The sequence below is a fragment of the Streptomyces pilosus genome, from assembly GCF_014649835.1.
GTDB lineage: Bacteria > Actinomycetota > Actinomycetes > Streptomycetales > Streptomycetaceae > Streptomyces > Streptomyces pilosus.
Map to the genome: position 1 here is coordinate 114,599 of NZ_BMTU01000013.1, position 106,510 is coordinate 221,108.

General features: G+C 72.1%; 95 protein-coding genes and 2 tRNA genes (1 of these 97 only partly in view). 49 read left to right on the forward strand and 48 right to left on the reverse strand.

The annotated features are described in order from the left end of the window. The 7 genes from IE118_RS26985 to IE118_RS27015 all read left to right on the forward strand — a co-directional run. Window positions 1-297, forward strand: the 3' portion of a protein-coding gene (locus IE118_RS26985) for a hypothetical protein (protein WP_189560662.1). It extends 582 nt beyond the left edge of the window; the window shows 297 of its 879 coding nt (coding positions 583-879); its start codon lies off the left edge, out of view; it ends in the stop codon at window positions 295-297. 6 nt (window positions 298-303) lie between these two features. Then, window positions 304-374, forward strand: a tRNA-Gln gene (locus tag IE118_RS26990). Window positions 375-488: 114 nt separating this feature from the next. Beyond that, window positions 489-1,934, forward strand: a complete 1,446-nt coding sequence (gene glmU, locus IE118_RS26995; RefSeq protein ID WP_189560663.1) for a bifunctional UDP-N-acetylglucosamine diphosphorylase/glucosamine-1-phosphate N-acetyltransferase GlmU — start codon at window positions 489-491, stop codon at window positions 1,932-1,934. Between the two features lie 88 nt (window positions 1,935-2,022). Further along, entirely contained in the window at window positions 2,023-3,003 is a 981-nt protein-coding gene (locus IE118_RS27000; RefSeq protein ID WP_189560664.1) for a ribose-phosphate diphosphokinase, read from the forward strand. Window positions 3,004-3,207: 204 nt separating this feature from the next. Continuing rightward, window positions 3,208-3,795 carry a 50S ribosomal protein L25/general stress protein Ctc gene (locus IE118_RS27005; RefSeq protein WP_189560665.1) on the forward strand — a complete coding sequence of 196 codons (588 nt, stop codon included), beginning with the start codon at window positions 3,208-3,210 and terminating at the stop codon, window positions 3,793-3,795. A gap of 105 nt (window positions 3,796-3,900) precedes the next feature. Next, entirely contained in the window at window positions 3,901-4,512 is a 612-nt protein-coding gene (gene pth / locus IE118_RS27010) for an aminoacyl-tRNA hydrolase (protein ID WP_189560666.1), read from the forward strand. A gap of 87 nt (window positions 4,513-4,599) precedes the next feature. Beyond that, window positions 4,600-5,088: a hypothetical protein gene (locus IE118_RS27015; RefSeq protein WP_189560667.1), complete on the forward strand. Its 489-nt coding sequence runs from the start codon at window positions 4,600-4,602 to the stop codon at window positions 5,086-5,088. A gap of 131 nt (window positions 5,089-5,219) precedes the next feature. On the opposite strand, the gene ppc is transcribed toward IE118_RS27015, so the two are convergent. After that, window positions 5,220-7,952, reverse strand: coding sequence for a phosphoenolpyruvate carboxylase (gene ppc / locus IE118_RS27020; RefSeq protein WP_189560668.1), 2,733 nt, complete (start codon window positions 7,950-7,952; stop codon window positions 5,220-5,222). A 289-nt stretch (window positions 7,953-8,241) separates the two neighbouring features. Here ppc and IE118_RS27025 point away from each other — a divergent pair, with 289 nt between their 5' ends. Continuing rightward, window positions 8,242-9,255, forward strand: a complete 1,014-nt coding sequence (locus tag IE118_RS27025) for an acyl-CoA desaturase (protein WP_189560669.1) — start codon at window positions 8,242-8,244, stop codon at window positions 9,253-9,255. Next, window positions 9,252-9,929 carry a TetR/AcrR family transcriptional regulator gene (locus IE118_RS27030; RefSeq protein WP_189560670.1) on the forward strand — a complete coding sequence of 226 codons (678 nt, stop codon included), beginning with the start codon at window positions 9,252-9,254 and terminating at the stop codon, window positions 9,927-9,929. The genes IE118_RS27025 and IE118_RS27030 overlap by 4 nt, the downstream gene beginning before the upstream one ends. A 107-nt stretch (window positions 9,930-10,036) precedes the next feature. Here IE118_RS27030 and IE118_RS27035 read toward each other — a convergent pair whose 3' ends face one another. Beyond that, on the reverse strand, window positions 10,037-10,840 hold the full coding sequence (locus tag IE118_RS27035) for a trans-aconitate 2-methyltransferase (protein ID WP_189560671.1): 804 nt from the start codon (window positions 10,838-10,840) through the stop codon (window positions 10,037-10,039). A gap of 119 nt (window positions 10,841-10,959) precedes the next feature. Between IE118_RS27035 and IE118_RS27040 the strand changes: the two genes are divergently transcribed. Further along, entirely contained in the window at window positions 10,960-11,457 is a 498-nt protein-coding gene (locus IE118_RS27040; RefSeq protein ID WP_189560672.1) for a MarR family winged helix-turn-helix transcriptional regulator, read from the forward strand. Here the strand turns inward: IE118_RS27040 and IE118_RS27045 are convergent. Beyond that, complete coding sequence (locus IE118_RS27045) at window positions 11,416-12,183, reverse strand: LuxR C-terminal-related transcriptional regulator (RefSeq protein ID WP_189560673.1); 768 nt, start codon at window positions 12,181-12,183, stop codon at window positions 11,416-11,418. The two genes, IE118_RS27040 and IE118_RS27045, sit on opposite strands and share 42 nt — an antisense overlap. 291 nt (window positions 12,184-12,474) lie before the next feature. Between IE118_RS27045 and IE118_RS27050 the strand changes: the two genes are divergently transcribed. Further along, complete coding sequence (locus IE118_RS27050) at window positions 12,475-12,927, forward strand: GNAT family N-acetyltransferase (protein WP_189560674.1); 453 nt, start codon at window positions 12,475-12,477, stop codon at window positions 12,925-12,927. Between the two features lie 3 nt (window positions 12,928-12,930). Here the strand turns inward: IE118_RS27050 and galK are convergent, their stop codons facing one another. The 3 genes from galK to galT are packed head-to-tail and all read right to left on the reverse strand — an operon-like array spanning window position 12,931 to window position 16,161. Continuing rightward, window positions 12,931-14,103 (reverse strand): galactokinase, encoded by a 1,173-nt coding sequence (galK, locus tag IE118_RS27055; RefSeq protein WP_189560675.1) that lies wholly within the window; start codon window positions 14,101-14,103, stop codon window positions 12,931-12,933. Window positions 14,104-14,128: 25 nt separating this feature from the next. Beyond that, the gene (galE, locus tag IE118_RS27060) at window positions 14,129-15,103 is read right to left on the reverse strand and encodes a UDP-glucose 4-epimerase GalE (protein WP_189560676.1); all 975 of its coding nucleotides are present in this window, start codon (window positions 15,101-15,103) and stop codon (window positions 14,129-14,131) included. Further along, window positions 15,100-16,161 carry a galactose-1-phosphate uridylyltransferase gene (gene galT / locus IE118_RS27065; RefSeq protein ID WP_189560677.1) on the reverse strand — a complete coding sequence of 354 codons (1,062 nt, stop codon included), beginning with the start codon at window positions 16,159-16,161 and terminating at the stop codon, window positions 15,100-15,102. Before galT ends, galE begins: the two co-directional genes overlap by 4 nt. A gap of 176 nt (window positions 16,162-16,337) precedes the next feature. Between galT and IE118_RS27070 the strand changes: the two genes are divergently transcribed. Then, a complete protein-coding gene (locus IE118_RS27070) occupies window positions 16,338-18,017 on the forward strand; it encodes a sodium:solute symporter family protein (protein WP_189560678.1) in 1,680 nt (559 codons plus the stop codon). 21 nt (window positions 18,018-18,038) lie between these two features. Continuing rightward, entirely contained in the window at window positions 18,039-18,362 is a 324-nt protein-coding gene (locus IE118_RS27075; RefSeq protein WP_189560679.1) for a hypothetical protein, read from the forward strand. A gap of 125 nt (window positions 18,363-18,487) precedes the next feature. On the opposite strand, the gene IE118_RS27080 is transcribed toward IE118_RS27075, so the two are convergent. The 8 genes from IE118_RS27080 to rsmI all read right to left on the reverse strand — a co-directional run bounded on the left by IE118_RS27080 (window position 18,488) and on the right by rsmI (window position 29,378). After that, window positions 18,488-19,159 (reverse strand): helix-turn-helix transcriptional regulator, encoded by a 672-nt coding sequence (locus IE118_RS27080; protein WP_189560680.1) that lies wholly within the window; start codon window positions 19,157-19,159, stop codon window positions 18,488-18,490. 223 nt (window positions 19,160-19,382) lie between these two features. Beyond that, entirely contained in the window at window positions 19,383-21,362 is a 1,980-nt protein-coding gene (locus tag IE118_RS27085; protein WP_189560681.1) for an outer membrane protein assembly factor BamB family protein, read from the reverse strand. A gap of 64 nt (window positions 21,363-21,426) precedes the next feature. Then, a complete protein-coding gene (locus IE118_RS27090) occupies window positions 21,427-23,166 on the reverse strand; it encodes an outer membrane protein assembly factor BamB family protein (RefSeq protein WP_189560682.1) in 1,740 nt (579 codons plus the stop codon). A 227-nt stretch (window positions 23,167-23,393) separates the two neighbouring features. Further along, a complete protein-coding gene (locus IE118_RS27095; RefSeq protein ID WP_189560683.1) occupies window positions 23,394-25,217 on the reverse strand; it encodes an ABC-F family ATP-binding cassette domain-containing protein in 1,824 nt (607 codons plus the stop codon). A gap of 218 nt (window positions 25,218-25,435) precedes the next feature. Next, complete coding sequence (locus tag IE118_RS27105; RefSeq protein ID WP_189560684.1) at window positions 25,436-26,332, reverse strand: 4-(cytidine 5'-diphospho)-2-C-methyl-D-erythritol kinase; 897 nt, start codon at window positions 26,330-26,332, stop codon at window positions 25,436-25,438. Then, a complete protein-coding gene (gene rsmA, locus IE118_RS27110) occupies window positions 26,329-27,210 on the reverse strand; it encodes a 16S rRNA (adenine(1518)-N(6)/adenine(1519)-N(6))-dimethyltransferase RsmA (RefSeq protein ID WP_189560685.1) in 882 nt (293 codons plus the stop codon). The genes IE118_RS27105 and rsmA overlap by 4 nt, the downstream gene beginning before the upstream one ends. A 255-nt stretch (window positions 27,211-27,465) precedes the next feature. Further along, window positions 27,466-28,347 (reverse strand): TatD family hydrolase, encoded by an 882-nt coding sequence (locus IE118_RS27115; protein WP_189560686.1) that lies wholly within the window; start codon window positions 28,345-28,347, stop codon window positions 27,466-27,468. Between the two features lie 164 nt (window positions 28,348-28,511). Continuing rightward, window positions 28,512-29,378: a 16S rRNA (cytidine(1402)-2'-O)-methyltransferase gene (gene rsmI, locus IE118_RS27120; RefSeq protein WP_189560687.1), complete on the reverse strand. Its 867-nt coding sequence runs from the start codon at window positions 29,376-29,378 to the stop codon at window positions 28,512-28,514. 84 nt (window positions 29,379-29,462) lie between these two features. On the opposite strand from rsmI, the gene IE118_RS27125 reads away from it, so the two are divergent. From IE118_RS27125 to IE118_RS27135, 3 genes are all read left to right on the forward strand, one after another. Next, on the forward strand, window positions 29,463-31,208 hold the full coding sequence (locus IE118_RS27125; RefSeq protein WP_189560688.1) for a dolichyl-phosphate-mannose--protein mannosyltransferase: 1,746 nt from the start codon (window positions 29,463-29,465) through the stop codon (window positions 31,206-31,208). Between the two features lie 164 nt (window positions 31,209-31,372). Beyond that, window positions 31,373-33,016 carry a penicillin-binding transpeptidase domain-containing protein gene (locus tag IE118_RS27130; protein ID WP_189560689.1) on the forward strand — a complete coding sequence of 548 codons (1,644 nt, stop codon included), beginning with the start codon at window positions 31,373-31,375 and terminating at the stop codon, window positions 33,014-33,016. 136 nt (window positions 33,017-33,152) lie between these two features. Then, window positions 33,153-34,823, forward strand: coding sequence for a penicillin-binding transpeptidase domain-containing protein (locus tag IE118_RS27135; protein ID WP_189560690.1), 1,671 nt, complete (start codon window positions 33,153-33,155; stop codon window positions 34,821-34,823). 27 nt (window positions 34,824-34,850) lie between these two features. Here the strand turns inward: IE118_RS27135 and IE118_RS27140 are convergent, their stop codons facing one another. Next, window positions 34,851-35,213, reverse strand: coding sequence for an SsgA family sporulation/cell division regulator (locus IE118_RS27140; RefSeq protein ID WP_189560691.1), 363 nt, complete (start codon window positions 35,211-35,213; stop codon window positions 34,851-34,853). Window positions 35,214-35,403: 190 nt separating this feature from the next. On the opposite strand from IE118_RS27140, the gene IE118_RS27145 reads away from it, so the two are divergent. The 4 genes from IE118_RS27145 (at window position 35,404) to IE118_RS27160 (ending at window position 39,279) form a co-directional block, all read left to right on the forward strand. Next, window positions 35,404-36,471 carry an energy-coupling factor ABC transporter permease gene (locus tag IE118_RS27145; protein WP_189560692.1) on the forward strand — a complete coding sequence of 356 codons (1,068 nt, stop codon included), beginning with the start codon at window positions 35,404-35,406 and terminating at the stop codon, window positions 36,469-36,471. A gap of 1 nt (window position 36,472) precedes the next feature. Further along, window positions 36,473-37,234 carry a cobalt ECF transporter T component CbiQ gene (gene cbiQ, locus IE118_RS27150; protein ID WP_189560693.1) on the forward strand — a complete coding sequence of 254 codons (762 nt, stop codon included), beginning with the start codon at window positions 36,473-36,475 and terminating at the stop codon, window positions 37,232-37,234. After that, a complete protein-coding gene (locus IE118_RS27155; RefSeq protein ID WP_189560694.1) occupies window positions 37,222-37,992 on the forward strand; it encodes an energy-coupling factor ABC transporter ATP-binding protein in 771 nt (256 codons plus the stop codon). Before cbiQ ends, IE118_RS27155 begins: the two co-directional genes overlap by 13 nt. 78 nt (window positions 37,993-38,070) lie before the next feature. Then, window positions 38,071-39,279, forward strand: a complete 1,209-nt coding sequence (locus tag IE118_RS27160; protein ID WP_189560695.1) for a serine hydrolase domain-containing protein — start codon at window positions 38,071-38,073, stop codon at window positions 39,277-39,279. Window positions 39,280-39,355: 76 nt separating this feature from the next. Here IE118_RS27160 and IE118_RS27165 read toward each other — a convergent pair whose 3' ends face one another. Continuing rightward, window positions 39,356-40,108, reverse strand: coding sequence for a sulfite exporter TauE/SafE family protein (locus tag IE118_RS27165; RefSeq protein ID WP_189560696.1), 753 nt, complete (start codon window positions 40,106-40,108; stop codon window positions 39,356-39,358). A gap of 230 nt (window positions 40,109-40,338) precedes the next feature. Between IE118_RS27165 and IE118_RS27170 the strand changes: the two genes are divergently transcribed. After that, window positions 40,339-41,241 carry a LysR family transcriptional regulator gene (locus IE118_RS27170; RefSeq protein ID WP_189560697.1) on the forward strand — a complete coding sequence of 301 codons (903 nt, stop codon included), beginning with the start codon at window positions 40,339-40,341 and terminating at the stop codon, window positions 41,239-41,241. A 163-nt stretch (window positions 41,242-41,404) separates the two neighbouring features. Here the strand turns inward: IE118_RS27170 and IE118_RS27175 are convergent, their stop codons facing one another. The 5 genes from IE118_RS27175 to IE118_RS27195 all read right to left on the reverse strand — a co-directional run bounded on the left by IE118_RS27175 (window position 41,405) and on the right by IE118_RS27195 (window position 46,182). After that, window positions 41,405-41,680: a DUF1876 domain-containing protein gene (locus tag IE118_RS27175; RefSeq protein ID WP_189560698.1), complete on the reverse strand. Its 276-nt coding sequence runs from the start codon at window positions 41,678-41,680 to the stop codon at window positions 41,405-41,407. A 94-nt stretch (window positions 41,681-41,774) separates the two neighbouring features. Beyond that, the gene (locus IE118_RS27180) at window positions 41,775-42,620 is read right to left on the reverse strand and encodes an EamA family transporter (RefSeq protein WP_189560699.1); all 846 of its coding nucleotides are present in this window, start codon (window positions 42,618-42,620) and stop codon (window positions 41,775-41,777) included. After that, window positions 42,617-43,129, reverse strand: coding sequence for a YbaK/EbsC family protein (locus IE118_RS27185; protein ID WP_189560700.1), 513 nt, complete (start codon window positions 43,127-43,129; stop codon window positions 42,617-42,619). Before IE118_RS27185 ends, IE118_RS27180 begins: the two co-directional genes overlap by 4 nt. Before the next feature lie 129 nt (window positions 43,130-43,258). Beyond that, on the reverse strand, window positions 43,259-45,469 hold the full coding sequence (locus IE118_RS27190) for an MMPL family transporter (RefSeq protein WP_189560701.1): 2,211 nt from the start codon (window positions 45,467-45,469) through the stop codon (window positions 43,259-43,261). Between the two features lie 113 nt (window positions 45,470-45,582). Further along, window positions 45,583-46,182: a TetR/AcrR family transcriptional regulator gene (locus tag IE118_RS27195; protein WP_189560702.1), complete on the reverse strand. Its 600-nt coding sequence runs from the start codon at window positions 46,180-46,182 to the stop codon at window positions 45,583-45,585. 175 nt (window positions 46,183-46,357) lie between these two features. Here IE118_RS27195 and IE118_RS27200 point away from each other — a divergent pair, with 175 nt between their 5' ends. Then, on the forward strand, window positions 46,358-49,639 hold the full coding sequence (locus tag IE118_RS27200; RefSeq protein ID WP_189560703.1) for a S41 family peptidase: 3,282 nt from the start codon (window positions 46,358-46,360) through the stop codon (window positions 49,637-49,639). A 133-nt stretch (window positions 49,640-49,772) separates the two neighbouring features. On the opposite strand, the gene IE118_RS27205 is transcribed toward IE118_RS27200, so the two are convergent. The 4 genes from IE118_RS27205 to IE118_RS27220 all read right to left on the reverse strand — a co-directional run bounded on the left by IE118_RS27205 (window position 49,773) and on the right by IE118_RS27220 (window position 53,361). After that, the gene (locus IE118_RS27205) at window positions 49,773-49,952 is read right to left on the reverse strand and encodes a hypothetical protein (protein WP_189560704.1); all 180 of its coding nucleotides are present in this window, start codon (window positions 49,950-49,952) and stop codon (window positions 49,773-49,775) included. A gap of 75 nt (window positions 49,953-50,027) precedes the next feature. Continuing rightward, window positions 50,028-50,912, reverse strand: a complete 885-nt coding sequence (locus IE118_RS27210) for an SDR family oxidoreductase (RefSeq protein ID WP_189560705.1) — start codon at window positions 50,910-50,912, stop codon at window positions 50,028-50,030. Further along, entirely contained in the window at window positions 50,909-51,847 is a 939-nt protein-coding gene (locus tag IE118_RS27215) for an alpha/beta fold hydrolase (protein ID WP_189560706.1), read from the reverse strand. Before IE118_RS27215 ends, IE118_RS27210 begins: the two co-directional genes overlap by 4 nt. Beyond that, entirely contained in the window at window positions 51,844-53,361 is a 1,518-nt protein-coding gene (locus IE118_RS27220) for a flavin-containing monooxygenase (RefSeq protein WP_189560707.1), read from the reverse strand. The genes IE118_RS27215 and IE118_RS27220 overlap by 4 nt, the downstream gene beginning before the upstream one ends. 177 nt (window positions 53,362-53,538) lie before the next feature. On the opposite strand from IE118_RS27220, the gene IE118_RS27225 reads away from it, so the two are divergent. Next, complete coding sequence (locus tag IE118_RS27225; protein WP_189560758.1) at window positions 53,539-54,159, forward strand: MerR family transcriptional regulator; 621 nt, start codon at window positions 53,539-53,541, stop codon at window positions 54,157-54,159. A gap of 33 nt (window positions 54,160-54,192) precedes the next feature. Here the strand turns inward: IE118_RS27225 and IE118_RS27230 are convergent, their stop codons facing one another. Next, window positions 54,193-54,675, reverse strand: coding sequence for a GNAT family N-acetyltransferase (locus tag IE118_RS27230; protein WP_189560708.1), 483 nt, complete (start codon window positions 54,673-54,675; stop codon window positions 54,193-54,195). Between the two features lie 168 nt (window positions 54,676-54,843). After that, window positions 54,844-55,689 carry an exodeoxyribonuclease III gene (locus tag IE118_RS27235; protein ID WP_189560709.1) on the reverse strand — a complete coding sequence of 282 codons (846 nt, stop codon included), beginning with the start codon at window positions 55,687-55,689 and terminating at the stop codon, window positions 54,844-54,846. A 17-nt stretch (window positions 55,690-55,706) separates the two neighbouring features. On the opposite strand from IE118_RS27235, the gene IE118_RS27240 reads away from it, so the two are divergent. The 7 genes from IE118_RS27240 (at window position 55,707) to IE118_RS27270 (ending at window position 61,512) form a co-directional block, all read left to right on the forward strand. Further along, complete coding sequence (locus IE118_RS27240; RefSeq protein ID WP_189560710.1) at window positions 55,707-56,183, forward strand: GNAT family N-acetyltransferase; 477 nt, start codon at window positions 55,707-55,709, stop codon at window positions 56,181-56,183. A 183-nt stretch (window positions 56,184-56,366) separates the two neighbouring features. Next, window positions 56,367-57,266 carry an aminoglycoside phosphotransferase family protein gene (locus IE118_RS27245; RefSeq protein ID WP_189560711.1) on the forward strand — a complete coding sequence of 300 codons (900 nt, stop codon included), beginning with the start codon at window positions 56,367-56,369 and terminating at the stop codon, window positions 57,264-57,266. Between the two features lie 491 nt (window positions 57,267-57,757). Continuing rightward, window positions 57,758-58,201: a hypothetical protein gene (locus tag IE118_RS27250; protein ID WP_189560712.1), complete on the forward strand. Its 444-nt coding sequence runs from the start codon at window positions 57,758-57,760 to the stop codon at window positions 58,199-58,201. An 8-nt stretch (window positions 58,202-58,209) separates the two neighbouring features. Then, entirely contained in the window at window positions 58,210-60,021 is a 1,812-nt protein-coding gene (locus IE118_RS27255) for an alpha/beta hydrolase (RefSeq protein ID WP_189560713.1), read from the forward strand. A 76-nt stretch (window positions 60,022-60,097) separates the two neighbouring features. Then, the gene (locus IE118_RS27260; RefSeq protein ID WP_189560714.1) at window positions 60,098-60,520 is read left to right on the forward strand and encodes a hypothetical protein; all 423 of its coding nucleotides are present in this window, start codon (window positions 60,098-60,100) and stop codon (window positions 60,518-60,520) included. Between the two features lie 156 nt (window positions 60,521-60,676). After that, window positions 60,677-61,156, forward strand: coding sequence for a hypothetical protein (locus IE118_RS27265; RefSeq protein ID WP_189560715.1), 480 nt, complete (start codon window positions 60,677-60,679; stop codon window positions 61,154-61,156). After that, complete coding sequence (locus IE118_RS27270) at window positions 61,153-61,512, forward strand: hypothetical protein (protein WP_189560716.1); 360 nt, start codon at window positions 61,153-61,155, stop codon at window positions 61,510-61,512. The genes IE118_RS27265 and IE118_RS27270 overlap by 4 nt, the downstream gene beginning before the upstream one ends. Before the next feature lie 86 nt (window positions 61,513-61,598). Here the strand turns inward: IE118_RS27270 and IE118_RS27275 are convergent. The 7 genes from IE118_RS27275 to galU all read right to left on the reverse strand — a co-directional run bounded on the left by IE118_RS27275 (window position 61,599) and on the right by galU (window position 67,217). Continuing rightward, window positions 61,599-61,672, reverse strand: a tRNA-Ala gene (locus IE118_RS27275). Window positions 61,673-61,732: 60 nt separating this feature from the next. Then, a complete protein-coding gene (gene sepX / locus IE118_RS27280; protein WP_189560717.1) occupies window positions 61,733-62,929 on the reverse strand; it encodes a divisome protein SepX/GlpR in 1,197 nt (398 codons plus the stop codon). Window positions 62,930-63,123: 194 nt separating this feature from the next. Then, on the reverse strand, window positions 63,124-63,744 hold the full coding sequence (locus tag IE118_RS27285; protein ID WP_229846948.1) for a GNAT family N-acetyltransferase: 621 nt from the start codon (window positions 63,742-63,744) through the stop codon (window positions 63,124-63,126). 59 nt (window positions 63,745-63,803) lie between these two features. Beyond that, complete coding sequence (locus IE118_RS27290; protein WP_189560719.1) at window positions 63,804-64,346, reverse strand: MogA/MoaB family molybdenum cofactor biosynthesis protein; 543 nt, start codon at window positions 64,344-64,346, stop codon at window positions 63,804-63,806. Next, on the reverse strand, window positions 64,343-64,900 hold the full coding sequence (gene moaC, locus IE118_RS27295) for a cyclic pyranopterin monophosphate synthase MoaC (protein WP_189560720.1): 558 nt from the start codon (window positions 64,898-64,900) through the stop codon (window positions 64,343-64,345). Before moaC ends, IE118_RS27290 begins: the two co-directional genes overlap by 4 nt. 86 nt (window positions 64,901-64,986) lie before the next feature. Beyond that, window positions 64,987-66,309 carry a molybdotransferase-like divisome protein Glp gene (glp, locus tag IE118_RS27300; protein WP_189560721.1) on the reverse strand — a complete coding sequence of 441 codons (1,323 nt, stop codon included), beginning with the start codon at window positions 66,307-66,309 and terminating at the stop codon, window positions 64,987-64,989. After that, window positions 66,306-67,217, reverse strand: a complete 912-nt coding sequence (gene galU / locus IE118_RS27305; RefSeq protein ID WP_189560722.1) for a UTP--glucose-1-phosphate uridylyltransferase GalU — start codon at window positions 67,215-67,217, stop codon at window positions 66,306-66,308. Before galU ends, glp begins: the two co-directional genes overlap by 4 nt. 92 nt (window positions 67,218-67,309) lie before the next feature. On the opposite strand from galU, the gene IE118_RS27310 reads away from it, so the two are divergent. After that, a complete protein-coding gene (locus IE118_RS27310) occupies window positions 67,310-67,960 on the forward strand; it encodes a 5-formyltetrahydrofolate cyclo-ligase (RefSeq protein WP_189560723.1) in 651 nt (216 codons plus the stop codon). A 61-nt stretch (window positions 67,961-68,021) separates the two neighbouring features. On the opposite strand, the gene IE118_RS27315 is transcribed toward IE118_RS27310, so the two are convergent. Next, window positions 68,022-70,805 (reverse strand): penicillin acylase family protein, encoded by a 2,784-nt coding sequence (locus tag IE118_RS27315; protein WP_189560724.1) that lies wholly within the window; start codon window positions 70,803-70,805, stop codon window positions 68,022-68,024. A 244-nt stretch (window positions 70,806-71,049) separates the two neighbouring features. On the opposite strand from IE118_RS27315, the gene IE118_RS27320 reads away from it, so the two are divergent. From IE118_RS27320 to mscL, 6 genes are all read left to right on the forward strand, one after another. Continuing rightward, entirely contained in the window at window positions 71,050-72,579 is a 1,530-nt protein-coding gene (locus tag IE118_RS27320; protein WP_189560759.1) for a potassium/proton antiporter, read from the forward strand. A 270-nt stretch (window positions 72,580-72,849) separates the two neighbouring features. Then, on the forward strand, window positions 72,850-74,136 hold the full coding sequence (locus tag IE118_RS27325) for an MFS transporter (RefSeq protein WP_189560725.1): 1,287 nt from the start codon (window positions 72,850-72,852) through the stop codon (window positions 74,134-74,136). A 67-nt stretch (window positions 74,137-74,203) separates the two neighbouring features. Further along, window positions 74,204-74,536: an FmdB family zinc ribbon protein gene (locus tag IE118_RS27330; RefSeq protein WP_189560726.1), complete on the forward strand. Its 333-nt coding sequence runs from the start codon at window positions 74,204-74,206 to the stop codon at window positions 74,534-74,536. 93 nt (window positions 74,537-74,629) lie between these two features. Next, complete coding sequence (locus tag IE118_RS27335) at window positions 74,630-75,472, forward strand: S-methyl-5'-thioadenosine phosphorylase (protein ID WP_189560727.1); 843 nt, start codon at window positions 74,630-74,632, stop codon at window positions 75,470-75,472. A 354-nt stretch (window positions 75,473-75,826) separates the two neighbouring features. After that, window positions 75,827-76,327, forward strand: coding sequence for a hypothetical protein (locus IE118_RS27340; RefSeq protein ID WP_189560760.1), 501 nt, complete (start codon window positions 75,827-75,829; stop codon window positions 76,325-76,327). A 135-nt stretch (window positions 76,328-76,462) separates the two neighbouring features. Then, window positions 76,463-76,978, forward strand: a complete 516-nt coding sequence (gene mscL, locus IE118_RS27345) for a large conductance mechanosensitive channel protein MscL (RefSeq protein WP_189560728.1) — start codon at window positions 76,463-76,465, stop codon at window positions 76,976-76,978. 40 nt (window positions 76,979-77,018) lie between these two features. Here the strand turns inward: mscL and IE118_RS27350 are convergent, their stop codons facing one another. Then, entirely contained in the window at window positions 77,019-77,195 is a 177-nt protein-coding gene (locus IE118_RS27350; RefSeq protein ID WP_189560729.1) for a hypothetical protein, read from the reverse strand. 43 nt (window positions 77,196-77,238) lie between these two features. On the opposite strand from IE118_RS27350, the gene IE118_RS27355 reads away from it, so the two are divergent. Both IE118_RS27355 and IE118_RS27360 read left to right on the forward strand, forming a co-directional pair. Then, a complete protein-coding gene (locus IE118_RS27355) occupies window positions 77,239-78,267 on the forward strand; it encodes a P1 family peptidase (RefSeq protein ID WP_189560730.1) in 1,029 nt (342 codons plus the stop codon). Window positions 78,268-78,529: 262 nt separating this feature from the next. Next, window positions 78,530-79,276 carry a DUF6227 family protein gene (locus IE118_RS27360; RefSeq protein WP_189560731.1) on the forward strand — a complete coding sequence of 249 codons (747 nt, stop codon included), beginning with the start codon at window positions 78,530-78,532 and terminating at the stop codon, window positions 79,274-79,276. A gap of 32 nt (window positions 79,277-79,308) precedes the next feature. Here the strand turns inward: IE118_RS27360 and IE118_RS27365 are convergent, their stop codons facing one another. The 5 genes from IE118_RS27365 to IE118_RS27385 form a co-directional block, all read right to left on the reverse strand. Continuing rightward, window positions 79,309-79,587, reverse strand: a complete 279-nt coding sequence (locus IE118_RS27365) for a hypothetical protein (protein WP_189560732.1) — start codon at window positions 79,585-79,587, stop codon at window positions 79,309-79,311. A gap of 117 nt (window positions 79,588-79,704) precedes the next feature. Further along, complete coding sequence (locus IE118_RS27370) at window positions 79,705-81,786, reverse strand: PTS fructose transporter subunit IIABC (RefSeq protein ID WP_189560733.1); 2,082 nt, start codon at window positions 81,784-81,786, stop codon at window positions 79,705-79,707. Between the two features lie 103 nt (window positions 81,787-81,889). After that, complete coding sequence (gene pfkB / locus IE118_RS27375; protein ID WP_189560734.1) at window positions 81,890-82,837, reverse strand: 1-phosphofructokinase; 948 nt, start codon at window positions 82,835-82,837, stop codon at window positions 81,890-81,892. Beyond that, window positions 82,834-83,595, reverse strand: a complete 762-nt coding sequence (locus IE118_RS27380; RefSeq protein ID WP_189560735.1) for a DeoR/GlpR family DNA-binding transcription regulator — start codon at window positions 83,593-83,595, stop codon at window positions 82,834-82,836. The genes pfkB and IE118_RS27380 overlap by 4 nt, the downstream gene beginning before the upstream one ends. A gap of 201 nt (window positions 83,596-83,796) precedes the next feature. Further along, the gene (locus IE118_RS27385; RefSeq protein WP_189560736.1) at window positions 83,797-85,311 is read right to left on the reverse strand and encodes an MFS transporter; all 1,515 of its coding nucleotides are present in this window, start codon (window positions 85,309-85,311) and stop codon (window positions 83,797-83,799) included. A 62-nt stretch (window positions 85,312-85,373) separates the two neighbouring features. Between IE118_RS27385 and IE118_RS27390 the strand changes: the two genes are divergently transcribed. Next, complete coding sequence (locus IE118_RS27390) at window positions 85,374-86,384, forward strand: helix-turn-helix transcriptional regulator (RefSeq protein ID WP_189560737.1); 1,011 nt, start codon at window positions 85,374-85,376, stop codon at window positions 86,382-86,384. A 177-nt stretch (window positions 86,385-86,561) separates the two neighbouring features. On the opposite strand, the gene IE118_RS34520 is transcribed toward IE118_RS27390, so the two are convergent. Both IE118_RS34520 and IE118_RS27400 read right to left on the reverse strand, forming a co-directional pair. Beyond that, complete coding sequence (locus IE118_RS34520; RefSeq protein WP_189560761.1) at window positions 86,562-87,170, reverse strand: TetR/AcrR family transcriptional regulator; 609 nt, start codon at window positions 87,168-87,170, stop codon at window positions 86,562-86,564. A 530-nt stretch (window positions 87,171-87,700) separates the two neighbouring features. Next, window positions 87,701-88,699: a sigma-70 family RNA polymerase sigma factor gene (locus IE118_RS27400; RefSeq protein ID WP_189560738.1), complete on the reverse strand. Its 999-nt coding sequence runs from the start codon at window positions 88,697-88,699 to the stop codon at window positions 87,701-87,703. Window positions 88,700-88,891: 192 nt separating this feature from the next. Here IE118_RS27400 and IE118_RS27405 point away from each other — a divergent pair, with 192 nt between their 5' ends. Beyond that, on the forward strand, window positions 88,892-89,410 hold the full coding sequence (locus tag IE118_RS27405) for a GNAT family N-acetyltransferase (RefSeq protein WP_189560739.1): 519 nt from the start codon (window positions 88,892-88,894) through the stop codon (window positions 89,408-89,410). Window positions 89,411-89,429: 19 nt separating this feature from the next. Here the strand turns inward: IE118_RS27405 and IE118_RS27410 are convergent, their stop codons facing one another. After that, window positions 89,430-90,191, reverse strand: a complete 762-nt coding sequence (locus IE118_RS27410) for a dioxygenase family protein (RefSeq protein WP_189560762.1) — start codon at window positions 90,189-90,191, stop codon at window positions 89,430-89,432. A gap of 136 nt (window positions 90,192-90,327) precedes the next feature. Between IE118_RS27410 and IE118_RS27415 the strand changes: the two genes are divergently transcribed. Continuing rightward, window positions 90,328-90,843 carry a MarR family winged helix-turn-helix transcriptional regulator gene (locus IE118_RS27415; protein ID WP_189560740.1) on the forward strand — a complete coding sequence of 172 codons (516 nt, stop codon included), beginning with the start codon at window positions 90,328-90,330 and terminating at the stop codon, window positions 90,841-90,843. A gap of 108 nt (window positions 90,844-90,951) precedes the next feature. Here IE118_RS27415 and IE118_RS27420 read toward each other — a convergent pair whose 3' ends face one another. Both IE118_RS27420 and IE118_RS27425 read right to left on the reverse strand, forming a co-directional pair. Continuing rightward, complete coding sequence (locus IE118_RS27420; RefSeq protein ID WP_189560741.1) at window positions 90,952-92,493, reverse strand: MFS transporter; 1,542 nt, start codon at window positions 92,491-92,493, stop codon at window positions 90,952-90,954. 151 nt (window positions 92,494-92,644) lie between these two features. Further along, a complete protein-coding gene (locus tag IE118_RS27425) occupies window positions 92,645-93,286 on the reverse strand; it encodes a TetR/AcrR family transcriptional regulator (RefSeq protein WP_189560742.1) in 642 nt (213 codons plus the stop codon). A gap of 357 nt (window positions 93,287-93,643) precedes the next feature. Between IE118_RS27425 and IE118_RS27430 the strand changes: the two genes are divergently transcribed. Both IE118_RS27430 and IE118_RS27435 read left to right on the forward strand, forming a co-directional pair. Continuing rightward, window positions 93,644-94,939: a M6 family metalloprotease domain-containing protein gene (locus IE118_RS27430; RefSeq protein WP_189560743.1), complete on the forward strand. Its 1,296-nt coding sequence runs from the start codon at window positions 93,644-93,646 to the stop codon at window positions 94,937-94,939. 90 nt (window positions 94,940-95,029) lie between these two features. Next, window positions 95,030-95,848 carry an SAM-dependent methyltransferase gene (locus IE118_RS27435; protein WP_189560744.1) on the forward strand — a complete coding sequence of 273 codons (819 nt, stop codon included), beginning with the start codon at window positions 95,030-95,032 and terminating at the stop codon, window positions 95,846-95,848. A 168-nt stretch (window positions 95,849-96,016) separates the two neighbouring features. Here the strand turns inward: IE118_RS27435 and IE118_RS27440 are convergent, their stop codons facing one another. Continuing rightward, window positions 96,017-97,621 (reverse strand): aspartate aminotransferase family protein, encoded by a 1,605-nt coding sequence (locus IE118_RS27440; protein ID WP_189560745.1) that lies wholly within the window; start codon window positions 97,619-97,621, stop codon window positions 96,017-96,019. Between the two features lie 255 nt (window positions 97,622-97,876). Here IE118_RS27440 and IE118_RS27445 point away from each other — a divergent pair, with 255 nt between their 5' ends. The 3 genes from IE118_RS27445 to IE118_RS27455 all read left to right on the forward strand — a co-directional run bounded on the left by IE118_RS27445 (window position 97,877) and on the right by IE118_RS27455 (window position 100,353). After that, window positions 97,877-99,217, forward strand: a complete 1,341-nt coding sequence (locus IE118_RS27445) for an FAD-dependent oxidoreductase (protein ID WP_189560746.1) — start codon at window positions 97,877-97,879, stop codon at window positions 99,215-99,217. Window positions 99,218-99,250: 33 nt separating this feature from the next. After that, window positions 99,251-100,021, forward strand: coding sequence for an SDR family NAD(P)-dependent oxidoreductase (locus IE118_RS27450; RefSeq protein ID WP_189560747.1), 771 nt, complete (start codon window positions 99,251-99,253; stop codon window positions 100,019-100,021). A gap of 101 nt (window positions 100,022-100,122) precedes the next feature. Further along, entirely contained in the window at window positions 100,123-100,353 is a 231-nt protein-coding gene (locus IE118_RS27455) for a hypothetical protein (RefSeq protein ID WP_189560748.1), read from the forward strand. 477 nt (window positions 100,354-100,830) lie between these two features. On the opposite strand, the gene IE118_RS27460 is transcribed toward IE118_RS27455, so the two are convergent. Further along, a complete protein-coding gene (locus tag IE118_RS27460) occupies window positions 100,831-101,988 on the reverse strand; it encodes an acyl-CoA dehydrogenase family protein (RefSeq protein ID WP_189560749.1) in 1,158 nt (385 codons plus the stop codon). A 285-nt stretch (window positions 101,989-102,273) separates the two neighbouring features. On the opposite strand from IE118_RS27460, the gene IE118_RS27465 reads away from it, so the two are divergent. Together IE118_RS27465 and IE118_RS34640 are read left to right on the forward strand one after the other, a co-directional pair. Then, window positions 102,274-103,308, forward strand: a complete 1,035-nt coding sequence (locus IE118_RS27465; protein ID WP_189560750.1) for a ketoacyl-ACP synthase III family protein — start codon at window positions 102,274-102,276, stop codon at window positions 103,306-103,308. Window positions 103,309-103,555: 247 nt separating this feature from the next. Continuing rightward, window positions 103,556-106,510 (forward strand): beta-ketoacyl synthase N-terminal-like domain-containing protein (locus IE118_RS34640; RefSeq protein WP_189560751.1); only part of this gene is annotated, 2,955 nt, incomplete at its 3' end.

Consider the following 106,510-nt stretch of genomic DNA (forward strand, 5'->3'; position numbering starts at 1 on the left):
CTGCTCGACGTGGACCCGACGACCCTCAGGTTCGCCGTGCAGATCCACGAGAGCGCGGACGTGGAGGCCGCCGAGAAGTACTGGGCCCATCACGTGGGTATCGACGCGAACGACCTCATGAAGACCACCCTCAAGCGCCACAACCCGCGCACCAACCGGAAGAACACCGGTGACGACTACTACGGGTGCCTCCGCGTCGACGTGAGGAACGGAGCCGAGTTGTACCGTCGCATCGAAGGCTGGTGGTACGGCATAGTAGGGGCTGTCCGTCCGGGCGAGACATCGAACCGGACATAAGGACTATCCCGGGTCGTCTAAGGGCAAGACGGTGTCTTTTGGTGTCACTTATGGGGGTTCGAGTCCTCCCCCGGGAGCCCAGCGGTTGCGGGCCCTGACCTCTGCGTCGGGGCCCGCACTCATGTCCCCCCACACCCGCCCCGGTATCCTGCGGATGTCACCCCCTCCCCGAACAGCCGAAGGGCACCCCCGTGAGCGCCAACCGCCCGGCAGCCGTCGTCGTACTCGCAGCGGGTGAGGGCACCCGCATGAAGTCGGCCACTCCGAAGGTTCTGCACGACATCTGTGGCCGTTCCCTGGTGGGCCACGTCCTCACCGCCGCCGGTGAACTCGACCCGGCGCACCTGGTCGTCGTCGTGGGTCATGCCCGCGAGCAGGTGACCGCGCACCTCTCCGAGGTGGCTCCCGCCGTCCGCACCGCGGTGCAGGAGGAGCAGAACGGCACGGGGCATGCCGTGCGGATGGGTCTGGAGGAGTTGGGCGGTTCCGTGGACGGGACCGTGGTGGTGGTGTGCGGTGACACCCCGTTGCTGACGGGTGAGACGTTGCGCCGGCTGTCGGAGACGCATTCCGCGGACGGGAACGCGGTGACCGTGCTGACGGCGGAGGTGCCGGACGCCACGGGTTACGGGCGGATCGTGCGGGACGGGTCCGGTGCGGTGACCGCGATCGTGGAGCACAAGGACGCGTCGCCCGAGGTGCTGGCGGTCCGGGAGATCAACTCGGGTGTGTTCGCGTTCGACGGTGCGTTGCTGGCGGACGCGTTGAAGCAGGTGCGGACGGACAACAGTCAGGGTGAGGAGTACCTGACGGACGTGCTGGGGATCCTGAGTGGGGCGGGGCACCGGGTGGGTGCGTCGGTGGCGGGGGATCACCGGGAGATCGCGGGGATCAACAACCGTGTGCAGTTGTCGGAGGCGCGGCGGATCCTGAACGACCGGTTGCTGACGGCGGCGATGCTGTCCGGTGTGACGGTGGTGGATCCGGCGACGACGTGGGTGGACTCGACGGTGACGTTCGAGCGGGATGTGGTGGTGCATCCGGGTACGCAGTTGCACGGTGCGACGCATCTGGCCGAGGGGTGTGAGGTGGGCCCGAACACGCGGTTGACGGACACGCGGGTGGGTGCGGGTGCGCGGGTGGACAACACGGTGGCGGTGGGTGCCGAGGTGGGTCCGGAGGCGTCGGTGGGTCCGTACGCGTATCTGCGTCCGGGGACGCGTCTGGCGCGCAAGGGCAAGATCGGTACGTATGTGGAGACGAAGAACGCGTCGATCGGTGAGGGGACGAAGGTTCCGCATCTGTCGTATGTGGGGGATGCCACGATCGGTGAGTTCTCGAACATCGGTGCGGCGAGTGTGTTCGTCAACTACGACGGGGAGCACAAGCACCACACGACGGTCGGCTCGCATTGCAAGACGGGTTCGGACAACATGTTTGTGGCACCTGTCACGATCGGGGACGGCGCGTACACGGCGGCCGGCTCGGTGATCACGAAGGATGTGCCGCCCGGTTCGCTGGCCGTGGCCCGTGGTCAGCAGCGGAATATCGAGGGCTGGGTGGCTCGTAAGCGTCCGGGGAGTGCTGCGGCGAAGGCGGCCGAGGAGGCTTCCCGGGGGTCGGCCGAGGAGGGCTGACCGGATTCTGCCGGCTCGAAGACGGCGTACCGTGATAAGTGCACATCTGCACGCCCACCTGCTGCGACACCTCTGAGGAGAAAGTGCTGTGACCGGGATCAAGACGACCGGCGAGAAGAAGATGATGCTCTTCTCCGGCCGCGCACACCCCGAGCTTGCCGAGGAGGTCGCCCGCCAGCTGGGGGTCGGGGTCGTTCCGACGAAGGCCTTCGACTTCGCCAATGGCGAGATCTATGTGAGGTATCAGGAGTCGGCTCGTGGTGCCGACTGTTTCCTGATCCAGAGCCACACCGCTCCGATCAACAAGTGGATCATGGAGCAGTTGATCATGATCGATGCGCTGAAGCGTGCTTCGGCGCGGTCGATCACGGTGATCGTGCCGTTCTACGGTTACGCGCGGCAGGACAAGAAGCACCGGGGTCGTGAACCGATCTCGGCGCGTCTGATCGCGGATCTGATGAAGACGGCGGGTGCGACGCGGCTGCTGGCGGTGGATCTGCACACGGATCAGATCCAGGGCTTCTTCGACGGTCCGGTGGATCACTTGTTCGCGCTGCCGCTGCTGGCGGACTACGTGGGCGCGAAGGTGGACCGTTCGAAGCTGACGGTGGTGTCGCCGGACGCGGGCCGGGTGCGGGTGGCGGACCGGTGGTGCGACCGTCTGGGTGCCCCGCTGGCGATCGTGCACAAGCGCCGGGACAAGGACGTGGCGAACCAGGTCACCGTGCACGAGGTGGTCGGTGAGGTGAAGGGCCGCGTGTGTGTGCTGGTGGACGACATGATCGACACGGGTGGCACGATCTGTGCGGCGGCGGACGCGTTGTTCGCGCACGGTGCGGAGGATGTCATCGTGACGGCGACGCACGGTGTGCTGTCGGGTCCGGCGGCGGACCGGTTGAAGAACTCGCGGGTGAGCGAGTTCGTGTTCACGGACACGTTGCCGACGCCGATCGAGTTGAGCGAGAGCCTGGACAAGATCAAGGTGCTGTCGATCGCGCCGACGATCGCGCGCGCGACGCGTGAGGTGTTCGAGGACGGGTCTGTGACCAGTCTGTTCGACGAGCAGTAAGGGTTCTGCAGTCGGGCACCCGTGCGGGTCCCGATGATCGTTTTGGGTACGGCCTCCTGGTCCGAGTAGACTGCTGCAGTTGCTCGGCGAGGGAGGCCGTACCGCTTCGGTGAAGCCGTACGGTGATCCGTTATCGACGCGCTCTTCGTAGCAGGCCGTTCGTGGCCGGGTGACCACGTCCGTTTCTGACTTCGAGGAGTGACCATGTCCGAGGTGAAGATCGCCGCCACCACGCGCACCGAGTTCGGCAAGGGTGCCGCGCGCCGTATCCGTCGTGAGAACAACGTTCCCGGTGTGGTGTACGAGCACGGTCTGGAGCCGCTGCACGTCACGCTGCCGGGCCACGAGCTGCTGCTGGCGCTGCGTACGCCGAACGTGCTGATCGCGCTGGACATCGACGGCAAGGAGACGCAGCTCGCGATTCCGAAGGCCGTGCAGCGTGACCCGCTGAAGGGCTTCCTGGAGCACGTGGACCTGCTGAAGGTGAAGCGCGGCGAGAAGGTCCAGGTCGAGATCTACGTGCAGACCGAGGGCGAGCTGGCCCCCGGTGGCAACCTGCTCGAGCATGTCCTGCCGACGCTGCCGGTCGAGGCCGAGGCCACGCACATCCCGGACGGTGTGACCGTCTCCGTCGAGGGTCTGGCGGCCGGCGCCTCCGTCCTCGCCAAGGACATCCCGCTGCCCTCCGGTGTGACGCTGGCCGTCGAGGAGGACACGGTGGTCCTCCAGGTGCTGGCCGCGCAGGCCGAGGAGGCGTCCGAAGGCGAGGGCGAAGAGGCCGCCGAGGCCTGATCCTCTTGGTGAGTCGTTTCGTCGGCCGCTGTTCCCTTGGGGGGCAGCGGCCGACGTGCAGGATGACGCGTGTGCGCGGGTGCGGACCGCGCGGGTGGAGGAGGCATGGGCGTGACGGCGGACGAGGGCGGCGCGGCGGGTCCCTGGCTGGTGGTGGGGCTGGGCAATCCGGGGCCGGGGTATGCGATGAACCGGCACAACGTGGGGTTCATGGTGGCTGATCTGCTGGCGGAGCGGATGGGTGGCCGGTTCAAGCGGGCGGGCAAGGCCCAGGCGCAGGTGGTGGAGGGCAGGATCGGTCCTCCGGGTCCGGGGAACCGGCGGGTGGTGCTGGTGAAGCCGATGTCGTACATGAACCTGTCGGGTGGTCCGGTGAACGCGCTGCGGGAGTTCTACAAGGTGCCGGCGGCTCGGGTGGTGGCGGTCCATGACGAGTTGGACATCGACTACGGGACGCTGCGGCTGAAGCTGGGTGGCGGGGACAACGGCCACAACGGGCTGAAGTCGCTGACGGGTGCGTTCGGGCGGGAGTACCACCGGGTGCGGTTCGGGATCGGCAGGCCGCCGGGGCGGATGCCGGTGGCCGATTTCGTGCTGAAGGACTTCTCGTCGGTGGAGCGCAAGGAGCTGGACTACTTCGTGGACCGTGCGGCGGACGCGGTGGAGTGTCTGGTGCTCGACGGGTTGGAGCGGGCGCAGGGGACGTACAACTCCTGACCTGCTGAGGGGGCTTCGGTGGGGTTGTCCGGGGTGGTCCCCCACCGGAGTTGACCGGCCGCGAGGTCATGGCCAAGGATCTCGGCCATGTCTCCTGCGGTCCGCTCCTCCCGTGGCTCTGTCGCCGCGCTGCGTTTCGGCCGGTTCGCTGCGATGGGCACGGTCGCCGCGCTGATCCTGATCGCGGGTGTGTGGGCGTCGTGGGGTACGGCGCAGCACGCGATGCTGACGAAGGGGCGTGAGCGCGGCACGGTGGCGGTCGAGCGGTGTGCCGGGGGGACGTGCGCCGGGCCGTACGCCCCGTCGTCGCCGGGCTCGCAGCCGCGTGCGGAGGTGCGGCTGGAGAGTTCGGTGGCCGTGGAGGAGGGCCGGACGTACGCGGTGGTGCTGAAGCCGGGGGGCGAGGAGGGGGTCCGTGCGGGGCCGGCCGGGATCCTCTACGCGTGGGTGCCGCTGGGGGGTGCGCTGCTGCTCGCGTCGGTGGTCGTGGCGGGCGGTCTGCTGCGGACGCGGGTGGCGTGGGTGATGGCGCTGTCGGGGGCGGCGCTGCTCACGGCGGCTTTCCTGGTGGTCTGAGACGGCCGTTGGTCCGAGAGGGCCGGTGATCCGGGACGGCCGGTGGTCCGGGACGGCCGGTGGTCCGGGACGGGGAGTGCCCCCGGTCCCGTACGTCGCGTACGGGGCCGGGGGCACTGTCGTGTTCCGGGTCAGCCGGTGTTGCGCAGGCCGGCGGCGACACCGTTCACGGTGAGCAGCAGGGCGCGGGAGAGCAGCGGGTCGGGCTGTTCGCCGGCTTCGACGGCCTCGCGCTGGCGCTTGAGGAGGGCGACCTGGAGGTAGGAGATGGGGTCCAGGTAGGCGTCGCGGATGCTGAAGGTCTGCTTGAGGACCGGGTCGGCGTCGAGGAGTTCCGCCTCTCCGGTGACGCGCAGGACCTCGCGGACCGTGAGCTCGTGCTCGGCCTTGATGGCGTCGAAGACGTGCTTGAGCTCGTCGGGGACGAGGGTGTCGACGTAGTGCTGGGCGATGCGCAGGTCGGTCTTGGCGAGGGTCATCTCCACGTTGGAGATGAAGTTGCGGAAGAAGTGCCACTGCTGGTGCATCTCGTCGAGCACGGTGTCGAGGCCGGCTTCGCGCAGGGCCTTGAGGCCGGAGCCGACGCCGTACCAGCCGGGGACGATCTGCCGGGACTGGGTCCAGCCGAACACCCACGGGATGGCGCGCAGGCCGTCGAGCGAGACGCCCGAGCCGGGGCGGCGGGAGGGCCGCGAGCCCAGGTGCAGGTCGGCGAGCTGGTCGACGGGGGTGGAGGCCAGGAAGTACGTCGGCAGGTCGGGGTCCTCGACCAGCTTGCGGTAGGCGGTGTGGGCGGCGTCGGAGACGACGTCCATGGCGGCGTCCCAGCGGGCGAGCGCCTCGACGGACTGGCGGGGCGCGGTGTGCAGAGCGGATGCCTGGAGGGTGGCGGCCACGGACAGTTCGAGGTTCTCGCGGGCGAGGGCCGGGATGAGGTACTTGTCGGAGATGACCTCGCCCTGTTCGGTGACCTTGATCTCGCCTTCGAGGGTGCCCCAGGGCTGGGCGAGGATGGCGTCGTGGGTGGGGCCGCCACCGCGGCCGACGGTGCCGCCGCGGCCGTGGAAGAGGCGCAGGCGGACGCCGTAGCGGTGGGCGACGTCGCGCAGGCGGCGCTGGGCGCGGTGGATCTCCCACTGGCTGGTGGTGATGCCGCCGAACTTGGAGGAGTCGGAGTAGCCGAGCATGACCTCCTGGACGTCGCCCCGGAGCGCGACGAGGCGCCGGTAGGAGGGGTCGGCGAGCATGTCCTCGAGGATGGTGTCGGCGGCCTTGAGCTCGTCGGTGGTCTCCAGGAGGGGGACGATGCCGATCTTGGCCCAGCCGGCGTGCAGGTCGATGAGTCCGGCTTCCCTGGCGAGGACGGCGGCGGCGAAGACGTCGTCGGCGCCCTGGCACATGGAGATGATGTAGGACTCGATGACCTCGGGTCCGAAGACGGCGAGGGCGCGCTTGACGGTCTGGAAGACGCCGAGGGTCTTCTCGCCGGCCGCGTCGACGGGCGCCGGGGTGGGGGCGAGGGGCCGCCTGCTGCGGAGTTCCTTGGCGAGGAGCTTGGAGCGGTAGTCGCGGGGCATGTCGGCGTAGCGCCAGGACTCCTCGCCGAGCCGGTCGAACAGCTGGCCGAGGGCGTGGTGGTGGGCGTCGGCGTGTTCGCGTACGTCCATGGTGGCGAGCTGGAGGCCGAAGGCGGCGAGGGTGCGGATGGTGCGGGCGAGGCGGCCGTCGGCGAAGAGTCCGCCGCGGTGTTCGCGCAGGGAGGCCTGGATGATCCGCAGGTCGGTGAGGAGTTCGCCGGTGCCGAGGTAGTCGCGGCCGGGCTCGTGGGGGGTGCCCTTGGCGAGGCGGAGCTTGGTGTTCTCCAGCTTCTGGCGGATGCAGGTGGCCTTGAGCCGGTAGGGCTCCTCGGCGTTGAGGCGCTTGTAGCGGGGGCTGATCTCGGGGAGGGCGTCGAGGTCGGCCTGGAGGGAGGTGAGCAGTTCCTCCGTCGCACCCGCGTAGCGGATGGAGTTGGAGAGGAAGCCGCGCAGTTCGTCGATCATCTCCAGGGCGTCGTTGATGCCGTGTTCGTGCTGGAGGATGAGGACGTCCCAGGTGACCTGGGGGGTGACGTTGGGGTTGCCGTCGCGGTCGCCGCCGATCCAGGTGCCGAAGGTGAGGGGGCGGGTGTCGTCGGGGAGGTGGACGCCGACGCGTTCCAGTTCGGCCGTCAGGTCCTCCAGGACGTCGCCGACCGCGCCCGCGTGGAGTTCGTCGAGGTAGTAGATGGCGTTGCGGGCCTCGTCGGCGGGTTCGGGGCGGACGACGCGCAGTTCGTCGGTCTGCCAGACGAGGTCGATGTTCTCGGCGAGGCGGGTGTCGAGGCGGCGCCGGTCGCTGGCGATGACGGGGGTGTCGAGGAGGGCCGCGATCCGGCGGAGCTTGTTGAGGACGGAGCGGCGGGCGGCCTCGGTGGGGTGGGCGGTGAAGACGGGCCGGATGTTGAGGTTGCGGACGGTGTCGCGCAGGTGCTCGGGGTCGGCGTCCTTGAGGCGGTCGGCGGTGCGGGACAGCAGTCCGCCCTCGGCGGCGCGGCGGGCGCGCAGCTCGCGGCCGCGGTGCACCTGTTCGGTGACGTTGGCGAGGTGGAAGTAGGTGGAGAAGGCGCGGACCAGCTTGGCCGCGGTCTGCAGTTCGGTGCCGCGCAGCAGTTCGGCGGCGGCCTCGCCGTCCTCACGGGTGAGTCGGCGTACCTTCTCGACGAGGTCGAGCAGTTCCGGGCCCTCCTGCCGTACCAGGGTCTCTCCCAGGAGATCGCCCAGCCGGCGGATGTCGGCACGCAGCTCGCTGCTCGTCGTGGTGGTCTGGTCGTCGGCACTGCTCACAGGTGCGGCTCCTTGCAGTGTTGAAGCTCGTCTGGAGGGAACCCGGACGGCCGTCTCGCGCGGCGTGCGCCGCTTACGGGCCGGGCGTCCGGGAAGAAATCAGAGCGGACCGCGCTGTCCGACCGGCTTCCAGGATAGGTGTCGGCCCGGACGCGCAGGCTCACGGGCTCTTGCCGTGGGGCGACGCACTGCCATACTTACGTTGCCGTAGGTTACGGAACCGTAGGGAAAGCTGCTGTTCCGGTCGCCCGGCACCCACCCTCAGTCCACATACCCCACAGGGGAACGTATGACCTCACGTCCCGATGTGCTCGACGAAGCCTCGAAGCGGCGCCCGGCCGACGACGCGATGCCCTCCGCCACGCTGGGCGGGGAGCGCAAGCGCTCCATCGAGCAGATCACGCTGCTGCTCTTCATCACCGTCCCGTTCCTGGCGCTGGTGGCGGCGGTGCCGCTGGCGTGGGGGTGGGGGGTGAGCTGGCTGGACCTCGGTCTGCTGGTCTTCTTCTACTTCCTCGGGTGCCACGGCATCACGATCGGTTTCCACCGTCACTTCACGCACGGTTCGTTCAAGGCGAAGCGGCCGCTGAAGATCGCGCTGGCGATCGCCGGGTCGATGGCGGTGGAGGGGCCCCTGGTGCGGTGGGTGGCCGATCACCGCAAGCACCACAGGTTCTCCGACGACGAGGGCGACCCGCATTCGCCGTGGAAGTACGGGGAGACGGTCCCGGCGCTGATGAAGGGCCTGTGGTGGGCGCACATCGGCTGGATGTTCGACGAGGAGCAGACGCCGCAGGACAAGTACGCCCCGGATCTGATCAAGGATCCGGCGCTGCGGGCGATCTCGCGGCAGTTCATCCTGTGGACGCTGGTGTCGCTGGCGCTCCCGGCGCTGATCGGCGGTCTGGTCACCCTGTCGTGGTGGGGCGCGTTCACCGGGTTCTTCTGGGGTTCGCTGGTGCGGGTGGCGCTGCTGCACCACGTGACGTGGTCGATCAACTCGATCTGTCACGCGGTCGGCAAGCGCCCGTTCAAGTCGCGGGACCGTTCGGGCAACGTGTGGTGGCTGGCGATCCTGTCGTGCGGTGAGTCCTGGCACAACCTGCACCACGCCGACCCGACGTCGGCGCGGCACGGTGTGGAGCGGGGACAGCTCGATTCCAGCGCGCGCCTGATCCGCTGGTTCGAGCGGCTGGGCTGGGCCTACGACGTGCGGTGGCCGTCACGCTCGCGTATCGATTCGCGGCGCAGCACCACGGGGGGCGGCGCCCGGCGAGGGAAGGAACCCGTCGAGGCGGCATGATGGTCGGCGTGGCGACCGACTCCAGCAGCACCCCGAGCAACGACAAGCCGCGGCGTGCGCGCCGCACCCGGATGACCGGTGCGGAGCGCCGCCAGCAGCTGCTGGAGATCGGCCGCACCCTGTTCGCGGCGAAGGGCTTCGAGGGCACGTCGGTGGAGGAGATCGCGGCGAAGGCCGGGGTCTCCAAGCCGGTGGTGTACGAGCACTTCGGCGGCAAGGAGGGGCTGTACGCGGTGGTGGTGGACCGTGAGATGCGGCGCCTGCTGGACATGGTGACCGGTTCGCTGACGGCCGGTCACCCGCGTGAGCTGTGCGAGCAGGCCGCGTTCGCGCTGCTGGACTACATCGAGGAGTACACGGACGGTTTCCGCATCCTGGTGCGGGACTCGCCCATCCCCCAGTCGACGGGGACCTTCGCGTCCCTGATCTCGGACATCGCCACCCAGGTGGAGGACATCCTGGGGCGCGAGTTCAAGTCCCGCGGCTTCGACCCGAAGCTGGCCCCGCTGTACGCGCAGGCCCTGGTCGGGATGGTGGCGCTGACGGGCCAGTGGTGGCTGGACGTGCGCCGGCCGAAGAAGGCGGAGGTGGCGGCGCACCTGGTGAACCTGGCCTGGCACGGGCTGGACGGCCTGGAGCCGAAGCCCCGGCTGATAGGCCACCGGAAGTCCTAGCGGGGCTCCGGGACCGCGTACCGGTCGCCCGCCGGGTCCTCGGGGCCGGGCGGGGCGACGGGCCGGGCGGGGGCGGCGGCGGTAGGCGGAGGCGGCGGCGGTGGGCGTCACGTCTCCTTGACGGCGACCGCGAAGACGCGGCGGAAGGGGAACGGGGTGCCGTGGGGGCCGGCGGGGTAGGCGGCCCGCAGGGCCGTCCGGTAGTCGGCGACGAAGGCCTCGCGGGCCTCCGGATCGCCGTCCAGGGCGGTGAGGACGGGCCGCAGCGCCGTCCCCGCGACCCAGTCGAGGACCGGGTCCGGTCCGGCCAGCAGGTGGACGTACGTGGTCTCCCAGGCGTCGGCCGCGCAGCCGAGGGCGGTGAGGCGCTCCAGGTAGGTCTGCGGGCGGAGGACGGCCTCCTCGTGGCGCAGCACTCCGGTCAGGCGGGAGCGCCACCGCGGGGAAGCGGCCAGGTCCCGCATCAGGGTGTGGCTGGGGGCGTCGAAGTTGCCCGGCACCTGGAAGGCGAAGGTGCCGCCCGGGGTGAGCCCTTCGATCCACTTCCCGAACCGGTCCGCGTGACCCGGTACCCAGTGCAGCGTGGCGTTGCTGACGATCAGGTCGTACGGCTCCCCGGGTGCCCAGGCGCGGAGGTCGGCGTGGGTGAAGTCGAGCCGGTCGGCCGGGTGGTCGGCGCGGGCCCGGTCGAGCATCTCGGGCGAGTTGTCGTAGCCGGTGACGCGGGCGGTGGGCCAGCGGGCGGCGAGGAGCGCGGTGCCGTTGCCCGCGCCGCAGCCGAGGTCGGCGATGCGGGCCGGGTCGCGCGGGAGCCGCGGGAGGCGGGCCAGCAGGTCGGTGAAGGGCCGGGTGCGATGACCGGCGTGACGGAGGTACTGGGCGGGGTCCCAGACGGGGGTGGTGGCGGACATGGGGCCTCCCGGTGGCCGGCGGCGGACGGGTACCCCCACCCTCACCCCCCACACATCTCGACGTCAAGAGACTCGACATCAAGAGACTTCACATCGACACAACCACTACACTGATCGTCATGGAGGACGAGGTCGATCGGCTGGTCGCAGCGTGGCGCCGGGAGCGCCCTGACCTCGACGTGGAACCGCTCGAGGTGCTCAGCCGGGTGAGCAGGCTGGCCCGGCACCTGGACCGGGCGCGCCGCCTCGCGTTCGCCGAGCACGGACTGGAGTCCTGGGAGTTCGACGTCCTGACCGCGCTGCGCCGCGCGGGCACCCCGTACCAGCTCTCGCCGGGGCAGCTGCTGACCCAGACGCTGGTCACGTCGGGCACGATGACCAACCGCATCGACCGGCTCGCCAAGAAGGGCCTGGTGGAGCGGCTGCCCGACCCCAGCGACCGGCGCGGCGTCCTGGTCCGGCTCACCGACGAGGGACGTGACCGCGCCGATCAGGCACTGGCCGGCCTGCTGGCGCAGGAGCGGGCCATCCTCGCGGAGCTCACCCACGCCCAGCGCGGCGAACTGGCCGGACTGCTACGCCAGTTGACCGCCCCGTTCGACAACGTCCCCGGTTAGGTCGACGGGTCCGACCCCCGCCCGCCGGGCCAGGGCCACCGCCGCGAGGGTGGAGTGCACGCCCAGCTTCCCGAGGACGTTCTGCATGTGCGTGCGCACGGTGTGCGGGGACAGGTACAGGCGCTCGGCGACGGCCTTGCGCCCCAGTCCCGCGACCATGCACCGCAGCACCTCCCGCTCGCGCGGGGTCAGGGACTCCACGAGCCGTTCGCTCTCGGTGCGGTGCCGCCGGGCGGCGGTCAGTTCCCGCAGCACGCCCGTGAGCAGCGCGGGCGGCAGGTGCGTCTCGTCGCGCAGCACGCCCCGTACGACGGTGAGGAGCCGGTTCAGCGAGCAGTCCTTGGCCACCCAGCCGGAGGCGCCCGCCTGCAGGGCGAGCGCGGCCCGGGCCGGGTCGTCCTTCTCCGCGAGGACGACGGTGCGCACCTGCGGCTGCGCCGCGCGCACGCCGGTGACCAGCGCCAGCCCGTCGACGAGTCCGTCCTCGTCGCCCGCCTGCACGGGGGCGGCGGGCCGGCCGCCGGGCACCCTGCCGCCGAGGTCGGCGTCGACGAGCGCGACGTCGAAGCGCCGCCCCTCGGCCGCCGCACGCTCCAGGCAGCGCAGCGCGGCCGGGCCGCTGCCCGCCGCGGACACGTCGACGTCGGGCTCTGCGGCCAGTGCCGCCGCCAGTGACTCGGCGAAGATGCGATGGTCGTCGACGACCAGGACTCGAATGCGAACCACGAAACCCCCTCCCCCACGCTCTTCCCAGAGCAGGGGACTACCCCATCGTCACGGGACGACACCGGCGCGGGTACGGCGCCGGGGCCGCTGTCACTTCACCTGCTGGACGTGGGACGGTCCGCCGCGGCCGCACCGCCGCCGCCGTACGGTCGCCGCCACCCCCGCCCGCGACGCCGGACCCGGCTGTCTCGCCCCCTGAACGGCACCGGCCCCCACCGGCACTGTTCTTCAGAGTACGGGCGAGGGCCGGGAGCGGAAGGTAATTTGCAGAACTGGCGGCCTTACGCGTTTATGGTGAGCCGCATGTTTCGTCTTGAGACAGAAGTCGACAGGGCCCGACGGGATCTGCTCCACCGGCGGCTGAAGGACACCAACACGGCGGCCTCACCGGTGCTGCGCGCACTGCGCGGAACCCCGGCCGAGCGGGAGGCGCCTTTGCACGTGTGGGCGTCGGACGCGAACGGCGATCTCGCGGGCGGCCTGGTCGGTCACACGTGGACGGCGTGGCTGCACGTGACGTACCTCTGGGTCGACGGCCGGCACCGCGGCGCGGGCCTGGGCTCCCGGCTGCTGGCGGAGGCGGAACGGCTCGCCGCCGGCCGCGGCTGCACGGCCTCCCGCGTGGAGACCTGGGACTTCCAGGCCCCGGACTTCTACCGCCGCCACGGCTACGACGTGGTCTGCGTGATCCCCGACTATCCGCCGGGGATCACGGAGTACACCCTGACCAAGCCGCTGGCCTGAGGGTCAGCGCACCCGCCGCGCACCCGCCGAGGGCACGGCCTCGAAGATCCGGGGGGCGGTGTAGCCGGCCGCCGCGAAGGCCTCCTCGACGGCCTTGGTGACGGCGGGCACGTCGCCCTCCTCCGTCAGCACGATGGCCGAGCCGCCGAAGCCGCCGCCGGTCATCCGGGCGCCGAGGGCTCCGGCGTCCACCGCCGCGTCCACCACCAGGTCCAGCTCCGGGCAGGAGACGCGGAAGTCGTCCCGCAGCGAGACGTGCCCCTCGACCAGCACCGGGCCGATGGCCCGGGTGTCCCCGGCCTCCAGCAGCGCCACCACCCGCTCGACGCGCGCGTCCTCCGTCACCACGTGCCGGACCAGCCGGCGGACCTCCTCCTCGTCGCCCAGCCGCGCGAGCGCCGCGTCGAGGCCCTCGTACGGCAGGTCCCTGAGCGCGTCGACGCCCAGCAGGGCGGCGCCCTGCTCGCAGCCCGCGCGGCGCTTGCCGTACTCGCCCTCGCTGTGGCTGTGCTTGACCCGGGTGTCGACGACGAGCAGGCGCATGCCCTCGGCGGCCAGGTCGAAGGGGATCTGACGCCGGGACAGGTCGCGGGTGTCGAGGAACAGGGCGTGGCCGCTCTCGCAGCAGGCCGACGCGGTCTGGTCCATGATGCCGACCGGGGCGCCGACGTAGACGTTCTCCGCGCGCTGGCACAGGCGGGCCAGCTGCCGGCCGCGCAGGCCCAGTGCGTACAGGTCGTTCAGGGCCAGCGCGACGACGACCTCCAGGGCGGCCGACGACGACAGTCCGGCGCCCGCCGGGACCGTGGAGGCGAGGTGGACGTCGGCGCCGGTGACCGGGTGCCCGGCCTCGCGCAGCGCCCACACCACGCCCGCCGGGTAGGCGGTCCAGCCCTTGTCGGTGCCGGGGGTCAGGTCCTCCACGCGCAGCTCCGCGACGGGCGCGTCCACGTCGGCGGAGTGCAGGCGCAGGACGCCGTCGTCCCGCCGGGAGACCGCCGCGACGGCGGTGTGCGGCAGCGCGAACGGCATGACGAAGCCGTCGTTGTAGTCGGTGTGCTCGCCGATGAGGTTGACCCGGCCGGGTGCCGCCCACACCCCCTGCGGCGCGGCCCCGTACAGCTGCTCGTACCGCTCGGCCACCGACTCCGCGGCGGCCGCGCTGGACTCGCTCATGCCCTGACCCCTGACCTTTCGTTGCCTACTGACCGGCCTGCTCGGCGCGCGCCCGGGTGAACCGCCACGCGTCCGCGACGATCCCCGCGAGGTCCGCGCGCGACGGGTTCCAGCCCAGCTTCTCGCGGGCCGTGGCGGCGGACGCCACCAGGACCGCCGGGTCGCCGCCCCGGCGCTCCGCGACGATCTCGGGGATCGGGTGCCCGGTCACCCGGCGCGCCGTCTCGACGACCTCGCGGACGGAGAAGCCGTTGCCGTTGCCGAGGTTGCAGATCAGGTGCTCGCCGGGCGCGGCGGCCCCCAGCGCGAGCAGGTGGGCCTCGGCCAGGTCGGCGACGTGGATGTAGTCGCGCACGCAGGTCCCGTCGGGCGTCGGGTAGTCGTCGCCGAACACGGAGACGGCCTCCCGCCGGCCCTGCGCCACCTGGAGCACGAGGGGGATGAGGTGCGACTCGGGGTCGTGGCGCTCGCCGTACTGCCCGTACGCCCCGGCCACGTTGAAGTAGCGCAGGGAGACCGCGCCCAGGCCGTGGGCCTTCGCCTCGCCGGTGATCATGTGGTCGACGGCGAGCTTGGAGGCGCCGTAGGGGCTGGTGGGGCGGGTGGGGGCGGTCTCCAGGATCGGCACCTGCTCGGGTTCGCCGTACGTGGCGGCCGTGGAGGAGAACACCAGCCGGCGCACGCCCGCCTCGCGCATCGCGGCGAGCAGCGCCATGGTGCCGCCGACGTTGTTGTCCCAGTACTTCTCCGGCTTGGCCACGGACTCGCCGACCTGGGAGAAGGCGGCGAAGTGCAGCACGCCGTCGAAGGAGGAGTCCAGCCATTTGGCGGCATCGCGGATGTCGCCCTCGACGAACGACGCGTCCGCGGGGACGCCCTCGCGGAAGCCGGTGGAGAGGTTGTCGAGCACGACGACCTCGTGACCCGCCTCGACCAGGTGCTGGGCGACGACACTGCCGACATACCCCGCACCCCCGGTGACCAGGTATTTCCCGCTCATGAACCCGCTACCTCCCGCAGTCGCCCGGCCGCACGCTCCGGCGGCACGTCGTTGATGAACACGTTCATGCCGGACTCGGAACCGGCGAGGAACTTCAGCTTGCCGGAGGTACGGCGGATGGTGAAAAGCTCCAGATGGAGCGCGAAGTCGTCACGCGTGACGCCGTCGAACTCCTCCAGCGCGCCGAACGGCGCCTGGTGCCAGGCCGCGATGTACGGCGTGGGGGGCTCACCTTCGCCGAAGATCCGGTCGAAGCGCCTCAGGAGTTCCAAATACACCCGGGGGAATTCCGTGCGCGCCGCCTCGTCGAGGCCGAGCAGGTCGGGCACCCGGCGGCGGGGGTACAGGTGGACCTCGTAGGGCCAGTGCGCCGCGTAGGGCACGAACGCGACCCAGTGTTCACTCTCCAGGACGATCCGCTCGTCGGCCAGTTCACGCTCCAGCACGGCGTCGAACAGGTTCTCCCCGCCCGTCGCCTCCCTGTGTGCGGCCACTTGGCGGAGCATCAGGGCGGTGCGGGGGGTGGTGAAGGGGTAGGCGTAGATCTGCCCGTGCGGGTGCTGGAGGGTGACGCCGATCTCCGCCCCCCGGTTCTCGAAGCAGAACACCTGTTCAACGGAGGGAAGATGCGACAGCTCGGCCGTCCGGTCGGTCCAGGCGTCCAGCACCAGCCGCGCCTGTCGCTCGTCCAGCCGGGCGAAGGAGGTGTCGTGGTCGGAGGTGAAGCAGACGACCTCGCACCGGCCGGAGTCCCCGGCCAGCGAGGGGAAGCGGTTCTCGAAGACGACCACGTCGTACGAGGAGTCGGGGATCTCGCTCAGCCGCTCCCCCTCGGAGGGGCACAGCGGGCACTCGTCGGCGGGCGGGTGGTAGGTGCGCCCCTGCCGGTGGGAGGCGACGGCGACACAATCGCCCAGCAGCGGATCGCGGCGGATCTCCGAGGTGGTGACGGTGGCGTCCAGCGGGCGGCGGTCCACGGCGTCCCGCACGGTGTCGTCGGCGAGGTCGTAGTAGATGAGCTCACGGCCGTCGGCCAGCCGGGTCGACGTCTTCTTCACAGCCGCACTCCTCCACACCCAGCAACCACTCAACACAATCGAACATAACACATCACAACTCACCAGCGAACCGCTGCCACCGCAATCAAACAAAGAACATCATCGACGGTGTTCAATCACCGCACACGGAAGCGCAGGTTCCGCACCGGTTCAGTTCGCGAACGAAGCGAGTGTGTATGCAAACCCCCACATATCTGGCTGCCGAACTTCGACTCCCCACCAACTGGCTGGACTACACGATCCTCGGGATCTACTTCGTCGTCGTGCTGGGCATCGGCCTCGCCGCCCGCCGCTCGGTCAAGACCAGCCTGGACTTCTTCCTCTCGGGCCGCTCCCTGCCCGCCTGGGTCACCGGCCTCGCCTTCATCGCGGCCAACCTCGGCGCCACCGAGATCCTCGGCATGGCCGCCAACAGTGCCCAGTACGGCGTCTACACCACCCACTGGTACTGGATCGGCGCCATCCCCGCGATGGTCTTCCTGGGCCTGGTGATGATGCCGTTCTACTACGGCAGCAAGGTCCGCTCGGTCCCCGAGTTCCTGCTGCTGCGCTTCGACCGGGCGGCGCACCTGCTCAGCTCGATCCTCTTCGCGGCCGCCGCCATCCTGATCGCCGGCGTCAACCTGTACGCCCTCGCGATCGTCGTCGAGGCGCTCCTCGGGTGGCCGCAGTGGGTGGCGATCGTCGTCGCCGGGTTCTTCGTCCTGGCGTACATCACCCTGGGCGGCCTGTCCTCGGCGATCTACAACGAGGTCCTGCAGTTCTTCGTCATCCTGGCCGCGCTCATCCCGATCACGGTCCTCGGCCTGAAGAGCGTCGGCGGCTGGGACGGCCTGTCGGACTCCCTCACCGAGTCGCGCGGCGCCGACTTCATGACCTCCTGGGGCGGCACGGGCATCGGCAGCGACAACCCGCTCGGCGCGAACTGGCTGACCATCGTCCTCGGCCTCGGCTTCGTCCTCTCCTTCGGCTACTGGACGACCAACTTCGCCGAGGTGCAGCGCGCCCTGTCCGCGAAGAACCTCTCGGCAGCACAGCGGACCCCGCTCATCGCGGCGTTCCCGAAGATCTTCATCGTGTTCCTGGTGATGATCCCCGGCCTGGTCGCGGCGGTCCTGGTGCCGCAGATCGGCACCGCCGACTCGGACCTGCAGTACAACGACGCCATCCCGTACCTGATGCAGCAACTGCTGCCCAACGGCGTCCTGGGCATCGCCGTGACCGGCCTGCTGGCCGCGTTCATGGCGGGCATGGCGGCGAACGTCTCCTCCTTCAACACCGTCTTCACCGCCGACATCTGGCAGAAGTACGTGGTGAAGCACCGGGAGGACGCGTACTACGTCCGCTTCGGCCGCCTGATCACCGCGATCGGTGTCCTCGCCTCCATCGGCACGGCGTTCCTGGCCAGCTCCTTCTCCAACATCATGGCCTACCTCCAGACGCTGTTCTCCTTCTTCAACGTGCCGATGTTCGTCGTCTTCATCATCGGCATGTTCTGGAAGCGCGCCTCGATGAAGTCCGGCTTCTGGGGCCTGATCGCGGGCACCACCGCCGCGATGGTCAACTACTTCGTCATCTACAAGCAGGGCATCATCGACATCCCCACCGACCAGGGGGCCAACTTCGTCTCGGCGATCGCGGGGTTCGTGGCGGGAGCGGTGGTCATGGTCGCCGTGTCCCTCTTCACCGCGCCCAAGCCCGCCGACGAACTCCAGGGCCTCGTCTACGGCACCCGCTCCCCCGGCATGGCGGAGCCGCCCGCCGAGGGCGACGACGCGTGGTACCGCAAGCCGGCACTGCTCGGCTGGGGTGCGGTGATCCTGGCTGCCGCCTGCTACATCCCGTTCTCGTTCTGACCGCGGGAGGATTGAGGGACCATGTCCGACCACTACTCCGAGCGTGATCTGCAGCGGGAGATCACCGAGCTGGAGAGCAAGTCCACCACGGCGGCCCGGCTGTTCGACATCCGTCGGATCATCGGCGGGCTGTTCGTGCTGTACGGGGTGATCGTGACGATCGCCGGATTCACCGCGTCCGACGCGGACATCGACAAGGCCGAGGGCGTCAACATCAACCTCTGGACGGGGCTGGGGATGCTGATCCTCGGCCTGCTGTTCCTGCTCTGGCTCTGGCTGCGGCCGACGGCGCCACCACCGCCGCCCGTCCTGCCGGACGAGAAGAAGGAAACCGGCGAAGGCTGAACGGGTGCCCGCGCCGACGCGCGGGCCTCCCCAGCACCCCCGCCCCCGGCACGGGTGACGGCCGGTGGCTCCCCCGGCCCCCGCCGCACCGGCGCCGGTGCGGGCCACCGTCAGGTCAGGGGACGTCAGTCCACCGGAGCCGCCCGGTCCAGGAGCCCCGTCCTCGCGGCCAGCGCCGCCGCCTCCAGCCGCGACCCCACGCCCAGTTTCATCAGCACCCGCTGCACGTGCGTACGGGCCGTGGACGGCGCGATGCCCATCCCCGCCGCGATCAGCCGGGTGTCCTCCCCGTCCGCGACCCGCACCAGCACCTCCACCTCCCGCGGCGTCAGCATCTGCAGCAGCCGCGCACCCTCGTCGTCCGGCTGCGCCGCGGGATTCAGCAGCTCACCGAAGGCCCCCTGCAGCAACTGCGGCGCCACCGCCGCCTCTCCCGCCCGCGCCTTCATGATCGCCCGCTCGACGCCCTCGATCCGCTCGTCGTGCCGCACGTATCCCGACGCCCCCGCCGCGAACGCCGCCGCGATCCCCCGCGGCGACGGCACCGGCCCCAGCACGACCACCGCCACCGCCGGCCGCTCCCGCTTGATCTTCACCACCGGGTCGAACGTCCCGGGTTCGGCCGGCGCCGCCGTCCCCAGCAGGCACACCTCCGGCGCCCGGCCGATCACCAGATCCGCCGCCCCCGCGGCCGGCGCCGCCGCGGCCAGCACCCGGTGCCCCCGCAGCTTCAGCGCCGAGGCCAACGCCTCGGCGAGCAGCCGGTGGTCGTCGACCACCATCAACCGCACACCCATCGAACGACCAACCCCCCACGACAGCGCCCCCCGGAGCCCCGGATGCCCCCGGAAGCTACACGCTTGTTCGACGTTGTGCTCCCCCTACCGGCGAGAATCGCCCCGGATCACCGAAAATCTCGTGTTCGGTGGCGATGGGCCCCTGATGAGCGGTACGCGTGCGGCCCCGCCCCTGAGCAGGGGCGGGGCCGCACGTTCCGACACGACCGAACAGGCTCGGTGATCAGCCCGTTCCGAACGCGATCACCAGGTACTCCTTGTCCTTCGTCGTGAAGTCACTGGCGAACACCTTGGACATGTACAGACCGCCCTGCGAGTAGAGGATCTCCGCGGACGTCGGCGACATCCGCGTCTCGACACTGCGCACGGCGTCCGTCGCCGGGTTCTCCATCAGCACCGTCTGCTTGAAGGTGCCCCCGTCGATGCTGACGATCTGCCCGCCCTTGTCGTAGGGGGGACGCTTGTAGGCGATCACGTTGCCGCCGTCCATCCGCAGCGGCACCAGGTCGTACCCGTCACCCGCGTCGGCCCGCTGACCGGTCTGCTTGCCGGTCGTCAGGTCGAAGGCCACGATCTCGTTGGTCTGGACGTACGACTCGCCGCCGCCCTCGTGCTCCTCGGTCGCGATGTAGAGCCTGTCGTTGCCGACCGCCAGCGCGCTGCAGTCCTCCAGCCGGTAGATGGCGTCGCAGCGGGCCGCGAAGTCCTCGCCGGGCGCGGAGATGCGCGTGCGGAGCTTGCCGGTCTTGTTGTCGATGGAGAAGAAGTCCGAGATGCCGCTGCCGTCACCGGCGGAGTCACCGACGTCGGCGGCCACGACCAGCGGGTCGGTGGACACGACGGCGGCGTAGTCGATGCCCTCGTCCATCTTGTACTCGCTGACGACGTTGCCCGTCTTCGGGTCGACCGTCTGGATGTGCAGCTGCCGCTGGTCGTACGAGCCGCACTTGCGGACCGCGACCAGCTTCGCGCCGCCGCCGTACCCGGAGTCGAAGCAGGCGTCGGACGTCTTGGGCGCCCACAGCTGCTTGCCGGTGGCGACGTCCCAGGCGGCGCCTCCGCTGGTGCTGCCGGCGGCGACGGTCGGACCGCTGAGGGTGACGTTGTTGAAGTTGATCGGCATCGTGCCGGACTTGGCGTTCTTGGACCAGAGCTGCTTGCCCGACTCCAGGTCGATCAGCGTGACCTGGGTGCAGGACTGCGGGTTCTCCTTGGTCGGCATCTGCGCCTTGTGGACGATCGCCGTCTTGTTGTCCTCGGTGACGTGGGCGGTGGCACTGCACACGGGGCCGGGAAGGGCGAGCGTCCACTTCTCGGTGCCCTTGGCGCGGTCGTAGCCGACGACCTCGGCGATGCCGCTCTTGGCGTACACCGAGTCGGTCAGCCAGGAGCCGGACGTGGTGACGGTCGAGACGCCCGCGGGGGTCTTCGGCGCGGGCACCTGGAACAGCACCTTGGAGCCGGTGTCGGCCGGGGCCTTCTCCTTGGCCTCGCCGCCGGCGGAGGAGCCTCCGGAGCCGTCCCCGCCCTCGCCGTTCTTCTCTTCCTTGCCGTCGCCGCCGTTCGCGGTGGTCTTCTTGTCGTCGTCCTTGCCGGACGAGGCGTACCAGACCCCGCCGCCGACGATCAGCGCGATGGCCACGACCGCGGAGACGATGATGGCCAGCTGCGCGTTGATCTTCCGTCCGCCACCGGGCTGCGGCTGCGGCTGCATGGGCATGGTCGGCGGCTGCGGATACCCGTATCCCTGCTGTCCGTAGCCCGGCTGTCCGTAGACACCCGGCTGCGGGTGCCCGTAGGCCCCGGGCTGCTGGGGCTGCGGCTGCCCGTACGGTCCGGGCTGCTGCGGCTGCCCGTACGGTCCGGGCTGCTGGCCCGGGTATCCGTACCCGGCGGCCGGCGGCTGCTGCGGGTACCCGTACCCGGGCTGCGGGGCCGCCGGGGGCGCGGCCGGCGGGGGCGTCCCCGGAGCCTGCGGATATCCGTACCCGGGCTGCGGGGCCTTGTTCAGGTCCGGCCCGCCGGGCCCGCCCGCGGCCGCGGGCGGCTGCGGTGCGGGCGACGGCCGGTCGGCGGGCTCCTGCGCGGGCGGCTGCGCCGACTGCTGCGAAGGCTCCTGCGACGGCTCCTTCGGGGGCTCCTGCGGCGGCCCGAACCCGGGCTTCTGCGGGGGCTGGTTGGGCGGCGGGGGCGGCTGGGTCATGACGTGGGTACCTCGGGGAGGGGGAAGGGGACGGCGGGCGGCGGGAAAGTGACGCGTGCGGCTCTCACTTGCCGTAGGCGAGCATCAACTTCTCCTTCGTGTCGTCATTCCCGGTCAGCCGGGTGGTGGAGAGGTAGAAGCGCCCGTCGACCCAGTCGATGTCCTTGCTGAAGAAGCCGTTCTCGATGTCGGCGACACCTTGCGGGTTCTGCATCAGCTTGGCCGGCTTGTGGCTGCTGCCGGTGACGGGGAGGGCGACGACCTGGCCGCCCGCGTTGTACGAGGGCTCGACGTAGGCGATGAGCCGGCCGCCCTCGACCTTCATCGGCACCATCGTCTCCTGGGCCGGGGAGGACTCGCGCCACCGCTCCTTGCCGTCGGCGAGGGAGATCGCGACGATCTCGTTGGCTCCGGTGGTGGCCTCGGTGGGCAGGTAGAGGGTGTCGCCGGCGACGACGACGCCCTGGCAGCCCTGGAGGTCACGGGCGAGGACGGCCCAGCCGCAGCCGGGGTCGAACTTCTCGTCGACCGAGACCTGTGAGCGCAGCGTGCCGGCGGCGGTGAAGGCGGCGATGTTCCAGGCCTTCTTGTCGCCGTCCTCCTCCTTGGTCGCGTAGACCACGAGCGGGTCGACGGAGTAGGCCCGCTCGACCCTCCAGCCCTTCCCGTACGCGTAGGTCCACTTGACCTTGCCGGTCCTGGGGTCGAGTTCGCGGACCTCGTCGTGCGCGTTGTCGCCGCCGACGCCGCAGGAGGCGACCTGGATCAGCCGCTGACCGCCCGCGAAGGCGGAGGGGAAGCAGGGGGCGTCGCCGTACTTCTTGGCGTCGAACAGCTTCTTGCCGGTGGTCACGTCGTACGCCGTGCCGGACTGGGAGCGGCCCACCATCAGCGTGTTGCCGGCGAGGGACAGCTCGATGGAGATCGCGGAGTCGAACAGGTCGCCGTCGGCGACCTGCGCCTGCCAGCCCTTCTGGCCGGTGTCGAGGTCGACGAGCTGGAGCTGGTTGCACTTGGCGCGGTCGCTCTTGCCGCTCTTGTAGGCGACGACGACCTTGTCGTCGGCCGTCTTCTGCGACGTGACCGAGCAGATCTCCTGCGGGAAGGCGATGGTCTCCCAGGCGGGCTTGCCGTCCGCGACGTTGTACGCGGAGAGCTCCTTGTAGGCGGCCTTCACCGCGGTCTTGCCGGTGACCCACATGCCGGGGGCGTCGGCGCCGCTGCCGGGGGCGTCGGGCGCCTCCTTGTACCAGAGCACCTTCGACTCGCCCGCCCGGCGGCCCTCGTTGAGGTCCCCGGTGTCCTCGCCGCCGTCACCGCTGCCGTCGCCCGGGTTGACCGGGGCGCCGCCGGACTCGCCCGGCTCGGGGTCGCCGGTCTGCTTGGCGACGGGCTTCTTGTCCTTCCCGCCGTCGTCCGCGGAGACGGCGTAGACGGTGCCGCCGATCACGAGCAGCGCGGCCACCGCGGCACCGACGACGAGGGCGGGCTTGCCCTTGAAGGGGTTGCGGGAGCCGCCGGGCGGGGTGCCGGGCGCCCCGGGGAACTGCGGCTGCGGGTAGCCGTATCCGGGCTGCCCGTACGGGCCCGGCTGCTGCGGCTGACCGTACGGGCCGGAGGTGTAGGGGCCGGGCGCGTAGGGGCCCGGCTGCGCCGGAGGCTGCTGCGGGTACCCGTATCCGGGCTGCGGAGCGCCGGCCGGGGGCGGCGGTGGCGTCTGCGGAGCCCCGAACCCACCGCCGGGCGGCGGATCCTGCGGCGGGCCGAAACCGCCCTGGGGCGACTGGTCGGGCGGCTGAGACATCAGCGCGTTCCCCCTTACTCACTGATTTTTAGCCACGCCCTGAGGTGTGGGTGAACCCCGAGCCGTCTTCATACGTTTCTCGGACTGGCCCTTTGTATCACCCGGTACCGACAGGCCACCGGGCCGTATCCGCCCCTGTTCCCAAGGGAGGACCGGCCCGTGATGCCTCTGTTACGCGCCTTCACGCCCCCTTCACGCCACGCGCGCCCCCGCCCGTGTCGTCCGGTTCAGGCGTCCTCCGCCAATTCCAGCCAGCGCGACTCCAGTTCGTCCCGCTGACCGGACAGCTCCCGCAGTTCGGCGTCCAGTTCGGCCACTTTCGCGAAGTCGGTGGCGTTCTCGGCGATGGCGGCGTGCAGCTTGCTCTCCTTCTCGGAGATCTTGTCGAGTTGGCGCTCGACCTTCTGCAGTTCCTTCTTGGCGGCGCGCTGGTCGGCGGCGCTCCGCTCCGGGGCGGAGCCCTGCGCCGGGGCGGCCGGCGCGGCCGCCGCCGCGGTGGCGGCGGCGGTGGCCTCCTCCATCCGCTTGCGGCGCTCCAGGTACTCGTCGATGCCGCGCGGCAGCATCCGCAGGGCGCTGTCCCCGAGCAGGGCGAAGACACGGTCGGTGGTGCGCTCGACGAAGAACCGGTCGTGGGAGATGACGATCATGGAGCCCGGCCAGCCGTCGAGGACGTCCTCGAGCTGGGTGAGGGTCTCGATGTCGAGGTCGTTGGTGGGCTCGTCGAGGAAGAGCACGTTGGGCTCGTCCATGAGCAGCCGCAGCAGCTGCAGCCGCCGCCGCTCACCGCCGGAGAGGTCGCCCACCGGCGTCCACTGCTTGTCCTTGTTGAACCCGAAGGTCTCGCACAGCTGGCCGGCCGTCATCTCGCGTCCCTTGCCGAGGTCGACGCGCTCCCGCACCGCCTGCACGGCCTGGAGCACCCGCCAGGTGGGGTCGAGTTCGGCGACCTCCTGGGACAGGTAGGCGAGCTTGACGGTCTTGCCGACGCGGACGCTGCCGCCCGCGGGCTGCACCTCGCCCTCGCTCCGCGCGGCGTCCGCCAGCGCCCGCAGCAGGGACGTCTTCCCTGCGCCGTTGACCCCCACCAGGCCGATCCGGTCGCCGGGACCGAGCTGCCAGGTGACGTGCCGCAGCAGCACCTTGGGCCCGGCCTGGACGGTGACGTCCTCCAGGTCGAACACGGTCTTGCCGAGCCGGGAGGAGGCGAACTTCATCAGCTCGCTGCTGTCGCGCGGCGGCGGCACGTCCTTGATCAGTTCGTTGGCGGCCTCCACGCGGAACCGCGGCTTGGACGTCCGTGCGGGGGCGCCGCGCCGCAGCCAGGCCAGCTCCTTGCGGACCAGGTTCTGCCGCTTGGTCTCCTCGGTGGCCGCGATCCGCTCGCGCTCGGCGCGGGCGAAGACGTAGTCGGAGTAGCCGCCCTCGTACTCGTGGACGTCACCGCGCTGCACGTCCCACATGCGGGTGCAGACCTGGTCGAGGAACCAGCGGTCGTGGGTGACGCAGACCAGCGCGGAGCGGCGTTCGCGCAGGTGCCGGGCGAGCCAGGAGATGCCCTCGACGTCGAGGTGGTTGGTCGGCTCGTCGAGCACGATCAGGTCCTGCTCCTCGATGAGCAGCTTGGCGAGCGCGATCCGCCGCCGCTCACCGCCGGAGAGCGGTCCGATGACGGTGTCCAGGCCCTTGGGGAATCCGGGCAGGTCGAGCCCGCCGAACAGCCCGGTCAGCACGTCCCTGACCTTGGCGTTCCCGGCCCACTCGTGGTCGGCCATGTCCCCGATGACCTCGTGCCGGACGGTCGCCTCCGGGTCGAGGGAGTCGTGCTGGGTGAGCACCCCGAGCCTGAGCCCGCCGGAGTGCGTCACCCGCCCGGTGTCCGCTTCCTCCAGCTTGGCGAGCACCCGGATGAGGGTGGTCTTGCCGTCCCCGTTGCGCCCCACGACCCCGATCCGGTCCCCCTCGGAGACGCCGAGGGAGATCCCGTCGAGCAACGCCCGCGTGCCGTACACCTTGCCGACGTTCTCGACATTGACCAGATTGACGGCCATTTTTCTCCTGCCCGGTGGATCGATCAGCTTTCAAGCGTAGGGCCTGCCGGCGGCGGCCCGACGCGCCGGGAGATCGCCACCCTCCGTGATGACGTGATCGGAAACGGACGGCTGCGGAGCGCTGTGCACATGGGCCGGCACCGCGACCGGATCAAGGTCGACAAGCCTCCCGCCATCTCCATCGGCCTCGGCCCGGTCGAGACGCGGTCCTGAGCGCCTCAGAGGACCGTCGCACCCGGCACCGGGCCCGCCGCCGTACGCACCGTGCGGCAGGTTCCCGATTCCCGCAGCGCCCCCGCGATCCCCTCGGCCGCCTCCGCGTCCCGGGCGAGGAACGCCGTCGTCGGGCCCGATCCCGACACCAGCGCGGTCAGGGCTCCCGCCGCCCGCCCCGCCGCCAGCGTGTCCGCCAGTTCGGGGAAGAGGGAGAGCGCCGCCGGCTGGAGGTCGTTGGAGACGGTGGCGGCGAGCGCGTCCGGGTCGCCCTTGGCGAGCGCGTCGAGCAGGTCCCGCGAGGCCACGGGGGCCGGGACCTCCCGCCCTTCCGCCAGCCGGTCGAACTCCCGGAACACCGCCGGTGTGGACAGTCCCCGCGAGGCCATCGCGAACACCCAGTGGAAGGTGCCGCCAGCCTCCAGCCCCGTCAGCCGCTCGCCCCGGCCGGTGCCGAGCGCGGTCCCGCCCACCAGGCTGAACGGCACGTCGCTGCCCAGCTCGGCGCAGATGTCGAGCAGTTCCTCGCGCGAGGCGCCGGTGCCCCACAGCGCGTCGCAGGCCAGCAGCGCGCCCGCGCCGTCCGCGCTGCCGCCCGCCATGCCGCCGGCGACCGGGATGTCCTTGGCGATGTGCAGGTGGACGTCCGCGTCACGGCCGTGGCGTGCGCCGAGCAGCAGGGCGGCGCGGGCGGCGAGGTTCGTCCGGTCCAGCGGGACCTGCCCGGCGTCCGGGCCCGCGCAGGTGATCCGCAGCCCGTCCGGCGACGGGGTGGCGGTGACCTCGTCGTACAGGCCGACCGCGAGGAAGACGTTGGCCAGGTCGTGGAAGCCGTCGGGCCGGGCGGCGCCGACCGCGAGCTGCACGTTGACCTTGGCGGGGACGCGGACGGTGACGCTCACTGCTGCACCGGCTCCTTGTTCTGGGCGTTCTCGGCGATGCGCGCGAACTCCTCCACGGTGAGGGACTCGCCGCGGGCCTGCGGCGACACCCCGGCGGCGACGAGTGCGGCCTCCGCGGCGGCGGCCGATCCGGCCCAGCCGGCGAGCGCGGCCCGCAGGGTCTTGCGGCGCTGGGCGAAGGCCGCGTCGACGACGGCGAACACCTCGCGCCGGGAGGCACCGGTCTTCAGCGGCTCCGCGCGGCGCACCAGCGACACCAGCCCGCTGTCGACGTTCGGCGCGGGCCAGAACACGTTCCGGCCGATGGCGCCGGCCCGCTTGACCTCCGCGTACCAGTTGGCCTTGACGGAGGGGACGCCGTACACCTTCGAGCCGGGTGCGGCGGCGAGTCGGTCGGCGACCTCCGCCTGGACCATGACGAGGGTGCGTTCGATGGTGGGGAAGTGCTCCAGCATGTGCAGCAGCACCGGCACGGCCACGTTGTAGGGGAGGTTCGCCACCAGCGCGGTCGGGGCGGGTCCCGGCAGCTCGGTGACGTGCATCGCGTCGGAGTGCACCAGCGCGAACCGCTCGGCGCGGCCGGGCATGCGGGCGGCGACCGTCGCGGGCAGCGCGGCGGCGAGGACGTCGTCGATCTCCACGGCGGTGACCCGGTCGGCGGCCTCCAGCAGGGCCAGCGTCAGCGAGCCGAGCCCGGGGCCGACCTCGACGACCACGTCGTCGGGGCGGACCCCGGCGGTGCGGACGATACGGCGCACCGTGTTGGCGTCGATGACGAAGTTCTGGCCGCGCTGCTTGGTGGGCCGCACGCCGAGGGCGTCCGCCAGTTCGCGGACGTCGGCGGGGCCCAGGAGGGCGTCGGGGGTGGGGCTGGTCACGGGACAAGGGTACGGGGCGGCACGGCCGCCCCGATCACCCCGGCGACCGCGGTCCGGGTCACCCCCGCTGCCGCGGTCCGGGTCGGCCCCGGGGTGCGGCATGTGTCCTCGTACGTCTCGAACCGCAGGGTGCTGCTCACGCCGACCCGTTCCAGGGCCGGCCACGGGGTCCCGATCGGGCTCCCGGAACCCGGTCGGGCGCCGGTCGCTCTCCCGGGCGACACGACCACGGAACGTGCGCGGCCCTCCCGGGGGTCAGTAGCCGAAGGCGCGGGCCGTGTTCGCCCCGAGGGCCGTGGCCATGGTGTCCTCGTCGATGCCGCGCACGGCGGCCATGGCGCGCACGGTGACCGGCACCAGGTACGGGGCGCCCGGCCGACCGCGGTACGGGACCGGGGTGAGGAAGGGCGCGTCGGTCTCCACCAGGACCAGCTCCAGCGGGGCCACGGCGAGCGCGTCCCGCAGGTTCTGCGCGTTCTTGAAGGTGACGTTCCCGGCGAACGACATGTAGTACCCGGCCGCCGCGCAGATCTCCGCCATCCCGGCGTCCCCGGAGTAGCAGTGGAAGACGGTGCGCTCGGGGGCGCCCTCCTCCTTCAGGACGCGCAGGACGTCGGCGTGGGCGTCACGGTCGTGGATCACCAGGGTCTTGCCGTGCCGCTTGGCGATCTCGATGTGGGCGCGGAAGGACCTCTCCTGCGCCTCCTTGCCCTCGGGGCCGGTGCGGAAGTAGTCGAGTCCCGTCTCGCCGACGCCCTTGACATGGGGCAGTGCGGCCAGCCGGTCGATCTCGGCGAGCGCCTCGTCCAGGGCCGCGTCCCCGCCCGCGGCCCTGGCACCTTGGCGGGACCATCCGTCGGGGTCCCCGTGGACGATGCGCGGTGCCTCGTTGGGGTGCAGGGCGACCGTCGCGTGGACGGCGTCGTGGGCGGCCGCCGTGTCCGCCGCCCACCGGGACCCGTTCAGGTCGCAGCCGACCTGCACCACCGTGGTGACGCCCACCGACGCGGCCTTGGCGAGGGCCTCCTCGACCGTGCCGGACTGCATGTCCAGGTGGGTGTGCGAGTCCGCGACCGGCACCCGCAGGGGTTCCGGGAGCGGCGGCGCGGCGTTCTTGTCGGGGGCGTTCGCAGGCATGCCCCCGATCCTACGGAAGCGGTGCCGCCGGCCCCTCGGGGTCCCACGGCGCCTCGACCGGCCCGGCGGCCGGCAGGCCTCGACCGGCCCGGCGGCCGGCACCCTTGACCTGCGCCGGGGCGCGCTTCCGCAGGGGGCCCGGCGGCGCTCCCCTGGCGCTCCGGTCAGCGCTCCGGTGGGCCGGGGGTGCCAGCCGTCTTGGCGGCGACCACCGCGTCGAACACCTGCCGCTTCGGCACCCCGGCCGCCACCGCCACCGCGGCGATCGCCTCCTTGCGCCGCTCCCCCGCCTCCTCGCGCACCCGCACCCTGCGCACCAGCTCGGCGGCGTCGACCTCCTCGGACCCCTTCTCGGGCGCGCCCTCGACGACCACGGTGATCTCCCCGCGCACGCCCTCCGCCGCCCACGCGGCCAGCTCGGCCAGCGGGCCGCGCCTGACCTCCTCGTACGTCTTGGTCAGCTCCCGGCAGACGGCGGCCCGGCGCTCGGCCCCGAAGACCTCGGCCATCGCGGCGAGGGTGTCGTCGAGGCGGTGCGGGGCCTCGAAGTAGACGAGGGTGCGCCGCTCGTCCGCGACCTCCCGCAGCCGTCCGAGCCGTTCGCCGGCCTTGCGGGGGAGGAAGCCCTCGAAGCAGAACCGGTCGACGGGCAGCCCGGACAGGGCGAGCGCGGTGAGCACGGCGGAGGGGCCGGGCACGGCGGTCACCCTGATCTCCCGCTCCACGGCGGCGGCGACGAGCCGGTAGCCGGGGTCGGACACGGACGGCATCCCGGCGTCCGTCACCAGCAGGACGCGCGCGCCGCCCGCCAGCTCCTCGACCAGTTCCGGTGTGCGGGCGGACTCGTTGCCCTCGAAGTACGACACGACGCGGCCCCGGGGGGTGACGCCGAGCGCCTGGGTCAGCCGCCGCAGCCTGCGCGTGTCCTCGGCGGCGATCACGTCGGCGCCGGTGAGTTCCGCGGCGAGCCGGGGCGGCGCGTCAGAGATGTCGCCGATGGGGGTGCCTGCGAGTACGAGGGTTCCGGTCACGGGCCCATCCTCCCAGTTGCGGACGGAGGCGGGTCATACGCCCATGCGCGGGACTCACACAGCGCGGTTCCCTACGATGGCGCGGTGACCAGTACCGCGTCCTCCACGGACACCCGGCAGGAGCAGTCGCCGTTCGAGCAGCGGCAGACGTGGCAGCAGCGGCTGCGCCGTTTCGGCTACCGGGTACCGGACCGCAGAGGCGACGTACGTGACCGTCTGGTCCCGCCGTACACCCGGCCCTCGGGCCGGCTGTGGTCGACGCTCGGCGTGCCGCCGCTGCCGGCGAAGCGCCTCACGCGCTGGTCGGCGTGGGGCGGTCCGCTGCTGGTGACGCTGCTGGCGGGGGTGCTGCGGTTCTGGAACCTGGGCAGCCCCAAGGCGGTGATATTCGACGAGACGTACTACGCCAAGGACGCGTGGGCGATCGTCCACCGCGGCTTCGAGGTCAACTGGGACAAGAACGCCAACAGTCTGATCCTGAACTCCGGCGGGGACGTGCCGATCCCCACCGACGCGGCCTACGTGGTGCATCCGCCGGTCGGGAAGTACGTCATCGGGCTGGGCGAGCTGATGTTCGGCTTCGACCCGTTCGGCTGGCGGTTCATGACCGCGCTGCTCGGCACGCTGTCCGTGCTGATGCTGTGCCGGATCGGCCGGCGGCTGTTCCGTTCGACGTTCCTCGGCTGTCTCGCGGGCGCGCTGATGGCGGTGGACGGGCTGCACTTCGTGATGAGCCGGACCGCGCTTCTCGACGGCGTGCTGATGTTCTTCGTGCTCGCGGCGTTCGGCTGCCTGCTGATCGACCGGGACCGGGCGCGGGCGAAGCTGGCGGCCGCGCTGCCGGTGGACGCCGAGGGGCGGGCCCGGCCCGACGCGGAGACCGCCGAGAACACCCGGATCGGGCTGCGGCCCTGGCGGCTGGCGGCGGGCCTGATGCTGGGCCTGGCGATCGGCACCAAGTGGAACGCGCTGTACATCATGGCGGCGTTCTGTGTGATGGCGGTGCTGTGGGACGTCGGCGCGCGCCGGGTCGCGGGCGCCCGGCGCCCCCGGGTGGCGGTGCTGAAGCGCGACCTGGGCTGGGCGTTCCTGTCCACGGTGCCGGTCGCGGTGGTCACCTACTTCGCCTCCTGGACCGGCTGGATCCTCTCCCCGTCCGACGGCAGCGGCGGCTACTACCGCGACTGGGCGACCAGGGACGGACGCGACAGCGACTGGTCCTGGCTGTTCCCCGACTGGTGGCGCAGCCTGTGGCACTACGAGACCCAGGTCTACGAGTTCCACGTCGGCCTGTCGTCGCCGCACACCTACGAGTCCAACCCGTGGAGCTGGATCGTCACCGGCCGTCCGGTGTCGTACTTCTACGAGTCCCCGGCCCCCGGCGCGGACGGCTGCCCCGTCGACGCGGGCGAGAAGTGCGCCCAGGAGGTCCTCGCCATCGGCACGCCGATGCTGTGGTGGGTGGGCTGCTTCGCCCTGCTGTACGTGCTGTGGCGGTGGTTCTTCCGGCGTGACTGGCGCGCGGGCGCCCTCGCCTGCGGCATCGCGGCGGGCTACGCCCCCTGGTTCCTCTACCAGGAACGCACGATCTTCTTCTTCTACGCCATCGTCTTCCTGCCCTTCCTGTGCCTGGCCGTCGCGATGCTCCTGGGCGCACTGGTCGGCCCGCCCCGCTCCGGCGACACCCGCCGCGTCGCGGGCGCCACGGCAGCGGGCGTCCTGACCCTCCTCATCGCCTGGAACTTCATCTACTTCTGGCCCATCTACACCGGCACCCCGATCCCGATCGACGACTGGCGGGCGCGGATGTGGCTGGATACGTGGGTCTAGGCGCCGGGGTGCGGCCGGATTCGGGTGGGTGGGGTCTCCGTTGGGACAACAAACGGAAACGGCCGCCCCGGTCGGCACCCGCAGCGCATAGAGTGCTCACGCGCCGGGCTTTCTGAACACGTTCAGAAAACGTGGGGGCCCGGCAGGGGGAGGGGGATCGCCCAATGGGCAAGGGGGTCAAGATCGCCGTCGTCGGCGGTGTGTTCGCGGCGATGGTGGGCGGCGCCGGGTACGGGGCGTTCAACCTCGTGTCGGCGGTGAACGGCGGCGGCGGGGGCGGCGGGCCGGCGGAGACGAAGAGGTCGGGGCCGCCGGACCGGGACGAGGTCGGGAAGACGGCGGAGGCGTTCTTCGGGGCGTGGGAGAAGGGGCAGCCGGAGCGGGCGGCGTCGTACACGAACAACGCCCAGGCGGCCGGGGGGCTGCTCGCCGGGTACGGCGAGGAGGCGCACATCGGCGGCGTCGAGATCACGCCCGGCCCGGCCTCCGGCACCAGTGTCCCGTTCACCGTGAAGGCGACCGTCTCCTTCGGGGGGAAGTCGAAGCCGCTGAGCTACGCGAGCCGGCTGACCGTGGTGCGCGGGGAGACCACCGGGCGGGCGCTGGTCGACTGGAAGCCGTCGGTGGTGCACCCGGAACTGAAGGAGGGCGACACCCTCGTCACCGGGGAGTCCGCGCAGCCGCCCATCGAGGCCGTGGGCCGCGACGGTTCGGTGCTGACGAAGGAGAGGTTCCCCTCGCTCGGCCCGGTCCTGGACACCCTGCGCGAGAAGTACGGCGCGCGGGCGGGTGGCACGCCGGGGGTCGAACTCGTGGTCCGGCGCGCGGAGTCGGCCACCGGGGAGACCGCCGCGGACACCCCGCTGCTGACCCTCGCCGAGGGCGAGCCGGGGAAGCTGCGCACCACGCTCAGCGCCCGGGTGCAGGCGGCGGCCGAGAAGGCGGTGAAGAGGTTCGCGGAGTCGTCGGTGGTGGCGGTGAAACCGAGCACCGGTGAGGTGCTCGCGGTGGCCAACCACCGGGCGGACGGCTTCAACGCGGCGTTCCAGGGCAAGGTCGCCCCCGGCTCCACCATGAAGATCATCACCGCGGCGATGCTCATCGACAACGGCGTGACGTCGATGAACGGCCCCGCGCCCTGCCCGCCGAGCGCGGTGTGGCAGAGCCAGACGTTCAAGAACCTCACGGGCATGGAGCCCGACGAGGGCGCCACGCTCGCCGACAGCTTCCGGCGCTCCTGCAACACGGCCTTCGTCAAGCTCGTCGACGAGGAGCCGCTCACCGCGGAGTCCCTGACCCGGGAGGCGCAGGAGCGGTTCGGACTGGGCCGGGACGACTGGAAGACCGGCATCGCCTCCTTCGACGGCAGCGTGCCCGCCGTCGAGGGCCCCGACCGGGCGGCGAACGCCATCGGGCAGGGCCAGGTGCAGATGAACCCGCTGAACATGGCCTCGGTGACGGCCACCGCCGTCACCGGCGCCTTCCGTCAGCCCTACCTCGTCTCCCCGGAGCTCGACGACCGGCAGCTGGCGCGGGCCAAGGGTCTCCCGGCGGGCACGGCCGCCCAGTTGAGGCAGATGATGCGGGCGACCGCCACGCAGGGGACCGCGCGGGAGGCCATGGCCGGCCTGGGCGGTGACATCGGCGCCAAGACGGGTTCCGCCGAGGTCGACGGCAACGCCACGTCGGACAGCTGGTTCACCGGCTTCCGGGGTGACGTCGCGGCGGCGGCGATGGCCCAGCAGGGCGGCCACGGCGGCGACGCCGCCGGTCCGATTGTCGCAGCCGTGCTACGAGCGGGCAGCTGATCACACCGCGGGGTTGACGGGACTCTAGGGTGGGGTGCGTCGCGGCGCACCAAGGCGCCCAGGGGGACACGAGCGCCACACGAGCCACCCGGGTCGCGGGTGACCGGCGGCGGGGCAGCGGAGGAACGGACAACCAGTGGGGAACAGAGTGCGCGCAGCCGGTGAGGGGCGGAAGACGAGGCCGGCCGTGATCGGCGCGGTGATCGCCGTGGTCGTCGGCGGCGGCGGTTTCGGCGCCTACGCGCTGCTCGGGGGCGGTGCGGGCGCCGAGGACGGCACCCGGTCGGCCACCGCGCAGGAGGACGTGAGGACCGGCCCGCTGTCCCCCGCCGAGGTCACCACCGCCGCCGAGCGCTTCCTCACCGCCTGGGGCGCCGGAGACGTGTCCGGGGCCGCCGCCGCCACGAACGATCCCGCGGCCGCCACCGCCCTGCTCACCGCCTACGCCAAGGACGCCCGGGTGGAGAACGTCACCCTGACCGCGGGCACCGCCGCCGGCGGCAAGGTCCCCTTCTCCGTGAAGGGCACGGTGTCCCACGAGGACACCGTGAAGCCGCTGGCGTACGGGAGCGCGCTGACCGTCGTGCGCCGGGCCGGGGACGGCGAGCCGCTGGTCGAGTGGCAGCCGTCCGTGGTGCACCCGGACCTCCGGGAGGGCGACCGGCTCGTCACCGGTGAGGCGGGCACCCCGCCGGTGAAGGCGCTGGACCGGGACGGGGGCGAACTGACCCAGGAGAAGTACCCGTCCCTCGGATCGGTGCTGGACGGGCTGCGGGAGAAGTACGGGGAGAAGGCGGGCGGCAAGGCCGGCATCGAACTGCGGATCGTCCGCGGCGAGGCGTCGGAGAAGGCGAAGCTGTCCGACAAGACGCTGCTGGAGCTGAGCGAGGGCACGCCGGGGACCGTGCGGACGACGCTGAACCCCTCGCTCCAGGCCGCCGCCGAGGCGCAGGTGGCGGCGAGGAAGCGGGCGTCGGTGGTGGTGCTGCGGCCCTCGACCGGCGAGATACTCGCGGTGGCGAACTCCTCGCGCGGTTTCAACACCGCCTTCCAGGGTTCACTGGCCCCGGGCTCCACGATGAAGGTGGTCACCGCCTCGATGCTGATCGAGAAGGGGCTCGCCTCGATGGACGAGAAGCACCCGTGCCCGAAGTACTTCAGCTACGGCGGCTGGAAGTTCCAGAACCTCGACGAGTTCGAGATCAAGGGCGGTACGTTCCGGGCGAGTTTCGCCCGCTCCTGCAACACCGCCTTCATCAGTCAGGCGCCCGAGCTGGAGAACGGCGACCTGACCGAGCACACCCAGCAGGTGTTCGGGCTGGGGAAGAACGACTGGCAGGTCGGTGTGCCGACCTTCGACGGCGCGGTGCCGGTGCAGAAGGACGCGCCGATGGGGGCGTCCCTGATCGGTCAGGGCGGCGTCCGGATGAACCCGCTGAACATGGCCTCGGTGTCGGCGACGGTCAAGGCGGGCGTCTTCCACCAGCCGTACCTGGTCTCCCCCGAGGTCGACGGGCGCAAGCTGGCGACGGCCTCGCGCACCCTGGCGCCCGGCGTGCTGGCGCAGCTGCGGGAGCTGATGGCGTACACGGCGACCTCCGGCACGGCGGCGGAGGCGATGGCCGGGGTCGGCGGTGACAAGGGCGCGAAGACGGGGTCGGCCGAGGTCGACGGCCAGAAGAAGCCGAACGGCTGGTTCACCGCGTACCGGGGCGACCTGGCCGCCGCCGGTGTGGTGCAGGCGGGCGGCCACGGCGGCAAGACGGCCGGACCGATGGTGGCGGCGCTGCTGAAGGCCGGCGGCTGAGCGGCGGCGGGAGCGGCGGCCGGAGGGTCAGTGCGGGACGGGTTCCGCGGCGGCGACGCGGGCGCGGCGCAGGAAGCGCGTCAGCGTCTTGGTCTCGAACTCCACCACCGAGACGCCCTGCGGGCCGTGGAACTCCACCACGGCCTGCACCCGGCCGCACGGCCACACCCGTATGCCGCCGTCGGTGGCGGGGGCGCGCAGCCCCCGTTCCAGCAGTTCCCGCTCCACGGCCCACTCGCGGGGCACGGTGCCGGGCAGCCGGACCCGCACGCACCGGGGGTCGGTCTCCGGGTCGTATCGCAGCTCCACGGGAACGGCCCCGCCGTTCTCCAGCCGGGGATCGGCATCCGTGACGACGTGGACTCTCGCGTACTGCTCGACTACGGACATCCGTGGGCCCCTTACGCTGCGTGACTGAGCACTGAAGGCGTGCCATTCGTGTACCCACTGCTGGTTCCATGGTGCACCCGATTCGGAACCCGCGCTTCCGAGCGGCGAATATCACAGATGAGGTATGGGGCAGGTAAAACAAGCCGCTCGCTCTTGCGAACGGTTTGCAACTGGCCACATCATCGACTCCGTGCACGCACCTGACGGTTTCCTCGACGCCCCCGTGTCCGCCGCTGCCGCCGTGGTCGCGGCCGGCGCGATCGCCGTGAGCCTGCGCGGGGCGCGGCGGGAACTCGAGGAGCGGACGGCGCCGCTGGCCGGGCTGGTCGCGGCGTTCGTCTTCGCCGCGCAGATGCTGAACTTCCCCGTCGCGGGGGGCACCAGCGGCCACCTGCTGGGCGGTGCCCTCGCCGCGATCCTCGTCGGCCCGTACACCGGGATCCTGTGTGTCTCCGTCGTCCTGCTGATGCAGGCCGTCCTCTTCGCCGACGGCGGGCTGACCGCGCTCGGCGTGAACGTCACCACCATGGCCCTCACCACGGCGGTCGTCGCCTACCCGCTGTTCCGCGGGCTGGTGAAGGTGCTGCCGCGCACCCGGCGCTCGGTGACCGCCGCGTCGTTCGTCGCGGCCCTGGTCTCCGTCCCGGCCTCCGCGCTCGTCTTCACCCTGCTGTTCTGGGCCGGCGGCACCACCGACGTCCCGATCGGCAGGGTGGCCGCCGCCATGGTGGGCGTGCACCTCCTCATCGGCCTCGGCGAGGCCGTGATCACCGCCCTGACCGTCGGCGCGGTCGTCGCGGTGCGCCCCGACCTGGTGCACGGCGCGCGCGGGCTGCGCCGCGGACTCAGGCTGCGGGTGAACGGCGAACTGGTCGACGCCCCGGACACCCGGGAGCCCGCGCCGGCCGGGGCCGCCGCCCGCTCCCGGCGGAAGGTGTGGATCACCGGCCTGGCCACCTCCCTGCTGCTCGCCGGGTTCGTCAGCTTCTACGCCTCCGCGGACCCCGACGGCCTGGAGAAGGTCGCCGGCGACCACGGCATCGACGAGAAGGCGGAGGAGCACCCGATCGCCGGCTCCCCGCTGGCCGACTACGGCGTCGAGGACGTCGACGACGACCGGCTGTCCGGCGGCCTGGCGGGCGTGATCGGCGTCGGCGTGACGGTCGTCGCGGGCACCGGCGTGTTCCACCTGGTGGCCCGCAGGCGGCGCGCGGACGCGGGGACCGACGCCGACTCGCCCGCCGGCACGAGCGTCTGACGTGGGAGCGGGCCACGCGCACCGGCTCTACCGGCACGGGCACTCACCCGTGCACGCCCTGCCGCCGCACACCAAGATCGCCGCCGTCCTCGCCTTCGTGGTCGTGGTCGTCTCGACGCCCCGCGAGGCGATGGTCGCCTTCGCCGGGTACGCCGCACTGCTCGCCCTCGTCGCCTACGCCGCCCGCGTGCCGCCCGGCTTCCTGCTCCGGCGGCTGCTGATCGAGGTGCCGTTCGTCGCGTTCGCCGTGCTCCTGCCGTTCGTGGCGCAGGGCGAACGGGTCGACGTCCTCGGGCTGTCGCTGAGCGTCGACGGCCTGTGGGGCGCCTGGAACGTGCTGGCCAAGGGCACCCTGGGCGTCGCCGCCTCGGTCCTCCTCGCCGCCACCACCGAACTGCGCGAGGTGCTCCTCGGCCTCCAGCGGCTGCGGCTGCCCCCGCTGCTGGTGCAGATCGCCTCCTTCATGGTCCGGTACGGCGACGTCGTCACCGACGAGATGCGGCGCATGCGGATCGCCCGCGAGTCCCGGGGCTTCGAGGCGCGCGGGGTGCGGCACTGGGGCGTGCTCGCCAAGTCGGCGGGCGCCCTGTTCATCCGCTCCTACGAACGCGGCGAGCGCGTCCACCTGGCCATGGTGAGCCGCGGCTACGCCGGCGCCATGCCGGTGATCGACGAGGTGACCGCGTCCCGGGCGCAGTGGTGCCGCGCCCTCGCCCTCCCGTCCGCCGCCCTCGTCGTGTGTCTGCTGGGATGGACCCTGTGAGCACCGTTTCCCTGGCCGTCGCCGGCCTCGCCTTCGCCTACCCCGACGGCCACCAGGCCCTGTTCGGCGTCGACTTCACGGTCGCGCGCGGTGAACGCGTCGCGCTGCTCGGTCCCAACGGCGCCGGCAAGACCACCCTCGTCCTGCACCTCAACGGCATCCTCACCGGCGGCACCGGCACGGTGACGGTGGCCGGACTGGAGGTCGGCAAGCGGCACATGGCGGAGATCCGGCGCCGGGTCGGCATCGTCTTCCAGGACCCCGACGACCAGCTCTTCATGCCGACGGTGCGCGAGGACGTGGCGTTCGGGCCGGCGGCGGCCGGACTCAGGGGGGCCGGGCTGGAGGAGCGCGTGGACCGGGCGCTGGGCCTGGTCGGCATGGCGGAGTTCAAGGACCGCCCGCCGCACCACCTCTCCTTCGGGCAGCGGCGCCGGGTGGCGGTGGCGACCGTACTCGCCATGGAGCCGGAGATCCTCGTCCTCGACGAGCCGTCCTCCAACCTGGACCCGGCCTCCCGCCGCGAACTCGCCGACATCCTGCGCTCCCTGGACGTCACCGTCCTCATGGTCACGCACGACCTGCCGTACGCCCTCGAACTGTGCCCGCGCTCGCTGATCCTCAGCGACGGGGTGATCGCGGCGGACGGCGGCACGGCCGACCTGCTCGCCGACGAGGCGCTGATGCGCGCCCACCGCCTGGAGCTGCCGTACGGCTTCGACCCGCGCTCGGTGCCGGCCCCGCCCGGCCGTTCGTAACGATTGCGCGCAGCCGCCCCCGCCCAGGAATCGCGGGCGCGCGGGCACCGTTGGACGCGATGTCACAGGCAGGCAGGTATGCGGGCGTGCCCGCGCGCGAGCGGAAGGACCGACAGGAACGTGGACGTCGACGTGCACGGCACAGTGGCCGGGGGCTTCGAGCCGGTCCGGGAGGCGTTCGCGCGGAACTTCGACCGGCTCGGGGACCGGGGCGCGGCCGTCGCCGTGTACCGCGACGGGCACCGGGTCGTCGACCTGTGGGCCGGGGTGAAGGACGTCGACGGCACCGCGCCCTGGCGGCGGGACACCGCGCAGGTCGTGCGCTCGGCCACCAAGGGCGTCGCCGCCGCCGTCCTGCTGGTGCTGCACGGGCGCGGCGAGCTGGACCTGGACGCGCCGGTCGCCGCGTACTGGCCGGAGTTCAAGGCGCACGGCAAGGAACGCCTCCTGGTCCGGCACGTGCTGAACCACCGCGCCGGGCTGCCGGTCCTGGACGAGCCGCTCACCCCGGCCGAGGCGGCCGACCCGGAGCGGGCCGCCGAGGCGGTCGCCGCCCAGGCGCCGGTGTGGGAGCCGGGCACGGACCACGGCTACCACGCCCTGACCTACGGCTGGCTGCTGGACGAGCTGGTACGGCGCGTGACCGGCCGCGGATCGGGGGAGTGGATCGCGTCGGAGATCGCCGGCCCGCTGGGCCTGGACCTGTGGGTCGGACTGCCCGCGGCGCAGGCCCACCGGGTGGGCACGGTCGGCCGGATCGAAGGCCCGGAGCCGTCCGGCACGCTCCGTGCCCGCCCCAAGCGCTCGGTCACCGACGCCTACGCCGACCCCGCCTCGCTGACCCGTCGCGCCTTCGCCGCGATCAGCCCCTTCCCGGACCAGAACGACCCGGGGTTCCGCGCCGCGGCCCTGCCCGCCGCGAACGGCGTCGCGACGGCGGACGGGCTGGCCCGCTTCTACGCCTCGCTCATCGGCCCCGTCGACGGCGTCCGCCTCCTCGACGCGGCCGGCGTCGCCCGCGCCCGCGCCGAGGAGTCGGCGGGCCCCGACCGGGTCCTGGTCGTCGGCACCCGCTTCGGGCTCGGCTACATGCTGCACGGCAGCGCCTCTCCCCTGCTGGGCCCGGGGTCCTTCGGCCACCCCGGCCGCGGCGGCTCCCTCGGCTTCGCCGACCCGGAGTCGGGCCTCGCCTTCGGCTACGTCACCAACGGCTTCCGCAGGACGGTGACGGCGGACCCGCGCGCCCAGTCACTGATACGGGCGGTACGGCAGGCCCTGGCGGCCTAGGGCTGTTCGGACAGGTCGGTGACGCGGCCGGCGGGTGGGTGGCCGCCGATGCCGGGCCGGGCTCCCCGGCCGGTCCTCACACGGTCACGGCGACGGCGGCGATCACGCCGATGGCGACGATGAGGCCGCGCAGGACACCCGGCGGCAGCCGGCGTCCCAGCCGGGCCCCGGTGAAGCCGCCGACGACGGATCCGGCGGCGATCACGGTCACCACCGCCCAGTCGACCTCCGTCACCGCGATGAAGATGACCGCGGCGACACCGTTGACCAGGGCGGCGAGGTAGTTCTTGAGGGCGTTCAGCCGCTGGAGGCCGTCGGGCAGCAGCGTGCCGAGCAGGCCCATGAGCAGCACGCCCTGGGCCGCGCCGAAGTAGCCGCCGTACACGCTCGTCCCGAGCACCCCGGCGGACACCGGCAGCAGGCCCTCTCCCTCCCGGCCGCCGCCGCGCCGCCGGAGCCATGTGGCCAGCCGGGGCTGGAGCAGCACGAGGACACAGGCGAGCAGGATGAGCACCGGCACCGCGGCACGGAACGTGTCGGCCGGCAGCAGGAGCAGCAGGAGCGCGCCGACGAGTCCGCCGCAGACGGCCACGGCACCGAGCCTGATCATCCTCGTCCGCTGTCCGGCGAATTCGCGGCGGTAGCCGTAGGCCGCGCTGAGGACGCCCGGGACGAGCCCGATGGTGTTGGAGACGTTCGCCAGGACGGGCGGGTACCCGAAGGCGAGCAGCGTGGGGAAGGTGATCAGGGTGCCGGAACCGACGACGGCGTTGATGCCTCCCGCTGCGACGGCCGCGGCCGCGACGGCCACTGTTTCGAGAGCGTGCACGGGTCGCCTTCCGGGCGTGGCCCACCACCGGAGCGCCACGGGTCCCGGCGGGGTGAGCGAAGGGTCGGGTGAGTGGGGGTCGGCACCCGCTGCGGTCCGGCACCGCTCCGGAGCGGTGCCGGACCGCAGCGGGTTGCCGCCCTGGGCCCGGGAAGATCGTGACGCCACCTCACTACCCAAGTCAATCCTAGGATTTCCTTGGTTCACCCCAAGCTGTAGCTTGGCGGCCCATGACCCTCGACGACCTCCGCGTCTTCGTCGCCGTCTGCCGCACCGGCAGCCTCAGCGCCGTCGCCCGTGACCTGTCCTGCACGCAGTCCGCCGTGAGCCAGCACATCAGGCGCCTGGAGCGCGAGACCGGCATCGCCCTGCTGGAGCGCCATCCGCGCGGCGTGATCCCCACTCCGGCCGGGCAGCTCCTGCACGGCGCGGCGGCGGACGGTCTGGGCGACATCGACCACGCGCTGCGCAGGCTGCGGGACCTGGTGCACGGCGAGGCGGGTTCCGTGCGCATCACCACCGGCGCCACCACGGTCCGCCACTTCATGTCCGGGGCCGTCGTCGCCTTCCGCCGCCGGCACCCCGAGGTGAGCCTGGAGTTCCGGACCGCCCACTCCAGCCGCGACTGCTTCGACGCCCTCCTCGCCGGGGGGCTCGACCTCGCCTGGATCACCCTGGGCGAGCCGGTCCGCGGGATCGAGCAACGGCCCGTCGTCGAGCTGCCCTGGGTCCTCGCCACCTCCGCGGACGACCCCCTGGCCGCCAAGGACCGCGTCGACCTGGCCGACCTGGCCGGCATCCGCCTGATCGGGCTGCCCGAGAACGCCACGTCGCGCTCCCGGCTGGACGCCTGGTTCGCGGCCTCCGGCATCGAACCGACCTCGGACACCAGCGTCGCCGACTGGGACACCGCGATCATGCTGGCCGAACTGGGGCTCGGCCACGCCGTCGTCCCCGACCTGCCCGGCTGGCACGGTCCCGCCCATCCACGTCTGCGGCTGATCCCGCTGCCCGGGCTCCCCACCCTCTGGACCGGCTGGGCCGTGCGCCGCTGGGATGCGCTGCCCCCGCTCGCGCGCACCTTCGCCGACACGGTGGAGGAGAGCTGCGGGGAGGTCTTCCGCACCGGGTGAACGTCATCAGGTGAACGTCATCAGGTGAACGTCACCGGGCGCACACGGTCCGGCACACGTCGGTCCGCCGACGGGCGGACGGGCGGAGGGGCGGACGGCCGTCACCGTGCCATGGACCGCCCGTCGGTCGCGACCGGGGAACCGTCCTGTCGCTCCCCCGCTCCTAGACGTGAATCGGGTGCGAGGTCCGCCCCGACGCGTCGTCGATCTCGTCGTGCGCCTTGGTCAGCATCTGCATGGCGAGTTCGTTCAAGGCGCGCGCCCCGGCGATCTCCTCGCCGACGCGCGGCTGATTGGCGTCGGTGTGGTGCCGATTGGCGTGCCCGTGCGCGCGTACCTCGGTCCCGTCGGGCAGCCGGATCAGCGCGGCCGCGCGCGTGCGCTGGTCGTCCTCCTGGAACTCCAGCTCCACATGCCATCCCACTGCGGTGTGCGTCATGACGATCACCTCCGGAAGTCCTCTCACTCCAGGGTGCTCCCTCCCCCGAACGGCCGCACCCGCACTCGTACGCGCACCCGTGCGGGGACACGCCTCACCCCGCGCGCAGCATCAGCCCGATCCCGGCGACGAGCAGCCCGGCCGCCGCGATCCGCGGCGCGCCGAACCGCTCCTTGAAGAACACGGTGCCGATGACGGCGCCGACGATGATCGACGATTCGCGCAGGGCCGCGACGGGGGCGAGGGCGGCGCGGGTCTGGGCCCACAGGACGAGCCCGTAGGTGAAGACGGACAGGGCGGCGCCGAGGAGGCCGAGTCCGGCGTGCGGGCGGAGGCGGGCGGCCGTCCCGCCTCGCCAGCGCCAGAGGGCGCAGGCCGGGATGACCGCGCCCTGTACGACCATCAGCCAGGCGACGTAGCCGAGGGACGAGCCGGAGGCGCGTACGCCGAGCCCGTCGATGACGGTGTAGACGGCTATGGTCAGGCCGGTCGCCAGGGCCGCCCCGATCGCCGCCCACTCAGGACGGTGTCCGCGCAGTCCCCACAGGGCGACGCCGCTCAGGCCCGCGCAGGACAGGGCGATCCCGGCGGTGGCCCAGCCGTCCGGCACCTCGTGGGCGAACACGGCGGCCAGCACGGTGACGACCAGGGGCGCGCTGCCCCGGGCGATGGGGTAGGCCTGCCCGAAGTCGCCCAGCCGGAAGGACGTCATCAGCAGCGCGTAGTACGCCATGTGGACCGCGGCCGAGCCGAGCAGGTACGGCCAGGCCCCGGCCGCCGGCACCGGCACGAACGGCACCGTCGCGAGCCCGAGCAGCAGCCCGCCGCCGGAGATCAGGGTGAATCCGACGAGCTTGTCGGTGATGCGGTGCGCGATGGCGTTCCAGCCGGCGTGGGTGACCGCGGCGAGCAGGACGGCCGCGGTGACCGCCGGCGTCACGAAGCGCGCTCGCGCACGTCCACGAGAGTGCCGCCGGCTTGGCTGATCAGGTCCGCCGGTGCCATGGGGAAGACGGTGTACGGGGTGCCGGCGGCCGCCCAGACGAGGTCGTGGCCGAGGAGGGAGCGGTCGGCGAGGACGCGGGTGCCGGTGCGGTGACCGAAGGGGGGCACGCCGCCGATGGCGTATCCGGTGGTCTCGCGCACGACGTCGGCCCTGGCGCGGGTGACCTTCCGCGCGCCGAGTTCCTCGCGCACGCGGTCGAGGTCCACGCGCGAGGCCCCGTCCATGAGGACCAGGACCGGGACGCCGTCGGCGGCGAAGATCAGCGACTTGCAGATCTGGCTGAGTCCGCAGTCGAGCGCGGCGGCCGCCTCGGCGGCGGTGCGGGTGGCTTCCGGGAAGCGGCGGACCCGGGGGATCAGGTCCGCGAGCCCTCGTTCCCTCAGGGCCTCGGCGAACCTGGGGTGGGCCGCGGAGTCGTCGGCGTCGGTGGCGGCTGTCGTCATGCAGGGCACGCTAGTGGCCGGTGCGGCGGCCGTGCGACCCGATTCCGCGCCCGGCACCGGGGAAGCCGGTGAGGGCACCCCGTCCCCACGGAGCCCTCACCGGCTGGCTTTCTGCGCGCGTCCGGGCCGTCAGACCCGCACGAGCTCCTTGTCCTCGTCCTTCGGGTCGCCGTGGGCGCTCAGGGACTCGCCCTCGACGTCCACGTTGGGCAGGGCGCGGTCCAGCCACTTCGGCAGCCACCAGGCCTTCGTGCCGAGCAGGGCCAGCACGGCCGGGACGATCGCCATGCGGACGACGAACGCGTCGAAGAGGACGGCGACGGCGAGGCCGAAACCGATCATCCTGACCATCGAGTCGCTGGAGCCGATGAAGCCGGCGAACACCGCCATCATGATCACCGCGGCGGCGGTGACCACCCGGGCGCTGTAGCGGAAGCCGGTCACCACGGCCTGCCGCGGCTTCTCGCCGTGGACGTAGGCCTCGCGGATCCGGGTCACGAGGAACACCTCGTAGTCCATGGCCAGTCCGAAGACCACGCCGACCATGAAGATCGGCATCATCGACATGATCGGGCCGGTCTCCTCGACGCCCATCAGGCCGGACAGCCAGCCCCACTGGTAGACCGCGACGACCGCGCCGAGGGCCGCCAGCACGGAGAGCAGGAAGCCGAGGGCCGCCTTCAGCGGGACCAGGATCGAGCGGAACACCACGATCAGCAGCAGGAAGGCCAGGCCGACGACGAGGACCAGGTACGGCACCAGCGCGTCGTTGAGCTTCTGCGAGACGTCGATGTTCATCGCGGTCGCGCCGGTGACGAGGACCTCGGCGTCGGTGTCGGCCTTGATGCCGGCGCCGGCGTCGCGGATGTCGTGGACCAGGTCCTCGGTGGTGACGGAGGAGGGCTTGGCGTCCGGGATCACGGTGATCGTCGCCGTGTCGCCGGCCTTGTTGGGCTGCGCGGGGGCGACGTCGACGATGTTGTCGAGGCCCTTGATCTCCTCGCCGGCCTGCTCGAACACCGCCTGCGGGTCGTCGCTGTCCTTGGCGTCGACGACGACCACGAGCGGGCCGTTGAAGCCGGGACCGAAGCCCTCGGAGAGCAGGTCGTAACCGCGCCGCTGGGTCGTGGAGGTCGGCTGCGAGCCGTCGTCGGGCAGGCCCAGTTCGAGCGAGGCGGCCGGGATGGCCGCGGCGCCCAGGCCGACCACGCCGAGCAGCAGCACGGCCAGCGGACGGCGCACGACGAAGCTCGCCCAGCGGGTGCCCATGTTGGGGCGCTGCGCCTTCTGCTCGCCGCCGCGGCCACCGCCGAGCAGTTTGCTCTTCTCGCCCGCGGGGCGGACCCGGCGGCCGGCGTAGCCGAGCAGGGCGGGGATCAGGGTGAGGGCGATCAGGACCGCGATGGCGACCGTGGCGGCGGCGGCGATGCCCATCTTCGTCAGCATCGGGATGTTGACGACGGACAGGCCGACCAGGGCGATCACGACGGTCAGGCCGGCGAAGACCACCGCGGAGCCGGCGGTGCCGACGGCGCGGCCGGCGGCTTCCTCCCGTTCGCGGCCCTCGGCCAGTTCGGCCCGGTAGCGGGAGACGACGAACAGGGCGTAGTCGATGCCGACCGCGAGGCCGATCATCGAGGCCAGGATGGAGGTGGTGGAGCCGAGGTCGAGGGTGCTGGCCAGGGCGGTGATGCTCGCGACGCCGATGCCGACGCCGACGATCGCGGTGAGCAGCGGCAGCCCCGCGGCGAGCAGGGAGCCGAGGGTGATCACGAGGACGATCGCGGCGATGCCGATGCCGATGATCTCGGCGGTGCCGGTCTCCGGTACGGCCTGGAGGGCGTCACCGCCGATCTCGACGGTCAGCCCCGCGTCGCGGGCGTCCTGCGCGGCGGTCTCCAGGGCCTCGCGGGAGGTCTCCTCCAGCTCCATGCCGGAGACCTCGTAGGTCACCGAGGCGTAGGCGATGCCGCCGTCCTGGCTGACGCCGCCGCCCTGGTAGGGGTCGGTGACGCGGGCGACCTCGGAGCCGCCGGCGAGCGCGTCGACGGTGTCCTGGACGGTCGCCTTGTTGCCGGCGTCGGTCATCTTCTGGCCGTCCGGCGCCTTGAAGACGACGCGTGCGGTCGCCCCGTCGGCGCTGGAGCCGGGGAAGCGCTCCTCCAGCAGGTCGAAGGCCTTCTGGGCCTCGGTGCCGGGGATGGAGAAGGAGGAGTTGCCGGCCGCGGGGGCGCCGGCCGCGCCGGCGCCCGCGAGCGCCAGCAGCGCCACCCAGAACAGGGCTACGAAGTGCCGTCGCCTGAAGGCGAACCGGCCGAGTCGATAGAGGAAAGTGGCCACGAGGGCGTACTCCCGGTCAGGTCGTGGTTGCTTCGGGGCAGGGGTGATCAGCCCGACGACGTGAGCGGTGACGTCAGGTGGTGACTGGCTTGGTCGGCTGACCTGGGGGACGGTCAGTGAGAGGGCACGCCGAGGGCGGGGAGGACCACGGCGTCGATGTACGAGGTGAGGAACTCCCGCGTGGGCGGCAGGTCGTCGATCAGCGTCCGCGTGGCGAACGCGCCGACGAGCATGTGCACCATGTAGTCCAGTGCCGGGTTGTCGGGGCGGATCTCGCCCCGGTCGACCGCCCGCCGGATCATCCGCCGGAACTCTTCCATCTCCGGTTCGACCAGGAGTTCCTTGAACGCCCGGCGGAGATCGTCGTTCTGGTGCACCGCCATGGCCAGGGCCCGCATCAGCGCCGCGTTCTGCGCCATGGCGCAGTCGTCCTCGCGCCCGATGATGCCGTGCAGGTCACCCCGCAGGGAGCCGGTGTCGATGTCGGCGATGCTGCCGGGCTTCTGGCTGTGCAGTGCTCTGACCACCAGCTCGGCCTTGCCGCCCCACTGGCGGTAGAGGGTGGCCTTGCTGGACCGGGTGCGGGCGGCCACGGCGTCCATGGTCACGGCGTCGTACCCGACCTCGCGGAGCAGGTCGAGCACGGCGCCGTACAGCTCGGCCTCGCGCTCGGGGGTGATCCGGCTACGACGTGTCGTCGTTGTCTCGCTCATTCCGCTCACCCTCCCACTCCGGCATCCCCGTGTCGAAGAGAACGACACGGTTTCGTACAGGACAACGGTACCCCCGGCCCCTAGCGAAACGAAACGGTTTCGTTCGTGTTCTGCGTCACGGTTGTCGGTCCGGCATAAGTTGCTGCGGTCCGCTCCCCGGAAAAGCATGGGGAGAGTGACCTATCTGCGTCTGCCGCACCTCAAGGACGACCTGCTGTGCTTCGTGGCCGAGGACGACCTCTGGCTGGCACCGCTCGACGGACCCGGCCGCGCCTGGCGGCTCACCGTCGACCGCACCAAGCTCGGTCACCCCCGCTTCTCCCCCGACGGCCGGCACATCGCCTGCACGAGCTGGCACAGCCTCGACCCGGAGGTGCACCTCGTCCCGGTGGACGGCGGACCGGGCCGGCGCCTCACCTACTGGGGCAGCTCCGACACCCGGGTCTGCGGCTGGACGCCCCCCGACGACGACGGCCACGCCGAGATCCTCGCCGTCGCCTCCCACGGCGAGCCCTTCTCCTACTTCACCTGGGCCTACAAGCTCGCCTGCGACGGCAGCCCCGGCCGCAAACTGCCCTGGGGCCCGGTCTCCGACATCCAGGTCGCCGACGTCGCCGGGGAGCGCATGTCCCTGCTGCTCACCGGCACCCCGCCGCACGAACCGGCCTCCTGGAAGCGCTACCGGGGCGGCGCCACGGGCAGGCTGTGGCTGCACGGGCACCGGCTGCTCGACGGCCTCGACGGCCATCTGCACTCCCCCGTCTTCGCCGGGGGCCGGATCGCCTTCCTCTCCGACCACGAGGGCGTCGGCAACCTCTACTCGTGCGCCTACGACGGCTCCGACCTGCGCCGCCACACCGACCACGACGCCTTCTACGCCCGGCACGCCGCCAGCGACGGCACCCGGGTCGTCTACCAGTGCGCCGGCGACCTGTGGATCGTCGACGACCTGTCCGCGGGCTCCGTGCCGCGCCGGCTGGACGTGCGGCTGCACAGCCCGCGGGCGGGGCGGCGCCCCTACCAGGTGCCGGCCGCCCGGCACCTGGACGGCCTCTCCGTCGACGAGACCGGCCGGGCGAGCGCCGTCGTCGTCCGCGGCAGCCTGTACTGGCTCACCCACCGCGACGGCCCGGCCCGCACCCTCACCGACACCCCGGGCGTACGGGTCCGGCTGCCGGAGATGCTCGGCGCCGGCGGCCGGGTGGCGTACGTGACGGACGCCGAGGGGGAGGACGCCGTCGAGATCGCCTCCCTGCCCCGGGCCACCGGCCAGCGCCCGCCCCGGCGGCTGGCCGCCGGGAAACTGGGCCGGGTGCTGGAACTGGTGGCCGACCCGGACGGGCAGCGGCTGGCCGTCGCCGCCCACGACGGACGGCTGCTGCTGGTCGGCACCGGCGAGCCGGAGGCCGCGGACACCACCTCGGACGAGCGGGAGGGGGAGGTCGTCGAGCTGATCCACTCCGGCAACGGGCCGGTGCGCGACCTCGCCTTCTCCCCCGACGGCACCTGGCTCGCCTGGTCCCACCCCGTGATCGGCCGGTCGCTGCGGCAGATCAAACTCGCCCGGATCAAGGACCGGCTGGTCCTCGACGTCACCAACGGCCGCTTCGAGGACGAGAACCCGGTCTTCACCCGGGACGGCCGCTACCTCGCCTTCCTGTCCTGGCGCGGCTTCGACCCGGTGTACGACGTGCACACCGGCGACCTGTCCTTCCCGCTGGGCTGCCGCCCCTACCTGGTGCCGCTGTCGTCGGCGACCCCCTCCCCGTTCGCCCTCAACCCCGAGGGCCGCCCCGCCGCCGGGGGCCTGGACCCGGTGGAGCGGGAGGACGCCGAGGAGGGCGGCGAGGGCGGCACGGTGACCGTGGAGGCGGAGGGCCTGGAGAGCAGGGTCACGCCGTTCCCGGTGGCCGCCTCCAAGTACTCGGGCCTGTACCCGGTCGCCGGCTGCGGACTGGTGTGGCTGCGCTGGCCCATCTCCGGCGCGCTCGGCGAGACCTTCGTCAACCCCGACGACACCAGCGGCCGGCCCGCCCTGGAACACTTCTCCATCGGCAAGGCCAAGCGGTCCGAACTCGTCGCCGATCTGGACTTCTTCGCGGTCAGCGGCGACGGCACCCGGCTGGTCGTCGTCGACGAGGGCGAACTGCGCGCGGTGCCCGCGACCGAGCCCGGCGACAGCGACTCCACGGTGTGGATCGACGCCCGCCGCATCCTGCACGAGGCGGACCCGGCGGCCGAGTGGCGCCAGGCGTACGCGGAGGCCGGGCGGCTGATCCGCGCCTACTTCTGGGAACCGGGCATGTGCGGCATCGACTGGGACGCGGTGCTGGACCAGTACCGTCCCCTGGTCGAACGGGTCGCCACCCCGGACGAGTTCGCCGACCTGCTGCGCGAGGTCCTCGGCGAACTCGGCACCTCCCACGCCTACGTCAGCGCCGCCCGCCGCAACGAGGGCCCGCCGCACTACCAGCGCCGCCAGGGCCTGCTCGGCGCCAACCTCGTGCCCCGCGAGGAGGGCTGGACCGTCAAGCGGATCCTGCCCGGCGACTCCTCCGACTCCCGCGCCCGCTCCCCGCTGGCCGGCGCCGGAATCCGTGAGGGCGCGGTCCTCACCCACGTCGACGGCCGCCCGGTCGACCCCGTCACGGGCCCCTACCCGCTGCTCGCCGGCGCCGGCGGCACGACCGTGGAGCTGACGTTCCTGCCCGCCGGCGGCGAGGGTGCCGCCCGGCGGGTCGCCGTCGTGCCGCTGACCGACGAGACGCCGCTGCGCTACCAGGACTGGGTGGCCAAACGCCGCGCCGTGGTCCGCGAGTTGAGCGGCGGCCGCTGCGGCTACCTGCACATCCCGGACATGGGCGGCTCCGGCTGGGCCCAGTTCAACCGCGACGTGCGCATGGAGATGTCCCGGCCCGCGCTGATCGTGGACGTGCGCGGCAACGCCGGCGGGCACATCAGCGAACTCGTCGTGGAGAAGCTGACCCGGACCATCATCGGCTGGGACCTCACCCGCGACGCCCAGCCCGTCTCGTACGCCTCCAACGCCCCGCGCGGGCCGGTCGTGGCGCTGGCGGACGAGGCGACCAGCTCCGACGGCGACATGATCACCGCCGCGTTCAAACTGCTGGGGCTGGGCCCGGTGGTGGGCCAGCGCACCTGGGGCGGCGTGGTCGGCATGACCGGCCGGCACCGGCTCGGGGACGGCACCGTGATCACGGTGCCGATGAACGCCGCCTGGTTCGACGCCTACGGCTGGTCCGTGGAGAACAAGGGCGTCGAGCCGGACCTGGAGGCCCTGCGCACCCCGCTGGACTGGGCCGAGGGCCGGTACGCGGTCCTCGACGACGCCGTACGGCTCGCCCTGGAACAGCTCGAAGCCGCACCCCCAGCGACGCCGCCCGGCTACACGGACGTTCCCGACCGCTCCCGGCCGAAGCTGCCGCCACGGACGTGAGGGGCGGGGCGCGGCGGCGGCACGGGAAAGGAGTGCCCCCTTCGCCAGGGGCACCCCTTCCGCCTGCGCTTCAGTGCCTCGGCCCGGTGCTCACATCCGGGAGCCCGGTGCTTCGGCGCTTCCGTGCGCTCGGTCAGACCTCGTGGTCCTGGTCGAGGCGCTCCTCGGACTCACGCCGACGACGCTGGTCGTCCATGCCCTCGTCGCGCCGGCGGCCGCGGTTCTGCAGCTGCTCCTTGCCCTGCTGGGCACGCTGCTTGGCCTGCTGCTGGAACTGCTCGGACTTCTCCTGGAACTGGTCCTTCATACCCATGTGGGTTCACTCCCGTTGTGCGTGGGGGGACTTGCCCGACCAGATTCACACGGGTGGTGACCCTGCGCATGTCGATCAGTCACGTACCGTAGCGCGGTGCTGTTCGTCGGCGTTGCCGCCCGCTCCGACCAGTCCCGTGCGGACGCTGTCGAGCCGGCCCGCGAACCGCCGCATCTCCCGTTGCCCCACCGTCCCGATGACCGCGTGGAGGTAGCCGCGCACCCCCTGCATGCCGCGCAGCCACCACTGTCCGTAGACGTGGGCCGACCGCCGCTCGATGCCGGCCACCAGCCGGTCCACCGCGGGGCCGAGGGGGTAGGTCTTGTTGGACGGCCACGGCAGCCGCTGCCGCAACTCCCGCATGACGTCGTCCTGGTCGGCGCCGCGCACCATGTCGGTATCGGTCCACGACAGGTAGCCGACGCCCACCTTCACCCCCTGGTACCCGACTTCGGCCCGCAGGCTGTGCGCGTACGCCTCCACACCGGACTTGGAGGCGCAGTACGCCGTCATCATCGGCGCCGGGGTGATCGCGGCGAGCGAGGCGATCTGGAGCAGGTAGCCGCGGCTCTCGGCGAGCAGCGGCAGGAACGCCCGTGCGGTGACCGCCGATCCGATCAGGTTCACCTCGATCACCCGCCGCCAGGACTCCGGGTCGGACTCCGTGAACGGCCCGCCCGTCGCCACACCGGCGTTGGCGACGACGATGTCGACCCGGCCGAACCGCTCCTTCACCTCCGCGGCGACCCGGGCCATCGCCTCGTGGTCGGTGACGTCCGCGTGCCAGTGGTCGCTGTCGCTGTGCAGCCGCGTGGAGACGTCCTTCAGCGCGTCCGGCTCCAGCCCGATCAGCGCCACCCGCACACCCCGGGCGGAGAGCTTGCGGGCGAGCAGCTCCCCGACGCCGCGCGCCGCCCCGGTGACGACGGCGACCTTCCCTTCGAGACCGACCCTGCTCATGCGTTCTCCTCGGCGGGTGTGACGTGCTGGCGGGCTGATACGTGGGCGGCGACGAGGGACCGGATCCGCGCGGTGACCTGGCCGGGCGCCTCGACGGGTGTCATGTGGCCGACGCCCGGCAGTTCGGTGACGCCGAGGCACTGCGGCAGCGCGGCGGCGAGCGTACGGGCGTGCACGGGCGGGGTGAGCCGGTCGGCGGCCCCGACGACGACCTCGGTGGGCACGCGCAGCTCGCGCGCCCCGTGGTCGAGGTCGAGCGTGCCGAGCACGTGCGACCAGGCGTGGCGCACCGCGCGGGGGCAGGCGTGCACGATGTGCGCGCAGGCGTCGACCATGTCCGGTGCCGAACCGGGCCCCATGGTGGCGTACTTGAGGATGCGGCGGGCGAGCGGTGTGACCGGTCCGAGCGGGGCGCGGGAGCCGAGGACGTGCCGCGTCAGCCAGGTCCGTACCCGTCCCGGCGGGAGCGGCAGCACCGTCGACTCGTCGACCAGCCGCGAACTGCCGGTGCTGCAGAGCAGCACGGCTGCGGTGTGGGCGGCGAAGGCGGGCCGGCCGGCGGCGGCCATGACGGTCATGCCGCCCATGGAGTGCCCGGCGATCACCGCCCGCTCCCCGGGCACGAGGGTGGTGGTGAGCACGGCCTCGAGGTCGTCGGCGAGGGCGTCGGTGGTGCAGGCCGGGCTCGCGGGCGTCCGTCCGTGGCCGCGCTGGTCGTAGGCGATGACCCGGTGGTCGGCGGACAGTTCGCGGATCTGGGCGGCCCAGAAGGCGGTCGAGCAGGTCCAGCCGTGGGCGAGCACCACCGCGGGCGCCCGCTCGGGCCCGTGCACCTCGACGTGCAGCCGGGTGCCGTCGGCGGAGACGGCGGTCAGTTCACGCACCGGGGCGGGCGGGGCGTACGGTCCGGAGGTGACGTGGGCGAGCCGGCTCATGCGGTCACCCCGGTGTTCTCCCGGGTGGTGTCATGTCCGGCGGGGACCGCGCGCAGCACGGCGTACTCGGAGAGGTCCACGCGTCGTGTCTCCCGCCGGAACTCGCTGGTCGTCCCCGGCCAGATGGTGGTGTTGCGCCCGCTCTCGTCGAGGTACCAGCTGGTGCAGCCGCCGGTGTTCCACACCGTGCGCTTCATCCGCTCCTGCACCCGGTGGTTCCAGGCGCGCACGGCGCTGGGGCGGGCGTCGAGGGCGACGCGGCCACCGAGGACGTCCAGCTGGCGCATGTAGTCGGCCAGGTAGTTCAGCTGGGACTCGATCATCAGGATCATGGAGGAGTTCCCCAGGCCGGTGTTGGGCCCGATGATCGTCATCCAGTTGGGGAACCCGGCGGCGGCCGCGCCGCGCAGCGCCTGCATGCCGCCCGCCCAGGTCTCGGCGAGGGTCTTGCCCTCCGCCCCGACGACCCGCTCCGCGATGGGCATGTCGGTGACGTGGAAGCCGGTGCCGAACACGATCGCGTCGACCTCGGCCTCGGTCCCGTCGGCGCCGACGACGGTCGATCCGCGCACCTCGCTCAGCCCGCCGGCGACCACGTCCACGTTGGGCCGGGCGAGCGCCGGGTAGTAGGTGCTGGACAGCAGGATCCGCTTGCAGCCGATGCGGTAGTCCGGGGTGAGTTTGCCCCGCAGGGCCGGGTCCTTGATGGCGCGGCCCATGTTGCGCTTGGCGAGCTGCTCGACGAAGCCGAGCTCACCGGGGTGCTTGGTGAAGGCCTGGACCTGCAGCTCCCGCACGCCCCAGAGCAGTCCGCGGCGCATCCTGGCGGTGAAGGGCAGCGTGCGGTGCAGGGCCCGCTCGGCGGCGCTGATGGGCCGGTCGACGCGGGGCAGGACCCAGGCGGGCGTGCGCTGGAACAGCGTCAGCCGGGACACGAGCGGCTGGACGGCCGGCACGATCTGGATCGCGGACGCGCCCGTGCCGACCATGGCGACCCGCTTGCCGCGCAGGTCGTAGTCGTGGTCCCACCGGGCGGAGTGGAACACCTTGCCGGGGAAGGTGTCGAGGCCGGGGACGTCCGGCAGCCTGGGCTCGGAGAGCGGGCCGGTGGCGGAGACCACGACGTCGGCGCTGAGATCGCCGCTGCTGGTCTCGATCTCCCAGCGCAGCCGCTCGGTGTCCCACGTCATCCGCTTCACCTCCGAGTCGAGGCGGATGTGCGGGCGCAGGCCGAACACGTCGGTGACGTGCTCCAGGTAGGCGCGGATGTGCTCCTGCCCGGAGAAGGAACGGGGCCAGTCGGGGTTGGGCGCGAAGGAGAAGGAGTACAGGTGCGAGGGCACGTCGCAGGCGCAGCCGGGATAGCTGTTGTCGCGCCAGGTGCCACCCACACTGCCCGCCCGTTCCAGGACGACGAAGTCGGTGATCCCCTCACGGCGCAGCCGCACGGCGGCCCCGAGCCCGCCGAACCCCGACCCGACCACCGCCACCCGTACATGCTCGTGCTCGGCCATCCCGAAGCCTCCACGCATCGCTCAGAACCCTGCCAGTGAACACTGGCGCAATGGGGAGAGTAGAGCAGCTCCGTACTGATGGGTAGGGGGCGTGCGAGGAAACTTACCGACGGTACGCCCTAGGCTTCAGGTGTGGCAGACGACAGCGCGGAACCGGGTGAGCGGCGCGAGTACCGCATGCAGGAGCTGGCCGGGCTGGCCGGCATCACGGTGCGCACGCTGCGCTTCTACCGCGAGCGCAAGCTGATCCCGCCGCCCCGCCGCGAGGGCCGCATCGCCTGGTACGACGACCACCACCTGGCCCGCCTGCGCACGATCACCGCACTGCTGGAACGCGGCCACACCCTGAACGGCATAGCCGAACTGGCGGAGGCCTTCGACCACGGCCGCGACGTCGGCGAGCTCCTCGGCATGGACGTGCCCACCGAGGAGACGCCGGTCCGCCTCACCCCCGAGGAACTCGCCGACCACTTCTCCGGCCAGGTCACCCCGGAGAACCTGGCCGCCGCACTGGACCTCGGCTACCTGGGCGTCGACGGCGAGGAGATCGTCCACATCAGCCGCCGCCTGCTGGACGTCTCCTCGGCGCTGGTCCGCGAGGGCATCCCGCTCGCCGAGGTGCTCCGCACCGGCGCCGAGGTCCGCACCCACGCCGACACCCTGGCCGACCTCTTCGCCGGCCTGATCCTCCGCCACGCCCCGGAGGAGGCCGTGCACCGCCTGCGCCCGCTGGCCCGCAGCGTGGTCGACGCGGAGCTGTCCCTGGCCCTGGACCGGCGGCTGCGCAAGCGGGACTGAACCCCTGGCTGTGGCCCCCGGCGGGGGCCCGGCTCACAGCCGCCGGTAGTAGACGGCCACCGGGAGCCGCGTGCAGCCGAGCTTCTCGTACAGGGCCCTGGCGGGTGCGTGGAAGTCGTCCCCTCCGGTGCCGATCTCGACCACCTCGGCCCCCAGGGCCCGCATCCGCGCGAAGGCGTGCTCGCACAGGGCGGTGCCCACGTGGCGCCGGCGGTGCCCGGCCGGGACGGCGAGGAGGGTGACGCTGCCGTTCCTCCGGTCCGGGTCGACGCTCCACGCCACGTACCCCGCGAGGTCGCCCTCGTGCTCGGCGACGGCGACGTACGTGTGCCGCTCGGGTGCGTGGAGTCCGGCGACCTGCCGGCGGTAGTCGTCCCGCCAGTCGCCGTGCTGGTTGGCGAAAACGGCCTCACCCACCAGGGGACGGAAGGACTCCTCGTAGAACGGCCGGAACGTGTCGATGGTCAGTTCGGTGAGGGGAATCAGATCGTGCGGGGTGAACGCGCGGATGTGCACGGGAGTGCGCCTTTCGGGCTGAGGGCTCGATACCCGGACGGTCCGGGGGTACCGGTCGGCCCGCTCGCGGCCGCGATCGGCGTGAGCGGGGCCCTCAGTGGCGGGTGCGGCAGGCCGCGTGACACTCCATGGGTCGCATTTTAGTACCCGGGCGGCCCGGCCGTCGGCTCAGCCGGCCGCCCGCTCGTAGACCACGGTCACCGGCGCGTGGTCCGACCACCGCTCGGCGTGCGTGGCGGCCCGCTCGACGTACGCCTTGACGGCACGGGCCGCCAGCCCCGGCGTCGCCATCTGGTAGTCGATCCTCCAGCCGGTGTCGTTGTCGAAGGCCCGCCCCCGGTAGGACCACCACGAGTACGGCCCCTCCGCCTCCGGGTGCAGCGCCCGCACGACGTCGACGTAGCCGCCGTCGGCCGGGTCGAGGACGCGCGAGAGCCACTCCCGCTCCTCCGGCAGGAACCCGGAGTTCTTGGTGTTCCCCCGCCAGTTCCTCAGGTCGGCCTTCTCATGGGCGATGTTCCAGTCCCCGCAGACGACGACCTCGCGCCCCTCGGCGGCGGCCCGCTCCCGCAGTCCCTTCAGATGGGCGAGGAACTCGCCCATGAACCGGACCTTCTCGTCCTGCCGCTCGGTCCCGACCTCCCCGGAGGGCAGGTACAGCGAGGCGACGGTCACACCCGGCAGATCGGCCTCCACGTACCGCCCGCTGCCGTCGAACTCCGCCGACCCGAACCCGACCCGCACCCGGTCCGGCTCACGCCGGGTGTACAGCGACACCCCGGCACGCCCCTTCGCGGCGGCGGGCGCGTGCACGACATGCCACCCCTCGGGCTCCCGCACGGACTCCGGCAGTTGCTGCGCCTCCGCCCGCACCTCCTGGAGGCACAGCACATCGGCGGAGGTCCCGGCCAGCCACTCCACGAATCCCTTCTTGGCGGCGGCCCGCAGTCCATTGACATTGACGGAGGTCACAGTAAGCACCAGGGCACGATACGACACCGCACGTCGGAGCATGTTTTACGGTATTCGGCATGGATATCCGCCGGGTCCCCTACGACCACCCCGACGCCGTGAAGCTGGACGCCGAAGTCCAGGCCGAGTACCACGTCCGCTACGGCGACGGCGGGGACTCCACCCCCATGCACCCGGCGGACTTCACACCCCCGAACGGCATCTACCTGATCGCCTACGACGAGGCCGGCGTCCCCGTGGCCTCCGGCGGCTGGCGCGTCCAGAACGCCAACGGCGAGGGCAACCTCGACGGCGACGCCGAGCTGAAGCGCATGTACGTGATCGAGCAGATGCGCGGCCGCGGCCTCGCCCGCCGCGTCCTGGCCGCCCTGGAGGACGACGCCCGCGCGGCCGGCCGCCTCCGCATGGTCCTGGAAACCGGCACACAGCAGCCGGAGGCCATCGCCCTGTACACCTCCAGCGGCTACGCCCCCTGCGAGAAGTTCGGCTACTACCGCTTCCACGAGGACAGCCGCTGCTACGCCAAGCCGCTGTAACCACGGCCTCCGTCCCTCCCGACCCAACCGGAAGTACGGCGCCGCCCGGGACCTGCCGTGTCCAGGGAGCACGCTCGGCGCGGTTGCCGTGCGTCGCAAAATCGGTCGACAGACGCAGCCGTGAACCACTGTGATGGCCGCGACTGCCCGCCGCTCGGAGCGGGCCGGCCGCGGGAGTTGTCCTTGGCAGCTGTGAGTACGGCGGACACACGCCCCCGGATCGATGAGGCGCTGGTCAGGCGCCTGATCGACACTCAGTTCCCGCAGTGGGCGGGGCTGCCCCTGAAGCTGCTCGACCCCGCCGGCTCCGATCATGTGATCCACCGGTTGGGCGAGGAGCTGTCCGTCCGGCTTCCGCGCCATCCCGGAGCCATCGGGCAGGCCAGGAAGGAATTCCGGTGGCTGCCCGAACTCGCCCCGCACCTTCCCCTGGCCATCCCGGAACCACTGGGAGTGGGCCACCCCGGCTTCGGTTATCCGTGGCCGTGGGCGGTGTCCCGCTGGCTGGAGGGCGAGGTGGCGACCGTCGACGCACTGGGCGACTCCTCCGGGGCGGCGCTGGAACTGGCTCGATTCCTGGCCGCCCTGCAGCGGTGCACGGTCGAGGACATCCCCGCCGGGGACACCGGGGATGCCCTCGCCGGCCGCCCGTTGTCCGACCGGGACCGCGCGACGCGGGCGGCCATCGCCCAGGTCGACGGCGTGTTCGACACGACAGCGATGACGGAACTGTGGGACGCGGCGCTGAGCGCGCCCGGATGGGACCGCCCCCCGGTGTGGTTCCACGGCGACTTCCACACCGGCAACCTGCTGACCTCCAACGGCCGCCTCAGTGCCGTCATCGACTTCGGCGGGCTCGGCACCGGCGACCCGGCCTGCGATCTGATGATCGCCTTCACCCTGATGTCGGCGGACAGCCGAGCCGTCTTCCGCGAGGCGCTCGGCGTGGACGACGCCACCTGGACGCGGGGCCGCGGTTGGGCCCTGGCCACCGGCCTGAACGCCTACACCACCTACGCCGCCGTCAACCCCCGGGTCGCCGCGCAGACGACCCGGCAGATCACCCAGGCCCTCGTCGGCTAGCAGGTGATCCGCGGCTCACGCCCCGGTCAGTCCAGACCGGGCCGGAAGTACGCCTCGTCCCGGTACGTGCCGTCCGGCCATCCCACGATCACCGTGGCCGGGATCCCCCGCCTGCTCGGCCTGACCCGGAGCGGAACCTCCCGCGTCTCTCCCGCACCGAGCGGCCGTGCGAGCACGGAGTCACACTCCCGCCGGTTCAGCAGTCCAGGTCTTAGGCACATCCGTATCCCAGCGAGCCACGGTAGGAACACGCGGTCCTCCCGATCACGAGCGCCCGCACTCCAAGATCACTCCGCCGACGCACCACGCGACCCGGGTACCGCACACCACCCGGCCGAGATGTGAGTACAGGTACTCAAGCGTCCTGGTGGCCGATACGGAGGAGACAGAAGACGATCTTCCGCTACCGTCCATGACGATCACGACGACACTGCGCTCGCACGCTCACACCGGCTCGGCGACGCACTGCACGGCACGGGGAGGCTCCACGCATGGCGTGGGAGGAATGGGAGCAGTCGAAGGCCGCGGCAGCTCAACAGCACACCGCACAGACACAGTTGAACCAACTCCCCGCCGACCAGGGCGGCGGCGCACCCGACCTCCTCTCGAACCGGCCGGCCTGGACCAAGGCCGGAGAGGACATCGGCGCGCTGCGTGAGGACATCAGCAAGGCGACGGCGAAGCTGAAGGCAGGCCAGACAGGTCTCGGCAGCGACACCGGCTGCCTGACCGCCGCGGCCCAGAAGGACATCCACGCCTCGTGGCAGACCTACATCACCAAGGTCAGCGGGCGCTGCGGGAAGCTGTCCGACCTCCTGGTGAAGGCGGGCAACTACCAGTCCGAGACGGAGCAGTCGATCAGGGCTGAGATCACCACGCTGGACACGATGTACGCGGACACGCCGGCCGTCGGCGGCCGGACGAAGGAACGATGACGCCCGCCATGGATCTCGCGACGCTCAAAGCACTCAAGCCGGCCGAATACTCCGAGGCCGCCGACGGCTATCGCAGTACCGCGAAGATGGCGAGCGCGGCCAAGGACGACATCGAGCACCGGATCGCCGTGGCCATGCGAACCCAGCTGAAAGGCAAGGCCGCGGAGGAGGCGGTCGGCCAAGTCGCCCTCGTAGGGATGAACTTCCACTACATCCAGACCCAGTGCGGTCTCATCGGCACCGCTCTCGAAGCGTTCTCGTACGAGCTGGAAGCGGCCAAGAGGAAACTCGACACCGCGTTGGCGCACGCCAGGACCGCAGGCCTCACCGTGAACCCCGACGGCTCGGTCACCTATCCGGCCGGCGGGGAGAAGGCCGAGGACGGCAAGACCCCACCGGGCGGCACGGTCAACGGCCTGACGGACGGCACGGCATCCGCTGTCGGCCGCCAGGCCGCCAACTTCGACCCCAACCCGAAACACCGCCTCGCCCAGGACTGCGCCGACCTCATCGCCAGCGCCCTCAAGGACGCCACCGAAGCCGACGAGAAGTGGGCACCGAAACTCCGCGCCCTGAAGGCGGACGACGACCTCACCGTCTCCGCCGAGGACTGGGCGGACACGTCCTCGGACACGAAGGGCGTGAGCACAGCCGGCGAGGAGTACCTCAACTCACTCCCACGACCGCCCAAGGACGGTGGCCCCGCGGACAACGCGCAGTGGTGGAAGTCCCTTAGCCCTGAGGAACAAGCCGCATGGCTCGCGGCCGACCCCAAGGCAGTAGGTGGGCTGAACGGGCTACCGGCCACAGTTCGAGACGAAGCCAATCGTGTCGTTTTCAACGAGACACGTGCTCGACTTGAACTCGAGTTGGATGCGATGCCAAAGCCACCCGCCAATGAGTGGACTTGGATCACCACAGGCCCATACCCCTCCAAAGTGCACACTGATGAATGGATGAACTGGCACCGAGAATACGGAGAACGCTACACACAGTTGAACCAGACCCTCTCCGGCATGGAGTACATCCAGAACCGTTTCGACCGGACGGGGACAGGTGACCTACCAGAGGCATACCTCCTCGGATTTGATACCGGCGGGCTGGGCGACGGGAAGGTCATCCTCGCCAATGGAAATCCAGACGAGGCGAACCATGTGGCCGTTTACGTTCCCGGCACATATTCCGGTCTCGACAAGATTGGGGAAGGTGAGGACCACGGGGACCTCGGTCGCGCGGAGAGACTGTGGGACGAAAGCCACAAACTAATGCCTACCAGTGCGATTTCCACAATCACCTGGCTTGATTACAACGCTCCGGACAGCATCGTTCCACAGGCGACTAACGGCGAATACGCAGAAGAAGGAGGCCCGCGGCTCTACGACTTCATGCAAGGGAACAGGGAAGCGCACATGAATACCTCCGACAGCGCTGCCCACACCACAGTCATCGGGCACAGCTATGGAAGCACAGTCGTTGGGGTTTCGGCGCAGTCCGGAAACTGGAGAGACCCTTCGGCCGTTGACGACTACATCTTCGCTGGCAGTCCAGGTGTTCAGGCTGACCATGCAGCTGATCTCGGTGCTGGCGCTGACCACGTTTGGGCTATGGGCGCCCCCTGGGACGACCAGGTTGTACGCCAAGGCGGTCGCCTGATGGGACTTGGCGACAGTCTCACCATTCCCACCGATGAAAGATTCGGCGGAAATGTCATGAGGAGTGACTCAGACGGGCACGGTGGGTTCTGGGACGAGAACTCGACGAGCCTCCGCAACCAAGCTGCCGTACTCACCGGAAACTATCAATGGGTCGAACGTGAATAGGTATATTTCGAGATTCGCATACATTGCTGCGGCCGTCTCCATCCTGGCCGCTTGCTCGTCGGAAGGTCAGGATGACATGAAAACACGCAAAAGCGAAGAAGTCCGGGCGGAGGTCGAAGAGGCGTCCAGTCGCATTTTCGAGATCATGGCCCTTACTGGAAAGACGACAAACACGCGTGCCGCAACGGTCAGGTGCAGTGATTACGCCGAGGATGAGGACGTGTATCGCGCTCGCCACCCGTGGAGCGTATACAACGTTCCGGTCCCAGAGCTGCGAAAAGCCATGACCCGGCTCAGTGAAGGACTTCGAAAGGAAGGCTGGACCATTACCAAGGATGGCGTGGACGACAGTCAAGCCAAAGCGCCCCAAATCATCGCCGAGTCCAAGGGGGCGGAGTACTCAGTGGACTTGCGACTGCTCGATCAGACCAAGTACAGCAATAACCCCTCACTGATTGAGGTAACAGTCGTATCGGCGTGCTACCGCTCCAAGCAATGAAATGCCTCTGGCTGACCGGGTGACCTCGACGTGCTTCGCAGGGCGCCGCCTCGGTCGAGTCGTGCCCTCCAGACGACTGCCGGTTTGCAGCCCGAGACGCGACGTCACCCTTATGGGCGATGTTGCCCTGCCCAGTTTCGAAGTACTTTCGAAGTTATGAGCGCTGACAACGCCGCCGTGAACTTCTCCGAGCTGGTGAACAAGAACAAGCAGACGCTGGCCCGGCTGCAGGAGTCCCCGCGTCTGCTGTTGCACCGCAGGGACGGAGAGGACCTGGTCCTCACGACTGCAGCGCGCGCCGAGCAGGATCAGACCGTGGTGTCGGCGGCCACGCGCATGCTCGCCGCGATGGCGCGCCGGGAGCCGGGGAGCACGGAGCTTCTCCTCGACATACTGCCGGACGCCTTCCCGTGGGTGCGCTTCCTGCCGGAGCCCGACTTCCACGCCTTCGCCGTCGAACTCGTCGACACCATGCGCGCTGCGGACTCACTGGGTAACAGCGCGTCCGTCGCCCAACTCCTCATTTCCTGGCAACACACCGCGGAGGTGCATTCCGATCCCGAACTGCTGGCCGCGCTGACCAGAGACCGCGATGAGGACTACGGCCCGGCACCCGACCCTCGGGACGCGGTGTGACCTCGGGTCGCGGTGACCGCGCCGCGCCTCCGGCGCCGGAAGGACACTGGGAGGTCCGCTTCGCGGACGCCGCAGCCGCGAAGGGCTGGGAAAGCCTCACCCGGCAAGCCCGTGAGAACACCTACCGCGCCTGGCTGACCATGCGCACCGCGCCCCGGCCGACGACGGAGACGCCACGGCACCACCGGCTCAAGGGGAGCCTGGCCCATGGTTCTCACCGTGGGCAGACCTGCGAGCAGTGGCAGATCGAGGTCACCGGGAGCGGCCGCGTCTGGTACCTCTTGGACACCGCTCGGGCGACCTGCTGGATCACCTTTGCCGGCACCGGGCATCCGCGGGCCACGGACCACTCCTGAGGGCGGGGCGAGGGCCCCGGCGTGCATCACGAACCAACGCAAGGAAGCCCCCGCCGATTTCTCGGTGGGGGCTTCCAACTGTGCAGTGGACCTGAGGGGATTTGAACCCCTGGCCCCCTCGATGCGAACGAGGTGCGCTACCGGACTGCGCCACAGGCCCTTGCAACGAGTGAAACTTTAGCATCCCGATCGGGGTGCTCGGAAATCCATTGGCCGGGCGCTACTCGTTGGCGGCCTTCGGGCGGTCGCCGTCCTCGTACTGGTCGAAGAGCGGGGTGCGGCCGCGCTCGCGGGAGCGGCGGGCGGACGCGGCGCGGCGGGCGTCGCTGCGGTCGTCGCCGTCGGGGGCGGCCTCGTCCGGCTCCTCGGCCGGGGCCGTCTCGTCGGCCGGTACCGCGCTGGAGCGGGCCGCGCTCCAGGTGTCCGGTGCGCCGAGGTCCACGTCGCCGGCGGCGCGCGGGGCGACCGGGGCCGTGACGTAGGTGGGGAGCGGTACCGGGACGGGGTCCCAGCTGTCGCCGCCCTGGCCGGGGCGCCGCTGGCGTTCGCGCTGCTGGTCGACCCACTCGGCGTGGTCGGTCTGCTCGACGAGCGCGCGCCGGTCCGCGGCCAGCGCGGTGAGGCCGGGGTCGGTGTCGGTTCCCGCCTCCGGCCCCTCCGGTTCGTCGGGGTCGGTGTCGGCGGCGGACGGGCGGCGGCGCGGCTGGCGCTCCCGCTCGCGCAGCCGCTGCGCCGCGACCTCGGCCTGGCGGCGGTCCATCTGGTAGGCGAAGCGGCGGCGCTCCTGGGTACGGAGGTAGGCGATGTAGGAGCTCAGCAGGACGGCCGGTACGCCGGGTGCCCACAGGAAGGCCAGCCCGCCGACGGCCGCGACGACCGCGCCGAGGGTGAAGGCGACGAAGAGGAGCGTGGTGGTGCGCCGGCGGCGGGCGAGTGCCTTCGTGCGCCGGGCGCGGGCCGCCGCGGCCTGCGCCGCCCGCTCGCGCCGGACGTCCGCCGCCCGGCGGGCGGCCGGGATGCGCGCGGGGTCGGCCGCGGGCCGTTCCGCGTGCTCGCGCGGGGGGCGGGCCGGACGGTCGGCGGGCGCCGCCTCCGGCCGCTCCTCGGGGAGTGACGCGACGGGTGCCTGGGTCTGCGGACGGGTCTGGGACACGGCGAAGGCCCGGACGTCCACCGAGTCGGTGATCGCATCCGGGTCGTGGACGCCCTGCTCCTCCTCGTCGGAGGTGCGCGCCCGCAGGTCCTTGGCGTACCGGCGCTCCATGCCCGCCCGTCCGGACAGCAATCGGATGGCGGTGCTGAAGCGTTCCGTCGGACGGGCCTCGTTCAGCTCGTCCTGCCTACGGAGCCACATCGGCACCAAGTAGGCGGCCCAGGCCCCGACAATGACTGCGTAGATGAGGCCGCTGCTGCTCACGCCTCACACGGTAGAGGGGTTTGGACGGGGCCATCCGCCAATTGGGCCGGTGTGTCGCACGATCTGGCTGATATTTCGAACTTTTCTTGTGACCGGCTCGATCAGAGCCGGACCGGACCCCGATCGGACGGCCGCCCGAACCGGAAATTCCGCACCCTCGGATGGTCATCCGGCGATTAAATTCGAACGTTTATTCAATTACCTGGTCCGTGCGGGATTCCATGGTCGCGCCGGTCGTGTCCGGGCAGCTCGTGGCCGGAGCGCTCCTGTGCGCGCGCCCGGCGCCAACGGGCGAGCAGACCGTCGGGTACTTCCTCCGCCGTGAGCGCGAAGACCAGATGGTCGCGCCAGGCTCCGTCGATGTGGAGATAGCGCGGGCGCAGTCCTTCCTCACGGAATCCGAGTTTCTCCACGACCCTGCGGCTCGGTCCGTTCTCCGGGCGAATGCAGACCTCGATGCGGTGCAGCCCGACCGCGCGGAAACAGTGGTCCACGACCATCGCGACGGCCGTCGGCACCACTCCGCGTCCGGCCACCGACTCGTCCACCCAGTAGCCGACGTGGCCCGAGCACATGGAGCCCCAGGTGATCCCGGCGACCGTCAGCTGCCCGACGAGGCGCCCCCGGTACTCGATGACGAACGGCAGCATGCGGCCGGCGTTCGCCTCCGAGCGCAGGTGGCGGACCATCTGACGGTAGGTGGGGCGGTGGGTGACGGGACCGGTGGGGGTGGGGGGCGGGATGGTCGCCTCCCAGGGCCGCAGCCAGTCGCGGTTGCGCCGGTTGACCTCGCGCCAGGCCTTCTGGTCGCGCATCCTTATCGGCCGGAGGACGATGTCGCCGTCCACCAGCTCGACCGGCCAGTGTGGGCTGTTCAGCTCGCACCCCCGCCACTGGCGTCGGGCCGGGGGTGGTCCCCGCCGCGCAGCTGGTCCACGGCGTGCTTCAGCAGCGGCTCCAGGACGGCGAGCCCGTCCTTCACCCCGCCGCTGGAACCCGGCAGGTTGACGATCAGGGTCCCGCCCGCGACTCCCGCGAGGCCGCGGGAGAGGGCGGCCGTGGGCACCTTGTCCCGGCCGTGGGCGCGGATCGCCTCCGCGATGCCGGGGACCTCGTGGTCGATCACCCGGCGGGTCGCCTCGGGGGTGCGGTCGGTGGGCGAGATGCCGGTGCCGCCGGTGGTGACGACGACGTCGTAGCCCGCGTCGGCGCCCGCGCGCAGGGCGGCCTCCACGGGCTCGCCGTCCGGTACGACCCGGGGACCGTCGACGGTGAAGCCGAAGCGGCGCAGGCCCTCCACGATCAGGGGTCCGCCCTTGTCCTCGTAGACCCCGGCGGCGGCCCGGTTTGAGGCCGTGACCACCAGTGCGCTGTAGGGAGCGGGCCGCGCGCCGCCCGCCGTCGCGTCGAGTGTCATGCCCGGCTCCAGTCGCCCGACTTGCCGCCCGTCTTCTCCTCCACCCGTACGTCCGTGATGACCGCCTCCTTGTCGACCGCCTTGACCATGTCGATCACGGTGAGGGCGGCGACCGAGACCGCGGTGAGCGCCTCCATCTCCACGCCCGTGCGGTCCGTCGTCTTCACGGTCGCCGCGATCTCCACGGCGTCGTCCGCGACCGACAGGTCCAGTTTCACACCGGACACCGACAAGGGGTGGCACAGCGGGATGAGGTCGGGGGTGCGTTTGGCGCCCATGATGCCCGCGATGCGGGCGGTGGCCAGCGCGTCGCCCTTGGGGACGCCCTCGCCGCGCAGCAGCTCGATCACGCGCGGGGCGACGAGCACGCGGCCGGTGGCCCGCGCGGTGCGCGCGGTGACGTCCTTGGCGGAGACGTCGACCATGCGGGCGGCGCCCGCCGCATCGATGTGGGTCAGCCGGGACGGCTCGGCGGGTTCGGAGGCTTCGGCGGGTTCGGAGGCTTCGGCGGGTTCGGAGGGTCCGGGGGTCGCCCCCCGGGATGGCACGGTCATGATCGTGTGGCGCTCCCGGTCCTGGCCCGGCGCGGTGCGGCGCTCGGGCCTGCTGTGCGCGACACGGTACCGGCTGCGGGCGGTGCTCAGCCGAGCAGGACCACGTCGGCCTCGGTGCCGGGGGCGAGGGACTCGACGTCCTCGGGGACGACGATCAGCGCGTTCGCCTGCGCGAGGGCGGCGACGAGGTGGGAGCCGGCGCCCCCCACGGGGGTGACCGTGCCGTCGGCGTACCGGCCGCGCAGGAACTGGCGGCGGCCCTTGGGCGAGGTGAGGGCCCGGTCCGCGGTGAGCTTCGCGCGGGTCCTCGGCCGGTGGACGTCGCCGAGGCCCATCAGGGTGCGGATGGCGGGGCGGACGAACAGTTCGAAGGAGACGTACGAGGAGACCGGGTTGCCGGGCAGGGCCAGCAGCGGGGTGTGGTCGGGGCCGATGGAGCCGAAACCCTGGGGTTTGCCCGGCTGCATGGCGACCCTGCGGAAGTCGACGCCGCTGCCGGGCTCGTCCTCGTCCGCCGCGTACGACAGCGCCTCCTTGACGACGTCGTACGCACCGACGCTCACGCCGCCGGTGGTGACCATCAGGTCGGCGCGGACCAGCTGGTCGTCGATGGTGTCCCGCAGGGTGGCGGCGTCGTCGGCGACGGCGCCCACCCGGTAGGCGATCGCGCCGGCGTCCCGCGCGGCGGCGGTGAGGGCGAAGCTGTTGGAGTCGTAGATCTGACCGGGGCGCAGTTCCTCGTCGGGCTGGACGAGTTCGCTGCCGGTGGAGAGGACCACCACGCGCGGGCGCGGGCGCACCCGGACGGTGCCGCGGCCGATGGCGGCCAGGAGGGAGATCTGCGGGGGGCCGAGGACGGTGCCGGCTTCCAGGGCGCGGTCACCGGCCCTGACGTCGCTGCCCTTGGCGCGCACGTGCGCGCGGGCGGGGGCGGGGCGGTGGACGCACACCTGGCCGGTGGCGCCCTCGGGCGCCAGAGCGCGGGCGCGCATGCCGGCCGCCGGGCCCTCGCCGAGGCCGCCGTCGGTCCACTCCACGGGGACGACGGTCTCGGCGCCGGGCGGCAGCGGGGCACCGGTCATGATGCGGGCGGCCTGGCCGGGGCCCACGTGGAGGAGGTCGGCCTGGCCCGCTGCGACGTCCCCGATCACCTCGAGGGCCGCCGGATACTGCTCGCTCGCGCCCGCGATGTCCGCGACCCGCACCGCGTACCCGTCCATGGAACTGTTGTCGAACGGGGGCAGGGACACCGGCACCGTGATGTCCTCGACCAGGACGCAGCCCTGGGCGTCGAGGAGCTGGAGCTCGATCGGTTCGAGGGGCCGGACGGTCGCGAGGATGTCGGCCAGGTGCTCGTCCACCGACCAGAGGTGGTCCGGTCCTGCGGTGCGGGGCGCGGCGGTGCTCAACGTTGCTGCATCTCCTCGGTGACGTAACGGCGGAGCCAGGTCCGGAAGTCCGGTCCCAGGTCCTCACGTTCGCACGCGAGCCGGACAATGGCACGGAGGTAGTCGCCGCGGTCGCCGGTGTCATAGCGGCGGCCCTTGAAGACGACGCCGTGCACCGGGCCGCCGACCTTCTCGTCCTCGGCGAGCTGCTGGAGGGCGTCGGTGAGCTGGATCTCCCCGCCGCGGCCGGGCTCGGTCCTGCGCAGTATGTCGAAGACGGCCGGGTCGAGGACGTAGCGGCCGATGACGGCGTAGTGGGAGGGCGCCTCCTCGCGGGCCGGCTTCTCGACCAGGCCGCTGACCCTGACGACGTCGGAGTCCTCGGTGGTCTCGACGGCGGCGGAGCCGTAGAGGTGGATCTGCTCGGGGGCCACCTCCATGAGCGCGACGACGCTGCCGCCGTACTGCTGCTGGACGTCGATCATGCGCTGGAGCAGGAGGTCGCGCGGGTCGATCAGGTCGTCGCCGAGGAGGACGGCGAAGGGCTCGTGGCCGACGTGCGGGGCGGCGCACAGGACGGCGTGGCCGAGGCCCTTGGGGTCGCCCTGGCGGACGTAGTGCATGGTGGCCAGGTCACTGGACTCCTGGACCTTGGCAAGGCGGTCGGCGTCGCCCTTCTTCTGAAGGGCGGACTCCAGTTCGTAGTTGCGGTCGAAGTGGTCCTCGAGGGGGCGCTTGTTCCGGCCCGTGACCATGAGGACGTCGTCGAGACCGGCGGAGACGGCCTCTTCGACCACGTACTGGATCGCCGGCTTGTCGACGACCGGCAGCATCTCCTTGGGAGTGGCCTTGGTGGCCGGCAGGAACCGCGTGCCGAGACCGGCCGCGGGGATGACAGCCTTGCTGATCCGAGGGTGTGACTGTGACATGCCGGACACCCTATCCGGTGCGTTTGCAGGGAATCTGCAGCTCCGGTCAATTGCCGCTCATATGAGCATATTAGAACGGTACGGGTACAGACTTGAGACAGAACGATCGCGCGGACGAGTCTGACAAGCGGACGCTGCGGCGCGAAATCCTCCGTGCGAGGGACGGGTTGACGGCGGATGACGTGCGGGAGAACGCGTCCGAACTGGCCCGGCAGGCCCTCGCGCTGCCCGAACTGGCCGACGCGCGCACGGTGGCGGCGTACGTCTCCGTGGGGAGCGAACCCGGCACGCTCGCGCTGCTGGACGCGCTGCGCGCCCGGGGCGTACGCGTCCTGCTGCCGGTGCTGTTGCCGGACAACGACCTCGACTGGGGGACGTACACCGGTGAGGCGTCCCTCGCGCGGGTGCGGCACGGCGGACGGATGACGCTGCTGGAACCGGCCGGGGAGCGCCTCGGTGCGGACGCCGTGACGGAGGCGGACGCCGTCCTGCTGCCCGGACTGGCCGTCGACGCGCGGGGGATGCGGCTGGGACGCGGCGGCGGCTCGTACGACCGGGTCCTCGGGCGGCTGCACCGCGCGGGCGCGCGCCCGGCGCTGGTGGTGCTGCTGTACGGCTCCGAGGTCGTCGGGCGGGTCCCGGTGGAGCCGCACGACCGGCCGGTGCACGCGGTGGTGACACCGTCCGGGGTGCGGCGCTTCGGCCGGCCGTCCGGGGCGGAACGCCCCGGCGCACCCTCCTGAGACGCGCGTCGGCCCCCACGCGCGCGCGTGGAGGCCGATGCCGGCTGCGGGACCGCCCGGGTCAGGGCTTGAGGAGCAGCGTGTCCTCCGTGTTCTTCTCGACCGCGTCCTTCGAGAACGGCCACTCCAGCAGCTCGCCCTTGGCCCACAGGTCCGTCTGGTCGACGTAGTGCGAGCTGTAGGCGTGCCCGGAGGCGCCGGTGAGGTTGATGTACCGCGACTTGTCGAGGTCCCCGAGGTTGACCACCATCCGCATGGACGGCACCCACACGACCTCGTAGCCGCCGGCCGCGTTCCAGCCGGTCGCGTTGACCGTGGCCTCTCCGCCGCCGAGCTTCCACGGGCCGCGATTGAGGGCGTACTGCAGGAAGCCGGGGCCCTCGGTACCGAGCGTCTGGTTCTTCAGGAACAGGCGGTGCAGCCGGCCCCAGCTCCAGCTGTCGATGTCCTTGCCGAGCTTGGCCGTCAGCTCCCAGCGGGCGTCGATCAGGGCCCGCTTGAACAGCTCGTCACGGTTGTCGGCGCCGGGCCGGGTGCCCCTCTTGGGGGTCGACCACCACTCGCTGTCCTTGTCCTCCTTCAGCGTGCGGACCACCTCGAACCAGCGGTCGCCGCCGTCCGGCTGCGCCTGGTCGGCGGCGCGCTGACCGCACTCGCGGACCTTGCTCACCTCGTCCGCCGGCCCGGTCGGGTTGACCGGGTCGACCCACAGGCACTGGCCCTCGACGCGCAGTTCCTTGGGCAGCTTGTGGCCGAAGGCGAGCTTGAGGATGTTGCGCCACACGGCGTTGAAGTAGGCGGCGGCGGCCGAGTCGGCGTCCTGCTGGTAGTTCCAGCCCTCCAGCAGCTTCTGCGCCTCACGCACGTCCTCGTCACCGGTGTCGATCTTGAGCAGGTCGGGCACCAGCAGTTTGGCGATGGAGCTGGAGTTGTCGAGCTGCATCTGCCGCATGTCGTCGGTGGAGAGCTTGCCGCCGTCCTCGATCTTCCCCTGGATCAGGTCGGTGATCTGCCGGCTGCGCGCGCCGTAGCCCCAGTCCGTGGTCAGCGTGTACGGGTAGTCCTCGCCGACGACCGCCTGGTTGGCGGTGACGATGTAACCGCGCTCGGGATCGAACTCGTAGGGCAGCTCGTCCTGCTCGATCCAGCCGGTCCACTCGTAGTCGGGGTCCCAGCCGAGGGCGGGGACGGCACCGTCGTGCTTCTCCGCGCGGGTGGGGATCTTCCCGGGGAGCGTGTAGCCGATGTGGCCCTCGGTGTCCGCGTAGACGAGGTTCTGCGAGGGCACCTCGAAGAGCGTGGCCGCCTCGCGGAAGTCGTCCCAGTCCTTGGCGCGGTTGATGGCGAAGACGGAGTCCATGGTGCGGCCCGGGTCCAGCGCGGTCCAGCGCAGCGCCACGCCGTAGCCGTCGCCCCGGTCGGGGGCCTCGCTGTCGACGGTGGCCTTCTTGCCGGTCTTCACCAGCTCGTCGGAACGGTCGGAGAGCAGCGGTCCGTTGTTGGTCTCGCGGACCACGATCGTGCGCGACGGGCCGCCGGCGACCTTGATGGTCTCCTCGCGGGTCTCGAACGGCACCACCTTGTCGCCGTACTGGTAGCCGTCGCCGGTGATCTTCTGCAGGTAGAGGTCGGTGACGTCCACGCCGGAGTTGGTCAGGCCCCAGGCGATGTCCTGGTTGTGGCCGATTATCACGCCGGGCATGCCCGCGAAGGTGTAGCCGGTGACGTCGTACCGGCACTGCTCCGAGACGCTGCGGCAGTGCAGGCCCATCTGGTACCAGACGGACGGCAGCGAGGCGGACAGGTGCGGGTCGTTGGCGAGCAACGGCTCGCCGGTGATGGTGTGGTCACCGGCGACGACCCAGGAGTTGGAACCGATGCCGTCGCCGTTGACGCCGACGGCGGTGGGGAGGTCCTGGAGGACCTGCTGGAGGCCCGCGAGCTGGCTCTCGATGCCCGAGCCCCCGGTGCCGGACTCCGTGCCGTCTCCGGCACCCGTCCCGCTCCCGTCGCCGGTCCCGTCGCCGGTGCCGTCACCTTCGCCGTCGCCGCCCCCGCCCTTCTCGTACGCCTCGGTGAGCTCGTCGTACCGGCCCTCCTGGACCACCGGCTTGTTCCGGTCGTACGGGTAGGCCGGGTACAGGTCGGCGATCTGCTTCGGGCCGAGGCGGCTGGTCATCAGCGCGCGGTCGATCTCGTCCTGCATGTTGCCGCGCAGGTCCCAGGCCATCGCCTTCAGCCAGGCCACGGAGTCGACCGGGGTCCACTCCCCCGGCGTGTAGTCGTTCTCGAAGCCCAGCGCCGCGTACTCCAGCGAGATCTCCTCGCCCTTCTTGCCGGCCAGGTAGGCGTTGACGCCCTTGGCGTAGGCCTGGAGGTACTTCTTCGTCTCGGGGGAGAGCTTCTTGTCGTACTCCTCCTTGGCGACCCGCTCCCAGCCGAGGGTGCGCAGGAACGCGTCGTTGTCGACCTGGCCCTTGCCGAACATCTCCGACAGGCGCCCGGCGGTCATGTGCCGGCGCACGTCCATCTCGTAGAACCGGTCCTGCGCCTGGACGTAGCCCTGCGCCATGAACAGGTCCTCGTCGGAGGAGGCGTAGATCTGCGGGATGCCGTGGCCGTCGCGTTTGACGTCGACGGTCCCCGACAGGCCCTGGAGCGTGATCGAGCCCTCGGTCTGCGGGAAGGAGGCACGCACGGTGCTGACCGACCAGTACCCCCCGTAGGCGACACCGCCGATCAGGGCCAGCACCAGGACGAGCACGAACAGGCGCACCTTGCGCCCTCTTTTCCTGCCGGACTTGCCGGGCTGCTGACCCGTGGAGGCGGTGGTGTCGGTGGGCATCGCTGTCCTTGCTGTCCTAACGCGAGCGGCAGGTCGGGGCTGTGCTTTTAACTGAGCGCTGGAGCAACGATAGGCGCAGGGCCCCGCGCCACTTGACGCGGAGTCGGGAACCAGCCCGGACGGACGTTCGATCATGCCGTGAACGGCGTCAAGAACGCGTCAAGAGTTAGGTAAGGTAACGAAGTAGTTTGCCGCGGAAGCGGTGGATCGCACGCGATGTACGTGAGCTCACGCGCCGACGCGCCTGAGTGAGGGAAGGGAACGGCCGCTGACTGTCCACCACCTCAACCAGCTGCTGCTCGTCTGCTCGGTCGTGCTGCTCGTGGCCGTCGTCGCGGTGCGGATCTCCTCGCGCAGCGGGCTCCCCAGCCTGCTCGTCTACCTGGGCATAGGCGTCGCCATCGGCCAGGACGGCATCGGCGACGTCCACTTCGACAACGCCGAGCTGACCCAGGTCATCGGGTACGCGGCCCTGGTCGTGATCCTGGCCGAGGGCGGCCTCGGCACCAAGTGGAGCGAGGCGAAACCGGCCCTGCCCGCCGCCACCGCGCTCGCCCTGGCCGGTGTCGCGGTGAGCGTCGGGGTCACGGCGTCGGCGGCGCACTTCCTGGTCGGGCTGGAGTGGCGGCAGGCGCTCATCATCGGCGCGGTGGTCTCCTCGACCGACGCGGCGGCCGTCTTCTCCGTACTGCGCAGGATCCCGCTGCCCTCCCGGGTGACGGGCACCCTGGAGGCGGAGTCCGGCTTCAACGACGCCCCCGTCGTCATCCTGGTCGTCGCCTTCTCGGCGGCCGGACCGGTCGAGCACTGGTACGTACTGATCGGCGAGATCGCGCTGGAGCTGGCCATCGGCGCCGCCATCGGACTCGCGGTGGGCTGGCTCGGCGCCTGGGGGCTGCGGCACGTGGCGCTGCCCGCCTCCGGCCTGTACCCGATCGCCGTGATGGCGATCGCCGTCGCCGCCTACGCGGTGGGCGCCACCGCCCACGGCAGCGGCTTCCTCGCCGTCTACCTCGCCTCGATGGTGCTGGGCAACGCCCGACTGCCGCACTGGCCCGCCACCCGCGGGTTCGCCGAGGGGCTCGGCTGGATCGCCCAGATCGGCATGTTCGTCCTGCTCGGCCTGCTGGTCACCCCGCACGAACTCGGTGACGACATCGTGCCCGCGCTGCTCATCGGACTCGCGCTCACCCTGGTGGCCCGCCCGCTGAGCGTCGTGGTGTGCCTGGTGCCGTTCCGGGTGCCCTGGCAGGAACAGACCCTGATGTCGTGGGCGGGGCTGCGCGGCGCCGTGCCCATCATCCTGGCGACGATCCCGATGGTGCAGGGCGTCGACGGCAGCGAGCGGATCTTCAACATCGTCTTCGTACTGGTCGTCGTCTACACCCTCGTCCAGGGCCCGACGCTGCCCTGGCTGGCCCGCACGCTGCGGCTGGGCGGGGACTCCGGCGCCGCCGACCTCGGCATCGAGTCGGCACCCCTGGAACGGCTGCGCGGGCACCTGCTGTCCGTCGCCATCCCCGGCGAGTCCCGGATGCACGGTGTGGAGGTCGGCGAACTGCGGCTGCCGGGCGGCGCCGCCGTCACCCTCGTCGTGCGCGACGGGAAGTCCTTCGTCCCGCTGCCGTCGACGGTGCTGCGACGCGGGGACGAACTCCTCGTCGTCGCCACGGACCCGGTACGGGACGCCGCCGAACGGCGCCTGCGCGCGGTCGGCCGGGGCGGGAAGCTGGCGGACTGGCTGGGCGCGGACGGCTCGCGGGCGCACCACTGACCGGGCGGCTCCCGCCCCCGCCGGGACACCCGTTGCCGCAGGCAGGGTGCCCCTTTTCACAGCCGTAGCGGCCCGTCGGCCCCTGTACTATGCAGACGACCCCAGATCGAACCAACTCTGCCTGACGCAGAGCTGGCGCGACCGTATGGCGGCCGGAACGCCCTGAGCTGTGGCGCCGGTATCTACCGCAGTCAGCGCAAGAGGACAGCTCTCGGCGCTCCCGCACGCCCCGCGCGCGGGGCGCTACCAGGCGGCAGAAAGGCACGGGCCGTGGCATCCACGGTCACCACGTCTCAGGACCCGGCCGCCTCCCGCCCGGGATACGGCCGCCTGCTGCGCACGCGCGGCGCGTGGACGTTCCTGCTCCCCGGCTTCGCGGCCCGCCAGCCGTTCGCGATGCTCACCCTCTCCATCGTGCTGCTGGTGCAGCACACCACCGGCTCCTACGGGGTGGCCGGCGCCGTCGCCGCCGCCACCGGTGTCTCGATGGCCCTCTTCGCGCCCTACAGCGGCCGCCTCGCCGACCGCTACGGGCAGCGGGCCGTCCTGGTGCCCGGTGTCCTCGTGCACACCGTGTCCGGCGTCGCCCTCACCGCGCTGGCCCTGACCGGCGCACCCCTGTGGGCCCTGTTCGCCGCCGCCGTGCCCACGGGCGCCTCGGTGCCGCAGATCGGGCCCATGGTGCGCGCCCGCTGGGGCGTCAAGCTCAAGGGCTCCCCGCTGATGGCCACCGCGGCGGCGTTCGAGTCCGTCACCGACGAGTTCACCTTCGTCGTCGGACCGCTGCTGGCCACGGCCCTGTGCACGGCCGTCGACCCGGCCGCCGGCCTGGTCACCGAGGCCGCGCTCACCCTCGTCGGCGGTCTGCTGTTCGCCGCGCAGAAGGGCACGCAGCCCACGGTCGCCGCCCGCACGGGGCACACCCGCACGGAGCAGACCTCCGCGCTGGGCGTCCCCGGGGTGCGGGTGCTGATCGTGACCTTCCTCGGCATCGGGTCCGTCTTCGGCGGCATGCAGGTCTCCCTGGCCGCGTACACCGAGTCGATCGGCAACCCGGGCCTGAACGGCGTCCTGTACGGCGTCTTCGCCGCGGGCAACATGATCGCCGGCATCGCCTGCGGCGCCATCGCCTGGAAGGTCGCCCCGCAACGCCGCCTGATCCTCGCCTACGCGGCGCTGGCGCTGACCGCGTCCGCCCTGTGGACCGCCCACTCGGCGCTGCTGCTGGCCGGGCTCGGCCTGCTGGTCGGCATGTGCATCGCGCCCGCGCTGATCACCGGCTACACCCTGGTGGAGGACCTGGTCCCGGCCGGAGCCCGCACCGAGGCCTTCACCTGGCTGACCGGAGCCGTCGCGCTCGGCCAGGCGGCGGCCGTGACGGTCGCCGGACAGCTCGAGGACCGCCTGTGGGACGGCGCCGGATTCCTGGTCCCGATGGGCGGTACGGTGCTGGCCCTGGCGACGCTGCTGGCACTGCGGTCGCGGCTGGTGACGGCCCCGCGGGGGCGTACCGTCGCGCGTGGCGTGGGTCACCGCGAGCCCGTCGCAGTGGACTGAACCCACGGAATACGTCACTATGGACCGTCGTTAGCACTCATCGAGTGAGAGTGCCAGGAGGAAGACAGTGCCGACCTACCAGTACCAGTGCACCGAGTGCGGCGAAGGCCTCGAGGCGGTGCAGAAGTTCACCGACGACGCGCTGACCGAGTGCCCCAACTGCCAGGGCCGCCTCAAGAAGGTGTTCTCGGCCGTCGGCATCGTCTTCAAGGGCTCCGGCTTCTACCGCAACGACAGCCGCGGCTCCTCGTCGAGCAGCTCGCCGGCGTCGAAGTCCGCCGGAGCGTCCTCGTCCTCCTCCTCGGCGTCCTCCTCGGACTCGGGTTCGGGTTCGAGCACGTCGTCCGGTTCGTCGAGCTCGTCCGGTTCCGCCGGTTCCACGAGCACGACCGCCGCGTAGGCGCGACCGCCACTCATCGCCGTATCCCCGGGACCCTGTCGTCGTCCGACGACGGGGTCCTCGGTGTTTCCCCGTCCGGCTAGGGTGCGGGGCATGGCGAACATCGCGAAGGCCGAGATCGGCGTGATCGGCGGCTCCGGCTTCTACTCCTTCCTCGACGACGTCACCGAGGTCCGGGTGGACACCCCGTACGGGGCCCCCAGCGACTCCCTGTTCCTCGGCGAGGTGGCGGGCCGGCGGGTCGCCTTCCTGCCGCGGCACGGGCGCGGCCACCACCTGCCGCCGCACCGCATCAACTACCGCGCCAATCTGTGGGCGCTGAGGTCGGTCGGCGCCCGCCAGGTCCTCGGACCGTGCGCGGTGGGCGGACTGCGGCCCGAGTACGGGCCCGGCACGCTGCTGGTGCCGGACCAGCTCGTGGACCGGACGAAGTCCCGGGCGAACACCTACTTCGACGGGCTGCCGCTCCCGGACGGCACGGTGCCGAACGTGGTCCATGTGTCCCTGGCCGACCCCTACTGCCCCGTGGGGCGGGCGGCCGCCCTGAAGGCGGCGCGGGGACGGGACTGGGAGCCGGTGGACGGGGGCACGCTGGCCGTGGTGGAGGGGCCCCGCTTCTCCACCCGCGCCGAGTCGCTGTGGCACCGGGCGCAGGGCTGGTCGGTGGTGGGCATGACCGGTCACCCCGAGGCGGCGCTCGCCCGTGAGCTGGAGCTCTGCTACACGTCCCTCACGCTGGTCACCGACCTGGACGCCGGCGCCGAGACCGGTGAGGGCGTCTCCCACGACGAGGTGCTGCGGGTGTTCGCCGCCAACGTGGACCGGCTGCGGGGGGTCCTCTTCGACGCGGTCGCCGCGCTGCCGGCGACGGGGGAACGGGACTGCCTGTGCGCGTCGGCGCTGGGAGGGATGAACCCGGGGTTCGCGCTGCCGTAACGGTTCGGCGCGGGGGCGGCGGGCCTGGCGCGGCCCGACCGGAGCAGCGCCGGGTCTCCGCGCGCGGAGAGCGTCCGGTCACCGGGCGCGGGCGGGGCAGGCTCCGCGCGCGGCCGGGGGCGGAGGCTCCCGTTCGGGTGGCGGGGTCGTCCACAGGCTCGTGGTGCGTCCACAGGGCCCGGCGGGCCGGGGCCATGGGCCTCATCGTGGGAGCCGCAAACCGGTCCCTCGTCGCAGGTGGTGGTAGCCGTGTCCCGTCGTCCCCCCTCCCCGTTCCGTGTCCCCTCGTCCTTCCCCTCCCCCTCCCCCGACGTCCCCCGCCCGCCCGGCGCCGACGTCCCTCCCCGCTGCGAGGTGCCGCACTTCGCCCCGGTGCGGGTGCGGGGCGGTCTGCCCCTCCCGGGCGGGCTCGTACGGCACCGCAGGCGGGCCGTGGCGATGGGCCTGGCGGTCACGGCGGCGGCGCTCGTCGCGGCGGGTCCGCGGGAGGCGGACCGGTCGCGGGGACACCCCGCGGGGTCGTCCGCCCTACGGGCCGCCCCGACGTCCGCCGGGGAGCGGCCCCCGGTACGGCCCCGGCACGCGGGGACGACGGTGACGGCTCCGGTACGGATCGCCGACGCGGCCACGGTGCGGCTGCTGCGGCCGGGCGACCGGGTGGACGTGATCGCCGCCGAGGAGACGGTGTCCGGCGGCGGGGCCCGGGTGGTGGCGCGCGGGGCACGGGTCACGGAGGTGCCGGAACCGGTGGACGGCGACGGCGGGGCGCTCGTCGTGCTGTCGGTGCCGCGTTCCACGGCGGCCGGCCTCGCCGGTGCGAGCGCCACGGCACGCCTGGCGGTGACGGTGTGGTGAACCCGGCCCCCGCGAACCCGGCGGTCCGGTCGGCGCGTTCCCGCGTACGCCGTGACTGGACAGGTCGGCACGGGTGTGGCGTAGGTTGCGGAGCGCTTTCCTCCGCACGCTACGCACGAGAAATGGGGCCCCGAAGTGAGCGACCGGGAGAAGACGAGCGTCCTGCAGGGCTTCAAGGCCTTCCTGATGCGGGGCAACGTCGTCGATCTGGCCGTGGCGGTGGTCATCGGTGCCGCCTTCACCAACATCGTCAACGCGGTCGTGAAGGGCGTCATCAACCCGCTGGTCGGCGCCTTCGGCACCAAGGACCTGGACAGCTACAGCTCGTGCCTGAAGGGTCCCTGCGAGGGCACCGGGGACGCCGCGACCGGCGTCAGGATCCTGTGGGGCTCCGTCCTCGGCTCGACGCTCCAGTTCGTGATCACCGCAGCGGTCGTCTACTTCCTGATGGTGCTGCCGATGGCGAAGTACCTGGCCCGGGTGGAGGCCCGCCGGAAGGCGAAGGAGGGCACCCGCGAGGTCATCGAGATCACCGAGCTGGAGGTGCTCAAGGAGATCCGCGACACCCTCGTCGCCCAGCGCGACGCGGCACACGGCGCCTCGGGGCAGTACGGCCCCGGACAGGGCGGGACGGGGCCGGGCGGCCGGTAGGGCGCTCACGTCCGGCCCGCGGGCCGGACGTGTCCGCGGGTCAGATGTGGTGGGGCGGCTTCTCGTCGAGGAACCGCTTCAGGTCGGCGGCGCTGTCGCCGGACGGGCGCTCGCCCCACCCGCGGTCGGTGTCGTCCGAGGACTGCTGGTCCGTCGGGTCGTCGAAGACCAGCGCGGGCTTCGGCTCACGCGGCCGGGGATCGGGGGCGGTACTCATGGGTCCAGGGTACGGCCGCGCCCGATCGGGCAGGACTGAGCGCATGACAGCTGATGCTCTGACGGACGTGGCCGGCCTGCGGGTGGGGCACGCCACGCGGACCGGCGACGGGTGGCTGACCGGCACCACGGTCGTGCTGGCGCCCGAGGGCGGGGCCGTGGCCGCGGTGGACGTGCGCGGTGGCGGACCCGGCACCAAGGAGACCGACGCCCTCGATCCGCGGAACCTGGTGCAGAAGGCCGAGGCGGTCGTGCTGACCGGGGGCAGCGCGTACGGGCTGGACGCCGCGTCCGGGGTGATGGCCTGGCTGGAGGAGCGGGGACGCGGGGTGCGCGTCGGGCCGGATCCGCTGCACGTGGTGCCGGTGGTGCCGGCCGCCTGCGTCTTCGACCTGGGCCGGGGCGGCGCCTTCCGGGCCCGGCCGGACGCGGCCACCGGCCGGGCGGCGGTCGAGGCGGCGGCCGCCGCCGGGCCGGGCGCGCCGGTGCCGCAGGGCTGTGTGGGCGCCGGCACGGGCGCGGTGGTCGGGCTGCTGAAGGGCGGCATCGGCACGGCGAGCACGGTGCTGGAGTCGGGGATCACGGTGGCCGCGCTGGTGGCGGCCAACGCGGCGGGTTCGGTGATGGATCCGGAAACGGGGGTGCTGTACGGGGAGTTCTTCCAGGGCCGGGTGCGCTACCCGGACACGGAGGTGCACGAGGCCGCGCGGCGGCGGCTGGCGGAGTCGGCCGGGCGCAACGCCCCTCCCCCGCTGAACACCACGCTGGCGGTGGTGGCCACCGACGCCGTGCTGTCCAAGGCGCAGGCGCAGAAGCTGGCCGGCACGGCGCACGACGGGATCGCGCGGGCCGTCCGGCCGGTGCACCTGCTCAGCGACGGCGACACCGTCTTCACCCTGGCCACGGGCGGGCACCCGCTCGACACGGCCGACCCTCTCGCGCTGAACGACGTGCTCGCGGCGGGCGCGGACATGGTGACCCGGGCGATCGTCCGGGCGGTGCGTGCCGCCGGGCCGGTGGACGGTCCGGGCGGGGCGTGGCCGTCGTACGGCGAGCTGTACGGCCGGCCGTGAGCGGGCGGCGCCCGGCGACGGGGCGGGAGGTGCGGGCGGGGGCGACATCCGCGCCCCGGCGGGCGGGGTGGACGGTGCGGTCGGGGCCGGCGAAGTGGGCGCCGGCCGGGAAGAGTTGCCGTCCCCCGGGGTGGCGGGGGAATTCCTCGCGCCGCCCGGTCGTTTTCCCGTCAGACGTTTTCCCGTTCACCGGACACGATGTCCGGCCCAGGGGCTACGGTATGCACCCACAAGGTGACATGCAGCGACGCCGGGAGAAACCTTGAGCGTTCCGTACGAGACGGCAGCGTACGAACCACCCGACCCGCGTGAGTCTCCGGAGGAGCACCTCGCGCGACTCCTCGGCCGCGCCCTGAACTCCTTCGAGTTGCCGGACGAGACGATCCTCCGGCTGGACTGCGCGCTGGCGCACGACGGTTCGCTGCACTCCGCGCACCACAGCGCGGGACTGCACCGGGAGACCTACCGGCACACCTGGCTGCTCGCCGACGGTTCGGCGGTCACGCTCTGGGAGTTGGTCCACAACACCGCGCGCGGCAGCGAACCGCAGCACGAGATCTACGTGGACGAGGAGGAGCTGCGCACGGCCACGGCCCGGCTCCCCCTGCCGCCGGACGCGCCGGACTTCGAGCTCCCGGTGACGGTGCTGCCCGCCCCGGCTCCGGTGCTGCGGCAGACCTACGTCCCGGACGGGTCCGCGGACCACGCGCGCCGCTTACTGCGCAGGGCGGAGAACCCGGACCGGCCGGGCGGCGAGACGGCGGCGCTGCTCAGCACCGCCTGCGCGCACCGGATCACGCAGGCCTTCGGCCGCCCGTCCCGTGCCGGGCGGCAGGCGTTGCCCTTCTCGCTCTACGAGCACGCGTTCCTGCTGGGTGACGGCGTGGAGCTGTCCCTGTGGGAGGTCGAGCACACCCTCACACCGGACGGGCGGCACATGTGTGAGGTGTACACCAGCGAGGACGCGGCGCGGGACGCGATGGAACGCCGGGCGGCGCGGGTCTCCTGACGGACCGGCAGGCGCCGGGGACCGCCCGCGCCTCAGCCGTACTCGCCGAACCGGCGCACCAGTCCGGCGAAGGCGTCGCGCTCGGCCTCGGTGAGCCGTACCGCTTCCGCCGGGGAGCCGTTGCGCCGCTGCCTCGGGATCGTCGGGGTGCCGTGCGGCATGTGGACCGGGGGCTCCTCGACGTGCCCGCTCCCCCGCTTGCGCTCGCGCCGGCGCCGCAGGACGTCGGCCAGACCCGCCGCGCAGGCCACGGCCACCAGGGTGAGAACGGTGGCGCCTGTCGTCCGCGGGCTCGTCTCGTGCTCAGACATGCGGCCCAGTACACACCACGGTCCGGAACTTTGAGCCCCGGACCGTGAGGATCGTGATCTATATCGCAGTAGGCATGAACCGCCCACACCTACCCAAACGGACGCACCGTCATGGGATCACACGGCCACCGGCCGCTTGCTCTCCGACGATGCCGCCAGGGTGGCCCCGCCCGCTCCCGGGCCGGCCGGAGCCGCCTTGCGGAGCCCCTTGAGGACGATCACCAGGGCCGCCGTGACACCGACGCCCGCGGCGATGGCGACCAGGTAGAGGAACGGGTTGCCGATCAGCGGGACCACGAAGATCCCGCCGTGCGGGGCGCGCAGGGTCGCGCCGAACGCCATCGACAGGGCGCCGGTGACCGCGCCGCCCACCATGGAGGCGGGGATCACGCGCAGCGGATCGGCGGCGGCGAACGGGATGGCGCCCTCGCTGATGAAGGAGGCGCCCAGGACCCAGGCGGCCTTGCCGTTCTCGCGTTCGGTCCGGTTGAAGAGCTTGCCGCGGACCGTGGTGGCCAGGGCCATCGCCAGCGGCGGCACCATGCCGGCGGCCATCACCGCGGCCATGATCTTCATCGCGGAGTCACTGGGGCTCGCGACGGCGATCCCGGCGGTGGCGAAGGTGTAGGCGACCTTGTTGACCGGACCGCCGAGGTCGAAGCACATCATCAGGCCGAGCAGCGCGCCGAGCAGGACGGCGTTGGCGCCGGAGAGGCCGTTCAGCCAGTCCGTCATGCCCTTCTGCGCCTCGGCGATGGGCTTGCCGATGACGACGAACATCAGGAAGCCGACGACCGCGGCGGAGATCAGCGGGATCACCACCACCGGCATGATGCCGCGCAGGGCTGCCGGGATCCGCACCTTCTGGATCGCGATCACCACGCCACCGGCGATCAGACCGGCCGCGAGACCGCCGAGGAAGCCGGCGTTGATGGTGAGCGAGATCGCGCCGCCGACGAAGCCGGGCACCAGGCCGGGCCGGTCGGCCATGCCGTAGGCGATGTAGCCGGCCAGGACCGGGACCAGGAAGCCGAAGGCGACGCCGCCGATCTGGAAGAGCAGCGCGCCCCAGCTGTCGGCCTGGGTCCACACGAAGTGGTCCATCACCGAGGGCGCCTCGTTGATCCCGTAGCCGCCGATCGCGAAGCCGAGGGCGATCAGCAGACCGCCGGCCGCGACGAACGGCACCATGTAACTGACGCCGGACATCAGCCACGTGCGCAGCCTGGTGCCATAGCCCTCGCCGGACTCGCCGCCGCGCTCGACGGGGGTGCCGGCGGACGCGGCCGCGGTGACCTCGCCGCGCTCCGCCCTGCCTCTCACCTCGCTGATCAGGTCGGCGGGGCGGTTGATGGCGGCCTTGACGCCGGTGTCGACGGTGGGCTTGCCGGCGAAGCGGTCCTTCTCCCGTACGGGGACGTCGTGGGCGAGGATCACACCGTCCGCCGCCGCGATCACGGCCGGGTCGAGGCGGGTGAAGCCGGCCGATCCCTGGGTCTCGACGACGAGTTCGACGCCGGCGTCCCGGCCGGCGTTCTCCAGCGACTCGGCCGCCATGTAGGTGTGGGCGATGCCGGTGGGGCAGGAGGTGACGGCGACGATCCGGAAGGGGCGCTCCGGCTCGGGTGCGGTGGTGCCCGTGGCGGCACCGGCGGAGGCCGCCGCCGGTGCCGCCACGGAGTCCTCGGATCCACGGGAGCCCTCGGCGCCCTCGGATCCACGGGAGTCGTCGGTGCCGCCGGAGTCCGCGGAGCCGGTGTCCCCGCCCCGGATCAGCGCCGCCGCCGACGGCGCGTCGCCCACCGAGCGCAGGGCGTCGGTGAACTCGCTGTTCATCAGCTGCCGGGCCAGCGACGACAGGATCGTCAGGTGGGCGTCGTCCGCGCCGGCCGGGGCCGCGATCAGGAAGATCAGGTCGGCGGGCCCGTCCGGCGCGCCGAAGTCGATCCCGGCCGCGCTGCGCCCGAAGGCCAGCGTCGGCTCGGTGACGTGTGCGCTGCGGCAGTGCGGGATGCCGATGCCGCCGTCGAGGCCGGTCGGCATCTGGGCCTCGCGGGCGGCGACGTCGGCGAGGAAGCCCTCCAGGTCGGTGACCCGGCCCCGGGCCACCATCCGCTCGGCGAGGGCGCGCGCCGCCGCTTCCTTGGTGTCGGCGGACAGGTCGAGGTCGACCAGGTCCGCGGTGATCATCTCGCTCATCGCGGGCTCCTTCGCACGCGTATCGCCCGTACAGCGGGGTGGGCGGGGGAGGGGACGGGGGTGGGGAAGGAAGGAACGGGGCGGAGTCCCGAGGCACGGGCGTTCACGACGCCGGCTCCCTCAGGACCCGGTCGACGGGGACCTCGGCCGTGACGGTGACCGCGGCCGGGTCCAGGTCGCCCGGTGTCGGCATCACGCTGCCGGGCAGCTGGACGGCGGCCGCTCCGTGGGCGACGGCGGAGGCGAGCGCCCCGGGCCCGCGCCCGCCGGCGACGAGGAACCCGGCGAGGGAGGAGTCGCCCGCGCCGACGTTGCTGCGGACGGTGTCGACGGGGGCGGCGCCGAACCAGGCGCCGTCGTCGTCGACGAGGAGCTGGCCGTCGGCGCCGAGGCTGGCGAGGACGGCCCGGGCGCCCGCCGCGCGCAGTTCCCCGGCCGCTTTGACCGCGTCGCCCACGGTGATCAGCGGGCGTCCCACGGCCTCGGCGAGTTCCACCGCGTTCGGCTTCACCACGTCGGGCCGTTCGCGCAGGGCGGCGAGCAGCGCCGGCCCGGAGGTGTCCAGGGCGATGCGCACGCCGGCGGCGTGCACACGGGCGACCAGTTCGGCGTACCAGGAGGGGGCGAGTCCGCGGGGCAGGCTGCCGCAGCAGGCGATCCAGTCGGCGCCCCCGGCCCGCCGGAGCACGGTGTCCAGGAGCAGTTCCTGTTCGGCCGCCGTCAGCTCGGGCCCGGGCGCGTTGATCTTCGTCAGTACGCCGTCGGACTCGGCGAGCGCGATGTTGGAGCGGGTGGCTCCGGCGACCGGGACCGGGGCGGCCTCGATGCCCTGCGCGTCGAGCAGTCCGGCGACCAGGGCGCCCGGTGCGCCGCCGAGGGGCAGGACGGCCACCGTGCGCCGGCCGGCCGCGGCGACGGCGCGTGAGACGTTGACGCCCTTGCCGCCGGGGTCGACGCGCTCGCCGGTGGCCCGGACGACCTCGCCGCGGTCCAGCGAGGGGACCTCGTAGGTGCGGTCCAGGGACGGGTTGGGGGTGATGGTGAGGATCATGCGCGTGCCACTTCCGTGCCCCCGCGCTCGATCGCGGCGGCGTCCTGCGGGCTGAGCCCGGTGTCGGTGATCAGCAGGTCCACGTCGCCCAGGTCGCCGAAGCGGGCGAAGTGCTCCTGGCCGTGCTTGGAGGAGTCGGCGAGCAGCACCACCCGGCGGGCGGCGGCCACGGCCGCGCGCTTCACGGCGGCCTCGGCGAGGTCGGGGGTGGTCAGCCCGTGCTCGGTGGAGAAGCCGTTGGCGGCGACGAACAGGACGTCCGCGCGGATCTCGGCGTATGCGCGCAGGGCCCACGCGTCCACGGCGGCGCGCGTGCGGTGCCGGACGCGGCCTCCGACGAGGTGCAACTGGATGCCGGGGTGGTCGGCGAGGCGGGCGGCGATGGGCAGGCTGTGGGTGACGACGGTGAGGGAGGCGTCGGCCGGCAGGAATCCCGCCAGCCGCGCGGCCGTCGAACCGGCGTCGACGATCACGGTGCCGTCGGCCGGGAGTTCGGCGAGGGCGGCGCGGGCGATGCGGTCCTTCTCGTCGGCGGCGGTGGTCTCCCGCTCGGCGAGGTCCGGCTCGAAGTCGAGGCGCCCCGCGGGGATGGCGCCGCCGTGCACCCGGCGCACCAGACCGGCACGGTCGAGGGCCTTCAGGTCCCGGCGGATGGTCTCGGCGGTCACCTGGAACTCCTCGGCCAGCGAGACCACGTCCACCCGGCCGCCGTCGCGGGCGAGCCGGAGGATCTCCTGCTGGCGTTCCGGTGCGTACATCTCCGCCGTCCTTCCCGTCCGTTCGTGCCCGGACGTGTGGTGTGACTCGGACAGTACGTCGGGAAGTCCGGAAAGTAAACACATACGGGCACGACCGGGCTTCCGTTTGTGTCCGTTCCGCGCCGGGCGGGCGACGCGGAAGGGCCCGGCACCCGTGAGAACGGGTGCCGGGCCCTTCCGGCCGTCCGGCGCGGTGTCCGCTCAGGACACCAGCTCGGGCTCCCTGGTGACCGCCGCCGGGGTCTCCTGCCCGCCCTCCACGTGCTGGGCCGGGCGCTTCGGCAGCGCGAACATCAGCAGGAAGATGACGCCCAGCACGGCGGCCACCCAGCCCAGCGCGTGCTGGAAGCCGTCGACGAAGGCCGGCCCCACCTCGGCCGGGGCGAGCTCCTCGTCGATCACCCCGAAGAACACCACCGACACCAGGCCGAGCCCCAGCGCGTTGCCCATCTGCTGCACGGTGTTGATCAGCCCCGAGGCGGAGCCGGCGTGCTCACGCGGCACCTCGGAGAGCACCGCGTCGGTCAGCGGCGCCACGATCAATCCCATGCCCGCGCCCATGACCACCAGCGGCAGCGCCATCTGCCAGGAGGTGATCGCCTGCCCGTAGCGCTCCGCCTCCCACAGGTAGATCAGCACACCGGCCGCCATCACCAGCGCGCCCGCCTGGAGCACCTTGCGCCCGAAGCGCGGCACCAGCAGCTGCACGGACATCCCGGCGGCCGCGGAGACCGCGACGGAGAACGGCAGCCCGGTCAGTCCGGCCCGCAGCACGCTCCAGCCGAGGCCGATCTGCATGTACAGCGTCCACACCAGGAAGAAGACGCCGAGACCGACGCCGAACACCGTCTGCACCGCGATGCCGGCCGCGAAGCTCTTGACCCGGAACAGCGACAGCTCGATCAGTGGCGAGCCGTCCCGCGCGCCCTTGGCCCGCTCGTACGCCACCAGCGCCCCGAACACCGCCAGCGCGCCCGCCATCGACACGTACCCCCACGCCGGCCAGCCCAGTTCCCGGCCGCGGGTGAGCGGGTAGAGCAGCATCAGCAGCCCCAGTGTCACCAGCGCGACGCCCACCAGGTCCAGTTTCAGGGCGCGCGGCGCCTTCGACTCGGTGATGAAGCGCCGGCCGAGGACCAGGCCCGCGATGCCGACCGGCAGGTTGATCAGGAAGATCGGCCGCCATTCCAGACCGAACAGGTTCCACTCGGTCAGCAGGGCGCCGAGCAGCGGTCCGGACACCGCGCCGAGGCCGACGACCGCACCGAACAGCCCGAACACCTTGCCGCGTTCGTGCGCCGGGAAGGTCGCGTGCACGATCGACAGCACCTGCGGCACCATCAGCGCCGCCATGGCGCCCTGGAGGATGCGGGAGGCGACCAGCATCTCCGGGTTCACGGCGAGCCCGCACAGCGCGGAAGCGACGGTGAAGCCGCCGATGCCGACGAGGAAGATCCGCTTGCGGCCGTGGATGTCACCGAGCCGGCCGCCGGTGACGAGCCCGGCGGCGAAGGCCAGCGCGTAGCCCGCGGTGATCCACTGGATCTGGCTGAAGGTGGCGCCCTCGTCGCGCTGGATGGACGGGATCGCGATGTTGACGATCGTGACGTCGACGAGGTCCATGAAGGCCGCGGTCATCACGATCGCCAGCGCGAACCAGCGGCGGCGGTCGCCCGCGGCGGGCTGTGGTGCGTGCGGGGTGTCGGTGAAGGTCATGTCCGGAAGCTATGCGGGAAGTAGGTCGGATTGTGTCCTAGTGGTGCGGCATCCTCGCATCCATGACGACGGACACCCCGGCCCGGCTGCTGACGCTCCTCTCCCTCCTCCAGACACCCCGCGAGTGGCCCGGCGGCGAGCTCGCCGACCGGCTCGGGGTCTCCCGCCGCACCATCCGGCGGGACATCGACCGGCTGCGCGAGCTCGGCTACCCGGTGCAGGCGACGCTCGGCGCGGAGGGCGGCTACCGGCTCGTCGCCGGGAAGGCGATGCCTCCGCTGGTGCTCGACGACGAGGAGGCGGTGGCCATCGCGGTCGGGCTGCGGGCCGGGGCCGGGCACGCGCTGGAGGGCGTGGACGAGGCGTCCGTGCGGGCGCTGGCGAAACTGGAGCAGGTGCTGCCGGGCCGGCTGCGGCACCGGGTCAGCACGCTCCAGGCCGCGACCACCCCGCTGACCAGCGGCGACGGCGCGACGATCGCACCGGAGACACTCACCGTCATGGCGTCCACGGTGGCCGGGCGCGAACGGCTGCGGTTCGCCTACCGCGCGGCCGACGGCACCGGCTCCCGCCGGGTGGTGGAGCCGTACCGGCTGGTGTCGACCGGGCGGCGCTGGTACCTCGTGGCGTACGACCTCGACCGCGCGGACTGGCGGACCTTCCGCGTCGACCGGGTCAGCGAACCGTTCGCGACCGGGGCCCGGTTCACCCCGAGGGAACTGCCGACGGGAAGCGCGGCGGAGTACCTGCGCCGCTCGATGAACCGGACCCAGGAGTCGTACGAGATGGTCGTCACCTTCGCCGCGCCGGCGGCCACGGTCGCGGCCCGCGTCCCGGCCTGGCTGGGCACCCCCGAGCCCCTGGACGAGGCGACCTGCCGGCTCCGGGCCACGGTCGGCGACGCCAAGGACTGGATGGCGGTACGACTGGCCATGCTCGGTCACGACTTCACCGTCCACGAACCGCCGGAACTCGTCGACGCGGTACGGGAACTGGGCGCCCGCATGACCCGGGCGGCGTCGGACGACGGCGGACACCGGCCGGACCCGTCCGTCCCGTCCACACCGTCCTGACTCCGACGGGCGACGCGGGGCGCCGGGCCCTCACCGGATCAGCGGCCGCTCCGTGCGGCGGCGGATGGACGCCGCCGGGGCCGGGGCCACGGTGACCGGTGACGACACCGCGGCTCACGGCGTCCGGCCCCGCCGGGACGCCGTCGCGGGCCGGCTCCAGCGGTCGGCGCCCCCTGCTCAGGGTCCGGGCGGTTCCCACGGGAAGTCGCGCAGTGCCGCCAGGTTGGCCAGCGCCAGGGCGGCCGGGCCCCGGGGGCCCTCCGCGGGGGCGTCGCCCGCAGCCCAGCACTCCGTCGCCGTGCGGACCGCCGCGCTCGCGACCGCCGCGGTGAAGCAGAGCCGGCTGTGACCGGCAACGTTGTCGGCGTCGTCGGAGCGGTGAGCGGCCGTCAGCCGTTCCGCCAGGGCCTGCGCGAGGGACCGCTCCGCCTCCCGGCACGCCTCCGCCCACACCCTGTGCAGGGCCGGGTCGGTCTGTGCCAGCCGGATCAGGGTGCGCACCCAGTCCCAGGAGGCCGCCGACACCCCGCGGCCGGGCGTCAGCGTGTGGCGCACCGCGTCCTCCAGCACCCGTGGCAGCGGGACCCCGGCGGGGGCGGCGCGCACCGCCTCGACCCAGCGCTGGGCGCCGGTCGCGTAGAGCGGACCGATGGCCTCCTCCTTGCCGGCGAAGTACCGGTAGAAGGTGCGCGGGGCGACACCGGCCGCCTGGGCGATGTCCTCGGCGCGGGTGGCCCGCAGCCCCTGACGGACGAAGAGGCCCGCCGCCGCGCGGGCGATCTCCATACGGGTCTCGGCCTTGCGCCGCTCGGTCAGCGACGGAGCGGAGGCCGCGGCGGGCGGAAGGGGCGGCGGGGTCGGGGTGGTGCTGCTGCTCACGCCCGGCAGGCTATGCCCATGTGGCACAATCTGCCATCTGGTGGGCCACCCCGGGGTTCAGGTTCGGGGTGGCCCGCTCTCCACCTCCGGGCACCTTCCGGGGCAGCGTCCGGACCGCGTCCGGACCGCGTCCGGGCCGCGTCCGGGCAGAGGAAAGCCGGGCCCGGCGCCCGGGGGGAGGGGCGCCGAACCCGGCCTTGGGAAGTCCCGGCGCCGGGGGGGTTGTGCGTCGGGACGTGGCTCGTGCGGTCCAGGGGGTCGGGTCGCCGAGGACCGAACTCCTGGGCTCTGCCTTCTTGTTCCCTGGCCCCGGCGGGTTGAAGCGACAGGGAACAGCCATGTTTTGCGCGGTCTTCCGCCACCCGGCGTACGCGGCCGGGGTGTTCACGCTACCGCGACGGATCGCGGCGGCCACCCCGGCGCGGCGACGCCGGCGCTCACGCCGCGGCGTCGAAGCCGGTGTCGCGGGCCAGCTTCTTCAGCTCCAGCAGCGCGTGCTTCTCGATCTGGCGGATGCGCTCGCGGGTCAGACCGTGCTCCTTGCCGACCTCGGTCAGCGTGCGCTCGCGTCCGTCCTCGATGCCGTACCGCATCTTGATGATGGACGCCGTGCGCTGGTCGAGGCGGCCGATCAGGTCGTCCAGCTCCTCGCTGCGCAGCAGCGTCAGCACCGACTGCTCCGGCGACACCGCGGAGGTGTCCTCCAGGAGGTCTCCGAACTGGGTCTCGCCCTCGTCGTCCACCGACATGTTCAGCGAGACCGGGTCGCGGGCCCAGTCGAGCACGTCGGTGACCCGCTCCGGGGTGGAGCCGAGCTCCGCGGCGATCTCCGCGGGCTCCGGGTCCCTGCCGTGCTCACGGTTGAACTCGCGCTGCACGCGCCGTATCCGGCCCAGCTCCTCCACCAGGTGGACGGGCAGGCGGATGGTGCGCGACTGGTCGGCTATGGACCGCGTGATGGCCTGGCGGATCCACCACGTGGCGTACGTCGAGAACTTGAAGCCCTTGCGGTAGTCGAACTTCTCGACCGCGCGCACCAGGCCGGCGTTGCCCTCCTGGATCAGGTCGAGCAGCGGCAGGCCGCTGCGCGGGTACCGGCGGGCCACGGCGACGACGAGGCGGAGGTTGGACCGGATGAAGACGTCCTTCGCCCGCTCGCTCGCGTCGTACAGGGCTTCGAGCTCCTCCTGCGAGGCCCCGGCCTTGTTCTCCTCGAGGCCGTCGAGGATCTGCTTCGCGAACACACCCGCTTCGATGATCTGGGACAGCTCGACCTCCTTGGCGGCGTCGAGCAGCGGCGTGCGCGCGATCTCGTCGAGGTACATGCCGACCAGGTCGCGATCGGCGATCTCGCCGCTGTGGGCGCGAACACTGGTTGCCGCGTCGGCCGTCTCGCCGGAGGCGGACTGACGACGGGCGACGGCACGGGTTGCCATGCGTGCTCCCTTGCGATGGTGAGGTCAGCGGGTGGTCCTGCGGACACTCGGCACTTTCTTCAGGTCTCTTCGGACTCTGCTCGGGTGCCCGCATCCGTAGGAAACAACGACTGGAATCCGGACAGAATTCCCAACCCGTCCTCCCAATTTTCTGATCATGCAGTACCCTGTCGGCCCACGCGGGGAGGCGCGATGCCGACGGAACACACGGAGGTCCAGGTCAGGCCGGGCGGGGAAGGCGACCTGACAGCCCTCACCGACCTGTACAACCACTACGTGCGTGAGACGGCCGTCACATTCGACACCTCGCCGTTCACCCCGGAAGGGCGCCGTCCCTGGCTGCTCTCCCACCCTGTAGACGGCCCGTACCGCCTGATGGTTGCCACGGACGGCGGAGCGGGCGGGGTCCTGGGGTACGCCACCTCGAGCCCCTTCCGTCCCAAGCCCGCGTACGCCACCTCCGTGGAGACGACGGTCTACGTCGCCCCGGGCGCCGGCCGGCGCGGGATCGGCACCCTGCTCTACACGGCGCTCTTCGAGGCCCTGGAGGCCGAGGACCTGCACCGCGCCTACGCCGGCATCGCCCGGCCGAACGACGCCTCCACCCGCCTGCACGAACGCTTCGGCTTCCGGCACGTCGGCACCCACCGGGAGGTGGGCCGCAAGTTCGGCCGCTGGTGGGACGTGGCCTGGTACGAGAAGGAGCTGTAGCCGGCCCGGCCGGGGCGGCTCAGCCGAACTGCACCGACCGCTTGGCCAGCCCCATCCAGAACCCGTCGATCACGGACTTCTGTTCCCCGAGCTCGCCGGCGGCGTCCGCGGCGCCCATGGTCACGAAGAGGGGGGCGAAGTGCTCGGTGCGCGGGTGGGCGAGCCGGCCCGCCGGGGACTTGCGGGTGAAGTCCAGCAGCGCGTCCACGTTCCGCGCCTCCAGCGCCTCCTGCCCCCAGGCGTCGAACTCCGTCGACCAGGAGGGGATGCCGCCCTGGCGCAGTGCGGCCAGGTTGTGGGTGAAGAAGCCGGAGCCGATGATCAGCACGCCCTCGTCGCGCAGCGGCGCGAGCCGGCGCCCGATGTCCATGAGCTTCACCGGGTCCAGCGTCGGCATCGACACCTGCAGGACCGGGATGTCGGCCCCGGGGTACATCTCGACCAGCGGCACGTAGGCGCCGTGGTCCAGCCCGCGGTCGGGGACGTCCTGCACGGGCATGCCCGGGGCGCGCAGCAGCTTGCGCACGGAGTCGGCGAGGGCCGGGGCTCCGGGGGCTCCGTAGGTGACCTGGTAGTAGTGCTCCGGGAAGCCCCAGAAGTCGTAGACGAGGGGGACCGTCTCGGTGGCGCCGAGGGCGAGCGGCGCCTCCTCCCAGTGGGCGGAGACGACGAGGATCGCCCTGGGACGGGGCAGACCCGCGGACCAGGCGGCCAGCTCGCCGGGCCAGACCGGGTCGTCGGCCAGGGGCGGGGCGCCGTGGCTGAGGTACAGGGCGGGCATGCGTTCCTGAGTGGCGGCGGTCATGACGGCGACTCCCTCCGGCGGGTGACTCGTGTACTTGAATTCTCAACTTCCACCACCGACCGTACGCCAGTTTTGTTTAACATTCAAGGAGGTCCGCCGTACAGTGGACTACATGAACACGGCACCCACATCCGCAGACCCGGGGGAACCCCGCTGGCTCACCGCAGAGGAACAGCGCGTCTGGCGCGCGTACATCGACGCCACCACGCTCCTGGAGGACCATCTCGACCGTCAGCTCCAGCGGGACGCGGGCATGCCGCACGTGTACTACGGCCTGCTGGTCAAGCTCGCCGAGGCCCCGGACCGGCGCCTGCGGATGACGGAGCTGGCGATGTCGGCGAAGATCACCCGCTCGCGTCTGTCGCACGCCGTCGCGCGGCTGGAGAAGAGCGGCTGGGTCCGCCGCGAGGACTGCCCCTCCGACAAGCGGGGCCAGTTCGCCGTACTGACCGACGAGGGCCAGGAGATGCTCGCCCGGCACGCGCCCGGCCATGTGAACGCCGTGCGGCAGGCGGTGTTCGACCGGCTCACCCCGGAACAGCAGAAGTCCCTCGGCGAGATCATGCGGATCGTCGCCGAGGGACTCCAGCCGAGCGAAGCGGGTGCGGACCTGCCCTGGCTCCGCTGACGAGGCGGAACCGGGGCAGGTCCGGGGAGCCGTACGGAGGAGGCGTCCCCTCCTCTTCCGTACGGGTGGTACGGGATGTCCCCGGCAGGGGGACCGGTGGGCCGGCCGTCAGTGCATGGCCACCGGCACCGGCAGCTCCTCCCCGATGGTCTCCTCGGAGGACCCGGCGACCGCCGTGGTGCCCGGCCGGCCCGCGTTGATCAGGGTCAGGGCGACGGCCGCGGCCGCCACCAGGATGCCGACCGCGAACCAGATGGCGCTGGTGTAGCCCTGGACCTGTCCCTGGAGCTGGACCAGCTGCTGCTGGGCCCGGCCGGTGGCGCCGCCGATGTGGTCGGCGACGTAGGACGTGGTGGCGGAGGCGGCGATCGTGTTCAGCAGGGCCGTGCCGATCGCACCGCCCACCTGCTGCGAGGTGTTGACCATCGCGGAGGCGACACCGGAGTCACGCGCCTCCACGCCCAGGGTGGCCAGCGACATGGCGGGCATGAACGCCGTACCCATGCCGAGACCGAGCAGCAGCATGCCGGGCAGCAGGACGCCCGCGTAGGAGGTGTCGATCTCCAGCTGGGTCAGGAAGAGCATGCCGAGCGCGGCGACCAGGAAGCCGGGGCCCATCAGCAGCCGCGGCGCGACCCGGGTCATCAGACGGGTGCCGATCTGCGTCGACCCCACGATCATGCCCGCGATCATCGGCAGGAAGGCGAAGCCGGTCCTGACCGGCGAGTAGCCCTTGACGACCTGGAGGTAGTAGGTGAGGAAGAGGAACAGGCCGAACATCGCGATGATCGCCATGCCCAGCGACAGGTACACCCCGCCGCGGTTGCGCTCGGTGATCACGCGCAGCGGCAGCAGCGGCGCCTTGACCTTGGCCTCGACGGCCACGAAGGCGGCGAGCAGCACGGCCGAGGCGGCGAACATGCCGACCGTCGTCGAGTCGCCCCAGCCGTCGGACTCCGCGCGGGTGAAGCCGTAGACGAGCGCGACCAGGCCCAGGGTGGACAGCACCACACCGGGGATGTCGAGCGGCGAGCGGTTGCGCCCGCCGGGCTCACGGATGACGAAGTACGCGCCGGCCGCGGCGACGACCGCGAAGGGGATGTTCACGAAGAACGTCCAGCGCCAGTCCAGGTATTCGGTGAGGAATCCGCCGAGGATCAGACCCACCGCGCCACCGCCGCCGGCGATCGCGCCGTAGATGCCGAAGGCCTTGGCGCGTTCCTTGCCGTCGGTGAACATCACCGCGAGCAGGGACAGGGCGGCGGGGGCCAGCAGCGCGCCGAACGCACCCTGCAGCGCGCGGGCGCCGAACATCATGGCCTCGTTGGTGGCCGCGCCACCGAGCGCCGAGGCCAGCGCGAAGCCGCCCAGACCGAGCACGAAGGCCCGCTTGCGCCCCCACAGGTCGGCGATCCGGCCGCCGAACAGCAGCAGCCCGCCGAAGGCCAGGGCATAGGCGGTGACCACCCACTGGCGGTTGCCGTCCGAGATGCCCAGGTCCTGCTGGGCGGAGGGCAGGGCGATGTTCACGATGGTCGCGTCGAGGACGACCATCAGCTGGGCGAGCGCGATGAAGACGAGCGCTTTCCAGCGGTTGGCATCCGGAGCACTCGGAGCCGCTTTCACGGCCGTGGAGGCTGTTTCAGACATGGGGGTACCCACTTCGGTACTTGTGACGGAAATTGAGAACGTCTGACGAAAAATCGGGTGTCTTCAAGGAACGACGCGTCCCCGGGACGGCCGTTCCGGGCGAGGCCCGCGGATCGGGGCGGGCGGCGCGTGATCGGGTGTCAGGGCTCGCTCAGCGGCGCAGATCCTCCACGGTGACGGCCGAACCCGGCAGAACGGCCGGAGCCGGAGCCCGCATCCCGTCCAGGAACAGCTGAAGATGACGGTGGACGAAACGGTCGGCACTCATGCAGCCGGTACCGGCCGGGGGCCGGCTCAGCTGGGCGACGCCCACCATCAGATCGCCGTACTCGACGTCGCTGCGGAGCTGACCGGCCGCCTTGGCGCGGTCCATCAACTGCGCGACGAGGCTCTCGGCCCGCCGGCGCGCGTCCTCCAGGTCGGGGTGGTGCTGGTCGAAGGTGCTGGAGACCATCGGGCACAGCGCGCTGATCCGCTCGTCGGCGGCCGTGTGCGCGAAGCGCTCCAGCGCCTCGAAGGCATCCCCGGTCTCGCTCAGCGCCTGCTCGGCCGCCCGCACCGTACGGTCCATCACGGAGCAGACGACCTCGCGCACCAGCGCGTCGCGGTCGGGGAAGTTGCGGTACACCGTGGCATTGCCGACGCCCGCCCGGCGGGCGACCTCGTCGAGCGGCACGTCCGGCCCGAACTCGACGAACATCTCCCGGGCGGCGGTGACGATCCGCTCCCGGTTGCGCAGGGCGTCGGCGCGGGGCCGGGGTGCCTTGCGCGTGGCGGGGGTCGCGGTCTGCACGGTGCACTCCTCGGTGACGGGGTACGGCTGTCGGTCCTTCTCCCACTGCTGTGGTGCTGCGCCGCCCGATCCGGGGAGTGGATCCCCGCTTCGGGCGAACACACCTCCAAACGGGGAAACGGTCCCCGGTTATTTCCCGGGAGTGAGAACTTCTGATGTGACGTGCGCCACAGCGTCTAGCGGCGAGGGCGGGCGCCTGCGCCGGGGCTCGACCGCCGGCTTCCGCCCCTCACCCCTCGTGCGCCGGCTGCCGCACGATCGGCCCTCCCAGCGAGCGTCCACGGATCCGCCGACGCAGGGTGAGGGCGAGGGTGCAGTCGGTGACGGGCGGCTGCCGTGTGGAGCGGAGGTCCCCGCATGCTGCCGCAGCCGAGCCGACGCCGGATATCCCCGCGCCGCCTCGCCGCCCTGGCATCGGTGTCCGCCCTGACCCTCGCCCTGTGCACCTCGGCCGGCAACGGCCGCCTCTCCCCCGGCGCCTTCGCCCCCGGCGCCGGACCCAGCGCCCTCTCCCGCACCTCCGCGCACGGCCCCTGCATGATCGGCGGCAACCGCTCGGTCCAGATGTCCGAGGGCATCCCCACCGCCCCCGGCTACACCCGCTCCACCGGCACCGTCCGCGCCCTCACCCTGATGGTCGACTTCTCCGACGCACCCGGCGAGGGCGACGCCCTCGACCGCTACCGGGAGTTCTTCCCGCAGACCCGCGAGTGGTTCGCCACCAGCTCCTACGGCCGCCTCGACTACCGCCCCGAGATCCCGGTCCCGGACTGGCTCCGCATGCCCAAGTCGTTCCGCGCGTACGGGATAGAGCGCGGCGCCCCCTTCGACCCGGGCTACCGCGAGCTGGTCCGCGACATAGTGGCCGAGGCGGACCCCGAGGTGGATTTCCAGGACTACGACCTGCTGAACGTCCTGGTCACCCCCAACGCGGGCCCGGCCGCCCTCGACACGGTCCTGTCCGTCACCTTCGCCGGCAACAAGGAGGCCCCGACCGCCGACGGCGTCCCCGTCGCCAACGCGTCCTTCGTCTACTCCCGCCAGGACGACGGATCCGGCTCCTACGACCGCACCGGCTACCGCGTCCTGCCGCACGAGAACGGCCACGTCTTCGGCCTGCCCGACCTCTACACCGCCGAGGGCGGCGGCGCGGTCGGCCACTGGGACATCATGAGCGAGGACTGGGGCGCCAACAACGACTTCCTCGCCTGGCACAAGTGGAAACTGGGCTGGCTGGACGCCTCCCAGGTCGGCTGCGCGGCCGGCCGGGGCACCCGGGAGTACGTCCTCACCCCGCTCGCGCTGGCGGGCGGCCCGAAGCTGGTCTTCCTCCCCCTGGACGCCCACTCCGGCTACGCCCTCGAACTGCGCACCCGGGCCGGCAACGACGAGGCGGTCTGCCGCCCCGGTGTCCTCGTCTACCGCGTCGACGCGAACGTGGACACCGGCATGGGCCCGGTCACCGTCTTCGACTCGCGCCGCGACAGCGGCGGCTGCACCCGCGCCCCCAATGTCCACGCCGAGCTCTCGGACGCCACCTTCGCTTCCGGCGAGAGCTTCGAGGACCGCGAGGCGGGCATCCGCGTGACCGTCCTGGCGGCGGAGGAGAGGTCGTACCGGGTACGGGTGACCCGGGCCTCGGCTGCCCCCTGAACCGCCCTCCCCCCATCAGCTCGCTCCCGGCAACTCCCGGCGCTAGGTTGCTGCTTGACCCGCTGCCCGCCCAGCTCTGGAGGACGTCCTGTGACCGAGATATCCGCGGCATCGTTCGAGGCCCGCAAGCGCATCAGGACGGATCAGCCGCACACGGCCCGGATCTGGAACTACTGGCTGGGCGGCAAGGACAACTACGAGGTCGACCAGGTGGCCGGCGACCAGATCCGCAAGCTGCACCCCGGCATCGGCGACTACGCCCTCGCCGACCGGCAGTTCCTCGGCCGCGCCGTCGGGTACCTCGCCGGCGAGTGCGGGATCCGCCAGTTCCTCGACATCGGCACCGGCCTGCCCACCGCCGACAACACCCACGAGGTCGCCCAGCGCATCGCCCCCGAGTCCGCCGTCGTCTACGTCGACAACGACCCCATCGTGCTGGCCCACGCCGAGGCCCTCCTCACCAGCACGCCGGAGGGCCGCACGACGTACCTCGACGAGGACCTGCGCAACATCGACACGATCCTGGAACAGGCCGCCCGGACCCTCGACTTCTCCGAGCCGGTGGCGCTCGTCCTGCTCGGCGTCGTCATCTTCGTCGAGGACGACGAGGAGGCGTACGGCACCGTGCGGCGCCTGATGGACGCGCTGCCCTCCGGCAGCCACCTCGTCCTCTCCCACACCATCACCCGCCCCGACATGCCGGACGTCGACGCGGCGGTGGCCTTCTGGAACGAGAACGGCACCCCGAAACTCACCCAGCGCACCCCGGAGGGCGTCACCCGGTTCTTCGACGGCCTGGAGCTCCTCGAGCCCGGCGTGGTCTCCTGCAACCGCTGGCGCCCGGACGACGACGGTGCCGAGCCGCCCGCCGAGGTCGCCATGTTCGGTGGCGTCGCCCGCAAGCCCTGACCCCATGAGCCCCCGGTCCCGCACCGGCCGAGGCGCCGATGCGGGGGGGGGGGCGGCTCCGTCCCCGTCTTCCCCGCCCGTGGACGTGCCGGCACGCCGCCCGGGACGGGGGGCCGGGGCGGCGTGCCGTGGGCGGCGGCGGCCCGGTGGCCGGACGCCGTCCGCCTGTCAGCCGGCCAGGCGCTGCTCGTCCTGGTCACGCAGCAGTGCGCACAGGTCACGCAGCGCCGTCTCCAGGTGGCCGGTCTCCTCCTCGGTCAGGTGCAGGGAAGGGGCGAACCGCAACGTGTTCGGCGCGCTGGCCGTCGGCAGCACCCTGATGCGGTGCGCCCCCAGCAGGAAGCCGGCGGCGACATACCCCAGGATTCCGCTGCGGGCGGCGGAACTGATCACCGCGGAGCCGGATCCGGACTGGTCGTGGAACTCCAGTCCCTGCAGCAGGCCCCTGCCACGCGTCTCCTTGACGACCTCCGGGTAGTCGGCACGCACGCGGTCGAGCGCCGCGCGCAGCATCTCGCCACGCTCCTCGGCCTGCCGGTAGGCCGCGCCGTCCTCCGCCTCCAGCATCTCCAGCACCTTGAGGGCGACGGCGGTGGAGAACCCGTCCTTGGCGAAGGTCGAGCTGTGCACCAGCTCGAACTCCCCCCGGTAGCGCTTCTGGTGCACCAGGACGACGGAGCTCTTGGCCACGCCGCCGCCCAGGCTCTTGGACAGGACGTAGTAGTCGCCGCGGAGCCCCACCAGCGAGCTGGCGAGGAAGGCGCCGGTGCGGCCCAGACCGGTCTGGATCTCGTCGATCAGCAGCGGGCAGTCGGCCGCGGCGGAGACGCGCTGGATGTGCTCCGCGGCCTCGCGGTCCAGCACACGGATCCCGCCCTCACCCTGGATCGGTTCCACCAGGAAGGCGCAGAAGGCGGGGAAGTCGCGCTCCACCACGTCAGCGACGCCGTCGGTGACGACCACGTCCAGGACGCGCGACCGCGCCCGGATCCCGTCGACGGCCTTGGTGAGCACGTCCGGCTGGTCGAGCGGGAGGAAGTGCGCCTGGGCACCGAGACCCCCGAACGCCGACCGGAACCCGCTGTTGTGGGTGAGCTGCACACTGCCCATCAGCTTCCCGTGGAAGGAGCCCTCCAGGGCCAGCAGGACCGGCGGGCGGCCCGCCACCTCGCCGTTGTGGCGGGCCACGGCGGCCAGCAGGTGCTCGAGCGCGTCCTGCGGCGATGCCGCCGTGCTCCCGGACGGCGTGCCCGCGGCTGCCTTCACCCGGGCGGAGTCCGCCACCGTGAGGCGCCCCTCCCGCGCCGCGTCACGCGCCTGCGCGACATGCCCCTCGATCTCGCCCATCAACGCCGAGACCTTGAGCACGCGGTCGAACTCGGCGTGCTTGACGGCCGTTTCGATCGCCTCGGCACCGGTGCTGGCGAAGTGCGTGAAGTAGGGCTCGGTGGCTCCGGTCTCCCGCGCGACGATCTCGTTGAGCTTCACCGCCAGACGATTGGCCGCGGGGTGGCGGGAGAACTGGACGTACACCGGAATACCGGAGTCCAGCACGGCCTTCGCATGAGCCGTGAGCTCCGCATTGTTGTGGCCCAGTATCAATGACGCGTATCCACCGCAGTAGTCGGTGACCGGTACTTCCTTGCCGTCGGCGTCGAGGTGGAAGACCGTGTTCCCTTCGGCTCTGACATAGTCGACGCCCAGGCCGGAATTCGCCAGCACGGTGGTCAAATACGGTTCGGTGAGCTGGGGTTCCGTAGACGCCGATTCCATTTTCTCTCCTCCGGTGAGGGGAGGCGGAAACACTCCCGTCCCCCGCGGTGCCACCACGTCCACGCGAGCCTAGGGAATCGCGACCGGCGAGGAAACAGCAGCCGGTAATACGCCGGTAATTCCGGGCGCGCATCGGATCGTGCTCGCGCGATGAACGTGCCGTGAGCGGCGTGGCCCTACTTTGGGCTGCGTTCTTCCGACTGTTGCACAAGAGAACTCGGAAGGCCGTGCATCGACTACGAGGGGCGGCTCGCCATGAAATCTCGCGCAGAAGACCACGCGGTCGTCGTGGGGGCCGGCCCGGCCGGCCTTTTCGCGGCCCGGGTACTGGCCGACGTCTTCGGACGGGTGACCGTCGTGGAGCGGGACGACCCCGCCGACGGGGACCGGCGGGGGGTCCCGCAGAGCGGCCACGCGCACGACTTCCTGGCCCGCGGCCACCAGATCACGGAGGAGTGGTTCCCCGGTATCGGCGAGGAGATGGTGGCCGGCGGCGCCCACGCGGGCGACATCGCCCGGGACGTCCGCTGGGTGATCGCCGGCCGTCCCCTGGTCAGGAGCGAGTCCGGTCTCGCCACCGTCATCAGCTCCCGCGTGTTCAGGGAGGGCCATCTGCGAGCCCGCGTCGAGGCGCTCCCGCGGGTGCGGCTCCTCGGCGGACAGGACGTCGCCGGACTCTCCTTCTCCGACGACGGCAGCGTCGTCGACGGCGTGCTCCTGGGGCCCGGCGGAGCCGGGAAACTGCCGGCCGACCTCGTCGTGGACGCCTCCGGAAGGGGGTCGCGCACCCCCGTATGGCTGGAGGAGCACGGCCACGGACGGGTCACGGAGGAGAAGCTCAAGGTCGACGTGGGGTACGCCACACAGGTCGTGCGGGCCCCCGGCGACGCCTTCGCCGGGGACGTCTGCATCAACATCGTCGCCTCTCCCGACTCCCCGCGCGGGGGTGCCTGCCAGCGGGTGGAGGGCGACCGCGCCGTGGTGACGCTCTACGGCGTGCTCGGGGACCACCCGCCGACCGACCCGGAGGGCTTCCTGTCCTTCGCCAAGTCCCTGGCGGCTCCGGACATCCACGAGGTGCTGGAGGTGGCCGAGCCCCTGACCGAGGTGCGGCGCTACCGCTTCCCGGCCAGCCTGCGGCGGCGCTACGAGCAGATGGACTCCTTCCCCCGCGGGCTGCTGATGCTCGGCGACGCCGTGTGCAGCCTCAACCCCCGTTACGGGCAGGGCATGGCGTTCGCCGCGATGCAGGCCCTGGCGCTCCGCGATCACCTGGCGGAGGAGGAGGCGCCGACCGCGGAGGCCTACTTCCGGCGGCTCACCGAGCAGGTGGTGGATCCGGTCTGGAACATGACGCTGCTCAGCGATCTCAGCTTCCCCGGCGTCCCGGGCGAGCGGACGCCGGAGCTGCTGCAGGTGCTGGAACTCGTGGGCCGGACCCAGGTCGCGGCCACCCTCGACGGATCGCTCGCCCTCACCTGCCTGCGGGTCTTCGGCCTGCTCGACCCACCGACCGCGCTCCTGGACCCGGCGGTCCAGGAGCGCGTACACCGAACGCTGTCCCGTCAACCGGCTTCGACCGGCCCGGAGCAGTAGGCAATTCTCGACACCGATAGGGGAATGTGAGCGATGGATCTCGCGTACACGGGCAAGACGGTCGTGGTGACGGCGGCGGGCCGGGGCATCGGCGCCGCCGTGGTCCGCACGTTTCTGGCGGAGGGGGCGCGCGTCCTGGGCGCGGACGTGGAGGTGTCCGCGGAGCTCAAGGAGAGCGGTGCCCTCACCTTCGAGGGCGATCTGACGACCGAGGAGGGTGCCGCGCTGCTGGCCGAGCGGGCGTCCGAGGAGTTCCCGGACGGGGTCGACGTCCTGGTCAACGGGGTCGGCGGGCTGGCCGGCATGCCGATCACGGGGCTGGACGGGCTCACCGAGGAGGTCTGGCAGCGCGGCTTCGACCTCAACCTGAACTCGGCGGTCCGGGTGACCCGGGCACTGCTGCCGCAGCTCAGGGAGGCCGTGGTGAGCGTGGCCTCCAGCGTGGGCCGGTGGCCGAGTCAGGGCCCGTACTTCTACGCGTCGTCGAAGGCGGCCCTGCGCGCGTGGTCCAAGGGTCTGGCGGACGACCTCGGCAAGCGGGGCATCCGGGTGAACACGGTCTCCCCCGGGCTGATCACGACGCCGCTGTGGGACGAGTACGGTCCCCGGCTGAGCAAGGAATGGGGCATGGAGTCCTTCGAGGAGTTCGCCCAGGAGTTCCCGGCCATGGCGCACGTCACGGCCGGGCGCTGGGGCACGCCGCAGGAGGTCGCCAACCTGATCGTCTTCCTGGGGTCGCCCGCGGCCTCGTACATCACCGGCGCCGACTACCTCATCGACGGCGGCATGGAAAAGGTCCTCTGAGCCGCTCACGCTCCTGGAGGACCGCCGGGTCCCGTCGGTCGCCCGTGCGGCCGGCGGGGCGGGAGGACCCGCTCGTCGAGCTCGTCGAGAGGAACCACGACATGAACACCAATCCGGCTCTGGGTTTCATCAGCGCGATCCTCGAGGCTCCCGCGGACCGGCCCGCGGGCACCGTGGACGTCGTTCTCGGACTCCCGGGTGAACCCACCGGGACGCGGACGGCGGTCGACGGCGGCCCGCGGACCTCACTGGCCTGGTGGCCCCGGCCGCTGGGCGAGGTGTCACTCCTCCCCGGGCCACCGGGCCTCCCGCGGCCGGGGATCCCGGCCTGAGCGAGCCGGCGTGCGAGGCGGTGGCGCCGACCCGGCCCCGCTGCCGCGCCGCGCGCCCACCGCCGGCGGGCCGTGTCCGCCGGCCCAGGGTGAGTCACGCGACCCCGTGCTCCGCCCCCACGGCGGTGACGCCTCGCGGCCGCCACGCGCGTGCGGCCGGCATCGCACCGGCCGCCACCCCGCCGGTCGGCCTCCCATCCCCCGCGCCGCTCGGCGCCCCCGCCCACCACGTACGGCCGCGCGGCACGGTCCGGCTCGCCGGCCTGCCTCACGCCCGGCGCTGCCGCGCCCCGGCGCTCCGGGAGCCGACCGGCGTCCTCGCCCCGGCGGGGGACGGGCTGTGCCGTCGCCGGGAACCGGCGGCCCGCATCGCCGGCGCGCCCTGCCGCGGTCCGGCCGGCCGGACCGAGGTCCCGCCGGCAGGTGCCGCCGTGGCCGCGCGCCGGGCCGGCGGGACGCGGGCACCCGCCGCGGATCTCACGAGCGACGGGACACGGGCACCACATACCGGCTGAACAGCAGCTCGCGCAGCACGTCGTCGCCGCCCTCGACGATCGAGACGTACCGCATGTCCCGGAGGAGCTTCCCGATCGGCAGTTCGTCGGTGTACCCGAGTCCTCCGAACATCTCGGACCCGGCACTCGCGATGCTCCAGCCCGTCTGCCCGCAGAAGATCTTCGCCGTCAGCGCCGACTTCAGCGTCCCCTTGCGGGAGAAGACCTTGGCGGCGTCGGGACCGGCCATGATGTCGTCGTACTCGCGGGCCGCCTTCCGGCAATGGCTCTTCATCACATCGATCTGCATCTCCATCTGCCCCAGCTTCTGAGCCAGGACCGGGCTCTCCATCAGGGAACCCCCTCGGAAGCGCTTCTCCTTGGCATACGTCATGCAGTGATCACGTATCCGCCGGGCGATCCCGATCGCGGTCGCCGCGATGAGGACACGGCTGGCGTTGAGCCCCGTCTCCAGAAGCCGCAGCCCGGAGCCGGACAGCTGGTTGGCGGCGGGCACCCGGCAGTTGTCCAGCGTCACCGCGTAGGTGTGCGAGGCGCGCAGCCCGATGACGTCCCAGCGCTTGACGATCTCGATCCCCGGCGCGTCCCGCGGGACCACGATGGCGAGGTACTCGTCCGGATCGTCGGCGGCCCTGGCGATGACGAGCAGGAAGTCGGCGAAGTCCGCGTTGGTGGCGAAGAACTTCTCGCCGGTGAGGACGAGTTCGCTCCCGGACCGCTCGGCGACCGTCCCGATCCGGTTCAGTTCGCTTCCCGCCTCGCGCTCACTGCCCAGCGCCGCGCAGAACGTACCGCCGGCCGCCATGGGCGCCAGGTAGCGGGCCTTGAGCTCGTCCGATCCGTACAGCTGGACCACGCTGCTGCCGAGGATCGACACGAGCAGCGTGAAGGCCACGCCGGCGTCTCCGTAGGCTATTTCGTTGACGATCTCGACGCCGTCCTCGAGGGAGAAACCGCTGCCTCCGTACTCCTCGGGCAGCCACCAGTTGGCGTGGCCCGTCGCGCGGAAGGCCTCGTACAGCTGCTGAGGCTTCTCCGACAGGACGTCCAACCGAGTGCTTCCGTCGCCGAGTTCGTCCTTGACGAACTGCCGGATGATATCCAGGTCGCGAGGTTCCATTTCAGCAATTTAACGCGCCCCGCCCATCGTGCGGGCACCCTCGCGGAACTCGCCTCGATTACCGCTCGATTACCGGCCGGAGGACGTTCTTCTCCATTTATCCTCCATCTTGGTTCCATCCCTTCCTGCCACTATGAATTCAAGGGCCGGGACGACGTGATCCGTCTCCTCGGCCCAGCGCGCGAACGCCCGGCGTCCGCCGGTCCGCGATCACCACGCCATGGGCCGGCGGACGCCGGAGTGCGGGACCCAGAGCCTTCGGAAGCAGAAAGGAGACACGGGCTGATGAGGTTCGAGGACTTGTACATCACCGGAGTCGGCGTCCACATACCCGGGCGGGTCAAGGTCGCGGACGCAGTGGAACGCGGCGACTTCGACGAGCGGCTCGCCCGGCGCACGGACCTGGCCTCCATCGCCGTCTCGGACGGCGCGTCGGCACCGGAGATGGCGGCCGAGGCGGCACGTACGGCACTCCGCCGCTCCGGAACCGTTCCCCTGGACGTCGACCTGATCCTGCACGCCGACGTCTACTACCAGGGGCACGACCTGTGGGCCCCCGCCTCCTACATCCAGCGTGAAGCGGTGGGCAACCGCTGCCCGGCCATCGAGGTCCGCCAGCTCTCCAACGGGGGCATGGCGGCCATGGAGCTGGCGGCCGGCATGCTCCACGGCGGGCCGCGCACCAGCTCCGCCCTGCTCACCACGGGCGACCGGTTCTGCGCGCCGGGCTTCGACCGGTGGCACGGCGACCCGGGCACGGTGTACGGCGACGCGGGCACGGCGCTCGTCCTGTCCCGCCAGCCCGGATTCGCGCGGCTGCGCAGCCTGTGCACCGTCTCCGAGCCGGAACTCGAGGAGATGCACCGGGGCGACGACCCGTTCGGAGCCGAGCCGTTCGAAGTCCGGCAGCCCATGGACCTGGAGGCGACCAAGCAGGCCTTCATCAACAAGGTGGGCGTCTCCTACAGCGTCGCGCGCGTGCGGGCGGGACAGTCGGAGGTGCTCAAGCGGACGCTCAACGACGCCGGGTGCGAACTCTCCGACATCGACTGGTTCGTGCTGCCGCACTTCGGGCGTCGCCGGCTCACCCAGACGTTCCTGCGGCCGTGGAGCCTCGACCCGTCGACGACCACCTGGTCGTGGGGCAGGACCGTGGGGCACCTCGGCGCCGGCGACCAGTTCGCGGGCCTCGCCTACCTCGCGGAGTCAGGCAGCGCCAAGCCGGGCCAGCGGTGCCTCCTGGCGGGCATCGGCGCCGGATTCACCTGGTCGTGTGCCGTGGTGGAGATCCGGCGGGCCCCCTCGTGGGACAACCCGTAGACGACCCCGTGCGCGCCTCGTGACCGGCAGGGCACCGACCGGTCACGTCGGCCCGCGCGCGAGAAGGAGCCGGCGGACCGGACCGTGTGGCGCGGACCCCGCCGCCGGGAGCGGGAAGAATCCGGTAACAGGATGTTCCCCGGGCCCGGCAGAACACATGGTTACCGGCGCATGGTCACCCCCTGATTAGGGTTTTCACCGGTGCGGAGAAGTTATTCGGAAAGCCTCGTTCCGGTGGGAGAATTCAGTGTCTAAGAAACCGTCCGGCGGCGAATTGCAGATGGACAGGATCGCGGTCGTCGGTATGTCGTGCTGGGCGCCGGACGCGACCGACCTCACGGCTTTCCGGCGCTCGGTGAGCACCGGTACCGCCGGGCCGGGCGCGGAGAAGGGCGAGGGCACCGGCACCGGCAGCGGCAGCAGCACCGGCGGAGCGGAACTGTTCGACGCGGAGTTCTTCGCGGAGCTCTCCGGATGTTCCGCGAGCGAGATCGCCGCCCTCGACCCGCATCAGCGGCTCCTGCTCGAACTGGCCTGGGAGGCACTGGAGGACGCCGCCGTCGTCCCCGCCACGCTGCACGGCGCCCCGGCCGGAGTGTTCGCCGGCGTGTCCCCGGCCGCGGACGCGGCCCGGCTCGCCCGCGTCCTGGGGCTGACCGGCCCGGCCCTGACCGTCGACCTGGGGCCTTCCTCCTCGTCGGCCGCCCTCCACCGGGCCTGCGAGAGCCTGCGCACCGGTGAGAGCACCACCGCGCTCGTGGCGGGGCCCCTGGTGCTCCCCTCCCCGGACGGCGCGCCCCTCCCGGACGACGGCACCCCGGCGGCCGGTGAGCGGGGCGGCCCGGGCGCCGCGGTCGTCGTACTCAAGCCCCTGAGCCGTGCCCTGGCCGACGGTGACCGCGTCCACGGAGTGATCGCCGGCAGCGCCCTGTGCGAGGCGGACGACCCCGCGGCCGGTGTCACCGCCCTCCTCACGGCGGTGCTGGGCCTGCGCCACCCCGGGGGGACCCCGGGCCGGGACGACCCGGGGCACCTGGCGGCCGCCGACGCCGGCACCTCCGCCGACGGCCGGGCCGCCTGCCACGTCGTCGAGGAGGCCCCGCCCCTCGACCGGGCCGCGCCGGCCGACGGCAGCGCGCCGCCCGTGACGCCCTGGCCGCTGTCGGGTCACACGCCCTCGGCCCTGCGCCATCAGGCGGCGGCCCTGCTCGCCCGGGTCGAGGACGACCGGGCCGTGCGCCCGCAGGACGTCGGCTGGTCCCTGGCCACCGGACGCACCACGTTCCCCCACCGTGCCGTCGCCCTCGGCGCGAACCGGGAGGAACTGCTGGCCTCCCTGCGCGACGTGGCCGACGGGCACGCCTTCACCGGGCCGGTCGCGGGACCGGACGACGTACGGACCGTCTTCGTCTTCCCCCGCACCACGGACAGCACCGACACCTCCCGCCTCCTGCGGTCCGCCGCCGAGTTGTGTGAGGCCTCGCCGGCCTTCGCCGCCCGCATGGCCGCGTGCGAGGAGGCCCTCGCCGAGTTCGCCGGCTGGAGCCTCACCGAGGTGGTCCGGGGCACCGGTGGTCTGTCCCCGGCCGATTCCCCCGAGGTCGCACGCGCCGTACGTTTCGCGCACGCGGTGTCGCTGGCCGAGGTGTGGCGCTCCTACGGTGTGCTGCCCCACCGGATCGTGGCGGAGGCCGACGGGGCCGAGGCCGCCGCCTGCGTCGCGGGATCGCTCTCGCTGCGCGACGCCGTGCGCGCCGTCGTCTCCGCGGCACGCCATCCCGTGCACCCGGTGTACGAGGACGGCTCGGTGCCCTGTCACACGGTGTCCGGGGACAACCTCCAGGAAGCCGTCCGTGCCGTACTGAACGACGGCAGCACCGTGTTCGTGGAGATCTCGCAGCATCCGGTCCTGGCGGGCGACCTGATACGTGCCGCCGCGGACCTGGACCGGTCGTGCGCCGTCATCGGGTCCCTGCGCGACACCGGGCCCGCCTGGCCCCGGCTGACGGCCTCCCTGGCCGAGGCGTTCGTCAAGGGCGTGGCCGTCGACTGGCGGCCCGCGTTCGACGGCACCGGCGCACACCGCGTGGAGCTGCCGGGCTACGCCTTCCCGCGCCGTCGGCAGGAGGACCGGGGGACGCGCCCGGGCGCCGCCCCGGCGGCCGCGGACGCCGCCCCCGCCGCGGACGGCGCCCCCGCGGCCGACCGGCAGCCGAACGGCAAGGAACTCGTACGGCTCGTCCTCGCGCACGCCGGCGCGGTCCTCGAGGACGAACAGCTCGGCCTCGCCGAGAAGAGCGTGTCCTTCAAGGACCTCGGTTTCGACTCGCAGTCCGCGATGGCCGTGACCAACCGGCTCGCCGAGGCGACCGGACTGCGGCTGCCCGCCACCCTGTTCTACGACCACCCCACCCCCGAGGCGGTGGCGGCCTATCTGGCGGACCTGCGCAACGGGGTCACCCGGAAGCCGAGCCCCGCGCCGGCGGAGACCGCACCGGCTTCCCGCCGCGTCCGGCAGGACGAACCGATCGCCATCATCGGCATGGCGTGCCGGTACCCCGGCGGGGTGACCTCCCCCGAGGAGCTGTGGCAGCTCGTGGCCGAGGGCCGCGACGTCATCTCGCCCTTCCCCGCGAACCGGGGCTGGGACGAGGACGTCTACGACCCCGACCCGGAGAGCTCCGGGCGCAGTTACACGCGCAGCGGCGGATTCCTGCACGACGTGGGCGACTTCGACGCCGCGTTCTTCGGGATCTCGCCCCGGGACGCGCTGGCCATGGACCCGCAGCAGCGGCTGCTGCTGGAGACCGCCTGGGAGGCCGTCGAGCGGGCGCGGATCGATCCGCGTGCCCTCCACGGGTCCCGCACCGGCGTGTTCATCGGTGCGATGGCCCCGGACTACGGCCCCCGCATGCACGAGGCCCCGCAGGACATCGAAGGACACGTGCTGACCGGCACCACGGCCAGTGTCATCTCGGGACGCATCGCCTACCACCTCGGACTGACCGGGCCCGCCCTCACGATCGACACGGCCTGTTCCTCGTCCCTCGTGGCCCTGCACGCGGCCATGCGCTCCCTGCGCGCGCAGGAGTCCGGCATGGCGCTGGCCGGCGGAGTGACCGTCATGGCGACGCCCGGCATGTTCGTGGAGTTCTCGCGGCAGCGGGGGCTGGCGGCGGACGGCCGGTGCAAGTCGTTCGCG

Excerpts from the sequence above, each read along its gene's own strand:
- IE118_RS27005 (WP_189560665.1), top strand. The coding sequence starts at position 3,208 with ATGTCCGAGGTGAAGATCGCCGCCACCACGCGCACCGAGTTCGGCAAG.
- pth (WP_189560666.1), top strand. The coding sequence starts at position 3,901 with ATGGGCGTGACGGCGGACGAGGGCGGCGCGGCGGGTCCCTGGCTGGTG.
- IE118_RS27015 (WP_189560667.1), top strand. The coding sequence starts at position 4,600 with ATGTCTCCTGCGGTCCGCTCCTCCCGTGGCTCTGTCGCCGCGCTGCGT.
- IE118_RS27025 (WP_189560669.1), top strand. The coding sequence starts at position 8,242 with ATGACCTCACGTCCCGATGTGCTCGACGAAGCCTCGAAGCGGCGCCCG.
- IE118_RS27030 (WP_189560670.1), top strand. The coding sequence starts at position 9,252 with ATGATGGTCGGCGTGGCGACCGACTCCAGCAGCACCCCGAGCAACGAC.
- IE118_RS27035 (WP_189560671.1), bottom strand. The coding sequence starts at position 10,840 with ATGTCCGCCACCACCCCCGTCTGGGACCCCGCCCAGTACCTCCGTCAC.
- IE118_RS27040 (WP_189560672.1), top strand. The coding sequence starts at position 10,960 with ATGGAGGACGAGGTCGATCGGCTGGTCGCAGCGTGGCGCCGGGAGCGC.
- IE118_RS27050 (WP_189560674.1), top strand. The coding sequence starts at position 12,475 with ATGGTGAGCCGCATGTTTCGTCTTGAGACAGAAGTCGACAGGGCCCGA.
- galK (WP_189560675.1), bottom strand. The coding sequence starts at position 14,103 with ATGAGCGAGTCCAGCGCGGCCGCCGCGGAGTCGGTGGCCGAGCGGTAC.
- galE (WP_189560676.1), bottom strand. The coding sequence starts at position 15,103 with ATGAGCGGGAAATACCTGGTCACCGGGGGTGCGGGGTATGTCGGCAGT.
- IE118_RS27070 (WP_189560678.1), top strand. The coding sequence starts at position 16,338 with ATGCAAACCCCCACATATCTGGCTGCCGAACTTCGACTCCCCACCAAC.
- IE118_RS27075 (WP_189560679.1), top strand. The coding sequence starts at position 18,039 with ATGTCCGACCACTACTCCGAGCGTGATCTGCAGCGGGAGATCACCGAG.
- IE118_RS27080 (WP_189560680.1), bottom strand. The coding sequence starts at position 19,159 with ATGGGTGTGCGGTTGATGGTGGTCGACGACCACCGGCTGCTCGCCGAG.
- IE118_RS27085 (WP_189560681.1), bottom strand. The coding sequence starts at position 21,362 with ATGACCCAGCCGCCCCCGCCGCCCAACCAGCCCCCGCAGAAGCCCGGG.
- IE118_RS27090 (WP_189560682.1), bottom strand. The coding sequence starts at position 23,166 with ATGTCTCAGCCGCCCGACCAGTCGCCCCAGGGCGGTTTCGGCCCGCCG.
- IE118_RS27095 (WP_189560683.1), bottom strand. The coding sequence starts at position 25,217 with ATGGCCGTCAATCTGGTCAATGTCGAGAACGTCGGCAAGGTGTACGGC.
- IE118_RS27115 (WP_189560686.1), bottom strand. The coding sequence starts at position 28,347 with ATGCCTGCGAACGCCCCCGACAAGAACGCCGCGCCGCCGCTCCCGGAA.
- IE118_RS27130 (WP_189560689.1), top strand. The coding sequence starts at position 31,373 with ATGGGCAAGGGGGTCAAGATCGCCGTCGTCGGCGGTGTGTTCGCGGCG.
- IE118_RS27140 (WP_189560691.1), bottom strand. The coding sequence starts at position 35,213 with ATGTCCGTAGTCGAGCAGTACGCGAGAGTCCACGTCGTCACGGATGCC.
- IE118_RS27155 (WP_189560694.1), top strand. The coding sequence starts at position 37,222 with ATGGACCCTGTGAGCACCGTTTCCCTGGCCGTCGCCGGCCTCGCCTTC.
- IE118_RS27160 (WP_189560695.1), top strand. The coding sequence starts at position 38,071 with ATGCGGGCGTGCCCGCGCGCGAGCGGAAGGACCGACAGGAACGTGGAC.
- IE118_RS27170 (WP_189560697.1), top strand. The coding sequence starts at position 40,339 with ATGACCCTCGACGACCTCCGCGTCTTCGTCGCCGTCTGCCGCACCGGC.
- IE118_RS27175 (WP_189560698.1), bottom strand. The coding sequence starts at position 41,680 with ATGACGCACACCGCAGTGGGATGGCATGTGGAGCTGGAGTTCCAGGAG.
- IE118_RS27185 (WP_189560700.1), bottom strand. The coding sequence starts at position 43,129 with ATGACGACAGCCGCCACCGACGCCGACGACTCCGCGGCCCACCCCAGG.
- IE118_RS27195 (WP_189560702.1), bottom strand. The coding sequence starts at position 46,182 with ATGAGCGAGACAACGACGACACGTCGTAGCCGGATCACCCCCGAGCGC.
- IE118_RS27205 (WP_189560704.1), bottom strand. The coding sequence starts at position 49,952 with ATGGGTATGAAGGACCAGTTCCAGGAGAAGTCCGAGCAGTTCCAGCAG.
- IE118_RS27210 (WP_189560705.1), bottom strand. The coding sequence starts at position 50,912 with ATGAGCAGGGTCGGTCTCGAAGGGAAGGTCGCCGTCGTCACCGGGGCG.
- IE118_RS27215 (WP_189560706.1), bottom strand. The coding sequence starts at position 51,847 with ATGAGCCGGCTCGCCCACGTCACCTCCGGACCGTACGCCCCGCCCGCC.
- IE118_RS27220 (WP_189560707.1), bottom strand. The coding sequence starts at position 53,361 with ATGGCCGAGCACGAGCATGTACGGGTGGCGGTGGTCGGGTCGGGGTTC.
- IE118_RS27225 (WP_189560758.1), top strand. The coding sequence starts at position 53,539 with ATGCAGGAGCTGGCCGGGCTGGCCGGCATCACGGTGCGCACGCTGCGC.
- IE118_RS27235 (WP_189560709.1), bottom strand. The coding sequence starts at position 55,689 with ATGCTCCGACGTGCGGTGTCGTATCGTGCCCTGGTGCTTACTGTGACC.
- IE118_RS27240 (WP_189560710.1), top strand. The coding sequence starts at position 55,707 with ATGGATATCCGCCGGGTCCCCTACGACCACCCCGACGCCGTGAAGCTG.
- IE118_RS27250 (WP_189560712.1), top strand. The coding sequence starts at position 57,758 with ATGGCGTGGGAGGAATGGGAGCAGTCGAAGGCCGCGGCAGCTCAACAG.
- IE118_RS27255 (WP_189560713.1), top strand. The coding sequence starts at position 58,210 with ATGGATCTCGCGACGCTCAAAGCACTCAAGCCGGCCGAATACTCCGAG.
- IE118_RS27260 (WP_189560714.1), top strand. The coding sequence starts at position 60,098 with ATGAAAACACGCAAAAGCGAAGAAGTCCGGGCGGAGGTCGAAGAGGCG.
- IE118_RS27265 (WP_189560715.1), top strand. The coding sequence starts at position 60,677 with ATGAGCGCTGACAACGCCGCCGTGAACTTCTCCGAGCTGGTGAACAAG.
- IE118_RS27285 (WP_229846948.1), bottom strand. The coding sequence starts at position 63,744 with ATGCGCGACCAGAAGGCCTGGCGCGAGGTCAACCGGCGCAACCGCGAC.
- IE118_RS27290 (WP_189560719.1), bottom strand. The coding sequence starts at position 64,346 with ATGACACTCGACGCGACGGCGGGCGGCGCGCGGCCCGCTCCCTACAGC.
- moaC (WP_189560720.1), bottom strand. The coding sequence starts at position 64,900 with ATGACCGTGCCATCCCGGGGGGCGACCCCCGGACCCTCCGAACCCGCC.
- galU (WP_189560722.1), bottom strand. The coding sequence starts at position 67,217 with ATGTCACAGTCACACCCTCGGATCAGCAAGGCTGTCATCCCCGCGGCC.
- IE118_RS27315 (WP_189560724.1), bottom strand. The coding sequence starts at position 70,805 with ATGCCCACCGACACCACCGCCTCCACGGGTCAGCAGCCCGGCAAGTCC.
- IE118_RS27335 (WP_189560727.1), top strand. The coding sequence starts at position 74,630 with ATGGCGAACATCGCGAAGGCCGAGATCGGCGTGATCGGCGGCTCCGGC.
- IE118_RS27350 (WP_189560729.1), bottom strand. The coding sequence starts at position 77,195 with ATGAGTACCGCCCCCGATCCCCGGCCGCGTGAGCCGAAGCCCGCGCTG.
- IE118_RS27355 (WP_189560730.1), top strand. The coding sequence starts at position 77,239 with ATGACAGCTGATGCTCTGACGGACGTGGCCGGCCTGCGGGTGGGGCAC.
- IE118_RS27365 (WP_189560732.1), bottom strand. The coding sequence starts at position 79,587 with ATGTCTGAGCACGAGACGAGCCCGCGGACGACAGGCGCCACCGTTCTC.
- IE118_RS27370 (WP_189560733.1), bottom strand. The coding sequence starts at position 81,786 with ATGAGCGAGATGATCACCGCGGACCTGGTCGACCTCGACCTGTCCGCC.
- pfkB (WP_189560734.1), bottom strand. The coding sequence starts at position 82,837 with ATGATCCTCACCATCACCCCCAACCCGTCCCTGGACCGCACCTACGAG.
- IE118_RS27380 (WP_189560735.1), bottom strand. The coding sequence starts at position 83,595 with ATGTACGCACCGGAACGCCAGCAGGAGATCCTCCGGCTCGCCCGCGAC.
- IE118_RS27385 (WP_189560736.1), bottom strand. The coding sequence starts at position 85,311 with ATGACCTTCACCGACACCCCGCACGCACCACAGCCCGCCGCGGGCGAC.
- IE118_RS27390 (WP_189560737.1), top strand. The coding sequence starts at position 85,374 with ATGACGACGGACACCCCGGCCCGGCTGCTGACGCTCCTCTCCCTCCTC.
- IE118_RS34520 (WP_189560761.1), bottom strand. The coding sequence starts at position 87,170 with ATGGAGATCGCCCGCGCGGCGGCGGGCCTCTTCGTCCGTCAGGGGCTG.
- IE118_RS27400 (WP_189560738.1), bottom strand. The coding sequence starts at position 88,699 with ATGGCAACCCGTGCCGTCGCCCGTCGTCAGTCCGCCTCCGGCGAGACG.
- IE118_RS27405 (WP_189560739.1), top strand. The coding sequence starts at position 88,892 with ATGCCGACGGAACACACGGAGGTCCAGGTCAGGCCGGGCGGGGAAGGC.
- IE118_RS27410 (WP_189560762.1), bottom strand. The coding sequence starts at position 90,191 with ATGCCCGCCCTGTACCTCAGCCACGGCGCCCCGCCCCTGGCCGACGAC.
- IE118_RS27415 (WP_189560740.1), top strand. The coding sequence starts at position 90,328 with ATGAACACGGCACCCACATCCGCAGACCCGGGGGAACCCCGCTGGCTC.
- IE118_RS27420 (WP_189560741.1), bottom strand. The coding sequence starts at position 92,493 with ATGTCTGAAACAGCCTCCACGGCCGTGAAAGCGGCTCCGAGTGCTCCG.
- IE118_RS27430 (WP_189560743.1), top strand. The coding sequence starts at position 93,644 with ATGCTGCCGCAGCCGAGCCGACGCCGGATATCCCCGCGCCGCCTCGCC.
- IE118_RS27440 (WP_189560745.1), bottom strand. The coding sequence starts at position 97,621 with ATGGAATCGGCGTCTACGGAACCCCAGCTCACCGAACCGTATTTGACC.
- IE118_RS27445 (WP_189560746.1), top strand. The coding sequence starts at position 97,877 with ATGAAATCTCGCGCAGAAGACCACGCGGTCGTCGTGGGGGCCGGCCCG.
- IE118_RS27450 (WP_189560747.1), top strand. The coding sequence starts at position 99,251 with ATGGATCTCGCGTACACGGGCAAGACGGTCGTGGTGACGGCGGCGGGC.
- IE118_RS27455 (WP_189560748.1), top strand. The coding sequence starts at position 100,123 with ATGAACACCAATCCGGCTCTGGGTTTCATCAGCGCGATCCTCGAGGCT.
- IE118_RS27460 (WP_189560749.1), bottom strand. The coding sequence starts at position 101,988 with ATGGAACCTCGCGACCTGGATATCATCCGGCAGTTCGTCAAGGACGAA.
- IE118_RS27465 (WP_189560750.1), top strand. The coding sequence starts at position 102,274 with ATGAGGTTCGAGGACTTGTACATCACCGGAGTCGGCGTCCACATACCC.